70 protein-coding genes, 1 tRNA gene, 4 pseudogenes and 1 riboswitch are annotated in these 96,396 nt (G+C 72.3%); of the genes and pseudogenes, 15 read left to right on the top strand and 60 right to left on the bottom strand.

Features of this window, described 5'->3' with window-relative positions:
• Positions 1 to 57 precede the first annotated feature (57 nt).
• The 14 genes from ACQ3I4_RS01505 to ACQ3I4_RS01440 all read right to left on the bottom strand — a co-directional run bounded on the left by ACQ3I4_RS01505 (position 58) and on the right by ACQ3I4_RS01440 (position 17,879).
• On the bottom strand, positions 58 to 1,752 hold the full coding sequence (locus ACQ3I4_RS01505; protein ID WP_329859904.1) for an ABC transporter family substrate-binding protein: 1,695 nt from the start codon (positions 1,750 to 1,752) through the stop codon (positions 58 to 60).
• Positions 1,753 to 1,764: 12 nt separating this feature from the next.
• Complete coding sequence (locus ACQ3I4_RS01500) at positions 1,765 to 4,005, bottom strand: dipeptide ABC transporter ATP-binding protein (RefSeq protein ID WP_430632669.1); 2,241 nt, start codon at positions 4,003 to 4,005, stop codon at positions 1,765 to 1,767.
• Positions 4,002 to 4,961 (bottom strand): ABC transporter permease, encoded by a 960-nt coding sequence (locus ACQ3I4_RS01495; protein WP_430632668.1) that lies wholly within the window; start codon positions 4,959 to 4,961, stop codon positions 4,002 to 4,004. The genes ACQ3I4_RS01500 and ACQ3I4_RS01495 overlap by 4 nt, the downstream gene beginning before the upstream one ends.
• Positions 4,958 to 5,941 (bottom strand): ABC transporter permease, encoded by a 984-nt coding sequence (locus ACQ3I4_RS01490; RefSeq protein WP_329859898.1) that lies wholly within the window; start codon positions 5,939 to 5,941, stop codon positions 4,958 to 4,960. Before ACQ3I4_RS01490 ends, ACQ3I4_RS01495 begins: the two co-directional genes overlap by 4 nt.
• Before the next feature lie 583 nt (positions 5,942 to 6,524).
• Positions 6,525 to 6,597, bottom strand: a tRNA-Asn gene (locus tag ACQ3I4_RS01485).
• Between the two features lie 64 nt (positions 6,598 to 6,661).
• Entirely contained in the window at positions 6,662 to 8,611 is a 1,950-nt protein-coding gene (gene dnaG, locus ACQ3I4_RS01480) for a DNA primase (RefSeq protein WP_430632667.1), read from the bottom strand.
• Positions 8,612 to 8,687: 76 nt separating this feature from the next.
• On the bottom strand, positions 8,688 to 9,491 hold the full coding sequence (locus ACQ3I4_RS01475) for a siderophore-interacting protein (RefSeq protein ID WP_430632666.1): 804 nt from the start codon (positions 9,489 to 9,491) through the stop codon (positions 8,688 to 8,690).
• A 96-nt stretch (positions 9,492 to 9,587) separates the two neighbouring features.
• The gene (locus ACQ3I4_RS01470) at positions 9,588 to 10,937 is read right to left on the bottom strand and encodes a deoxyguanosinetriphosphate triphosphohydrolase (protein WP_329859896.1); all 1,350 of its coding nucleotides are present in this window, start codon (positions 10,935 to 10,937) and stop codon (positions 9,588 to 9,590) included.
• On the bottom strand, positions 10,930 to 12,111 hold the full coding sequence (dusB, locus tag ACQ3I4_RS01465) for a tRNA dihydrouridine synthase DusB (protein WP_430632665.1): 1,182 nt from the start codon (positions 12,109 to 12,111) through the stop codon (positions 10,930 to 10,932). Before dusB ends, ACQ3I4_RS01470 begins: the two co-directional genes overlap by 8 nt.
• A gap of 40 nt (positions 12,112 to 12,151) precedes the next feature.
• Positions 12,152 to 13,438: a YibE/F family protein gene (locus tag ACQ3I4_RS01460; protein WP_329859892.1), complete on the bottom strand. Its 1,287-nt coding sequence runs from the start codon at positions 13,436 to 13,438 to the stop codon at positions 12,152 to 12,154.
• A 25-nt stretch (positions 13,439 to 13,463) separates the two neighbouring features.
• The gene (locus ACQ3I4_RS01455) at positions 13,464 to 14,378 is read right to left on the bottom strand and encodes a GNAT family N-acetyltransferase (RefSeq protein WP_430632664.1); all 915 of its coding nucleotides are present in this window, start codon (positions 14,376 to 14,378) and stop codon (positions 13,464 to 13,466) included.
• Between the two features lie 2 nt (positions 14,379 to 14,380).
• Positions 14,381 to 15,763: a glycine--tRNA ligase gene (locus tag ACQ3I4_RS01450; RefSeq protein ID WP_329859888.1), complete on the bottom strand. Its 1,383-nt coding sequence runs from the start codon at positions 15,761 to 15,763 to the stop codon at positions 14,381 to 14,383.
• Between the two features lie 224 nt (positions 15,764 to 15,987).
• Entirely contained in the window at positions 15,988 to 16,965 is a 978-nt protein-coding gene (locus ACQ3I4_RS01445) for a DMT family transporter (protein ID WP_430632793.1), read from the bottom strand.
• 98 nt (positions 16,966 to 17,063) lie between these two features.
• Positions 17,064 to 17,879 (bottom strand): DNA/RNA non-specific endonuclease, encoded by an 816-nt coding sequence (locus ACQ3I4_RS01440; protein ID WP_430632663.1) that lies wholly within the window; start codon positions 17,877 to 17,879, stop codon positions 17,064 to 17,066.
• 147 nt (positions 17,880 to 18,026) lie between these two features.
• Between ACQ3I4_RS01440 and ACQ3I4_RS01435 the strand changes: the two genes are divergently transcribed.
• A complete protein-coding gene (locus ACQ3I4_RS01435; protein WP_329859886.1) occupies positions 18,027 to 18,257 on the top strand; it encodes an RNA-binding S4 domain-containing protein in 231 nt (76 codons plus the stop codon).
• A 31-nt stretch (positions 18,258 to 18,288) separates the two neighbouring features.
• Here the strand turns inward: ACQ3I4_RS01435 and ACQ3I4_RS01430 are convergent, their stop codons facing one another.
• Entirely contained in the window at positions 18,289 to 18,951 is a 663-nt protein-coding gene (locus tag ACQ3I4_RS01430; RefSeq protein WP_430632662.1) for an alpha/beta hydrolase, read from the bottom strand.
• A 98-nt stretch (positions 18,952 to 19,049) separates the two neighbouring features.
• Between ACQ3I4_RS01430 and ACQ3I4_RS01425 the strand changes: the two genes are divergently transcribed.
• Positions 19,050 to 19,925, top strand: coding sequence for an SGNH/GDSL hydrolase family protein (locus tag ACQ3I4_RS01425; protein ID WP_329859884.1), 876 nt, complete (start codon positions 19,050 to 19,052; stop codon positions 19,923 to 19,925).
• Positions 19,926 to 19,987: 62 nt separating this feature from the next.
• Here ACQ3I4_RS01425 and metX read toward each other — a convergent pair whose 3' ends face one another.
• Both metX and ACQ3I4_RS01415 read right to left on the bottom strand, forming a co-directional pair.
• Positions 19,988 to 21,151, bottom strand: a complete 1,164-nt coding sequence (metX, locus tag ACQ3I4_RS01420; RefSeq protein ID WP_430632792.1) for a homoserine O-acetyltransferase MetX — start codon at positions 21,149 to 21,151, stop codon at positions 19,988 to 19,990.
• A 29-nt stretch (positions 21,152 to 21,180) separates the two neighbouring features.
• Entirely contained in the window at positions 21,181 to 22,530 is a 1,350-nt protein-coding gene (locus ACQ3I4_RS01415) for a bifunctional o-acetylhomoserine/o-acetylserine sulfhydrylase (protein ID WP_329859883.1), read from the bottom strand.
• A 65-nt stretch (positions 22,531 to 22,595) separates the two neighbouring features.
• Positions 22,596 to 22,713, bottom strand: a riboswitch (SAM riboswitch).
• Positions 22,714 to 22,861: 148 nt separating this feature from the next.
• On the opposite strand from ACQ3I4_RS01415, the gene ACQ3I4_RS01410 reads away from it, so the two are divergent.
• Positions 22,862 to 23,506, top strand: coding sequence for a VOC family protein (locus ACQ3I4_RS01410; RefSeq protein WP_329859882.1), 645 nt, complete (start codon positions 22,862 to 22,864; stop codon positions 23,504 to 23,506).
• A gap of 24 nt (positions 23,507 to 23,530) precedes the next feature.
• On the opposite strand, the gene ACQ3I4_RS01405 is transcribed toward ACQ3I4_RS01410, so the two are convergent.
• The 14 genes and pseudogenes from ACQ3I4_RS01405 to ACQ3I4_RS01340 all read right to left on the bottom strand — a co-directional run bounded on the left by ACQ3I4_RS01405 (position 23,531) and on the right by ACQ3I4_RS01340 (position 36,690).
• On the bottom strand, positions 23,531 to 24,304 hold the full coding sequence (locus ACQ3I4_RS01405) for a CPBP family intramembrane glutamic endopeptidase (RefSeq protein WP_329859881.1): 774 nt from the start codon (positions 24,302 to 24,304) through the stop codon (positions 23,531 to 23,533).
• A gap of 153 nt (positions 24,305 to 24,457) precedes the next feature.
• Complete coding sequence (gene tpx / locus ACQ3I4_RS01400) at positions 24,458 to 24,955, bottom strand: thiol peroxidase (protein ID WP_329859879.1); 498 nt, start codon at positions 24,953 to 24,955, stop codon at positions 24,458 to 24,460.
• A 41-nt stretch (positions 24,956 to 24,996) separates the two neighbouring features.
• Positions 24,997 to 25,830, bottom strand: a complete 834-nt coding sequence (locus ACQ3I4_RS01395) for a DeoR/GlpR family DNA-binding transcription regulator (protein ID WP_329859878.1) — start codon at positions 25,828 to 25,830, stop codon at positions 24,997 to 24,999.
• A gap of 51 nt (positions 25,831 to 25,881) precedes the next feature.
• Positions 25,882 to 26,732: pseudogene (locus ACQ3I4_RS01390) on the bottom strand (class II fructose-bisphosphate aldolase).
• A 21-nt stretch (positions 26,733 to 26,753) separates the two neighbouring features.
• Positions 26,754 to 27,059: pseudogene (locus tag ACQ3I4_RS01385) on the bottom strand (PfkB family carbohydrate kinase); the annotation flags it as partial.
• Between the two features lie 110 nt (positions 27,060 to 27,169).
• Positions 27,170 to 27,541, bottom strand: a pseudogene (locus ACQ3I4_RS01380) (PfkB family carbohydrate kinase); the annotation flags it as partial.
• Positions 27,542 to 27,614: 73 nt separating this feature from the next.
• Entirely contained in the window at positions 27,615 to 28,142 is a 528-nt protein-coding gene (locus ACQ3I4_RS01375) for an ROK family protein (protein ID WP_329859876.1), read from the bottom strand.
• A gap of 23 nt (positions 28,143 to 28,165) precedes the next feature.
• Positions 28,166 to 28,915, bottom strand: coding sequence for an SIS domain-containing protein (locus ACQ3I4_RS01370; RefSeq protein ID WP_329859910.1), 750 nt, complete (start codon positions 28,913 to 28,915; stop codon positions 28,166 to 28,168).
• Positions 28,916 to 29,091: 176 nt separating this feature from the next.
• Positions 29,092 to 30,282 (bottom strand): imidazolonepropionase, encoded by a 1,191-nt coding sequence (gene hutI, locus ACQ3I4_RS01365; protein ID WP_329859875.1) that lies wholly within the window; start codon positions 30,280 to 30,282, stop codon positions 29,092 to 29,094.
• Positions 30,279 to 31,535, bottom strand: a complete 1,257-nt coding sequence (locus tag ACQ3I4_RS01360) for a formimidoylglutamate deiminase (protein ID WP_329859873.1) — start codon at positions 31,533 to 31,535, stop codon at positions 30,279 to 30,281. Before ACQ3I4_RS01360 ends, hutI begins: the two co-directional genes overlap by 4 nt.
• The gene (locus ACQ3I4_RS01355; RefSeq protein ID WP_329859872.1) at positions 31,532 to 32,884 is read right to left on the bottom strand and encodes an allantoate amidohydrolase; all 1,353 of its coding nucleotides are present in this window, start codon (positions 32,882 to 32,884) and stop codon (positions 31,532 to 31,534) included. The genes ACQ3I4_RS01360 and ACQ3I4_RS01355 overlap by 4 nt, the downstream gene beginning before the upstream one ends.
• Before the next feature lie 3 nt (positions 32,885 to 32,887).
• A complete protein-coding gene (locus ACQ3I4_RS01350; protein ID WP_329859870.1) occupies positions 32,888 to 34,231 on the bottom strand; it encodes a YjiH family protein in 1,344 nt (447 codons plus the stop codon).
• Between the two features lie 9 nt (positions 34,232 to 34,240).
• A complete protein-coding gene (locus ACQ3I4_RS01345) occupies positions 34,241 to 35,962 on the bottom strand; it encodes a urocanate hydratase (RefSeq protein ID WP_329859869.1) in 1,722 nt (573 codons plus the stop codon).
• An 83-nt stretch (positions 35,963 to 36,045) separates the two neighbouring features.
• On the bottom strand, positions 36,046 to 36,690 hold the full coding sequence (locus ACQ3I4_RS01340; protein WP_329859868.1) for an IclR family transcriptional regulator: 645 nt from the start codon (positions 36,688 to 36,690) through the stop codon (positions 36,046 to 36,048).
• Positions 36,691 to 36,873: 183 nt separating this feature from the next.
• On the opposite strand from ACQ3I4_RS01340, the gene hutH reads away from it, so the two are divergent.
• Together hutH and ACQ3I4_RS01330 are read left to right on the top strand one after the other, a co-directional pair.
• The gene (gene hutH, locus ACQ3I4_RS01335) at positions 36,874 to 38,451 is read left to right on the top strand and encodes a histidine ammonia-lyase (RefSeq protein ID WP_329859867.1); all 1,578 of its coding nucleotides are present in this window, start codon (positions 36,874 to 36,876) and stop codon (positions 38,449 to 38,451) included.
• Positions 38,452 to 38,457: 6 nt separating this feature from the next.
• Positions 38,458 to 39,153, top strand: a complete 696-nt coding sequence (locus tag ACQ3I4_RS01330) for a HutD/Ves family protein (RefSeq protein ID WP_329859866.1) — start codon at positions 38,458 to 38,460, stop codon at positions 39,151 to 39,153.
• A gap of 15 nt (positions 39,154 to 39,168) precedes the next feature.
• Here the strand turns inward: ACQ3I4_RS01330 and ACQ3I4_RS01325 are convergent, their stop codons facing one another.
• The 4 genes from ACQ3I4_RS01325 to tdh are packed head-to-tail and all read right to left on the bottom strand — an operon-like array spanning position 39,169 to position 43,896.
• Positions 39,169 to 40,407, bottom strand: a complete 1,239-nt coding sequence (locus tag ACQ3I4_RS01325; protein WP_329859865.1) for an MFS transporter — start codon at positions 40,405 to 40,407, stop codon at positions 39,169 to 39,171.
• Positions 40,408 to 40,443: 36 nt separating this feature from the next.
• A complete protein-coding gene (locus ACQ3I4_RS01320; RefSeq protein WP_329859864.1) occupies positions 40,444 to 41,592 on the bottom strand; it encodes an NAD(P)/FAD-dependent oxidoreductase in 1,149 nt (382 codons plus the stop codon).
• A gap of 44 nt (positions 41,593 to 41,636) precedes the next feature.
• Positions 41,637 to 42,836 (bottom strand): glycine C-acetyltransferase, encoded by a 1,200-nt coding sequence (locus tag ACQ3I4_RS01315; RefSeq protein ID WP_329859863.1) that lies wholly within the window; start codon positions 42,834 to 42,836, stop codon positions 41,637 to 41,639.
• 13 nt (positions 42,837 to 42,849) lie between these two features.
• Positions 42,850 to 43,896 (bottom strand): L-threonine 3-dehydrogenase, encoded by a 1,047-nt coding sequence (gene tdh, locus ACQ3I4_RS01310; RefSeq protein ID WP_329859862.1) that lies wholly within the window; start codon positions 43,894 to 43,896, stop codon positions 42,850 to 42,852.
• A 129-nt stretch (positions 43,897 to 44,025) separates the two neighbouring features.
• Here tdh and ACQ3I4_RS01305 point away from each other — a divergent pair, with 129 nt between their 5' ends.
• Positions 44,026 to 44,946 (top strand): LysR family transcriptional regulator, encoded by a 921-nt coding sequence (locus ACQ3I4_RS01305; protein WP_329859861.1) that lies wholly within the window; start codon positions 44,026 to 44,028, stop codon positions 44,944 to 44,946.
• On the opposite strand, the gene ACQ3I4_RS01300 is transcribed toward ACQ3I4_RS01305, so the two are convergent.
• The 25 genes and pseudogenes from ACQ3I4_RS01300 to ACQ3I4_RS01180 all read right to left on the bottom strand — a co-directional run bounded on the left by ACQ3I4_RS01300 (position 44,921) and on the right by ACQ3I4_RS01180 (position 78,423).
• On the bottom strand, positions 44,921 to 46,093 hold the full coding sequence (locus tag ACQ3I4_RS01300; protein WP_430632661.1) for a glycoside hydrolase family 27 protein: 1,173 nt from the start codon (positions 46,091 to 46,093) through the stop codon (positions 44,921 to 44,923). The genes ACQ3I4_RS01305 and ACQ3I4_RS01300 overlap by 26 nt on opposite strands.
• Entirely contained in the window at positions 46,086 to 46,784 is a 699-nt protein-coding gene (locus tag ACQ3I4_RS01295) for a hypothetical protein (RefSeq protein ID WP_329859859.1), read from the bottom strand. Before ACQ3I4_RS01295 ends, ACQ3I4_RS01300 begins: the two co-directional genes overlap by 8 nt.
• 82 nt (positions 46,785 to 46,866) lie before the next feature.
• Positions 46,867 to 47,349 (bottom strand): carbohydrate ABC transporter permease, encoded by a 483-nt coding sequence (locus tag ACQ3I4_RS01290; protein WP_329859858.1) that lies wholly within the window; start codon positions 47,347 to 47,349, stop codon positions 46,867 to 46,869.
• A 33-nt stretch (positions 47,350 to 47,382) separates the two neighbouring features.
• On the bottom strand, positions 47,383 to 47,571 hold the full coding sequence (locus tag ACQ3I4_RS01285) for a hypothetical protein (protein WP_329859857.1): 189 nt from the start codon (positions 47,569 to 47,571) through the stop codon (positions 47,383 to 47,385).
• Between the two features lie 26 nt (positions 47,572 to 47,597).
• Positions 47,598 to 48,475: pseudogene (locus ACQ3I4_RS01280) on the bottom strand (ABC transporter permease).
• 347 nt (positions 48,476 to 48,822) lie between these two features.
• Positions 48,823 to 49,695, bottom strand: coding sequence for an aminoglycoside phosphotransferase family protein (locus ACQ3I4_RS01275; protein ID WP_329859856.1), 873 nt, complete (start codon positions 49,693 to 49,695; stop codon positions 48,823 to 48,825).
• 92 nt (positions 49,696 to 49,787) lie between these two features.
• On the bottom strand, positions 49,788 to 51,299 hold the full coding sequence (gene gatB / locus ACQ3I4_RS01270; protein WP_329859854.1) for an Asp-tRNA(Asn)/Glu-tRNA(Gln) amidotransferase subunit GatB: 1,512 nt from the start codon (positions 51,297 to 51,299) through the stop codon (positions 49,788 to 49,790).
• Position 51,300: 1 nt separating this feature from the next.
• On the bottom strand, positions 51,301 to 52,848 hold the full coding sequence (gene gatA / locus ACQ3I4_RS01265; RefSeq protein ID WP_329859853.1) for an Asp-tRNA(Asn)/Glu-tRNA(Gln) amidotransferase subunit GatA: 1,548 nt from the start codon (positions 52,846 to 52,848) through the stop codon (positions 51,301 to 51,303).
• A gap of 4 nt (positions 52,849 to 52,852) precedes the next feature.
• Positions 52,853 to 53,149 (bottom strand): Asp-tRNA(Asn)/Glu-tRNA(Gln) amidotransferase subunit GatC, encoded by a 297-nt coding sequence (gene gatC / locus ACQ3I4_RS01260; RefSeq protein ID WP_329859852.1) that lies wholly within the window; start codon positions 53,147 to 53,149, stop codon positions 52,853 to 52,855.
• A gap of 42 nt (positions 53,150 to 53,191) precedes the next feature.
• Entirely contained in the window at positions 53,192 to 53,752 is a 561-nt protein-coding gene (locus ACQ3I4_RS01255; protein WP_329859850.1) for a GNAT family N-acetyltransferase, read from the bottom strand.
• A gap of 22 nt (positions 53,753 to 53,774) precedes the next feature.
• On the bottom strand, positions 53,775 to 54,572 hold the full coding sequence (locus ACQ3I4_RS01250) for an inositol monophosphatase family protein (protein WP_329859849.1): 798 nt from the start codon (positions 54,570 to 54,572) through the stop codon (positions 53,775 to 53,777).
• The gene (gene ligA / locus ACQ3I4_RS01245) at positions 54,569 to 56,947 is read right to left on the bottom strand and encodes an NAD-dependent DNA ligase LigA (RefSeq protein WP_329859908.1); all 2,379 of its coding nucleotides are present in this window, start codon (positions 56,945 to 56,947) and stop codon (positions 54,569 to 54,571) included. Before ligA ends, ACQ3I4_RS01250 begins: the two co-directional genes overlap by 4 nt.
• Before the next feature lie 141 nt (positions 56,948 to 57,088).
• Complete coding sequence (locus ACQ3I4_RS01240) at positions 57,089 to 57,790, bottom strand: hypothetical protein (protein WP_329859847.1); 702 nt, start codon at positions 57,788 to 57,790, stop codon at positions 57,089 to 57,091.
• Positions 57,791 to 57,841: 51 nt separating this feature from the next.
• Positions 57,842 to 59,572: a serine/threonine-protein kinase gene (locus tag ACQ3I4_RS01235; RefSeq protein WP_329859846.1), complete on the bottom strand. Its 1,731-nt coding sequence runs from the start codon at positions 59,570 to 59,572 to the stop codon at positions 57,842 to 57,844.
• The gene (locus ACQ3I4_RS01230; protein ID WP_329859845.1) at positions 59,569 to 61,512 is read right to left on the bottom strand and encodes an FHA domain-containing protein; all 1,944 of its coding nucleotides are present in this window, start codon (positions 61,510 to 61,512) and stop codon (positions 59,569 to 59,571) included. Before ACQ3I4_RS01230 ends, ACQ3I4_RS01235 begins: the two co-directional genes overlap by 4 nt.
• The gene (locus tag ACQ3I4_RS01225) at positions 61,509 to 62,345 is read right to left on the bottom strand and encodes a PP2C family protein-serine/threonine phosphatase (protein ID WP_329859843.1); all 837 of its coding nucleotides are present in this window, start codon (positions 62,343 to 62,345) and stop codon (positions 61,509 to 61,511) included. Before ACQ3I4_RS01225 ends, ACQ3I4_RS01230 begins: the two co-directional genes overlap by 4 nt.
• Positions 62,342 to 63,541, bottom strand: coding sequence for an RDD family protein (locus ACQ3I4_RS01220; protein ID WP_329859841.1), 1,200 nt, complete (start codon positions 63,539 to 63,541; stop codon positions 62,342 to 62,344). Before ACQ3I4_RS01220 ends, ACQ3I4_RS01225 begins: the two co-directional genes overlap by 4 nt.
• 3 nt (positions 63,542 to 63,544) lie before the next feature.
• Positions 63,545 to 65,920 (bottom strand): transglutaminase-like domain-containing protein, encoded by a 2,376-nt coding sequence (locus ACQ3I4_RS01215; RefSeq protein ID WP_329859839.1) that lies wholly within the window; start codon positions 65,918 to 65,920, stop codon positions 63,545 to 63,547.
• Positions 65,917 to 67,371, bottom strand: coding sequence for a DUF58 domain-containing protein (locus tag ACQ3I4_RS01210; RefSeq protein ID WP_329859837.1), 1,455 nt, complete (start codon positions 67,369 to 67,371; stop codon positions 65,917 to 65,919). The genes ACQ3I4_RS01215 and ACQ3I4_RS01210 overlap by 4 nt, the downstream gene beginning before the upstream one ends.
• Positions 67,372 to 67,425: 54 nt before the next feature.
• Positions 67,426 to 68,403 (bottom strand): AAA family ATPase, encoded by a 978-nt coding sequence (locus tag ACQ3I4_RS01205; protein WP_329859835.1) that lies wholly within the window; start codon positions 68,401 to 68,403, stop codon positions 67,426 to 67,428.
• A gap of 32 nt (positions 68,404 to 68,435) precedes the next feature.
• Positions 68,436 to 74,564 (bottom strand): Ig-like domain-containing protein, encoded by a 6,129-nt coding sequence (locus ACQ3I4_RS01200; protein ID WP_430632660.1) that lies wholly within the window; start codon positions 74,562 to 74,564, stop codon positions 68,436 to 68,438.
• A gap of 141 nt (positions 74,565 to 74,705) precedes the next feature.
• A complete protein-coding gene (locus tag ACQ3I4_RS01195) occupies positions 74,706 to 76,070 on the bottom strand; it encodes an adenylate/guanylate cyclase domain-containing protein (protein WP_430632659.1) in 1,365 nt (454 codons plus the stop codon).
• Entirely contained in the window at positions 76,063 to 76,623 is a 561-nt protein-coding gene (locus ACQ3I4_RS01190; RefSeq protein ID WP_329859829.1) for a PH domain-containing protein, read from the bottom strand. The genes ACQ3I4_RS01195 and ACQ3I4_RS01190 overlap by 8 nt, the downstream gene beginning before the upstream one ends.
• Positions 76,624 to 76,678: 55 nt before the next feature.
• Positions 76,679 to 77,533 carry a biotin--[acetyl-CoA-carboxylase] ligase gene (locus ACQ3I4_RS01185; RefSeq protein WP_329859828.1) on the bottom strand — a complete coding sequence of 285 codons (855 nt, stop codon included), beginning with the start codon at positions 77,531 to 77,533 and terminating at the stop codon, positions 76,679 to 76,681.
• A 32-nt stretch (positions 77,534 to 77,565) separates the two neighbouring features.
• On the bottom strand, positions 77,566 to 78,423 hold the full coding sequence (locus tag ACQ3I4_RS01180; protein ID WP_329859826.1) for an SDR family oxidoreductase: 858 nt from the start codon (positions 78,421 to 78,423) through the stop codon (positions 77,566 to 77,568).
• A 197-nt stretch (positions 78,424 to 78,620) separates the two neighbouring features.
• On the opposite strand from ACQ3I4_RS01180, the gene ACQ3I4_RS01175 reads away from it, so the two are divergent.
• From ACQ3I4_RS01175 to ACQ3I4_RS01135, 9 genes are all read left to right on the top strand, one after another.
• The gene (locus ACQ3I4_RS01175; protein ID WP_329859825.1) at positions 78,621 to 80,234 is read left to right on the top strand and encodes an acyl-CoA carboxylase subunit beta; all 1,614 of its coding nucleotides are present in this window, start codon (positions 78,621 to 78,623) and stop codon (positions 80,232 to 80,234) included.
• A 26-nt stretch (positions 80,235 to 80,260) separates the two neighbouring features.
• Positions 80,261 to 80,497, top strand: coding sequence for an acyl-CoA carboxylase subunit epsilon (locus tag ACQ3I4_RS01170; protein WP_329859824.1), 237 nt, complete (start codon positions 80,261 to 80,263; stop codon positions 80,495 to 80,497).
• A gap of 76 nt (positions 80,498 to 80,573) precedes the next feature.
• Positions 80,574 to 82,265, top strand: a complete 1,692-nt coding sequence (locus tag ACQ3I4_RS01165; protein WP_329859822.1) for a DUF885 domain-containing protein — start codon at positions 80,574 to 80,576, stop codon at positions 82,263 to 82,265.
• Between the two features lie 249 nt (positions 82,266 to 82,514).
• Positions 82,515 to 83,876 (top strand): dicarboxylate/amino acid:cation symporter, encoded by a 1,362-nt coding sequence (locus ACQ3I4_RS01160; RefSeq protein ID WP_329859906.1) that lies wholly within the window; start codon positions 82,515 to 82,517, stop codon positions 83,874 to 83,876.
• Between the two features lie 185 nt (positions 83,877 to 84,061).
• Positions 84,062 to 84,736, top strand: coding sequence for a TetR/AcrR family transcriptional regulator (locus ACQ3I4_RS01155; RefSeq protein ID WP_430632658.1), 675 nt, complete (start codon positions 84,062 to 84,064; stop codon positions 84,734 to 84,736).
• A gap of 3 nt (positions 84,737 to 84,739) precedes the next feature.
• Positions 84,740 to 88,228, top strand: a complete 3,489-nt coding sequence (locus tag ACQ3I4_RS01150; protein ID WP_430632657.1) for an MMPL family transporter — start codon at positions 84,740 to 84,742, stop codon at positions 88,226 to 88,228.
• Positions 88,225 to 88,905, top strand: a complete 681-nt coding sequence (locus ACQ3I4_RS01145; protein ID WP_329859819.1) for a Maf family protein — start codon at positions 88,225 to 88,227, stop codon at positions 88,903 to 88,905. Before ACQ3I4_RS01150 ends, ACQ3I4_RS01145 begins: the two co-directional genes overlap by 4 nt.
• A 117-nt stretch (positions 88,906 to 89,022) precedes the next feature.
• The gene (locus ACQ3I4_RS01140; RefSeq protein ID WP_329859818.1) at positions 89,023 to 90,789 is read left to right on the top strand and encodes an acetyl/propionyl/methylcrotonyl-CoA carboxylase subunit alpha; all 1,767 of its coding nucleotides are present in this window, start codon (positions 89,023 to 89,025) and stop codon (positions 90,787 to 90,789) included.
• Positions 90,790 to 91,122: 333 nt separating this feature from the next.
• Complete coding sequence (locus tag ACQ3I4_RS01135) at positions 91,123 to 96,321, top strand: peroxidase family protein (RefSeq protein ID WP_430632656.1); 5,199 nt, start codon at positions 91,123 to 91,125, stop codon at positions 96,319 to 96,321.
• The last annotated feature ends 75 nt before the right edge of the window (positions 96,322 to 96,396 follow it).

The following is a 96,396-nucleotide window of genomic DNA, read 5'->3' as shown; positions in this document are numbered from 1 at the left end:
CTCCTCGCCGCCCGATTCCCCCCCCCCACTTCCCCCCCCCCCCGCCCCGGTCCCGGCCTACTCGGACTCCCAGCCCACGAGCGTCCAGTCCAGGTCCTCGCTGCCCTTGAAGAGCGGCGAGCCGTAGTTCGCCAGCTTCTGCTTGGCGAAGGTGATCAGCGGCCCGTTGAACGCGATGCCCATGGAGTAGTACTTGGCCATGTGCTCCTTCTCGATGTCCATCGCGGCCTTGATGCGCTCGGTGTCGTCCTCGATCTGCGGGACCTCCGCGATCCGGCGGTCCAGTTCCTCGTCGCCGACGCCGTTGGCCGAGACCTTGGTGTCGTAGAACTGCTTGACCGTGTTCGTCGGATCGGAGCCGACCGTGTATCCGGAGATCGTCATCTGGAACGTCCGCTCGCCCATGACCTTGCCGAAGTCCGAGGAACCGCGCTGGTCGATCGAGACCTCCATCCCGGCCTTGTTCAGCTGGTCCTGGAGCGTCTGGACGAGCGCCAGGGTCGTCGGGTCGTCGCCGAAGTTGGTGATCGAGAACGCCACCTTCTCCCCGTCCTTGGCCATGACGCCGTCCGCGCCCTCCTCGTACCCGGCGTCCACGAGCACCTGCTTGGCCGCCTCGGCGCCCGGCTCCTCGACGGGGTAGTTGTCCTGGTAGTGCGGCGAGACCGGCAGGAGCATCATCGATCCCGGCGTCTCCTCCTCCCAGTTCAGTCCGCTGTAGCGCACGGCGGCGAGCGCCTTGCGGTCCACAGCCGTGAAGATCGCCTCGCGGACGGCGACGTCGCTGACGACGTCGGCCTGGGCGTTGATGTTCATGCCGCCGGCGAAGAGCCGCTGGCCGCGGCGGACGTCCGCGTCGGGGGTTCCGTCGAGTTGCTGGTAGCGGTTGAGCGTGTTGGCCGCGGTCGCGTCGATCTCGCCGTTCTTGAAGGCCGCGATGGTCGCCGAGTCCTCCATTTGGCGGAACACGATCGTGTCCAGCTTGCCGGGTTCGCCCCACCAGGCGTCGTTCTTCTTGTAGGAGATCGTCTGCGCGGCGCTGTCGTACTGGTCCAGCGTGTAGGGGCCCGCGCGCCACTCGGGATGCGGTTCGCCGACGAACCCGTCATTGAAGACCTCGGGCGTGTTCACGTCGGGGTGGACGAGACGGTAGAACAGGGCGTCGACGGGGAACGTCGGCGTCTTCATGACCACGGTGACGTCCTTGGCGGTCTCGCCCTGCTCGACGGACTCGATGTACTCGTAGCTGCCCGGGCTGACGATGTCGTTGTCCTCGATGGAGCCGTCGAGCTGCTTCCACGTGTTGATGAAGGAGTCCGCCTCGATGGGCGTGCCGTCGTTCCAGGCGGCCTGCTCGTTGATCTTGATGGTGATGGTCTGGACCCCGTCCACGACATCGCTCTCGAACTCCGTGCAGAAGTCCTCCTTGAGCTGGGGCGTGCCCACGGCGTCCCCGGTCCAGCAGCCGGCCTGGTTCATGGGCGAGAGCAGGAACGCGTTGTCGGCGGAATTGCCGGCGTTGGTGTGACGGTTGAAGTTCGGCCCGACGTTGCCGACCGGGAGGGTCAGGGTCCCGCCGTCGGCGAGCGCCTCGCGGGGCTGCTCGTTGATGTCCACGAGCTGGGCGAGGTCGTCGCCCGAGACGCCGGCCGCGGCCGAGGCCGGGCCGCCGCTTCCGTTGCCGCCGCCCGCGCATGCGGTCAGCAGCAGGGCGGCGGACAGCGCCGCGCCTACCTTGATGTGGTTGTTCATGGCATACCTTTCTCAGTGGTCCTGTCCCGTGGTCCGGTCGAGGCTTGTCGCCGCGGCGCTGACGTGGCCCGCGGAATGTCCCTGGACGACGACGGCGTCGTCCAGGCGGTCGTCGGGGTAGAAGCAGGCGTGGCCGTGGTCGGCGGCCACCGCTTGCAGCTCGGGCACCTCGTCGAGGCACTTCTGCCGGCGTTCCGGCGGGAGGCCCGCGAAGATGGGGCACCGCGAGGCGAAGTTGCACCCCCGGGGCGCGTCGAGCGGCGTGGGCAGGTCGCCGTCGAGGATGATCCGGCGCCGCGCGCGCTCCACCCGGGGATCGGGGATGGGGATCGCCGAGAGGAGGGCCCGCGTGTAGGGGTGCCGGGGGCGTTCGAAGACCTCGTCGACCTCCCCGATCTCCACGATCCGGCCCAGGTACATCACGGCGACGCGGTCCGAGATGTGCCGGACGACGGAGAGGTCGTGGGCCACCATGAGGTAGCTGAGGCCGCGCTCGGCCCGCAGCTGGTCGAGGAGGTTGACCACGCCCGCCTGGACGGAGACGTCGAGGGCGGACACGGGCTCGTCGAGGACCACGAGCCGGGGGTTGGTCGCGAGCGCCCGCGCGATGCCGATCCGCTGCCGTTGTCCTCCCGAGAACTGGTTCGGGAAGCGGTTGACGTGGTCCGGTTGGAGGCCCACGGTCCGCATCAGCTCGAGGATGCGGCGCCGGATCTCGGGCTTGGCCACGCATTGGTTCTCGAGCGGCTCGGCCAGGATCTCGTAGACCGTGAACCGCGGGTCCAGCGCCCCGGTGGGGTCCTGGAAGACCATCTGGAGGTCCTTGCGGACCCCGGTGCGGACCTCGTTCCGGCTCGCCTCGCCGTTTCCGACGCCGTTGATCCGGATCTGCCCGTCCGTCGCCTTCTTGAACTCCATGATCTCGAGCAGCGTGGTGGTCTTGCCGCAGCCGGATTCGCCGACGATCGAGAAGCACTCCCCCTCCCGGATGTCGAAGCTGAGCCCGTCGACGGCCTTGACGGTACCGATCCGGCGCTTCACGAGCGCGCCCTTCATGAGCGGGAAGTGCTTCTTGACGTCGCGCAGCTCCAGGACCGTGCGCCGCTCGGCCCGGGGGACGTCGGCGAGCAGCGATCCCGGGATCTCGGGCGCCGAGAAGACCTGGTGGGCGTCCGGGTTGTCCCTGACGAGGTCGGTCTTGAGGCAGGCCGCGCTGTGGCCCGGGCTTCCGTCGACCGGTACGAGCGCCACGTCGGAGCGGGTGCATTCCTCGGAGGCGAGCGGGCAGCGCGGGGCGAACGCGCACCCGGGCGGCGGGTCGACGAGGTTGGGCGGCGTGCCGTGGATGGGCACGAGCGACTCGGACGTGGTCTGGTCCACGCGGGGCACGGCCGCCAGCAGGCCGAGCGTGTAGGGCATGCGCGGGCCGTAGTAGATGTCCTCGACCGTCCCGTTCTCGACGGCCCGTCCGGCATACATGACGACGATGTCGTCGGCCATGCCGGCCACGACGCCGAGGTCGTGGGTGATCATCATGACGGCGGCGCCGGTCTCCTCCTGGGCGGCCTTGAGCACCTCGAGCACCTGCGCCTGGATGGTCACGTCGAGCGCCGTCGTGCATTCGTCGGCGATGATGACCTGCGGATCGTTGGCGATGGCGATGGCGATCATCACCCGCTGGCGCATGCCGCCGGAGAACTCGTGCGGGAACGCCTTCATGCGCTCCCTCGGGCTCGGAATGCCCACGAGGGCGAGGAGCTCGACGGCGCGGGCGGCCTTGGCCTGCCGGCTCATCCGGGGGTGGTGGACCGTGAGCGCCTCCATGATCTGGTCCCCGACCGTGAAGACGGGGGTCAGGGAGGAGAGCGGGTCCTGGAAGACCATGGCCACCTCCTTGCCGCGGTACCGGCACATCTCCTTGTCGCCCAGGCCGAGCAGCTCGGTTCCCCGGTAGCTGATGGAGCCCGTGATCCGCGCGGTCTCGGGCAGCAGCCCCATGACGGCCATCGACGTCACGGACTTTCCGGATCCGGACTCGCCGACGACCCCGAGGGTCTTGCCGGGGTGCAGGTCCAGGTCGATGCCCCGGACCGCGTGGATCACGCCGTTCTCCGTGTTGAAGCGGACGTTGAGGTCCCGGACGCTCAGCACGGGGGCGGGGCCCTGCGCGAGGGTGCCGGCCGCTCCCGTTCCCGGGGCGGGCCGGGCACCCGCGCCCGCGGCCGGAGTGTCACCTAGGGGTCGCTGCTTCATGGCTTGGCCTTTCCGACGGACGTCGAGTGCGGGTCGAACGCGTCCCGCAGGCCGTCGTTCATCATGGCCAGCGCTCCCGTGAGGAAGAACATCGCCGCGAGCGGGAACCAGAACATCCACGGGAAGGAGCTGACCTGGGAGGAGGCCTGGGCGATGAGGACGCCGAGGCTGATGTCCGGGTCCTTGACGCCGATTCCCACGAAGGAGAAGGAGATCTCGGCCAGCACGGCCAGGGAGATGCCCTTGGTGACCTCGAGGACCAGAAGGGAACCGATGTTCGGGACCAGATGGCGCCAGACGATCTTGAAGGGGTGGACCCCCATGAACTGGGCCGCCTTAATGAACTCCCGCGTCATGAGGGACAGCCCGAGCGAGCGGATGAGTCGGGCGGCGCCCATCCAGCCGAAGAGCAACAGGACCGCGGTGAGCAGGATCCACCCGGGGACGTTCTCCTTGAGCCCGCCGCCGCCGCTCGTGGCGATGGCCACGATGAGGATCGTCGGGACCATGATCAGCGTCTCCAGGAACAGCAGCATGTACTTCTCGACCCGGCCGCCGAAGTAGGCCATCGTGCAGCCGTAGACCGCCGCCAGCAGGGCCGATCCGAGACCGACGATCAGTCCGATGACGATCGAGGTCCGGACGCCGTCCACCATCTGCATGTAGAGGTCCCGCCCGCTTTGCGACGTCCCGAACCAGTGCTCGGCCGACGGCCCCTGCGAAACCGCGAGCGGATCGATGGTCCGGCTGTCCCACGGGCTCAGGAGTCCGCCGAAGGCGGCGAAGACGCACAGGAAGCCGAACATGCACAGACCGAGGACGGCCGTCCGGTTGCGCAGGAAGCGGCGGAGGATGATGGCGTTCTTGCTCTTGACGACGCCGTGCTCGAGCGTCGGCTCCGCGTCCGGCTCCCGGGTGCCGATGTCCCGGGGGTCCGGGGTTCCCCACGTGGTCATGAGACCCTCACTCTCGGATCGACGAGCGTCGTGGCGAAGTCGGCCAGGATGGCGCCGATGGCGAAGATCAGCGAGGCGTAGGCGACGGTGGCCACGGTGCCGTTCACGTCGGCCATGGAGATCGCCTGGATGCCCCACAGCCCGATGCCCGGCCAGGCGAAGATGGCCTCCGCGAAGAAGCCTCCCGTGAAGATGGCCGGGATGGTGAAGGCGATCGACTGGGCGACGGGGATGAAGGAGACGCGCAGCGCGTGCCGGCTGATCGCCTGGTTGCGGGTCAGCCCCTTGGCCCGCGCGGTGCGCACGAAGTCGGCGTTGACGTTGTCGAGGAGGTACTGGCGCTGCGCGATCTGGTAGGCCTGCCAGCCCATGACCGTGATGGCGAACGTCGGCACGGCGTAGTGGGCGGCCATGTCCCAGAAGGCCTCCCAGCCCGGCTCGACCCCCGGGGTGGCGATGCCCGTGACGAAGAAGATCCGCTCGCCCGCCATGGCGTTGATCTGGATGGCCCCGAGCTGGATCAGGAAGTAGCCGATCGGGGCCGGGAGGATGTAGACGAAGTAGCTGTAGCCGGTGATGAGACGGTCGGAGATCTTGTACTGCCGCGCCGCGGAGACGACGCCGAGGACGACGCCGATCACGAGCGTCAGGATGATCGCGGCGAGGAAGAGGCGGGTCGAGACCCAGACGCGGTCCCCGAACTGCTCGTTGACGAAGGCGCTGTTGGGGCTGCGGCCCCAGTCCCACCGGAAGAGCACGCCCGAGAGCCAGTCGACGTAGCGTTCCCAGGGCGAGGCGGTCGGGTCCAGCCCGAGGCCCTTGAAGGAGCGTTCGACCTGTTCGGGCGTGGGGCGGGGGATCCGTTCCTGTTCCAACAGCGCCGGCTTCATGGTGCTCACGGCCAGGAAGTAGGTGGCGGACGTGGTCAGGAAGATCATGACCACGTAGGTCGCCGCCCGGCGGCCCAGGTACTTCAGCATGGCGCACCCCGCCCCGCGGGCCCCCTCCCGGACCGGGGCGGCCGTACCCGCCCTGGACCTCCCCCAGCCGTCGACAGAACCACGGACCACGCTCCTCACACGCCACGTCAATCAGGCGGAAATCCGCCAGGAACCACTCGACAGATCGTGTTGATCGTCGGGGATTCCAGTCATTCTAGGCACACTCCGCGTCGCCCTTGCGCCGCCTCCACGGAATCACGCCCGCGGAACGTGGAATCGTCGAGCAGGACGGGTGGCCGGGTCCACCGAAGGGGTCATTGAAGCCTGGCGTGGATGCCCCTACAATGCCCCGCCCCGTGACGCGGGTCACATCTGGCCGCGCCGTGGCGCGCATCGGGCAGCGGCGCGCGGCGACCAGGCGCCGCCACCCTCGACGTGAAGGTTACGTTTCGGAAACGATCGGCGCGGGCAGAGCGGCCTCGCTGGAGGGCGAAAAGTCCTGAAATAACGATTTGATATCCGGGCGCGCCGCCGGGGCCGGCGTGCCGGCGGCGGCGTTGGAACCCCACGGGTTAACGACGAAAGTCCCAGCGGCCTGGGCCTGCTGGGACTTCGCGGAGAGCTCCCCCGACTGGACTCGAACCAGTAACCCTTCGATTAACAGTCGAATGCTCTGCCAATTGAGCTACGGGGGAAGGCAACGGATAAGACTATACAAGAGCCGCGCCGCCGACGCTAAATCACGGGCCTCCCCCTGGCTCAGTCCCCGCGCAGGGCGCGCCGCCGGATCTCGAGCTCCATGAGCTCCCGGTTGATCCGCTGGAAGCCCTCCGGGTCCGCGGCGGGATCCATGCGCTGGAGCTGTCCGATCCGCTCCGCCTTCTGGTGGGTGATCTGCAGCTCGAACAGGCGGTTCATGATGTCCCGGCAGTACCGCGCGAGCGCCTCCGTCGAGTTCGCCGGCAACGGCATCACGGCCATCTCCGACACGAGCGGCCGCAACGGTTCCGGCACCTCCTGCCGGATCGCCTCGACCCAGCGTGACGGCGTCGCGCCGGACGCGCCGGCGGCCCGAACGGCCGCGTGGACCGCGGCGTGGGCCGGCGCCAGGAAGCGCGCCTCGTAGAACGCCTGCCACTGCTCGGGCGTCAGCATCGCGGGCTGCTGCAGGACCACCTCGAGCGACTCCCGCTCCATCCGCGTCACGGGATCGTTCACGTCGGGCTGCTGGTGCGCCGGCGGGGAGTACGACGACGGGGCGCCGGCCCCGCCGTCGTACCCCCTCCCCTGCTCCGCGCCCGGGCGCGCCGCGTCCCGGCCCTCGCGGTCCGCGGCACCCTGCCGCCGTCCGCGCTCCGTCCCGGCCGGCGGAGCCTCGCGGGCCCGCTTGGCCGCGGCCGAGACCGCGCGGTGGACGTCGTCCATGTCCATGCCGAGCCAGCCGGCGAGCTCGCGCGCATAGGCGGGGCGCATCGCGGAGTCGCGGATGGCGGCGATGATGGGGGCGGAGGTGCGCAGCGCCTGGACGCGGCCCTCGACCGTGTCCAGGTCGAACTTCTTCAGGCCGACCTTGATCGCGAACTCGAACAGCGGGCGCTTCGACGCGATGAGTTCCCGGACGGCCTCCGGCCCGCGCTGCTGGCGCAGCTCGCAGGGATCGGCGCCGCTCGGTTCGACGGCCACGTAGGTCTGGGCGATGAACCGCTGGTCCTCCTCGAAGGCGCGCAGCGCGGCCTTCTGACCCGCCGCGTCGCCGTCGAAGGTGAAGACCACCTCGCCCCCGGTCCCGTCGTCCTGCAGGAGCCGCCGGGCGATCTTGATGTGGTCCGCTCCGAACGCGGTACCGCACGTCGCCACGGCCGTCCCGACCCCGGAGAGGTGGCAGGCCATGACGTCGGTGTACCCCTCGACGACGATGATCTGCCGGTTCCGCGTGATCTCGCGCTTGGCGAGGTCCACGCCGTAGAGGACCTGGGACTTCTTGTACAACTGGGTCTCGGGGGTATTGAGGTACTTGGGGCCCTGGTCGTCCTCGTACAGCTTACGGGCGCCGAAGCCGATCGTCGCCCCCGTGAGGTCGCGGATCGGCCACGTGAGGCGGCCGCGGAAGCGGTCGTAGATGCCCCGCTGGCCCTCCGAGAACATGCCGGTGAGCTTGAGCTCCTCGTCGTGGAAGCCCTTGTTGCGCAGGTGCTTCAGGAGCGCGTCCCAGCCCTGGGGCGCGTAGCCGACGCCGAAGTGCTCGCACGCGGCGCGGTCGAAGCCGCGCTCGGTAAGGAAGGCCCGGCCGGTCTCGGCGCCGGGCGTTCCCAACTGGGCGCGGAAGAACTCCTCGGCCACCTTGTGGGCGTCGATGAGCCGCTGGCGGCGGCCGACCTCCTGCCGGCTCGGGCCGGTGCCTCCGTCCTCGTAGCGCAGCTCGTAGCCGATGCGGGCCGCGAGCCGCTCGACGGTCTCCGAGAATCCCGTGTGGTCCATCTTCTGGATGAAGGAGATGACGTCGCCGCTCTCGCCGCACCCGAAGCAGTGGAACGACCCGACCTGCGGCCGGACGTGGAAGCTGGGGCTCCGTTCATCGTGGAAGGGGCACAGGCCCTTGAAGGATCCGACGCCCGCCGAGCGCAGCGTCACGTACCCCTCGACGACTTCCTTGATGTCGGTGCGAGAGCGGACCTCGTCGATGTCCTCGCGTTTGATCAGCCCCGCCATGCCCTCCAGCTTACTGGCGGAAGGCGACGCTTTGGACCCGGCGCCCGGCACCCGTCCCGGCGGACCCGCCCGGCCCTCAGCCGGCCTCGGAGGAGGACCTGCCCATGGCCCGGCCCGAGGCCCAGTAGGCCAGCGCGTGGACGTCCTTGCGCCCGAGCGACGTGTTCTCCTTCACGGCCCGGCGCAGCGTCCTGATCCGGCCGGACTCCCCCGCGATCCAGACGGCGTCCGCCCAGGCCAGGTCCGGCCCGGCGGCGGCCGCCAGCTCGTCACCGGTCCCGCGATCGATCGTCCAGGCCACGTCGGCGCGCTCCATGCCGTCGGTCTCGGGGCGGCCGTCCGGCGCGCCGCGCCAATCCTCGGCCGGCAGCAGGACGATGTGGACGCGGGCCTCGGCGCCGTCGGCGGCCAGCGCCGCGGCGACGTCGCGCGCCGCCGGCAGTGAGGCGAGGTCCGCGAGCAGGACATGGCGGCGGCCCGGCCCGGTGGGGTACTCCTTGGATCCGTAGACGGTCGCGGCGAGCACCTCGCCGGGTTCCGCGGTCCCCGCCCAGCCCGAGGCGGGCCCGGCGGGCTCATGGACCAGGAAGTCGACGTCGAACGTGCCCGCCTCCGGGTCGGCGTTGAGGACGGTATAGGCACGCTGGTGGGCCCTGCCCGGTGCGGCGGGATCCGGGAACCAGATGCGGATCCAGAAGGACGGGAAGGGCGGAGCGGCCCCGAAGAGGGTCGGTGAGGCGAACGAGAGGCGGAGCATGCGCCCCGGCAGCGGCCGCCGTGCCGTGAGGCGGATCTCGTGGTCGTCGGCCCGGAGCAGCTTGAGGACCGCCCCCTCGAAGCCGCGGGCCAGTCGCCGTGGGGCAGTGGACTGCTCGGACATGGAACGCTCCTGGATGCTCGGGGCCGATGGCCGTCGCGCACCACGCTATCACGTTGGTTAGGCTTACCTAACGCGCCACGCGTCGCTCCGCACGGTTCAGAAGAGCTCCGCCCCGAACGAATGCCCCTGGACGAGGGTCGCGTGCCACTCGATCGCGGAGCCGTCGGTCAGGGACGCCACCTGGTCGACCACGGCGCGCAGCCGGCCCGCGTCGTCCTCGGCCTCCCGCCAATCCGCCGCGAACATCGGCTCGAGGTACCGCTCCCCCGTCTCCTCCAGCAGTCCCACGAGGTCCCCGAGGACCTCCTGCTGCCGCTGGTAGATGGGCTGGCGTTCCTCGCTCGTCATGACGTACGCGGTCGCGAGGCCCTTCATCGCGGCGATCTCGTGCTCCGTCTCCTCCGGCACGATGAGCCGGCCGTTGAAGCGCGTGAGCGGCTCGCTGCCGAACTCCGCGGCCGTCGCGTCAAGCGCAGACTGGCAGAACCGCCCGATGAACTGGCTCGTCATGTCCTTCAGCGCCGCCATCGAGCGACGGGAGCCGTCCGCGTGCGGAACCCACTCGTCGGTCGCCTCGAGGCGCCGCAACGCGGCGTCGATCGTCGCGTCGTCCATCCCGGGCAGGTACCAGCGCCGCGTGTACTCGATGACCCTCCCGCGCTGGTCGGCGTTGCGGATCCAGCGCAACTGGAACCGGCCGGCGACGATCGCGTCCTCGACGTCGTGCACGGAGTAGGAGATGTCGTCGGCGAGGTCCATGACCTGGGCCTCGACGCACTTCTGCTGCGGTTCCGGGCGCGCCCCGGAGGCACCGTCGTCGTTCCCGGAACGGAGCCACTCGAAGACCGGGAGGTCGTCCTGGTAGACCCCGAACTTCCGCGTCGGCGTCCCGTCCGCCTTCAACGGGGCCTCGGGCCGGGCCCACGGGTACTTGCAGGCGGCGTCCAGCGTCGCCCGCGTCAGGTTCAGGCCGGCCGAGCCGCCCCCGGGGCGGAAGGCCTTGGTCTCGAGACGGGTCAGCAGGCGCAGCGTCTGGGCGTTGCCCTCGAAGCCGCCGATGTGGGCGGCGAGGCGGTCCAGCGCCTTCTCCCCGTTGTGGCCGAACGGCGGATGCCCGAGGTCGTGGGCGAGGCACGCCGTGTCCACGACGTCGGGATCGCAGCCCAGCGTGGCGCCGAGCTCGCGCCCGACCTGCGCGACCTCGAGCGAGTGCGTCAGGCGCGTCCGGACGAAGTCGTCCGAGTAGGGGGCGACGACCTGTGTCTTCGCCCCGAGCCGGCGCAGGGCCGAGGAGTGGAGCACGCGCGCGCGGTCCCGTTCGAAACTCGTCCGGTAGGACTTCTTGGGTGGTTCGGGGACCCAGCGCTCCTCGTCGTATGCGCTGTATCCGGGCACGGGACGTCCCGCGGTACCGGCCGGCCAGGCGGCGGTCCGGCGCTCAGCCACCCGAGACGTCCAGCTCGGCGGCGGAGATCATGGCCCGGTGCGCGGCGCTCAGCTCGCGGCTGTCGAGCCACCCGTCGGGCAGCGTGGTCCGCTTGGGTGATCCGGCGCGGCCCCGCGGGCCCTCGGCGTCCGGCCCCGGGTAGGGGGCCCCGGCGTCGAGCTCGGCCAGGAGCGCGCGCAGCGTCGCGAGGTCCGGCACCGTGGCGAGGGAGGCCCGCAGCTCCCCGCCGACCTGGTAGCCCTTGAAGTACCAGGCGACGTGCTTGCGGATGTCGCGCAGGGCCTTGCCCTCGTCCTCGAAGTACTCCACGAGCAGCTGGGCATGGCGGTAGAAGCTGTCGGCGACCTCCTTCAGCCCCGGCCTGAAGCGGCGCCCGGATCCCTCGAACGCCGCCTGCAGGTCGCCGAAAAGCCACGGCCGCCCCTGGCATCCGCGGCCGATCACGACCCCGTCCACACCCGTCTGCTCGACCATGGCGACCGCGTCCTCGGCGCTCCAGATGTCCCCGTTGCCGAGCACGGGGATGTCGGGCAGCGCGTTGCGCAGCTCCGCGATGGCGTTCCAGTCGGCCTGCCCGGAGTAGTACTGGCTCGCCGTGCGCCCGTGCAGGGCGACGGCGGCGACGCCGGCGTCGCGGGCGATCCGGCCCGCCTCGATGAACGTCAAGTGGTCGTCGTCGATGCCCTTGCGCATCTTGATGGTCAGGGGGACGTCCCCGCGGGCGGCCTCCCGGGCGGCCGTCTGCACGATCGCCGTGAACAGCTCCGTCTTCCAGGGCAGGGCCGATCCCCCGCCGCGGCGCGTCACCTTGGGGACGGGGCAGCCGAAGTTCAGGTCGATGTGGTCGGCCCGGTCCTCCTCGACCAGGAGGCGCACGGCCGCGCCGACGGTCTTCGGGTCCACCCCGTAGAGCTGCACGGAGCGCACGTCCTCGTCGGCGTCGTGGGAGATGATGCGCATCGACATCTCGTTGCGCTCCACGAGCGCGCGGGAGGTCACCATCTCGGCGACGTACAGTCCGCCGCCGTATTCGCGGCAGAGCCGCCGGAAGGCGCGGTTGGTGATGCCGGCCATGGGCGCCAGGACCACGGGCACGTCGATGGTCAGCCGGCCCAGCTTCAGGGGCGGCAGTTCCAGCTTCGTGGTGCTCGGGGCGGCGGTAGTGGCAGTCACCCGTCCATTATGTCAAGAGGGGGCAAATCGGCGGCGCCCGTCAGCCGGCCCGGCTCGCGAGGGGATCACCGGATGCGCCGCCACCCGCGGCGCCCGCGGCACCGGGCCCGCGGCCCCTCCCCGGGCCGACGGCCTTGACGACGAGGACGGCGATGCCCGTCGTCACGGGGATGGCCAGGACCAGGCCGATCGACCCGACGAGCGTCCGGATCACCTCCTCCGCCAGCTCGCCGCTCGTGAACGTGTCCAACAGGGCCCGGTCGTAGAGGCTCAGGAGGATCAGCACCGGCAGCGCGGCCCCCGCGTAGGCGAAGGCGATCGTGTAGACCGTGGAGGCGATGTGGTCGCGGCCGATCCGCATGGCGGACGCGAACAGCTCCCCGGCGCTGCGGTCCGGCGAGGCCTCGGCGAGCTCCCACACGGCGGAGGACTGCGTGATGGTGACGTCGTTGAGCACGCCGAGCCCGGCCACGAGGAGGCCGCAGAGGATGACGCCGGACAGGCTCAGCTGCGGGACCTGGTTGACGAGCGTGTAGGAGGCGTCGTCGCCGACCCCGGTCAGGTGCGCGGCGCCCGTCGCCCAGGCCGCGAGGACCGTGGTCACCATGAGCCCGAAGATCGTCCCGAGCAGGGCCGTCGTGGTGCGGGCCGTGAAGCCGTGGGCGAAGTAGAGCACCGCGATCATGATCATGGAGGAGCCCACGAGGCCCACGAGCAGCGGCGGCTTCCCCTCGACGAGCGCCGGCAGCATGAACACGGACAAGACGCCGTAGGCGCCGACGAGCCCGAGGAGCGCGCGGAAGCCGCGCCACCGCGCGACGAGGCAGACGACGGCCGCGTAGACGACGGCGAGCAGCAGGATGGGCACGGTCCGCACGAAGTCCACGAACACGTAGGGCGCGGCCGAGCCGGTCACGGCGCCGCGCAGGTCGAGGTACCGGATCTTGTCCCCGGCCTGCACGCCCGTCGAGGCGACGATCTCCGGCGGGACCTCCACGGGGACGGCGCTGCCGCCCGCCGACGGCAGCACGTAGGAGACCTCGCAAAGCTGCGCCGTCCCGCCGGCGTCCGCCGTGGCCCCCGAGGACGGGCACTCCTCGGTCACCGTGCGCTGCACGGTTCCCGAGGCGAAGACGACGCCCGCTGCCGTGGAGTAGGGGTCTCCGAGCGAGACGCGGTCGGCCGCCGGCCCCGGCCAGAGGGCCACCGCCCCGATGCCGGTGAGCACGGCCAGCGGCAGCAGGATGGCCGCCAGGATGACCGTCGCGCGGCGTCGGCGCAGCGGATCGCTCAGAACGGGGCCCTCGTGGCCGTGGCTGTGTCCCATGCGGGTTCCTCCGGCTCGCGTGCGGCTACTGGTCGGAGACGATGTGCGTCGTCGTGACGACGGTCGCCTGCCCGGCCGCGATGAGCGCGTCGACGAGGTCGTCGAGGGGCTGCATCGCGTCGTCGACCTCGAGCTTGACCGGGTACTGGTGCGCGAGCATCGCGAGCAGGCCGGAGAGCGCCTCGCGGGCTGCCGGCTCGGCGAGCGAGGGATCCCAGCCCAGGAGGACGTCCGCCGGGGCGTCGAGGCGGTCCGGCTCGTAGCTGACGGCGAAGGCCAGGATCTTCCCGCCCTGCTCCCGCGGACGGTCGCGCAGCACCACGGCTCCCTTGGCGCCGGTCGGGTCGCCGAGGAGCATGGTCTGCGCCCGGCCAAGCGTCATCTCGGAACGGTCCCAGCCGTGGACGGCGTTGTAGAAGTCGGCGACGAGCTGGGTCAGCTCGACCGAACCGGTCGCCGATTCCTCGAGCGTGAGCCCGTCCTCCTCGAAGACGGGCAGGGGCAGGCCGCCCGGTTCGACGACGACGTCGCGCGAGCGCTGGATCGGGTGCAGCCCGAGCGACGCGGCGAAGGCGGCGGCGGCCTCGCCGTCGGCCCCTTCCACGGTGTACCGGGCGCGGACCGCGGTGGTGCCCGACGGCGGGACCTCCTCGCGCAGGCGCCGCAGCAGCTCGGTGCCCACGCCCGCGCGGCGGTTCTCGCGCGCGACCTCCGCGTAGAGCCACAGCCGGTCCGGGTGGAGCGAGGATTCGAAGAGCGTCGCCGCGGCGACCGGGACGCCCTGGTCCTCGGCCACGAGCGTCCGGGCCCAGGGATCCCCGCTCGCGGGCCGCAGCATCGTGCGGTCCAGATGGGCCTGCGGTGTGGCGGGGTCCCCCCACACCTGCAGCAGGGCCAGGTCGTCGCCGTCGGTCCAGGGACGGTAGCTCAGCTCGGCCATGCTCACGCTCCCAGCAGACGCGCCGCCAGGTAGCTCCGGACCTGGTCCAGGGCCACGCGCTCCTGCGCCATCGTGTCGCGCTCGCGGATGGTGACGGCCTGGTCCTCGAGCGTGTCGAAGTCCACCGTGATGCAGAACGGCGTCCCGATCTCGTCCTGCCGGCGGTACCGCCGGCCGATCGCGCCGGCGTCGTCGAAATCGATGTTCCAGTGCCGGCGCAGCTCGGCGGCGAGGTCGCGCGCCTTCGGCGAGAGCTCCTCGTTGCGGCTCAGCGGCAGGACGGCGGCCTTGACCGGGGCCAGGCGCGGATCGAGCTTCAGGACGGTGCGCTTGTCCACGCCGCCCTTGGCGTTCGGGGCCTCGTCCTCGGTGTAGGCGTCGACGAGGAAGGCCATCATGGACCGGGTCAGGCCGAAGGACGGCTCGATCACGTACGGGGTGTAGCGCTCGCCCGTGGCCTGGTTGAAGAAGCTGAGCTCGGTGCCGGAGCCCTTCGTGTGGGAGCCGAGGTCGTAGTCGGTGCGGTTGGCGACGCCCATCAGCTCGCCCCACTCGGAGCCCTGGAAGCCGAAGCGGTACTCGAAGTCGATCGTCCCCGCGGAATAGTGGGCGCGCTCGTCCTCGGGGACGTCGAAGCGGCGCATGTTCTCGGGGTCGATGCCCAGGTCCAGGAACCACGTCCAGCACTCCTCGACCCAGTCCTTGAACCACGTGTCGGCGTCCTCGGGAGCGGTGAAGAACTCGATCTCCATCTGCTCGAACTCGCGCGTGCGGAAGATGAAGTTGCCGGGCGTGATCTCGTTGCGGAACGCCTTGCCGATCTGCCCGATGCCGAACGGCGGCTTCTTCCGGGACACGGTCAGGACGTTGTTGAAGTTCACGAAGATGCCCTGGGCCGTCTCGGGGCGCAGGAAGTGCAGGCCCGCCTCGTTGTCCACGGGGCCGAGGTAGGTCTTGACCAGGCCGGAGAAGAGCTGGGGCTCGGTCCACTGCCCCTTGGTGCCGCAATCGGGGCAGGCGATGTCCGCCATGGACTCCGGCGCGCGCCCCTTCTTGGCCTCGAAGGCCTCGAGGAGGTGGTCCTGGCGGTGGCGCTTGTGGCACGAGGTGCACTCGACGAGCGGGTCGGTGAACGTCGCGACGTGTCCGGAGGCCTCCCAGACCTGCTTGGGCAGGATGATGGAGGAGTCGAGCCCCACCATGTCCTCGCGACCGCGGACGAACGTCTGCCACCACTCGCGCTTGATGTTCTCCTTGAGCTCGGTGCCCAGGGGTCCGTAGTCCCACGCGGAGCGGGATCCGCCGTAGATCTCACCCGCCTGGAAGACGAAGCCGCGCCGCTTGGCGAGGGAGATGACCTGGTCGAGCTTGGACTGGGGCGCCATGAATACAACTCCAAAGGTTCACGTGGCCGCTGGTTGCGGTCCGCAACGGGGGTGGGAAATGCTACCGACACAGCCTAGCGCGGCGCCTTGCCGCCGCCGCAATCCGTCGCCGGCAGCGGGGGCCGGGTGGCTCGGGCCGGGCGCGGAGGAGGGAGGCGCGGTCCGTGCGAGGGGGGAAGGATTCGCGGTCTGCGCGGGGGCGGAGGACGACGCCGGGGCCGCGCCTACCGCGGGCGCCGTCCGGGAAGGCTCGCGAGGACGACCGCGCCGAGGGTCACGAGCGTCCCGAGGACCGTGGCCGGGGCGATGATCGTTCCCGGAGCGGGCAGGACGAGGTCGATGGCGAGGGAGCCGACGAGCTGGCCGGCGATCATGCACAGCCCGGAGACCAGGACGCCGAGGGAGCGGACCAGGACGGCGCCGATGGCGATGAAGATGCAACCGAACAGTCCGCCCGTATAGAGCCACCACTCGCCCGGCCAGGAGGCGGTTCCGCCGCCGACGAGGACCTTGACCGCCCACGCGGTGGCGAGCACGAGGGCGCCGGCGGCGAAGTTGAACAACGTCGCGGTGATCGGGGTGCCGTAGCGGGCGGCCTGCGTCCCGTTCATGGCCTGCTGGAACCCCATGAGCAGCCCCGCCGTGAACGGCAGGAGGACGGGAAGCAGGGGGCCCGGGTCGCCGTCGCTTCCCGGGGTCATCCGCGGAGACACGGCCCACGCGACAGCCAGGACCATGACGACCGCGGCGGTCAGGCGCCGGACCGTCACGGCGCGGCGGCCTCCGGGTCCGAAGCCGATCCGGTCCACGAGCAGGCCGCTGATCGTCTGGCCTGCGACCACGGCGACCGTGAACACGGCCACGCCGATGAGCGGCACCGCGCTCGCCTGGCCGAGGACGAGGTAGGCGCCGAGCACGCCGGCCAGGAGGTACCAGCGGGGGAAGTCGCGGTCGCGGAGGGCCGCGCGCGCCTGGGCGAGCCCCCGGCGGCCGGCGGGGAGGGCGAAGGAGAGGACGGTCATGACGATCAGGCCCGTGGCGAAGCTGACGGTCGCGGCGCCGGCGCCGTCGTCCATCGCCGTGCTCAGTCCCCCGTTGACGCGCCCCTGCAGGGGCATGAGCAGTCCCGCGAAGACCGCCAGGAGGAGGCCGGCCCAGACCGGGAGCACACGCCGGGCAGCGGCGGATCCGGGTGCGGGCATCGGGCGGGGTACGGGGCTCTGGCTCACCGGCCCATGCTAGTGCGTGGCCCCCAGGGGCACGGCCTCCATGACGGCGCGCCCGCGGGGCCCGCGGGCGTTCACCACTGGATGTCGGCGGGGGCGTCGAGGGGCCGGCGGAGCGCGTCGTCGGTGGTCACGGCGAGGGTGTCGGCGTCGTGCAGCGGGGCGTCGAAGCGCAGCCCGGTCCGGTCCTCGAGCTCGGCCACGGAGACCTGGTACGTGCGGAACTCGTCGATCTCCAGGGCCTCGAGGACGGAGAGGTTCTGCGTCAGGAGGAAGGCGCGTGCCGTGAGGTGGTCGTCGTGGAGGAAGGCGACGAGCTTCCAGAACTCCCGCGGGATCGGAACGCCGCGGTAGACGCGGTCGTCGTCGTGGAAGACGGGTCCGCCGAAGACCGAGGCGCGCAGCCCCTGGACCTCGACGTCCTCGAAGAGCGCGTCCTCGATGCGGCCCCAGACGCCCTGGCGGCTGCTCTGGTTGAAGTCGTCGAGCTGCGGGGCGATGTTGGTGAAGTAGAAGGAGTCCCGATTGGCCGCCTCCGCCTCTTCGCGGCCTCCCCACAGCAGGTCGGCCCGCCGGGCGATGTGTCCGCGGTCCAGGCGGTTCGCGGAGTAGAGCTCGTCGCCGGCCTGGTGCCCGGCGGGCACCCGCCGGTCCTTGGTGAAGCGGATCCCGGTGCGGTTGAGCCTCATGAGTCCTCCGCCGTCGATGTTCCACGCGACCCAGCGCGCCAGGCGCCTGGCCCCGTGCATGGACAGGGAGAAGTGGGCGTAGGGGACGACCTCGCCGTCGTCGTACGCGACCGCGGCTCCCTCCCCCGCCCGTGCCGGCGGCTCGATGGCCGGGCCGAGGAATCCGGGGTCGTATCCCGTGCGGTGCGCGTTGCAGTCCATGGCTTCCCCCTGGGGTCCGGTCCTGGGTCCAACGCTACTCCTGCGCCGGGGATCCGGCGAGGGGTCGCGGCGGACGACGGCGGTGCCGGCCTCCGGTCCGCCGGGGAGCGTTCCGGGGGCGGAGGACGCATGGTGGATGATGGTTCCATGAGCGCACACGAACCGCTGCCCGTGGCCATCCGCGACGAGTCGATCCGCCTCGGCCAGCTGTTGAAGCTGGCCTCCCTCGCGGAGGACGGGATCCAGGCCAAGGAGTTCATCGAGAACGGGCTGGTCAAGGTCAACGGCGATATCGAGACGCGCAGGGGCCGCCAGGTCCGCCCGGGCGACGAGGTCGAGGCGAACGGGGAGCGCATCCGCGTCGAGTCCGGGGCCTGAGCCCGGAGCGCGGCGCCGCGCCCGGATCGCGCTACGCCTCGGCCACGCTGCGGTCCAGGACGTGGTGCCGCAGGAACTCGGAGACGTGGCCCATCTCGGCCTCGTTGATCGAGTGCGGCAGTCCGGCGTAGAGCATCTTGCTCAGCTCCGCATGGTCCCTGGCCCATGCGAGGGTGTGGGCGATCTTGTCCTCGCCGATGACGGCGTCCGCCTGGCCACGGCCCCAGAACAGCGGTCGGCGGAGCCGGCGGGCCGCCTCGTCGTCGAAGAACGCGTCGCCGCCCGCGTCGACGGCGAATCCGGACAGCCCGACGACCGCGTCGACGTCCGCGGGGCGGTGGCGCAGCACGGACGTCGCCACGGCCATGCCCATGGAGAAGCCCAGCAGCGTCACGGAGCTGTGCTGGTCCCTGACGGCGTCCAGCCACGACCAGACGTCCCCGCAGGCCTCGACGACCTTCTCGACGGAATAGTCGATGTCCTGGGTCAGGGGGAACCACGTGAAGCCGGGTCCGAGGGCGTGGGGCGCGCGCACCGAGGCGATCGTGAACTCGGCGGGGAGCAGCGGCGCCAGGCCGATCAGGTCCCGCTCGTGGGACAGGTAGCCGTGGAACATGACGAGCAGGGGCGTCCCCGCCCGCTCGGACTCGGGGCGGGACCAGACGACAACGGGATTCCAGGCATGCGCACTCATGGAGACCATTGAACCACGCGCGTCATTGAAGCTTGAAGCAATACGTCGGACCTGGGCCCGGCATGGCGCCGAGGGCCTCGATTTGCGAGGATGTACCCGTGAGTAACCACAAGACCTCCCCCTGGTCCGACACGGTCGGCGACGACGCCCGTGACGTGGAACGGCATCCCTGGCGGCGCTACGTGGCCCTGGGCGACTCGTTCACCGAGGGCATCGGCGACCCGGATCCATCCTCCCCCGGCGGCAGCCGGGGCTGGGCGGACCGCGCGGCCGAGGAGCTCAGCCGCGGCGTGGAGGGCTTCGCCTACGCCAACCTGGCGATCCGCGGGCGCCTGCTGCGGCAGATCCACGAGGAGCAGGTCGGCCCCGCGATCGAGCTCAAGCCCGACCTCGTGAGCATCTGCGCCGGCGGCAACGACGTGATCCGGCCCAATGGCGACCCCGACGCGCTCGCGGCCGAGATGGACGTCCTCATCGGCGACCTCGCGGCCACCGGGGCCACTGTCGTCCTGTTCAACGGCCCCGACATCGGCACGACCCCCGTCTTGAACACCCGGCGCGGGCGCGTGGCCATCTACAACGAGAACCTGCGCACCGTGGCAGCGCGGCACGACGCCGTGGTCGCCGACCTCTGGTCCCTCGGCGAGCTGCACCACCCGGCCATGTGGGCCGAGGACCGGCTGCACTTCTCGGCGCTGGGCCACCACACGATCGCCGCGATGTTCCTGGACACCCTCAACGTGGCGCACGAGCTCGAGCCCCTGCAGGTCAAGCCCGTGGTGCCGAAGCCCTGGCGCGAGGCCCGCCGCGAGGACCTCGTCTGGGCCAGGACCCACTTGACCCCCTGGGTCCTGCGCCGCCTGCGCGGCCGCTCCAGCGGCGACGGGGTCACCGCCAAGCGCCCGCTCGCCTCCCCGCTTTCGACGGGCACGGTGGGCGCCGGCGATCCCGAGCGGCAGCACGGGGAAGGCTAGGCGCGGGACGCACGCCCGGCCCCGCCGGGTGGAGGGGTCCGGGGCCCGGCCGCTCCCGCGGCTCAGCCGGCGAAGACCGTGGCGCGCAGCGGCGCGTCGAGCTGCGTGATGTCCGTGAGGAAGCCGTCATGCCCGATCGGCGAGTCGATGGCGTGGACCGGCGGACGGCCCGGCAGGAGCGCCGCGAGGCGCTCCGACTGCTCCGGCCAGTACAACCGGTCGCTCGTCACCGCGGCGATGAAGAAGCGGGTCGAATCCAGACGCGCGAGCGCCGCCTCCACGCCGCCCCGGCCGCGGCCGACGTCGTGGCTCATGAGCGCCTCGGTCAGGACCAGGTAGCTGTTGGCGTCGAAGCGCGCCGCGAGCTTGTCCGCCTGGTGGTCCAGGTAGCTCTCCACCTGGTAGCGCCCGCGTTCGGACGTCGCCGAACCGAGCGGGCTCTCCCCGGGCTGCGCGGCGCGGCCGAAGCGCGACTCGAGCTCGGGCTCGGAACGGTAGGTGACGTGCGCGATCCGGCGGGCGATGCCGAGCCCGCCGACCGGACCCCGCGCCCCCTGGGCGGTACCGCCCGGGTCGGCCCCGGCGTCGTAGTAGTCCCCGCCGGCGAAGCCGGGATCCAGCCGGATCGCCGCCGACTGCGCCTGGGCGAACGCGATCTGCTCGGCGCTCGCCTGCGCCGTCGCGGCGACCACGACGCAATGCCCGACGCGGTGCGGGAACTCGGCCGCCCACTCGAGGGCGCGCGCGCCACCCATCGAACCGCCGACCACGGCATGCCAGCGGTCGATTCCGAGCTCGTCGGCGAGCCGGGCCTCCAGCCGTACGGAGTCCCGGATCGTCGTGAACGGGAAGCGCGAGCCCCAGGGGACGCCGTCGGCATCGGGCGACGAGGGCCCGGTGCTGCCGTAGCAGCCGCCGACCATGTTGGCGGCGACGACGAAGTACCGCTCCGTGTCGATGGTCCGACCCGGGCCGATGAAGCCGTCCCACCACCCGGGTTCCGCCCCGTCCCCGCGCGCCACGTGGGTGTCCCCCGTCAGGGCGTGCTGCAGCAGGACCGCGTTCGATGCGTCGGCGTTGAGCCTCCCCCACGTCTCGTAGGCGAGGTCCACGGCGGGCAGGAACCCCCCGGTCTCGAAGGCGAAGGCGCCCGTGCGCAGCACGCGCAGGATGCCGTCGCCGGAGGGCACGCCGGACGGGGCGGCCGCCTGGCCGCCCCGTCCGATCGTGCCGCGTGCGGTGTCGACGTCGATGCTCACTTCACCGCTTCGAGGTCGGCGGCCGGAGCGTCGGCGGCGGAGGCCGCCGCGAAGCCGCCCTCCAGGTCCGCGATGATGTCGTCCACGTGCTCGATGCCCACGGCGATCCGGACCAGGCCGGGCGTGACGCCGGCCGAGCGGCGTTCCTGCTCGGTCAGCTGCGCGTGCGTGGTCGACGCCGGGTGGATGGCCAGGGAGCGCACGTCGCCGATGTTGGCGACGTGGGAGTGCAGCTGCAGCCCGTCGATGAAGGCCTGGCCCGCGGCGGCACCGCCGGCCAGTTCGAACGCGATCACGGCTCCCGTGCCGCGCGGACCGTACTTGCGTCCGCGCTCGAACCACGGGCTCGAGGGCAGCCCCGCATAGGCGACCGACACGACGTCGGAACGCGCCTCGAGCCACTCGGCGACCTTCTGGGCGTTGGCGACGTGGCGCTCGACCCGCAGGCTCAGGGTCTCGAGGCCCTGCGCGATCAGGAAGGCGTTGAAGGGCGCCACCGAGGAACCGAGGTCGCGCAGCAACTGCACGCGGGCCTTGAGGATGTAGGCGAGGTTGGCCCCGAGGATCCCGTCCACGCCGAGGTCGCGGGCGAAGACCAGTCCGTTGTAGGACTCGTCCGGGGTGTTGAAGCCCGGGAACCGCTCCGGATCCGCGGCGTAGTCGAAGCGGCCGGCGTCCACGATCACGCCGGCGATCGCCGTGCCGTGGCCGCCGAGGTACTTGGTCGCCGAGTGGATGACGACGTCGGCGCCCCACTCGATCGGGCGGACCAGGTACGGGGTGGACAGCGTGTTGTCCACGAGCAGCGGCACGCCGGCCTCGTGGGCCGCCGCGCTCACGCCCTCGATGTCCAGCACGTCCTGGCGCGGATTGGAGACGACTTCCCCGAAGAAGGCCTTGGTGTTGGGCTTGACGGCGTCGCGCCACAGCCCCAGGTCGTCCGGGTCGGCGACGAAGGTGACTTCGACGCCGAGGCGGGCGAGCGTGTGCTTGAGCAGGTTCTGCGTCCCGCCATAGAGGCTCGGGCTGGCCACGATGTGGTCGCCGGCGCCCGCGACGTTCAGGATCGCGAACGTCGTCGCGGCCTGCCCCGAGGACAGGAGCAGCGCGCCGACGCCGCCCTCGAGGTCCGCGATGCGGTTCTCCACGGCCTCCTGCGTGGGGTTGCCGATGCGCGTGTAGATCGGTTCGAGCTCGGCCAGCGCGAAGCGGGCCGCGGCGCTCTCGGCGCTCGGGAAGACGAACGAGGTGGTCTGGTAGATCGGCAGGGCCCGGGCGCCCGTGGCCGCGTCCGGACTCTGGCCGGCGTGGATCTGGCGCGTCTCGAAGTTCCAGTGGTTGGACATGGTGGCTTCCCTTCCATCGAAGGGCCGTTCCCCCGTCCGGCGGCCGTGCCTGCCGACGGGGTCGTGACCCGCGCTTGCCGGGCATCGGGATTGATGCTCGGCCCGGTCCTCACCCGGGGCACCCCACCGCGAGTGGAGGGTTGCCGGCCAGCAAACCGGGGTTTAGCGCTGGCACTCATGACCTGGGATCCAGTCTGGCCCGGGAGCGGGCGGGGCCGCAAGCGGCGCCGCGCGAATATGACGCGGCGTGAAAGCGGACGCGCCTCCGCGGCCGCCACAAGCAAGGGGAGCCTAAGTCGAGACCCACATCACAAAGTGCCATCATGAACCCATGATGAGGTTGGACCATGTTTCATATGCGTGCGGACAGGACGGTCTGGCGGCCACGGCGGCCAGGATCGAAGAACAGCTGGGGCTTGAATCGGTCAAGGGCGGTGTCCATCCGCGGTTCGGGACGCGGAACGTGATCTTCCCGCTCGAGAACAAGCAGTACCTCGAGGTCGTCGAGGTCCTGAACCATCCGGCCTCGGACAAGGCCCCGTTCGGGCAGGCCGTGAGGGCCCGCTCGGAAATGGGCGGCGGCTGGATGGGCTGGTGCGTGGCGGTGGAGGACCTCGCCCCCTTCGAGGAGCGGCTCGGACGCGCCTCGGTCCCCGGCAATCGCAAGTTCCCCGACGGCCGCGAGCTCACGTGGCAGCAGATCGGCATCAAGGGCCTGATCGCCGACCCGCAGGTGCCCTACATGCTGCGCTGGGACGACGGCACCGAGGAGCTGCACCCCTCCAAGGCGCTGGATCCGGCCGGCCGGATCAGCCGCATCGCGATCGCCGGTTCCGTCGAACGCGTCCGCGAGTGGCTCGGCACGCCGGAGAAGAACCCGCTCGAGGGAGTGGACGTCGAGTGGCAGGCCCCGAACGGCACCCCCGGCATCCTGTCCGTGACCTTCGAGACGCCGAACGGCCCGGTCACCCTCTAGCCCACGGCCCGCAAGGCGGGCCCGCTAGGAACCGATGCCGATCGCGGGCCCCAGGAGCGCGTATCCGACGAACCCGGCCGAGTCCAGGAGCGCGTGGGCGATCACGAGCGGCATGACCCGGCCGTAGCGGTGGTAGAACCAGCCGAAGGCGAGTCCCATGAGGGCGTTGCCGATGAACGGCCCGAACCCCTGGTAGAGGTGGTAGCTGCCGCGGAACAGCGCGCTGGCGACGATGACGGCCCAGGGGCCCCAGCCGATCCGGCGCAACACGTGGAAGAGGAAGCCGACGACGACGACCTCCTCGAGGATCCCGTGGCGCACCGCGGAGAGGACGAGCACGGGGATGGTCCACCAGAACGGATCCAGGGCCGCGGGGACGATCGCCGTGGTGATGCCCAGGGCCCGGCCCGCCGCGTAGACGCCGAGCGTGCCGACGCCGATCGCCCCGAACAGGAGCAGGCCCCAGCCGGCGTCGGGCCACGGGCGGCGGCCATCGAAGCCGAACAGCCGGAAGCCGTTGCGTCCGGCCTGGTGCAGGAAGAAGAAGACGAGCGCGACGGGTACGAGCGAGAAGCCGATGTCGAGGAGCTGGTACGTCAGGTCGAAGTACTGCCGGTCGTTCAGGCTCGTGTTCATGCGCGTCGTCTGCTGCGCGAGCGGCTCCCGGGACAGCTTGTCCAGCAGGTTCACAACGGCGTAGACGGCGGACTGGCCGAGCGAGAGGGCCAGGACCAGAAGCAGCTGGGCCCGCAGCATGTTCCGCTCGGTGCCCACGGCGGGCGGCTCGGGGTGCTTCATGGTCACCCAGCCTACGGCCCCTGCGGCCCCGGGGCGGCACCGAGCTCCCCCCTGCGCCGGAAGCGGTGGCCCCCGGGCACGGAACAGCCCGGCGGCTCCGCGTGGTGGCGCGCTTCCGCCGGGCTGTCCGTGGCCCGTGGCCGGTGGTGCCTGCTAGGCCAGGGCCGCGACCGCGGCGTCGTAGTCCGGTTCCTGGCCGGTCTCGGGGACGAGCTCGGTGTGCAGCACGGTGCGGTCCGCATCCAGGACGACGACGGAGCGCGCGTGCAGGCCCGCCAGCGGGCCGTCGATCAGCGTGGTGCCGTAGTCCTGCCCGAACGCGGAGCGGAAGGTGGAACCGGCCACGACATTCTCGATGCCCTCGGCGCCGCAGAAGCGGGACAGGGCGAACGGCAGGTCGGCGGAGACGCACACGACGGCGGTGTTCTCGAGCGAGGCGGCGAGTTCGTTGAAGCGGCGCACGCTCGCGGCGCAGACGCCCGTGTCGATGCTCGGGAAGATGTTCAGGACGACCCGGCGCCCGGCCAGGTCCTCGCTGCTCAGCGCGGACAGGTCCGCGGCGGTGAGCTCGAAGCCCGGGGCGGTGGTGCCGGCGGTCGGAAGCTCGCCGATGGTCTGGACGGGGGTTCCCCTGAATGCGGTGGTTGCCATGACTCCTGTCTATCACGGACGGCCCGGCGTCACGGTCCGTGCTACGCGCCGCCCTGCGCCGCGTCGGCGGCCGGCCGCTCGTCGTCGGCCGCGTCCTCGGCCACGACGACCTCGTAGCCGGCGCCCTCGAGCAGCGCACGCTGTGCCTCGTCCAGGTCGGCGTCGGTCACGACGTGGCCGAACCGCGCGCCCTCGAGCGAGACGAACGCGCGCCGGCCGATCTTGGAGGAATCCGCGACGACGTAGGCGCGGGCCGCCCGGGCCGCCATGAGCGAGTTGACCGCCGCTTCGGCCTCGTCGTGGACCGTCGGGCCCTCCGCGTCGATCCCGCCGACGCCGATGAAGGCCAGGTCCAGGCTGACGCGCTGCAGCGACTGCTCGGCAAAGGAGCCCACGAGCTCGTACGAGCTGGGGTTGAGCACGCCGCCCGTGGCCATGACCTTGACGTGGCTGCGGACCGCGAGCGTCGTGGCGATGTTGACCGAGTTCGTGACCACCGTGATGCCGGGCTGCCCGGAGGGATCGGCGAGGTCCTCCCGCAGGCCGAGGTGCGTCGCGATCGCGCTGCACGTCGTGCCGCCGGTCAGCCCGATGCTCATCCCCGGTGACACGAGCGAGCCGGCGAAGGCCGCGATCGCCCGCTTGCGTCCGGCCGCCGCGTCCCGCGTGTACTTCCCGGGCAGGTCGAAGGAGAGGGTGTTCGTCGTCGCCCCGCCGTGCGTGCGGGTCAGGAGGCGCTGCGCGGCGAGGGAGTCGAGGTCGCGCCGGGCCGTCGCGGGCGAGATACCGAGCCGATCGACGACGTCGCCGACTTCCAGCTGGCCCTCCTCCGCGAGGAGGTTGAGGATCTCCCTCAGGCGTTCACTGCGTTGCATTCCCGCTCCTTGTCGCTCCCGCGCCCACCGCGCGCCGCCCTAGCAGCATATCTAGCGGGCGGCCGGCACGGCGCGGTCCGCGCCGGCGAAGAGCGTCAGGAGCCGCGCGGCCTCCGCGGACATCGCGCGGCGGCCCTCGGCGAGGTACTTGCGCGAGTCGACGAGTGCCGGGTGGGCGTCGAGGTGCGCGCGGACGGCCTCGGTGAAGAAGCGGTTCAGATGCGTGGAGACGTTGATCTTGCGCATGCCCGCCGCGATGACCGCGGAAATCACCTCGTCGGGACGCCGGAGAAGCCGTGCAGCACGAGCGGGACGTCCAGCGCGGCGTCGAGCCGGGCGATGAGCTCCAGGTCCAGAGAGGCGCTGCGCTCGAGCATCGCGTGGGAGGAGCCGACGGCCACGGCGAGCGCGTCCACTCCGGTCTGCTCGGCGAAGGCCGCCGCCTCCCCCGGGTCGGTCCGCACCCCCGGCGCATGGGCTCCGTCCTTGCCCCCGACCTTGCCCAGCTCGGCCTCGACGTACACGCCGCGCTCGTGCGCGTAGGCGACGACGCGGCGCGTCGCGGCGACGTTGTCGGCGTAGTCGAGGTGGGCGCCGTCGTACATCACGGAGCCGAAGCCGAGGTCGACGGCGGCGAGCGCGAGCTCCTCGCTCTCGGCGTGGTCGAGGTGGACGGCGACGGGCACGGTCGCGCCGCGGGCGGCCGCGAGGCACGCGGCGGCGATGGGCTCGAGCGCACCGTGGTACTTCACGCAGTTCTCCGAGATCTGCAGGATGACCGGCAGCCGGGCCTCCTCGGCGGCGGCCACGAGCGCATCGGCCGTCTCGAGGTGGATCACGTTGAACGCGCCCTGGCAGCGGCGCGCGGCGACGGCGGCGGACCAGGAGGCCGCGCGACGCAGGAGCCGTTCCGGACTCGCGTCCGGCTCGAGCAGTCCCGCGGCGATGGCGGCGACCGCGGCGTCGCCGGCCCCCGTGGGGTTGCCGCTCAGCGGGGCGGGCAACCGCGCGGAGATCCACCGGCCGGGCGCGGCGGCGTCGAACACGGCGAGCCCGTCCTCGCCCGAGCTCGCGAACACGCAGCGGGCCCCGAGCTCCAGGAGCGCGGCCGCGGCCGTGGGCAGGTCCGGCGCCCCGGTGGCCTCGAGGAGCTCGTGGTGGTTCGGCTTGAGCACGTCGGCGCCGGCCCGCGCCGCGGCCAGGAGCGCGGGTCCCGAGGTGTCGACCATGACCGGGGCCCGGCGGCCCTGGCCTCGGCGACGAGCCACGGGTGGAAGTCCCGGGGCGCGTCCTGCGGCAGGCTTCCGGAAGCGACGACGACGGACGCCCCGGCCAGCAGGGTCCCGGCCGCGTCGCGCAGTCGCGACCACTCGGCCGCCTCGAGCGCCGGGCCGCGCTCGTTGAAGACCGCTGTCCGCCCGTCCGGCTGCACGAGCGCGAAGCTGCGCCGCGTCGTGCCGGCGACCGGGACGAGGTGGTGCGGGATGCCGCTCGACTCGAGTTCCGCGGCAAAGGCCGCGCCGACGGGCCCTACACACGTGGCCAGCGCCGTGACGGGCACGCCCTGCGCGTGCAGGACGCGGGCCACGTTGAGCCCCTTGCCGCCGGCCCGCGAGGCCGGGGCGTCGACGCGGTGCGTCCCATCCGGATCGATCCCGTCCACCTGATAGGTCTCGTCGAGGGCCGGGTTGGCGGTGACCGTGAGGATCATGACCGCGCCGCGGCGATCCGCGGCTTGCGGTGGAAGGACAATCGGGCCCCGACGGCGTCGCGGAGCGGGGCGATCAGCGCGTCGCCCGCCTCGGCGAGGCCGCCGCGCGCTCGATGACGTCCCGGGCGCCGCCGACGGGGGTCCCGGCGGCCTCGGAGTAGCGCCGGGCAATGGCCGCGTCGGCCGGCGCGGCCCCCGCGCCGTCCCGGCCCACGCCGAGGGCGAGCTCCGCCTCGGCGGCGGCACCGACGTCGTCCCCCAGGCCGACCGGGAGCCCCAGCGCCGCCCCCAAGCGGTACCGGAACGGGAAGTCCCGCCAGCCGAGGTTCGCGGAATAGACACCGGTTCCCGCCGCCTCGTCCACGATCCCGCACAGCACGACACCGGCCGAGCGCAGCCCCCCGGTCCCGCGCTCGGCTGTGAGGCGTGCGAGGGCCTCGACGACGGCGCCGCCGGGATCGGAGGCGTCGCGGGGCGTGGGCGTCCGGGCGACGTCGATGAGCCGCCCGTCGGCGTCGGCAAGGGCGGACTTGATGTCCGTGCCCCCGACGTCGAAGAGCAGGTGGCGTGCCGCCGGATGCGGTCGCGGGGTCGTGGTCATGGCGTGGTCGCGCGGACGGGGCCTCAGGCCCGCCCGGGCTCCAGGATGACGGAGCGCGTCAGGTTGCGTTGCGGGGGGGCGTCCGGGTCCAGGCCGCGGGCGCGCGCCCGGTCGAGGGTCGTCTTGTGCACGCGGGCCAGGGTGGCGAGCGGGTGCCCGCCGTCGGCGCGGTAGGTGGCACCGGTCGCGGCGACGTCGGCGTCGAGGCCTTCCGGCGCCTCGCCGAAGACCCACGTGACGCGGCCGGGCGCGGCGTCGAGGAGCTCCCGGGGAGTCTCCTCGGACACGGCGGCGCGGGCGTCCTCGACGGCGGCCGACAGGTCGATGCCGACGCTCGTGAGCAGGTAGGCCAGGGCGGTCGTGGCGAAGCGCGTCTGGACGACCGACCGCTCGTCCGCGTACGGCAGTTCGACGACGGAGCCGGCGAGCGTCGTGATCGGCGAGCTCGTGTCGCCCACGATCGCGACGGTGGGGATCGCCGGGTCGATGCGGCGCAGCAGCTCGAGGACCTCGGTCGTGGTCCCGGAGCGCGTGATGGCGACGACGGCGTCGTAGCCGCGCCCGTCGATGAGCGCCTCGGAGGCGGCGAAGGCGTCCGTGACGCCGCGGCCGGCGGTTTCCCGGGCGACGGCGTAGGCCTGGGCCTTGAACCACGAGGTGCCGCAGCCGACGAGCGCGATGCGGGCCCCGTCGGCCGGCAACAGGGACTCGGCACGCGACTGCTCGATGGCCCGCTGCCAGAGCCCCGGCTGGCTCGTGAGCTCGCGCTCCATGTGGGCTCCCAGCCCGGTGGCTGCGTCGAGTCGTTCGCTCGTGGTCACGATGCAGTCCCTTTCACGGGGCCTTGAGGCCGCGTGCATCACATCGTGACTCAATGATTACTTCTGATTGTTTCCCTTGTCTAGTCGTCAAAAACAATCGACGGTGGGGCGATGGTGCCGCGCAGGATTCAGCGCAGGCGCACGCCGTCCTTCCAGACCGCGGCCGTCGACGGCATGCCGGGGCGGTAGGCCAGGTGGATCGCCGCGGGGGCCTCGAGCAGGTGCAGGTCCGCGCGCTTGCCGACCTCGAGGCTGCCCGTCTCCGCCTCGACCCCGAGCGCGAGCGCGCCGCCGTAGGTGGCCGCGGCGACCGCCTCGGCCAGGGTGAGCCGCATCTGCAGCACGGCCGTGGCCACGCAGAAGGCCATCGAGCTCGTGTAGCTCGTCCCGGGATTGCAATTCGAGGCGAGCGCGATCTGCACGCCGGCGTCGAGGAGCTCCCGGCCCGGTGCGAGCGGCTGCCGCGTCGAGAGGTCGCACGCCGGGAGGCACGTGGCCACCGTGCCACGCTCCCCGCTCCGGGCGGCCGCGTCCCAACCGCTCCAGCTGCCGGCGAGCGCCCCGAGGTCTTCGGCGTCCAGGTGGTTGACGTGGTCCACGCTCGCGGCGCCGAACTCGACCGCGAGCCGGACGCCCGGGCCCGGTCCGAGCTGGTTGCCGTGCACGCGCAGGCCGAGTCCGGCCGCGCGACCGGCCTCGAGCACACGCCGGGACTGCTCCGCGGTGAACGCGCCGCGTTCGCAGAAGACGTCGATCCAGCGCACGTGCGGTGCGACCGCCTCGAGCATCTGAGTGCAGACGAGCTCGGTGTAGGCGTCCGCGTCCTGGCCCTGGGGGACCAGGTGCGCTCCGAGGAACGTCACCTGGTCCACGGCCTCCGCCGCGATCCGCGCGTGCCGGGCCTCCTGCGCCACGTCCAGTCCGTAGCCGGTCTTGGTCTCGAGGTAGGTCGTGCCGCCGGCCACCGCCTCGGCGACGCGGGCCGCGACGAGCCCGGACAGCCGCGCGTCCCCCGCGGCCCGCGTCGCCTTCATGGTGGTCCCGATGCCGCCGGCGGCATAGGCCTGCCCGGCCATGCGCGCCTCGAACTCGGCGCCGCGGTCCCCGTCGAAGACCAGATGCGTATGGGAGTCGACCCAGCCCGGCAGGAGCGCGCGGCCTCCGGCGTCGTACCGCTCGTCCGCGGCCGGCGCGGCCGAGGCCGCGCCGATCCAGGCGATGCGCCCGTCCTCGACGAGGAGGGCGGCGTCGCGCAGGACGGTGCCCTCGGCGTCGACGGTGGTCAGCTCGGACACGTGGGTGATCAAGAGGGTGCTCATGCGAACTCCGGGTGGTCGGCGAGGAAGGAGGCGTAGAGGCCGGCGGGGTCGCCGAGGAGCGTGTGGCGCCCGTGTTCGGCCACGACGGTGCCGTTGACGACGACGCGGGCCACGTCCGCGGACGTCGCCGAGAGCATCAGCTGCCCCGGGCGGGAGCCCGCGGTGCGCGTGCTGGCCGCGTCGACCAGCAGGTGGTCGTCGTTCTCCGGGAGCCCCAGGCTGCGCAGGCCGCCGGCGCGCGCGGCGTCCGCGAGCCCGGACGGGCTGAAGCGCCCGCGGATCCCGCTCCGCAGGCGCTCCCCGTGCTCGAGGGCGCGTTGCTCCAGGAAGGGGTCGACGACGGCGTGCTGGTCCGTTCCGAGCGCGATCACCGCGCCGGCGTCGGCGAGCTCCCGGGCCGGACCGATGCCGTCGGCGAGGTCCGCCTCCGTCGTCGGGCACATCACGATCGACGCTCCGGCCGCGCCGAGGAGCGCGATGTCCTCGTCGTCGAGGTGCGTGGCGTGGACCGCGGAGAGCCGCCCCGTGAGCAGCCCGTGCTCGGCGAGCAGCCGCGTGGGGCTCATGCCGTACGCGGCCCGGCACGCGGCGTTCTCCGCGGGCTGTTCCGAGAGGTGCACGTGCAGGGGCGCGTCCGGTTCGGCGGCGAGTCCCGCGGCGATCTCGGCGAGCGCCGCGGGCGGGACGGCGCGGACGGAGTGGATGGCCGCGCCGAGCGTGACGAGCCCGCGGCCGGCGTCCTCCTCGGCGAGGGCGGCGGCGAGTCCGCGGCGGCGGGCGAGCCAGGCGCCGGCGGATCCGTCGCTGAAGCGGCGCTGGACGGGATCCAGCGGCAGCACGGTCCCGTCGGCGGCGAGTCCGCCGTCGAGGTAGCACGTGTCCAGCAGCACGAGCCGGATCCCGGCGGCGATCGCGGCCCGGGCGAGCGCTCTCTCCATGTCGTGGTCGGGGTAGGGCGTGCCGTCGGCGCGGTGGTGGACGTAGTGGAACTCCCCCACGGCGGTCCAGCCGGTCACGGCCATCTCCGCGAACACGGCCGTGGCGAGCCGCCCGTACTCCCGGGGTCCGAGGTGGGAGGCCGCGCCGTACATCTGCTCGCGCCACGTCCAGAAGTCCCCGGCCCCGCCGGCCGCCCCGAGGTGGGTGCGCCCGCGGAGGATGCGGTGGAAGGCGTGCGAGTGGGCGTTGACGGGGCCGGGGACGCGGACCGTGGAGCCTCCGGGGCCCGCGGGCGCGCCGCCCGCGGCGCTCACAGGAGCTCCTCGAGGGCGTCGGCGAGCGCGAGGGCACCGGCGACGGCGTCGGCGTCCTCGACGTGTTCCTCGGGCGCGTGGCTGATGCCGCTCGGATTGCGCACGTAGAGCATGCCCGTGGGCACCTCGGAGGAGAGCACGCCGGCGTCGTGTCCCGCCCCCGTGTCCAAGAGCGGTGCCCCGGGGCTGACCCGGCCGACCGAGCGCTGGAGGGAGCGCTGCAGGGCCGGATCGAAGTGGACGGTGCCGGAGTAGGACTCCTCCGTGAGGGCCACGGTACAGCCCTCGAAGGCGGCGATCTTCTGCGCCTGGCCGTGGATGCGTTCGACGAGCGCGGCGGTGACGGCGTCGTCCGGATGGCGCACGTCGAGCCAGAAGTCCACGCGGGAGGCGATGACGTTGGTGCCGCCGGGGACGGGCTCGAGCCGGCCGACGGTGGCGCGGGCGCCGTCCTGCGCACGGGCCGCCTGGCGGACGGCGAGCACCATCTGGGCGGCGGCGACCAGGGGATCCGCGCGGTCCTCCATGAGGGTCGTGCCCGCATGGTTGCCCTGCCCCGAGACGCTCAGGCGCCAGCGGCCATGGCCGAGGATCGCGGAGCCGACGGCGAGCGCCGGGCCGCGCCCGGCGTGGTCCGTGAACTCCTCCGTGTTGAGGCCGCGGCCCTGCTCCACGTGCAGCTCGATGAAGTCGCCGATGCGGGCGAGCGCGGCCTCGTCCCGGCCCATCCGGTCGGGGTCGAGCCCGTGGGCGCGGGCCGCGTCGGCGAACGTGGTCCCGTCGGCGTCGCGCAGCGCGAGCGCCCGGGCGGGGTCGATCGCGCCCGTCAGGAGGCGGGAGCCGAGGCACGCGACGCCGAAGCGGGAGCCCTCCTCCTCGGGGAACACGGCGATGGCGAACGCGCGGTGCCGCTCGAGCGATCCCGCGGCCTCGCGGGCGCGCAGCTCGTCGAACGCCGCGAGCGCGGAGGCGACGCCGAGCGGGCCGTCGAACGCCCCGCCCCCGGGCACGGAGTCCAGGTGGGATCCGGTGACGAGGGCTCCGCGCCGCGGATCGGGGGACGACGCCGGCGCCCCGCCCGCCCGGGCTCCGGCACCCGGGCGGGCCCCGGCGTCGTCCTTCGTCGCGGGCAGGTCCCACCACGCCCAGATCAGCCCATTGGCGTCGGTCTCCACGGCGAGCCCGCGGGAGGAGGCCTCGGCGGTGAACCACTCGCGCAGCTCGAGCTCGGAGGAGGTGAACACGGGGCGGGTGTAGCCGCCGCGGCGCGCGTCCCTGCCCGTGTCCGCGATCGCGGACATGAGGGGGACGACGGCACCGGCGGCCGACGACGGGGCGGTGGCGGGCATGGGCTACCTTTCTGCGATGAGGAACGCGACCGGGGTGGCGAGGATCAGCGTCAGCGCGACACGCTGGAACCAGATCACCACGAGCTGCCACACCTTGATCGGGATGCGCGTGGCCAGGATGCACGGCACGAGCGCGGAGAAGAAGATGATCGCCGAGACGGAGACGACGCCGATGACCAGGCGCAGCAGCTCCGACTCGTGACCCGCGACGACCGTGGCCGGCAGGAACATCTCGGCGATGCCCACTGCGGAGGCCTTCGCGGCCAGCATCGGGTCCGGCAGCTGCAGGGCCCACGTGATCGGGAAGAAGACGTAGCCGAGCCAGTCGAAGACGGGCGTGAAGCGGGCCAACAGCAGGCCGATCAGCCCCACGGAGAGGATCGAGGGCAGGATCGCCATGGCCATCAGGACCCCGTCGCGGAAGTTCTCCAAGACGTTCCGGCCCAGGCCCGGCGCCTTCGCGAGGACCTGCATGGCCTCGTCCCACGCCGTCGCGAGGCGGCGGGAGGTGACCTTCTCCTCGGGCTGGGGCTCCGCCCCCGGGTAGTAGTCCTCCTTGATCCGGCTCAGCGGCGGGATCCGCACCGTGATCGCGGTGACGAGGAAGGTGACGGCGAAGGTGAGGAAGAAGTACGGCAGCCACAAGTGCATGATGTCCAGCGTCTTGGCCACGATCACCATGAACGTCACCGAGACCGTGGCGAAGCCCGTGGCGATGATCGCCGCCTCGCGGGCCGTGTAGCGGCCGGCGCGGTACACGCGGTCGGTGATCAGCAGCCCCAGGGAGTAGCTGCCGACGAACGAGGCGACCGCGTCCACCGCCGAGCGGCCCGGCGTGCGCCACACGGGGCGCATGACCGGCTGGACCAGGACGCCCGTGAACTCCATGAGGCCGTATCCGACGAGCATGGCCAGGAAGACGGCGCCGATCGGGACGATCAGGCCGACGGGGATGACGAGCTTGTCGAAGAGGAAGGGTCCCAGGTCCGGGTCGAAGAGCCACGCCGGGCCGACGCCGAACACGAGCGCCGTGCCCGTGGCGAGGCCGAGGATGTTCAGGAAGGCGAAGGTGCGCTTGACCGGCGACTCCTTCCAGCGCCCGCTCGCGAACGGGTAGATCGTGCCCGCGACGATGAGCGCGAGCGCCACGAACTTCGCTCCGCCGCCGAGGAGCGTGGAGACGGCCGTGACGAGGTGGTCCAGCGGGATGGTGTTCCTCTCCCCGATGGTGATCGGGACGAAGAACATGAAGATGCCGATGACGCTGTAGACGAAGAAGCGCCAGGTCCCGCGGGGCCTCCGCGCGGTCGCGGTCTCCTGGACCTCGGGATTGCGGGTGTTGTCCATGGTCTGCTTCTACTCGGCCATCGGGATACGGACGCCGCGCTCGGCGGCGACCTCGGAGGCGCGCTCGTAGCCGGCGTCGACGTGGCGGATGACGCCCATGCCGGGGTCGTTGGTCAGCAGCGCGGTGAGCTTGGCTGCGGCGAGCTCCGTGCCGTCGGCCACGGAGACCTGCCCGGCGTGGATGGAGCGGCCGATGCCGACCCCGCCGCCGTGGTGCAGGGAGACCCAGGTCGCGCCCGAGCTCGCGGCGGTCAGGGCGTTGAGCAGCGGCCAGTCGGCGATCGCGTCGGAGCCGTCCTTCATGGACTCCGTCTCCCGGTAGGGGCTGGCGACCGAGCCCGAGTCGAGGTGGTCGCGGCCGATCACGATCGGCGCCTTGACCTTGCCCTCGGCGACGAGGCGGTTGAAGAGCAGGCCGGCCTGGTGGCGCTCGCCGTAGCCGAGCCAGCAGATGCGCGCCGGCAGGCCCTCGAACTCGACGCGCTCGGCCGCGGCGTCGAGCCACTTGCGCAGGTGGGCGTTCTCCGGGAAGAGCTCCTTGATCGCCTCGTCCGTCACCCGGATGTCCTCGGGGTCGCCGGACAGGGCGACCCAGCGGAACGGGCCGAGGCCCTCGCAGAAGAGCGGGCGGATGTAGGCGGGGACGAATCCGGGGAACTCGAACGCGCGGTCGTAGCCGCCCTTGCGGGCCTCGTCGCGGATGGAGTTGCCGTAGTCGAAGACCTCGGCGCCGGCATCCTGGAACTCCACCATCGCCTGGACGTGGCGTGCCATGGACTCCTGGGCCTTCTTGGTGAAGCCCACCGGATCGGCGGCGGCCTCGGCGGCCCACTGCTCGACCGTGTACTCGAGCGGCAGGTAGCTCAGCGGGTCGTGGGCGCTCGTCTGGTCGGTGACGACGTCGATCACCACTTCGCCGGCCCCGTGGCGGCGCAGCAGCTCGGGGAAGACCTCGGCGGCGTTGCCGACGTAGCCGACGGACCAGCCGCGGCGCTCCGCCTTGGCCGCCTGGACCTTGGCGATCGCGGCGTCGAGGTCGGTCTCGACCTCGTCGAGGTAGCGCTTGCCGACGCGGCGGCGCAAGCGGTCCTCGGAGACGTCCACGACGAGGCAGGCTCCGTCGTTGAGGGTGACGGCGAGCGGCTGCGCGCCGCCCATGCCGCCGCACCCCCCGGTCAGGGTCAGCGTCCCGGCCAGGGGGCCCTCCCCCGAGCCCTCGGCGGCCGGCGCGGGGTGGCGGCCCTCGGCCGCGAGCTTGCGTCCGACGGCGGCGAAGGTCTCGTAGGTGCCCTGGAGGATGCCCTGCGTGCCGATGTAGATCCAGGAGCCCGCGGTCATCTGCCCGTACATCATCAGGCCCTCGGCCTCGAGCTTGCGGAACTCGGGCCACGTCGCCCAGTCGCCGACAAGGTTGGAGTTGGCGATCAGCACGCGGGGAGCCCACACGTTGGTGCGGAAGACCCCGACGGGCTTGCCGGACTGGATCAGGAGCGTCTCGTCGTCCTCGATGTCGGCGAGGGTCTTCACGATCGCGTCGTAGGCCTCCCAGGAGCGGGCGGCGCGGCCCGTGCCGCCGTAGACGACGAGGTCCTCGGGACGCTCGGCGACCTCCGGATCGAGGTTGTTCATGAGCATGCGCAACGGCGCCTCGGTCTGCCACGACTTCGCGGTCAGTTCGGTGCCGCGCGGGGCGCGGACGGTGCGGGAGGGATCGTGCTGCGTGAAGGTCATCGCTGTTCCTTGTCTGTCGTGGCGGGGTTCGGTTCGGGGGCTGGACGGGGTGGACTGCGTGGACGGGGTGGTGCCGGCCGGGCTCACGTGAAGAGCTCGGCGGCCTCGCCCGCGACGAGGGCGCCGGTGCGTTCGGCGGCCTCCGCCGTGGTGCGGTAGCTCGGCGCGACGACGGAGAGGGCCGCGGCGACCTTGCCGCCGACCATGACCGGCGCGGCCACGGCCGTGACGTCGACCTCGACGCCGTCGGGGACCACGAGGTAGCCTCCCGGGGCGACCGCGCCCCGGAGCACGGCGCCGGAGGCGCTGTTCTGAAGGGGGAAGGTCCGGCCGACCCAGTTGACGTGGCGGACGGTGTGCGTGCCCTCCTCGATGGCGAGGTAGAGCCCGTGGCCGTTGCCCGTGGCTACGGAGAGGTAGGCGGACTCGCCCGTGGCGTCGACGAGCCGGCGCAGGGCGGGGCGGGCCGCCTCGATGAGCGACTCGTGCCCGAGCGCCTCGACGCCGAGCTGGATCATGCGGAAGCCGGGCCGGTAGGCCCCGGAATCGTCCTTGCGGGCGAAGCCGTTGGCCTCGAGCGTGCGCAGCAGACGCAGCGCCGTCGACGGCGAGAGTCCGACCTCCTTGGCCGCGTCGGAGAGCTTGACCCCGTCGGCCTCGCACACGGCGCGCAACAGGGCCAGGACGCGGTCCGCCGTCCGGGTGGTGGCGTCGGCGTTCTCGGCCATGGGGTGCTCCTCGGCGTCGTCGGGCTGCTGGGTGGCCGGGCTGATATTGCCTGGCTCACATCCATGACAGCACATCGTTGCAGCAGATGGCAAGAGATTTTCATCAGTCGGTACATTGACGCCAAGGGTGCCCGCCGTGTTTCATGGTTCAGAACCCCCGTTCCATTTCCCGAAAGGACGCCGATGTCCGCAGGCACCGTGACCCTCGCCCCCACGCCGCTCAGCCCCGCCGAGGTCGTGGCCGTGGCCCGCGGCGGCGCTGAGGTCGTCCTCTCCCCCGAGGCGCTCGCCGCCATGGAGTCCTCCCGGGCCGTCATCGACGGGCTCGTCCACGACGAACGCCCGCACTACGGCGTCTCCACCGGGTTCGGGGCCCTCGCCACCAAGCAGATCCCCGTCGAGCTGCGCGCCCAGCTGCAGCGCTCCCTCATCCGCTCCCACGCGGCCTCCTCCGGCGCCGAGGTGGACCGCGAGGTCGTCCGCGGGCTCATGCTCAACCGCCTGCACACCATGGCCACGGGCCGCACGGGCGTGAGGCCGCTCGTGGCCCGCGCCTACGCGGCGCTGTTGAACCACGGCATCACGCCCGTCGTCGGCGAGTACGGCTCCCTGGGCTGTTCGGGCGACCTCGCGCCGCTGTCCCACTGCGCCCTCGCCGTCATGGGCGAGGGACGGGCCCGCACGCGCGACGGCCGGCTCGTCGACGCGGCCGACGCGCTCGCCGAGGCCGGGCTGGAGCCGGTCGAGCTCGTGGAGAAGGAGGGCCTGGCCCTCATCAACGGGACCGACGGCATGCTCGGGATGCTGCTCATGGCCGCGGCCGACCTGCGCCGCCTCGTCACCACGGCCGACCTCGCCGCGGCGATGAGCGTCGAGGGCCTGCTCGGCACGGACGCCGTCTTCGCCGAGGACCTGCACGCCCTGCGCCCGCACCCCGGCCAGCTGGCCTCCGCCGCGAACCTGCGCACCGTCCTCGCGGGCTCGGTGCTCATCGAGGAGCAGAAGCACGGCGAGCACCGCTTCACGCGCGTCCAGGACGCCTATTCGCTGCGCTGCGCCCCGCAAGTGCACGGCGCCGTGCGGGCGACGCTGGACCACGCGGAATCCGTGGCGGGCTTCGAACTCGCCTCGGCGATCGACAACCCCGTCGTGACGCCGGACGGCCGGGTCGAGTCCAACGGGAACTTCCACGGCGCCCCCGTTGGCTACGCCCTGGACTTCCTGGCGATCGCGGTCGCCGACCTCGCTTCCATCTCCGAGCGGCGCACCGACCGCTTCCTGGACAAGGCCCGCAACCACGGCCTCAACGCGTTCCTCGCGGACGATCCGGGCGTCGACTCGGGCCACATGATCGCCCAGTACACCCAGGCCGGCATCGTCTCCGAGCTCAAGCGGCTCGCCGTCCCGGCCTCGGTGGACTCGATCCCGAGCTCCGCGATGCAGGAGGACCACGTCTCCATGGGCTGGGCCGCGGGCCTGAAGCTGCGCCGGGGAATCGACGGCCTCGAGCAGGTGCTGGCCGTCGAACTGCTCACCTCGGCCCGGGCGCTCGACCTGCGCGACGGTGGCCTTGGCTCCTCGAAGTCGTCCCCCGTCGTGACGGCCGTCCGCACGGCCATCCGCTCCGTTGTGGAGGGCCCGGGCACGGACCGCTACCTCGCGCCTGAGATCCAGGCCGTGCTCGCCCTCGTGCGGGACGGCTCGCTCCTCGAGGCCGCCAACGCCGCCGCACGCGGCGCGGGCGCGCCGGAGCTGGCCTAGGCCGGCATGGGGACCCCTCGGGGCGGCTCCCCGGACGGCGTGGAGGCCCCGCGTCCGGGTGGCGCACGCGACGACGTCCCGCGCACGGGGTGCGGCCCCGGCGTCGTCCGCTTCTCCTCGGCCCGTCCCGAGCGCTGGCGCAACGGCGGCGGAACCACGCGCGTCCTGCTCGCCGCCGAGGCGGACGACGCCGGCGCCCGTCCCTGGCGCATCAGCCTCGCGGACGTGGACCGCGCCGGCCCGTTCTCCGCGTTCGACGGCTGCGAACGCGTCCTGACCGTCGTCGAGGGCGAGCTGCTCCTGCTCACGGTCCAGGGGCGCGAGCAGGGCCTCGAGCGCCACCGCCCCTTCCGCTTCGACGGCGGGGCACCGGCCTCGGCCACCCTGCCGACGGGTTCCGTGCGCAACCTCAACGTCATCACGGCCGGCGGATGGAAGGCCCATGTGGCCATCGTCGAGCTGTCCCGGAAACGGCCGCACCCCGTCTTCGCGGGCCAGTACGCCGTGTTCCTGGACGGCGCGGCGGAGGCCGTGCTCCCGGCGGCGGAGGCCTCCGGGGCAGGATCGAAGCACGCAGCGCTCGAGCGCTACGACCTCGTGCCCGGCGCGGGAGGCTACGGCGGCGACGCGCCCACTGTCACGGGCCGCGGCTTCCTCGCCGTGGTCTCCCTCGACGCCCCCGGAGGACCCGGGGCCCCGTGACCCGGGGGCGCGCCCTCAGGCGCGGGCGGCGTCGTCCTCCGCCTGCGCGATCCGGGCGTCGGTGACCCACACCATCCCCACGAGCAAGGCGAGCGTCAGCAGGCCGAAGACGGCGAACACGGGCCGCAGGCCGATCCACTCGGCGAGCAGGCCGCCGGCCGCCGCGCCGAGCGGCATCGTGCCCCAGGCGAGGAGCCGGTAGCCGCTGTTGACCCGGCCCATGAGCGCGGCGGGGACGATCCGCTGCCGCAGGGTCACGGTGATGACGTTCCACAGCGCGATCCCGAGCCCGCCAACGAGGAAGGACGCCCCGATCGCCCAGGGGTTCGCCGTCAGGGCCGGCAGGCCCACGAGCACGGCGCCCGTGACGATGGCGATGAGCAGCGAGCGGGACCGGCCCAGGAGCGCGGCGGCCTGGCCGGCGAGGAGCGAGCCCGCCACGGCCCCCGCGGCCGTCGCGGTGAGCAGCAGGCCGAACGCGGGCTCGCTGAGCCCCATGGGCGAGGCGGGCCCGACGGCGTAGAGCACGAACACGGCGAACATGGCGCTCGTGGCGAGGTTGAATCCGCCGACCATGAGGGCCAGGACGCGCAGGACGATGTTGGACCACAGGAAGCGCAGGCCCTCGCCGATGTCCGCGCGCAGGGTCGTCGCCGTGCCCGTGCGCTGGATGCGGAACGATCCGCGCACCATCCACAGCGCGCCGACGGCGACGAGCCAGAGCCCGGCGGGCGTGGCGAAGGCGAGCGCGGCCCCTCCCGCGGCGAGGACGCCGCCGAGCGGCGGGCCGATGAACTGGTTTGTCGTGAGCTCGGCGGCCTGCAGCCGCCCGTTCGCGGCGTCCAGGCGGGCCGCGGGCACGAGCTGGGGCAGGATCGACTGGGCCGAGGTGTCGTAGAGCGTCTCGGTGCAGCCGATCACGAACGCCGCGACGTAGAGGACCCACAACTGGGCGAAGCCGCCGAGAAAGGCCGCGCACAGCAGGAGCAGCACGAGGCAGCGGACGGCGTTCGCGCCGAGCATCGAGCGCCGCCGGTCCCAACGGTCGGCGAGCGCTCCCGCGGGCAGGGCGAAGAGCAGCCACGGCAGGCTCAGGGCGACGCCGAGCCCGGCGATCAGGGCGGGAGAATCGGTGAAGCGCAGGGCGATGAGGGGCAGGGCGATCTTCAGGACGCCGTCCGCGAGGTTGGACAGCGCGGAGGAGGTCCACAGCCAGCTGAATCCCGCCCCGAGGGCAGGCGTGTCGGTGCTCACGTCATGAGCATCGCAGAGCGATTGGGAAAACTGAAATCACTCGGTGGCGCGGCGCCGGAAGCGTCCCGGCGACAGGGCGGCGACGACGTCCGGGCCGAAGGGCGGCTGATCGCCCAGGAGCAGCGCGGCGGCGAGCTCCGCCATGCCCGTCGAGGTCTGGAAGCCGTAGCCGCCCTGCCCGGCGAGCCAGAAGAAGCCGGGCACGTCCGGGTCGGGCCCCAGGACGGGCACGCCGTCGGGCGCCTCGGTGCGCAGCCCGGTCCACGCCCGCTCCACGCCCGTCACCTGAAGCGTCGTCGCGGCCTCGATCCGGCGGACGACGTCGGCGACGTCGGCCGCCCGTGGCTGCGCGTCACCCGGCTCGGCGGGCTCCGATTCTGCCGGCGAGACGAGCACGAGCTCCCCCTCGCGGCGGAAGTACCAGGAGTCGTCGGCCGCGGCCGTCATCGGGGTCCCCTCGGGAAGCGGCTCGGCGACGCGGACGTACGCGGCGGTGCGGCGCAGGGGGACCAGGCCGAGCGGTGCGGCGCCGGCGGCCCGTGCGACCCCGTCGGCCCACGCGCCGGCGGCGTCGACGAGCCACGGGGCGCGGACCACGGCCCCGGCCGCGGTCCGCACCGTCCACGACCCGTCGACGCGCTCGGCGCCGACGACGCGCTGCCCTGTCAGGACCGCCGCCCCGTGCCCACGGGCGAGTCGGCGATGGTGCTCGATGAGCCCGGCGGCGTCGGTCCTGACGCTCGTCGCGTCCAGGCCGGCGGCCTCGAACGCCTCCGGGCGCAGCACCGGGGACAGCCGCAGCGCCTCGGCGCGGCCGATCCCGGCCATGGCGTCGGAGCCGTGCGCGTCCACGTCCCGCCGCGTGCCGACCATGAGGAAGGAGCTCGGCCAGGCCAGCGGTCCGCGGGGCCCGGGCGGCAGCGCGGCGAGGGCCTCGAGGGTGCGCCGGGTCAGGGCGCGCACCGGCTCGGGCCCGTAGCTGGGGATGAGCTGCTGGGCCGAGCGGGAGGAGGTGTGGTGGGCGAGCTCCTCCTCCGCCTCGAGGAGGACGACGCCGGTGCGGGGCGCCAGGACCGCGGCGAGCGAGAGCCCGGCGATCCCTCCCCCGATGACGACGACGCCGCACTCGAGGACGCCGTCCGCTCCGCCGGCCCCTGCCGTGGTCCCGCTCATGGTCCCGCTCATGGTCCCAGCCTGCCACGTCCCGTCATCGGAGGGCTGCCCGGGCGTCAGCGTGCCGCGACGAAGGCGGCGACGCAGGCCTCGATGTCCTCCGGGGTGTGCGCGGCGGAGAGCTGCACGCGGATGCGCGCGGCGCCGCGCGGCACCACCGGGAAGCTGAAGGCCGTGACGAACACGCCGTGCCCGAGCATGCGGTCGGCGACCTCGGCGGCCTTGACGGCGTCGCCGAACATGACGGGGACGATCGCGTGCTCGCCGGGAAGGAGTTCGAAGCCCTCCTCCTCCATCCGCCGGCGGAAGTGCGCGGCGTTCTCGAAGAGCCGGGCGCGCAGCTCGCCCGAGCCCTCGACGAGCTCGAGCGCCGTGAGGGTCGCCGCGACGATCGCGGGGGCGAGCGAGTTGGAGAAGAGGTAGGGGCGCGCCTTCTGCCGCAGCAGGGCGATGATCTCGGCGCGGCCGGAGACGTAGCCGCCGGAGGCCCCGCCGAGGGCCTTGCCGAAGGTCCCGGTGTAGAGGTCGACGCGGTCCGAGACGCCGGCGTGTTCCGGGGTGCCGGCGCCCGTGGGGCCCATGAAGCCGACGGCGTGGGAGTCGTCCACCATGACGAGCGCGCCGAAGCGCTCGGCGAGGTCGCAGATCTCGCGCAGCGGCGCGAGGTAGCCGTCCATGGAGAACACCCCGTCGGTGACGATGACGCTCCGTCGGGGGCCGGCGCCGTCGTTCATCCGGGCCGCGGCGTTCAGCTGTTCCTCGAGGTCGGCCATGTCCTGGTTGGCGTAGCGGAAGCGCGCCGCCTTGCTCAGGCGGATGCCGTCGATGATGGACGCGTGGTTGAGCGCGTCGGAGATGATGGCGTCCTCGGGGCCGAAGAGCGATTCGAAGACGCCTCCGTTGGCGTCGAAGCAGCTGGAGAAGAGGATCGTGTCCTCGGTGCCGAGGAAGCCGGAGAGGCGGCCCTCGAGCTCGAGGTGCGCATCCTGCGTGCCGCAGATGAAGCGCACCGAGGCCATGCCGAAGCCGCGCTCGTCGAGGGCCGCCTTGGCGGAGGCGATGAGCCGGGGGTCGTCGGCGAGGCCCAGGTAGTTGTTGGCGCAGAAGTTCAGCACGGGCCGCGACGGGCCGCCGAGGGGGCCCGCGGCGATGCGGTTGGACTGGGCGGAGTCGATGTGGCGCTCGCGCTTGAACAGGCCGTCGGCCTCGATCTGCGCCAGTTCGGCGCCGAGCTGCTCCTTGAGGGTCGTGTACATGGGTTTTCCCTTCCTAGAAGACGGTCCAGTCGAGCACGACCTTGCCGCCGTGGCCGGCGGCGGCCGCCGCGAAGCCGGCCTCCCATTCCGTGGCCGGGAGCCGGTCGGTGACGATCGAGGCGATCCTCTCACGCAGCTGCGCGTTGGAGGAGAGCATGGCGCTCATGGCGTACCATGTCTCGAACATCTCGCGCCCGTAGATGCCCTTGAGCGTGAGCATGTGGGTGACGACCTTGCCCCAGTTGATGTCGATCGGGGCGCTGGGCAGTCCGAGCATGGCGATCTTGCCGCCGTGGTTCATGTTGTCGATCATCTCGGGCAGGGCGGACGGGTGCCCGGACATCTCGAGCCCGATGTCGAAGCCCTCGAGCATCCCGAGCTCCCGCTGCGCGTCGGCGATCCTCGTGGCCGAGACGTCGACGGCGAGGTCGACCCCGAGGGACCGGGCCAGCTCGAGCCGCGGCGCGGAGACGTCGGTGACGACGATCTTGCGCGCCCCGGCGTGGCGGGCCACCTCGATGGCCATGAGCCCGATCGGGCCGGCGCCCGTGATGAGGACGTCCTCGCCGACGAGCGGGAAGGACAGGGCCGTGTGCACGGCGTTGCCGAAGGGGTCGAAGACGGCGCCGAGCTCCGGGGTCACGGCGTCGGAGCGGTGCACCCAGACGTTGGCCTCGGGGATCACGACGTATTCGGCGAAGGCGCCGTCGCGCTGCACGCCGACCGAGACGGTGTTGATGCACATCTGGCGGCGCCCGGCACGGCAATTGCGGCACATGCCGCAGACCACGTGGCCCTCGCCGGAGACGCGGTCGCCGACCTGGACGTGGCCCGTCAGCGAGCCCACCTCGACGACCTCGCCGTAGAACTCGTGGCCCGGGATCATCGGGGCGTTGATCATGGCCCGCGCGGCCTCGTCGTAGGCCAGGATGTGGAGGTCGGTGCCGCAGATGCCGGTCGTCATGACGCGGATCTTCACGTCGTGCGCACCGGTCTCGGGCTCGGGCCGGTCGACCAGTTCCAGGCCGGCGTGCGGTCCGGACTTGTAGAGCGCCTTCATGGTGTTCCCCTCGTTCCTCGTCGGCGCCAGTGCGCACCGCACCACCCATTAGACCCGCCGCAACGACTTAGCACAACGAGAACTTTCTCAATCGTCGATTTAGGTTTTACTTATGTTTAGACTCGGTGCATGGAGGTCAACCAACTCAGGATCCTGCGGGAGCTCGGCGAGCTCGGATCCGTCAAGGCCGTCGCCGACATGCTCCGCGTCACGCCCTCGGCCGTCTCCCAGCAGCTCGCGCTCCTGCAGCGCAGCGCGGGCGTGCCCCTGACCCGCCGCGACGGGAGGACCCTGGTCCTCACCGACGCCGGCGAGGTGCTGGCCGAAGCCGGAGCCGCCGTCGTCAGCGCCCTCGCCGACGCCCGGGCGGCGCTCGTCAGCTACCACGGGTCCGCCGAGGGCGAGGTCACGGTCTGCGGCTTCCACAGCGCGGGCCAGTCGCTCTTCGGGCCGCTCGCGGCGCGCCTGGGCGGACCGGGGCTGCCGCGCGTCCTGTTCTCCGACGAGGACGTCGCGCAAGAGGACTTCCCGGCCCTGACGGCGCGCTACGACGTCGTGCTGGCCCATCGCATGGACCACAGTCCGCCGTGGCCCGAGCGCCGGGTCGCGGTCCTGCCGCTCGCGCACGAGCCGCTCGACGTGGCCCTGCCCGCCGGGCACCCGCTCGCCGCCCGGGCGGAACTGGAGGTCGACGACGTCGCGGGCGAGACCTGGGTGACGAGCCGGACCGGATACTCCCCCGCCGACGTGCTCGGCGCCGTCGCGGCCGTGACGAGCACGCCGGTCCGCGTCGCGCACCGGATCAACGACTACACGACCGTCGCCTCGCTCGTCGCGGCGGGCGGCGTGATCGGACTGCTGCCCCGCTACACGGCCGGCGTCGCCGGGACCCGCGCGCTGAGCGAGGGCGTGGTGCTGCGCCCGCTGCGCGGCATCAGCACGCGCCGCAGGATCGACCTCCTGGTCCGGCCCGAGGGCCTCAAGCGGCGCTCGGTGCGGACCGTCTGCGACGCCCTCGGCGAGGTCATGGCCGGGATGGAACGCGATTGAAGCGCAGCACGGCGGTGTCGTGCCGCTCGAGCACCGCCTTGTAGCCCACGCCCGGTTCTCCGAGCTCCCGCCCCGAGAACACGTCCACGGCCGTGCAGCGGCCGACGACGCCCGCCTGCACGAGCGGAACAGCCGCCTCGACGGGGCCTTCCGTATGATTCAACACGCCCAGGACGAGATCGCCTCCGGCGAGTTCGCGCGCCCAGACCATCACCTCCGGCGTCACCGCGACGAGCCGGGCGCGGCGCCCGAGCGGATCCTGGTTGACGGCGATCAATCCCGGGTGGGTGAGCAGCCGCACGACGTCGTCGCTCGCGGCCGCGAGGTCGTTGCCGGCGAACAACGGGGCCGGAAGGAGCGCCCAGAGGGCCATGTGGCTCCGGTTCTCCTCGGGTGTCAGCGTCCCGTTGCCGACCTGGAGCATGTCGGGATCGGCCCAGCCTCCGGGACCGCTGCCCGCACAGGCCGCCCACTGCTGGTTGAGCAGCGCGAACACCGATCCCCAGTGCGGCCAGATGTCGAACGTCGTCCGCCACAGATGGGCCGTCCCCCGGCCCCACTCCCACGGCCGGGCGACGCCGTACTCGGACACGGAGTAGACGATGTCGCGGCCCGTCGCCACGAGCGGGTCCCGCATGCGCTCGAACGCGGGCCTCACCGACTCCGGCGTCAGCGGCCCGGCGCCGCACCAGTCGTACTTGAGGAAGTCCACGCCCCATTCCGCGAACATCGACGCGTCCCGCTCCTCATGCCCGGAGCTGCCCAGGCGCCCCGCGCACGTGCGTTCCCCGGGCGCGGAGTACATGCCGAACTTCAGGCCGAGCGAGTGCACGTGGTCCGCGACCGCCTTCATGCCCCGGGGGAAGCGCCCGGGGTTCGGGAGCAGCAGCCCCTCCGGCGTCCGTTCCGCGGACTGCCAGCAGTCGTCGACGACGACGTACTCGTAGCCAGCGTCGGCCAGGCCACGGGAGACCATGGCCTCGGCCGCCGCGATGACGACGTCCTCGGTGACGGCCTCGTGGACCTGGTTCCAGCTGTTCCAGCCCATCGGAGGCGTCGCCGCCAGGGAGCCCCAGTGCCCGTCCACGGCGGCCATGCCGGAAGAAGCCGCGGTCGTGGTCGACCCGGGTGCAGCCGCGTCAGGCACACGCTTGCTCCTGCACGGGGGCCGGCTGGCCGGCGGCGAAGTACTCGAGCAGCTCCCGGGGAAGCTCCGGGACGGGCAGGGCCGAACCGTCGCCGCGCAGCGAGGCCGCCGCCGTGACGCCCGCGGCGACGGCCTCGCGGGCCGCCATCGGGCTGGTCTGGGTGGCGCCGCCGTCCCGCGCGAAGCGCAGGAACTCGGCGATGAGCTTCGGGTCCGCGCCGCCGTGGCCGCCGTCCCCGTCCTCGATGACGACGACGCGCTCGGGGGCCGCGCGTCCCGCGGACCGCCGGTTCCAGACGTGGATCTCCTCGCCCGGGCCGTCGCCGAGCGAGGAGTTCAGGCGCTGCCAGAAGGGGTTGTCCTTCATGCCGGGCGCCACGGTGTCGAAGGTCTGGGTCAGGCCCGTCACGTTGCCCTTGAGCGGCGCCCCCTGCGTCGAGGCGGTCGGGGCGGGCATGTTCCGGTACACGGCCTGGAGGCCGTCGGCGTTGCCCGGGAAGTCCGGGTTCATGCCGCTGAGCTCCTTGTACGTGGGCAGCTGCAGCGTCGCGGAGTCGGCGGCGGTGCCGCCCCCGCCGCCCCCGCCGCCGTTCCCGCAGCCGGCCAGGGCTACGCCCGCCGCCGCGGCGCCGAACGCGCCGAGGAAGGTCTTGCGGTTGAATCCCCGGGTGATGGCCGGTGAAGTGGTCATGGTGTTGCCTCTCTGATGGTTGGGTGACGGTGTCTGAGGGAGCGGAGCCTCAAGGGAACGGGGCGCCCCGGTCGCCGGGGCCTCAGCCCTTGATGGCACCGGTGATGACGCCCTTGGTGACGTGGCGCTGGAGGAAGGGGTAGAGGGCGCAGATCGGGATCAGCGCGATCACGACGACGGCCATCTTCATGCCCTGCGGGGCGGCGACGACGTCGACGCCGAGCTGGTCCGCGGCGAGCTGGGAACCCTGGATGACGTAGTTGCGCAGGATCAGCCGCACGGGCCAGAGGTCCTGGTTGTTGATGTAGAGCATCGCGTTGAAGAACGCGTTCCAGAAGCCGACCGCGTAGAAGAGCCCGACGACGGCGACGACCGCCTTGGACAGGGGAAGCACGATCCGCCACAGGATCTGCCAGTCGGAGGCCCCGTCGATCCGCGCGCTCTCCATGAGCTCGCGGGGGATGTTCATGAAGAACGCCCGCACGACGACGACGTTGATCGCGGCGAACGTTCCCGGCAGGATGAGCGACCAGATCGTGTCCAGCAGGCCGAGCTGGCGGACCATGAGGAACGACGGGATCAGGCCGGGCGCGAAGAGCTACTCGTTGTCCGCGAGCGAGGTCGAGACCGCGACGAGGATGGGGATGACGATCGCGACGGCGAAGCCCATGAGCAGCGCGAACTTGGCGAGCTTGAGCGGAGCGGAGGGCTTCTCCTTCCACACGGGACGGATCGAGTCGGCCTTGCCGGGCTTCTTCTCGAGGCTGGTGGCGGTGGGAACGGTCATGGTTTTCTCCTTGCCAGGCGGGCACCCTAGTGGCTGCTCTTCTGGTAGATGCCTGCTTCGCCGAACTTGTGGGCGAGCTTGTTGGCTCCGACGATGAGGATCAGGCTGATGACGCCCTTGAAGAGTCCGGCGGCCGCGCCGACGCTCCATCCCCCGCCGACGACGCCCGCGTAGTAGGTGAAGGTGTCGAGCACTTCCGCCGCGCCGGCACCGACGGCGTCGCGCTGCAGGATGAACTGCTCGAAGCCGACGGAGAGGATGTCGCCGATGCGCAGGATGAGCAGGAGGATGATCACGGGGCGCAGGGCCGGCAGCGTGATGTGCCACAGCCGGCGCCAGCGTCCGGCACCGTCGGCGGCCGCCGCCTCGTAGAGGGAGGTGTCCACGCTGGCCAGCGCGGCCAGGAAGATGATCATGGCCCAGCCGGCGTCCTTCCAGACCAGCTGCACCACCACGAGGACGGGGAAGGTGTCCGGGTTGGTCATGAACGGGATCGCATCCATGCCCAGGTGGCGCAGGGCGTTGTTCACGAGCCCGGCCCCGCGGAGGACCTGCTGGAAGAGCGCGATCACGAGGACCCATGAGAGGAAGTGCGGCAGGTAGACGATGCTCTGGAACCACCGCCGCGCCCGCTGGCTGACGAGGGAGTCGACCGCGACCGCGAGCAGCAGCGGGATCGGGAAGAAGAAGAGCAGCTGCCAGGCGGCGAGGTAGAGGGTGTTGCCGAAGGCGTTCAGGAAGTCCGGGTTGTCGAACAGCCCCGTGAAGTTGCTGAAGCCCACCCACTCGGAGTCCCCGATGCCGAGGTACGGCTGGTAGTCCTGGAAGGCGATGACGTTGCCCAGGTCGGGATGTAGAAGAAGAGCAGCAGGAAGGCCACGCCGGGCACCATCATGGCGAGCATCTGCCAGTCGTGGAGCAGGCGGACGCGGAACGGCTTCCGGTCCACGGGGCGCCCCGGGCGCCCGGCCCGCCCCGCACGGCCGGCGGGCTCGGGACGCTTCCGGCCCACTCGCTGCGGGGCCGGGTGGCCGGCCGCGGTGTCCGCCGGGGAATTGGTCGTCAAGGACATCCCTACGCGCTCCTTCGTTGATTCGCCGCCATCGGCCGTGGATGTGAACCGATTCACTTAATCGATTCACCCGGCGTAGGTGACGCGCGTCTCATTCGCAATTGTTTGATGGATTACTTTTGAAAAGATCACATTCCATCATCAACGCGACAGGTTTGGACCACGCGGGCCGATGCCGCTCAGGCGGCGCCGAGCTCCCGGAGCGCGTGCATCCCCACGCCGTGCAGCGCCTCCCCCGGGCCGGTCGAGGCGAGCACGAGCCCCATCATCACGGCCCACGCCCGCGCCCGCTGCCGGGCCCCGTCGTCGTCCGCGAGCGCCGACAGGAAGCGTTCCCGGCCCGCGGAGGTGAAGTGCAGCCATCCCGCCGCGAGGTCGCACGCGGGGTCCCCCGCCGAGAGGTCGCCGAAGTCGGCGACGGCGGCGAGCCGTTCCCCCGCCCCGAGCACGACGTTCATCGGATGCGGATCTCCATGGACCCACACCGCCGGCCCGGTGTGCGGCGGGGCGTCGAGTCCGTCCTCCCACAGCCGCCCGCACCGCTGCCGGTCCACGCCCGGGGCCGCCCGCCGGAGCCGTTCCCGGAAGGCGTCGTCGCGGTCGGCCAGGGGCACGGCGCGCACGGGGTTGCGCGGGGCGTCGGCCGGCGCGGGCACCTGCAGGCAGCGGAAGAACCCGGCGAGGTCCTCGGCGTAGGCGTCGCGCCGGTGCGGCGGGACGAGGCCGGCGGCGCACCCGGCGAACCAGGGCACGACCGCCCAGTGGTAGGGATAGCCCTCCCCCGGCCGACCGCGCCGCACCGCCGCCGGCACCGGCAGCGGAAGCCGCGGCGCCAGGAAGGGCAGCCAGCGCACCTCGTTCAACAGCAGGCGGTGGGCGGAGGCGCGGCGCGGCAGCCTCACCGCGAGCGCATCGCCGAGGCGGTAGACGGCGTTGTCCCAACCGCTCGCCGCCGGACCGAGCGGCAGCGCGGCCAGATCGGGATGCTGGGCGCGCAGCAACGCGCCCACGAGCGACTCGGTGATCTCGACATCGGCTTCCGGCGTCCCCATGGCGACCACGCTACCGCCCGGCCGCTCCACGGGCGAAGGCCCGGCCCCGTCGTCGGACGACGTCGGGACCAGGCCTTCCGAGGCGGGCCAGATCAGCCCTGGATGCCGAGCTTCTCCAGGACCAGCTCGCGCACGCGGGCCGCGTCGGCCTGGCCACGCGTGGCCTTCATGACGGGTCCGATGAGCGCGCCGACGGCCTGCAGCTTGCCGTCCCTGACCTTGGCCACGACGTCCGGCATGGCCGCCATGGCCTCGTCGATCGCGGCACCGAGCGCCGAGTCGTCGCTGACGACCGCGAGTCCGCGCTTCTCGACGACCTCGCCCGGTGTGCCCTCGCCCGCGACGACGAACTCGAGGACCTGCTTGGCGATCTTGTCATTGATCTTCTTGGCCTCGATCAGCGAGTTGAGCTCGATGATCGTGGAGGCCTCGACGCCGAGCGCCGTCGGCTCGAGGTCGGCGTTCTTGGCCAGACGGGAGATCTCGCCCATCCACCACTTGCGCGCCACCGCCGGGCTCGCGCCGGCGGTGATGGTCTCCTCGACGGCGTCGAGCAGGCCCGCGTTGACGACGTCGCGGAACTCCTTGTCCGCGTAGCCCCACTCGGCCTGCAGCCGCTTGCGCCGCTCGGCCGGGGGCTCGGGCAGCCGCGAGCGCAGCTCCTCGATCCAGGCCGGGCTCGTGACGATCGGCACGAGGTCGGGCTCCGGGAAGTAGCGGTAGTCGTCCGCGTCCGACTTGGGCCGCCCGGCCGTCGTGGAGCGGGTGTCCTCGTGCCAGTGGCGGGTCTCCTGGACGACGGCGTCGCCCGCGTCGAGGACGCCGGCGTGACGCTCGATCTCGTGCCGGACGGCGTGCTCGACGGCGCGCAGGGAGTTGACGTTCTTGGTCTCCGAGCGGGTGCCGAACACCGTGGCGCCCTTCGGCATGAGCGAGACGTTCGCGTCGCAGCGCACGTTGCCGCGTTCCATGCGGGCGTCCGAGACCCCGAGGTTCTTCACGATCTCGCGGATCGCCGCGACGTAGGCCTTGGCCAGCTCGGGGGCCCGCTTTCCGGCGCCCGTGATCGGCTTGGTGACGATCTCCACGAGGGGAACCCCGGCGCGGTTGTAGTCCACGAGCGAGTAGTCGGCGCCCTGGATGCGGCCTGCGGATCCACCGAGGTGCGTCAGCTTGCCTGCGTCCTCCTCCATGTGGGCGCGCTCGATCTCCACGCGGAAGACCTCGCCGTCCTCGAGCTCGATGTCGATCCACCCGTCGTGCGCGATGGGCTCGTCGTACTGCGAGGTCTGGAAGTTCTTCGGGGTGTCCGGGTAGAAGTAGTTCTTCCGGGCGAAGCGGCAGTACTCGGCGATCTGGCAGTTCAGGGCCAGGCCGATCATGATCGAGTACTCGACGGCCGCCTTGTTCACGACGGGCAGGACGCCGGGCAGGCCCAGATCCACGGGCGTGATGTTGGTGTTCGGCTCGTCGCCGAAGGCGTTCGGCGCCGAGGAGAACATCTTGGTCCTGGTGTTCAGCTCGACGTGCACCTCAAAGCCCAGGACGGGGTCGTAGCGGTCCAGCGCCTCGTCGAAGTCGACCAGTTCATGCGTTGCGGCCATGTCAGGCGGCACCTCCTTCGCTCGCGGCGGCCAGTTCGGGCGCCTGGTTGATCAAGGGTCCGCCCCAGGAGTCCTCCAACAGCTTCTCCAGCGCCGCACCGGCGCGGTAGAGCCGCGCGTCCTCGCGGGCCGGGGCCAGGAACTGGATGCCCACGGGCAGGCCCTCCGAGAGGCCGCCGGGGACGGAGATGCCGGGGACGCCGGCCATGTTGGCCGGAATCGTGGCGACGTCGTTGAGGTACATCGCGAGCGGGTCGTCGAGCTTGGCCCCTAGCGGGAAGGCCACGGTCGGGGCCGTCGGGGACACGAGCACGTCGGCCTGCGCGAACGCGGCCTCGAAGTCCCGCTGGATGAGCGTGCGGACCTTCTGCGCCGAGCCGTAGTAGGCGTCGTAGTAGCCGGCCGAGAGGGCGTAGGTGCCGAGGATGATGCGGCGCTTGACCTCGTCGCCGAACCCGGCCGCGCGCGTGGCGCCCATGACCCGTTCGATCGTCACGGGACCGTCGGCGGGCAGGACGCGCTTGCCGTAGCGGACGCCGTCGAACTTGGCGAGGTTGGAGGAGACCTCCGAGGGCATGATCAGGTAGTAGGCGCCGAGCGCGTACTTGAAGTTCGGGCAGGACACCTCGACGATCTCGGCCCCCGCGCCGCGCAGCAGCTCGAGGGACTCGTCGAAGCGCGCCTGGACGCCGGGCTCGTAGCCCTCGCCCTGCAGCTCGCGCACGACGCCGACGCGCAGCCCGCCCAGGTCCCCGGTGAGACCCTGCCGGGCGGCTTCCACGAGCGCGGGAACCGGTTCGTCGAGGGACGTGGAATCCGCCGGGTCGTGTCCACCGATGAGCTCGTGCAGGTAGGCCGAGTCCAGGACCGTCCGCGTCACGGGGCCGATCTGGTCCAGCGAGGAGGCCATGGCGATCGCGCCGTAGCGGGACACGCCGCCGTAGGTCGGCTTGACGCCGACGGTGCCGGTGACGGCCCCGGGCTGGCGGATGGAACCGCCCGTGTCGGTGCCGAGCGCGAGCGGGGCCTCGAAGGCGGCCACGGCCGCCGCCGAGCCGCCGCCGGAGCCGCCCGGGATGCGGTCCAGGTCCCACGGGTTGCGCGTGGGGCCGTAGGCCGAGTGCTCCGTGGAGGAGCCCATGGCGAACTCGTCGAGGTTGGTCTTGCCCAGGATCGGCAGCTTGGCTGCGCGGACCTTGGCGACCACGGTGGCGTCGTAGGGGCTCATCCACCCCTCGAGCATGCGCGAGCCGGCCGTCGTGGGCTGGCCCACGGTGACGATCAGGTCCTTGACCGCGATCGGCACGCCCGCGAGCGGGTGCAGGGCCTCGGCCTCGGCACCACCGGCGGCGCGGATCGCGTCCACCTCGGCCGCCGTGGCCAGCGCCTCCTCGGCATTGACGTGCAGGAACGCGTTGATGCCGCGCTCGCCGCCGTCGACCTCGGCGATGCGGTCCAGGTGCGCCCGCACGGCCTCGACGGAGGTGAGTTCGCCGCTGCGCAGCTTCTCGGCCAGCTCGGCCGCGGACAGCTTGATGATCGCTCCCATGGTCCTACTCACCATCCAGGATCGCCGGGACCTTGAAACGGCCGCCGTCCGCGTCCGGCGCGTTCAGCAGGGCCTGCTCGGCCGTGAGCGTCTCGCCGACGACGTCCTCGCGCAGCACGTTGCGCAGCGGGATCGGGTGGCTCGTGGCGGGGACGTCGTCCCCGGCGGCCTCGCTGACGGAGGCGATGGCGTCGACGATGATGCCGAGCTCGCCGGTCATCTTCTCCAGCTCGGCATCGGTCATCTCGAGGTGCGCGAGACGGGCCAGATGCGCGACGTCCTCACGGCTGATGGCAGACATGTATCTCCCGTGGTGTGGGTGGCGGTTGTAGTCGGATCCAGTCTAGTTCGTCCCCGCGCCCGGTCCCGCGTCACCGCCCCGGGGATCCTCCTCGAGCGGCAGCTCGAACACGAAGAGCAGGATGTCGGTGCCGGGGACGTACCAGTCCCGCTCGGGCGCCCGTTGGAAGCCGAGGGCCCGGTAGAGGGACTGGGCGGCCTCCCACGTGGTGCCGGTGGTCAGGCACACGGTGTCGACGCCCTCGAGGGCGCGCGCGTGGCCGATCACCGCCTCGACGAGCGCCCGCCCGGCCCCGCTGCGCTGGAGGCCCGGATCGACGACGAGCATGCGGAACTCGAGCTCGTTGCCGCGCGCGATGTCGGCGTACGGATTGCCGTGGCGGGCCAGCGTGACGGATCCGACGACGCGCCCTTCGCGTTCGGCGACCCAGACCGGGGTGGCCTCGTGGCGCCGGGCGACCTGCGCGATCTGGCGCAGGTAAGGGTGGTCCGGGGAGTCCATGTGGCCCGCGGCGACGTAGGAGGAGACGGTGATGCGGGCGATGTCGTCGTAGTCGGCGGGCACGGCGTCGCGGACCTGGACCCGGGAAGGCGGGGAACTCATTCCGGACAGTCTAGTCCCCCGCTCAGCGGCCATCGGGCTCCGGCAGCGCGGCCGGGTCGACGCGCCCGGCCACCGACCAGCCGGGCGTCGTGGCGGGGCGGACGACGGCGGCGCCCGCCTCCTCGGCGATGAGCGCTCCGGCCGACCAGTCGTGCACGTGCGTGCCGTACTCGGCGTAGGCGTCGAGCACGCCGTCGGCGACGAGGCACAGGTCGAGCGCCGCGGAGCCGATGCGGCGCACGTTGGCGTATCCGGGCAGCAGCGCGCCGAGCGCCTCGAGCTGGAAGGCGCGGCGTCCGGCGTCGTACCCGAAACCCGTGCCGAGCAGCGGGGCGTCCGAGTCCGGATCCGGGCCCGTCAGCCGCCGTTCGCCGGCGTCCTCGCGCACCCATGCGCCGAGCCCGCGGCCCGCGTAGAACTCCTGGCCCAGCGCGGGGGCGTGGACGGCCCCGGCGAGCCACCGGCGCCCGTCCGGCGTGGGGCCGGAGACCGCGACGGAGGTGGCGTAGTAGACGATGCCGCGGACGAAGTTCGTGGTGCCGTCGAGGGGGTCGATCGACCAGCGGTAGCCGCTGGGGCGCTCCGGGACGGTCGTGCCGTACTCCTCGCCCGTGATCTCGTCGTCGGGCCGGGCCGCGCGGAGGACCGCCCGGACCGCGTCCTCGGCCCGGCGGTCGAAGTCGGTGACCCAGTCCCCCGCGGCGGACTTCGTGTCCACGCGGATGGCGCCGGACGGGCGGCCTGCCAGGACCGCCGCCCCCGCGGCGGCCGCCTCGCGGGCCACGGCCAGCAGGCCCGCGGGCGTCGGTTCCGCGCTCACGGGGCCTCCCCCGCCGCGGATTCCACCGCGGCATCGGACGGGTTGCCCCCGTCCGCGGGGGCAGGGCCCGACGCCGGCGCGTCGGGCGCCGCTGCCCCGTCCGGTCCCGCGGCGGCCGCCTCCGGGACGGCGACGGCGTCCGGGCCGCCGTCGAGGAGGGCACGGAAGCCCTCCTCGTCGAGGACGGGGACGCCGAGCGAGACCGCCTTGTCGTACTTGGAGCCCGCCGATTCGCCGGCCACGACGTAGGAGGTCTTCTTGGAGACGGAACCCGAGGCCTTGCCGCCGCGCGTGATGATGGCCTCCTTGGCCTCGTCGCGGCTGAAGCCCTCGAGGGATCCGGTCACGACGACGGTCAGGCCCTCGAGCGTCCGCTCGATGGCTCCGTGGGACTCGTCCTCCATCCTCACGCCCGCAGCGGCCCAGGCATCGACGATGCCGAGGTGCCAGTCGACGCCGAACCACTCGATGAGCGCGTCCGCGATGATCGGGCCGACCCCGTCGACGTCGGCGAGCTTCTCCCGCGCGTCCTCGGCCGCCACCGCCGTGCGGATCGCGTCGAGGGATCCGTAATGGGTGGCGAGGGCGCGCGAGGCCGTCGGACCCACGTGGCGGATGGACAGGGCCACGAGCACGCGCCAGAGCGGCTGTGCCTTCGCCTTCTCCAGTTCGTCGAAGAGCTTCCTGGTGTTCGCGGACGGAGCCGAGGGCTTCCTGGGCGTCTCCTTGGTCCAGAAGTACGGGACGAGCTCGAACTCGCCGGTCCCCGCGCCCTTAGCGCGCTTCTCGCGCCAGACCCTGACGTCCGCGAGCCGCGCCCGGAGGGAATCGTCGGCCTGCCCGGAGGCGAGGTCGAAGACCTGCGCCTCGTTCGTGAGGGGGCCCGGGCCCGAGGGGCGCGGGATGCCTCCGTTCTCCGCAGGGTCGGGCCCCGGGCCCACCGTCAGCGCGAGCGCGGCCTCGTCGCCGAGCGCCTCGACGTCGAACGCCCCGCGGCCGGCGAGGTGCGCGACGCGCTCGGTGAGCTGCGCCGGGCAGGACCGCGCGTTGAGGCAGCGGATGTCGATGTCGCCTTCCTTGGCCGGGGCCAGCGGCTCCCCGCAGGACGGGCAGTGCGTGGGCATGACGAACTCGCGCAACTCGTCCTCGCGCCCCTCGCGCAGCGGCAGGACGGGGCCGACGATCTCCGGGATGACGTCACCGGCCTTGCGCAGGATCACGGTGTCGCCGATGAGGACGCCCTTGGCCTTGACGACGTCCTGGTTGTGCAGGGTGGCCATCTCCACCGTCGAGCCCGCGACCTTGACCGGCTCCATGACGCCGTACGGGGTGACCCGGCCCGTCCGGCCGACGTTGACCCGGATGTCAAGCAGGCGCGTGTGGACCTCCTCGGGCGGGTACTTGTAGGCGACCGACCAGCGCGGAACGCGGGAGGTGTAGCCGAGGGCGCGCTGGATCGCGAAGGCGTCGGCCTTGACCACGATCCCGTCGATCTCGTGCACCAGGCCGTGGCGGTCCCGGCCGTAGCGGTCGATGTAGTCCAGGACCTCGTCGAGGGAGTCGACGACCTGGGCGTACGGGGAAACGGGCAGCCCCCAGCGGCGCAGGAGCTCGTAGCCCTCGGCCTGCGATGCCGCCTCGAGGCCCTCGCGCGCCCCGATCCCGTGGACGAACATGCTCAGCGGCCGCTTGGCCGTCTCGGCCGGGTCCTTCTGCCGCAGCGAGCCGGCCGCGGCGTTGCGCGGGTTGGCCAATTCCGGCTTGCCGGCCTCGAGCAGGGCCGCGTTGAAGTCGCGGAACGCCTGCGAGGGGAAGAAGACCTCGCCGCGGATCTCGACCTCCGCGGGCCAGCCGTCGCCGGCGAGCTGCGTGGGGATGTCCTTGATGGTGAGCACGTTGTGGGTCACGTCCTCGCCCGTCGTGCCGTCGCCGCGCGTGGCAGCGCGGACGAGCCGGCCGTCGCGGTAGAGCAGGTTGATGGCGAGCCCGTCGATCTTGACCTCGCACAGCCAGCGCAGGGCGTGGCCCGGCGCCCTGGTGGCCGCGTTCGCGGCGGCGCGTTCGAGCCAGGCGCGCAGCTCCTCAAGGGAGAAGACGTCCTCGAGCGAGTACATCCGGCTCACGTGCTCCACGGCGGCGAAGGCCGCCGACGGCGTGCCGCCGACCTCCTGCGTCGGCGAGTCGTTGGCGACGATCTCCGGGTGCAGCTGCTCGAGCTCCTCGAGGCGGCGGTAGAGCGCGTCGAACTCGGCGTCGGAGACGAGCGGGGAGTCCTCGTTGTAGTAGGCGAAGCGGTGCCGGCGCACGTCCTCGACGAGCTGGTCGTACTCCTCGCGGACCGCGTCGGCGGGCACCACCTCTCCGCTGTCCGTCACGTGGGTCGTGCTGCTGCCTGTGGAGTGGTTCTCGGTCACGGATCTATCCTGCCCTATCGTCCCCGCCGCCGGATCCCGCACCGCGGGGAATCGGAGCCGCGCGCCCGGCCGGGCCCCGCCGTCATCCCGGTCCCGCTCCCGTCAGTCGTCCGCGGCGGGCGCGGCATCCAGCAGCGGCAGGTCGGCCGCCGTCACGAGGTGGGAGGTGACGGCGTGCTCCACGAGGCGCGCCCGGCGGTTGGTGGCGAGCTTCCCGGCGCCCCCGCGCAGGCCGACCACGCCCGCCTTGTCCAGCTTGTCGCACACGTTGTCCAGCTTGCGGTTGAACTTGGTCAGGGGCCAGCCCAGGCGCGTGGCCGCCTTCGAGGAGGAGGGGATGGAACTCAGTCCGGTCCCGTCCCGCCGCAGCATCGGCTCGGCGAGCGCGACGACGAGGGCGCGCTGGGACTCGGTGAGCAGCACGGGGCCGATCGTGGTCTGGCCGTCGCCGTCGCCGGCGTTCCACTCCTGCCGGAAGGCCGGCGCCGCGACGTGCACCGCGAACTCGTAGGTCGTCGGTCCGGCCGTGAAGACGACGTTGGTCTGGCTGAAGACGAGCGGGATCCTCGCGCCGGGCGCCACCCAGGCCTGCAGCCCGCCGCTCGCGTCGGCAATGGTCGCCGAGATCCGCGATCCGACGTTGGAGAGCCACCAGATGCCGTCGTACCGCGCGACGGTCAGGAAGCGCCGGTGCAGGTACGGGTTGTCGTCCACTTCGAGGTCCCCCTCGCGCCCGATCGTGAAGACCTGGTCCGCGGCGACGGGGAACCACTCCCCGCAGAAATCGATGGTCACGTCCGCCATGTTTACCCCCTGAGACTGTGTTGCACGACTGTTGCCGATCCCCCGCGCGCGTCAGTCCGGCGCGCAGTAGCGCGCCGGGTCGGAGGCCCGGCCGCTCTCGCGGACGAGTACCACCTGGATGCACGTGGGCTGCCCCTCGGCCGCCGGCGTCGTCGCCGTCGGCTCCTGCGCGAGCGTGTTCGCCCCCTGCTCGGTCGCCGTGACGGGCGCCCAGTAGTAGGCGTCGCCGTCCTGCGGGTCCGGGTTGGTCCAGGAGAAGACGACGTCGGCGCCCGAGTCCTCGGCGGAGAAGCCCTCCACGGGCGGGACGATCCCCCCGCGGCCGGCGAGCGCGTCCGCGGGCCCGTCCTGGACCGGGCCTCCGCCGTCGGCGTCTCCGTCGTCGCGGTCCGTGCCGCCGAGGACCGCGTTGGCGACGAAGACCCCGGCCAGGACGACGGCGGCCGCCGCGCCCAGGCCGGCCACGAGGCCCGTCGGGAAGCGCTGCTTCGCGTTGTCGGGCGCGGGCGCCCCCGGGGGGACGGACGGCACCCAGCCCGGGCGTTCGGCGTCGGACGCCGGGGATGCGGCCTGGCCGCCGGCCGCTCCGCCCGCCGCCGGGCCGCCCGCGGCGGGGGTCGTGCGGGAGCCGCGCGTGCCGCCGTCGGGCAGCCGCGGGCGCATGATCGTGGCCCCGTCGTCGGGCTCGGCGGCCGGAGCGGGGCGCAGGACCGTGGCATCCCAGCCGTCGGCGGGATCCGCCGCGGGCGCCGTCGGCGCGGTGGGCCCAGCGGGCGTCGTGGGCCAGCCGCCCGGTCCCGGGCGCCCGGTCGAGGTCCCCGTGGCCGCGTCGGGATCGATGGAGACGACCTGGCGGACGCGCGTGGCCTCCCCGCCGTCGTCCGCCGGCTCCCCGTCCTCGGCGGCGGGCGCCTCCTCGAGCACCTCGAAGGGGGTGACGGACAGGCCGAGCTCGGACTGCACGCGCTGGAGCGCGAGCGCGAGCTCCTGCGCCGAGCCGTAGCGGGCCGCCGGGTTCTTGGCCATCGCCGTGGCGAGGGCCTGCTCGAGCGCCTGCGGCACGTCGGCGCGGTGCAACGGCGGCAGGGGCGCGCTCGTGATGCGGCCGATCAGCTCCCGCTGGGAGTTGTCCGCCCCGGAACGCACGAACGGCGAGCGCCCCGCGAGCAGGGTGTAGAGCGTGGCCCCGAGGGACCAGACGTCCATCCGCACGCCGTCGGGCGAGCCGCCCGCGAAGGCCTCCGGCGGCGACCACGGGATCGAGAGCCCGGCCTCGTCGTCGAGCGCGTCCGTGGTTCCGGAAATGCCGAAGTCCGTCAGCGCGGGCCGGTTGTAGTCCGTGACGAGGATGTTGGCCGGCTTGATGTCCCGGTGCACGATCCCCGCGCGGTGGGCCGTCTCCACGGCGGAGGCCACCTGGATCCCGACCGTGAGGACCTCGTCGACCCCGAGCCGGGCGCGCCGGTAGCGCACGTCGAGGCTCGGCCGCGAGCAGTACTCCATGGCCAGGTACGAGTGCCCCTCGTCCGTGATGTCGGCCTCGAAGATCGTGACGATGTACGGGTGGGAGGAGAGCTGGGCCATGAGGTTGGCCTCGGACTCGAAGCGGCGGCGGGCGCTTTCCGTCTTCAGGTCGGAGAGCAGGACCTTGACGGCGACCTTCCGGCGGGGGCGGTCCTGCTGGTACAGGTACACGTCGGAGAAGCCGCCCGAACCGAGCAGGTCCAGGTACTCGTAGCCGCCGATCACCGGCGGCGGGGCCGGGGGCCGCTTGCCGCTCACAACAGTCCCTCGAAGCGCAGGGAGACGCCGTCGCCGAGGTCGGCCACGTCGCCGTCGAGCAGCATCACGGACTCCCCCTTGCCGAGGCGCTGGGGCGCCTGGCCGGGGCGCACGAGGACGGTTCCGTTGGTCGCCTCGAGGTCCACGAGCATCACGTGCCAGCCCTCGAGGCGGACCTCCAGATGGGATCGCGAGATGTCGCCGCCCGGGCTCTTGACCTGGACGACGCGCGGCATCGTACCGCTCGCCGACCGGGTGATGGATGGCTGGCGGCCGACGACGGCGGAGCGGTCCAGCTGCACGGATTCACCCGTGGAGAGGACCATCCGGCCCAGGGACGGCCGCGGCGCGGGGACCGCCTCGCCCGGCAGGTCCTCCCCGCAGCGCGTGCAGGCCGTGGCCGTGGGCGGGTTCGCGTGGCCCGCCGGGCACAGCCGGGCCAGCACCTGCGGCCCGGTCCCCGTGGCCGGTGGAGCGGCCGGGGCGGCGGCCGGGAGGCCGGGCACGCCGCCGACCTGCGCAGCGGGCGCGGGGGGCAGATCGCTGCGCATGAGGGTCTGGCCGTCGTGGTCGCCGAGGCCGTCGGTGGCGGCCGGGACGCCGGAGCTGGCCTGGCCGGCCCCGGAGGGTGCCGGCGGCGCCGGCTCACCGGTGGCGGCCGGGTCGTCCGGAGCGCCTCCTGCCGCGCCGGTGGCACCGTGCTCGATGAGGCGGCCCGCGTCCCGCGCCGCAGCGAGCCACGGGACGGAGTCGATGAGGTCGTCGACGGTGGGCAGCGGCTCGGGCGTCGCCGCGGGTTCCGCGGCGGGCGGCTCGCCCGCGCCTCCAGTCGGTTCCGGGACCGCGTGCGCGGACGCCAAGGCGGCGACAGCGGCCGAGGGCGAGTAGATCGTGTGTTCCTCTTCGGCGTCCTCGGCCGTGATGATCGTGTCGCCGAGGGCGGCCAGGTCGTCGTCGTGGCCGGGGAACGCCGTGGTGTCCTCGGACGTCCCCGCCTCGCCGGTGCCGGTGCCGGCCGCGTCGGGCTCCGTCTCCTCGGGTTCCCCTGATTCCGCGGCCGCCGCGGCCGCCGGCTTCCCCGGCGCCAAGACCTCGGGAGCCTCCTGCTCCCGGGCGTCAGGCGCGGGTTCAGCCGGCTCCTCCGTTGCTTCCGGGTCCCGGGCGTCCGGCGCGGGTTCAGCCGGCACCTCCAGGGCCAGGGCACCCATGGCCTCCGGATCCCGGACGTCCGGGGCGGGCTCCTCCGGCTCTTCAGCCGCCGGGGCCTCCGGGTCCTGGGCATCCGCGCCCGGCCCCTCCAGTCCGGACGCCTCGTCGGCGTCGAATTTCGGCTCTCCGGCGTCGACCGGCTCGGCGACCGGCCGCGCAACCGCCGCCTCCCCGCCGTCCGCCTCGCCCTCGTCCGCGGCCCCGGCGTCGGACGCCGCGGCGACACCGGCCCCGGGCTCCCGGGCGAGGGGCTCGATCACGGCCTCCTCGCACGCCACGGGCAGCTCGGCGCTCAGGCGCCCGAACCGCACGACGCCCTCGACGAGCCGCAGGCCGGAGGCCTCGGTGGAGACGACCCGTCCGCCGTCGTCCACCGCCAGCCCGAGGCGCTCCTGGCCCTTGATCCGCCGTTCCATCCACGTCGTGACGCCGAGCCCGTTCACGTGGGTGCTCAGTTCCGGCCCCGACGCCGTCAGGGACAGCGGGCCGCGGAGGATCACGTGTACGTCCTCGCTGAAGTCCAGGAGCCCGAAGGGCGGCATCCCGGTCAGGCTCAGCCCGTTGCCCGAGAGCACGGTGGAGAGCATCGACTCCACGCTGCTCCCGCCGTCCAGGGCGGCCCAGAGCCGCTCCACCTCCTCGGCGGACGTCGCGGGCGGCAGCAGGACGGCCAGGCGGGAGCGGACGAGGGCGATCCACTCGCCCGGTTCGTAGCGGATCGACAGGCTCATGCGCCCTCGCCTTCCCTGCGCGGCTTGGTCTGGCTGTCCTCGTGCACGGGCCGCGGGGCCGTGTCGGACAGCGCGTCGTCGTCGTGCTCGTGGACCACGTCGACGACGATCACGGTGATGTTGTCCCGCCCGCCCGCACGCAAGGCCGCCTGGACGAGCTCGCCGACGGCGTCCTGCGGCGCGGCCTGGCGCCCGACGACCTCCGCGATGTCCTCGTCGCCGACCTCCCCGGTCAGCCCGTCGGAGCAGATCAGGAGCCGGTCGCCCTCGCGCACCGGCAGCATCCAGAAATCCGCCTCGCTGTCGTCGCCCGTCCCGAGGGCCCGCGTGATGACGTGGCGGCGGGGATGCACGAGCGCCTCCTCGGCACTGATGTGCCCGCCGTCCACGAGCTCCTGGACCTCGGAATGGTCGACGCTGACCTGGGCCAGCCGACCTCGGGTCATGAGATACGTCCGGGAATCCCCGACGTTGAACACGAGCCAGTAGGGGGCGCCGCCCTCGTAGACCACCGCGGCGCCGCTGAGCGTGGTCCCGGCGCGGGAGCCCGCGGCCTCGCGGATCGCGCGGTCGGCCTGCTGCATGAGGGCCTGGAGCCCCTCCGCGGTCAGCGGCCCGTCCGTCCGGTCCTGGCCCTCGGCGAGGGTCCGCACGCAGATGCTGCTCGCGACCTCCCCGGCCTCGTGCCCGCCCATGCCGTCGGCGACGGCGAAGAGGAAGCGGTCGGCGAGGAAGGCATCCTCGTTCAGTTCGCGCCGCAGGCCGCGGTCGGTGGCGTAGCCGTAGTCGAGGCGGAACGGCTCCGCACCTGGGGAGGACGTCGACGGGTTCACGCGCGCTCGACCTTGAACGAGCGGTCGCCGAAGTGCACCGTGTCGCCGAACGCGGCCCGCTGGGCCTGCCCGGCCGGAAGCTGGCGCCGCACGCCGTCGGTTCCCGTCACGGCGGATCCGTTGGTGGAGTTCCGGTCCGTGACCCAGACCCCGGAGGAATCGGCGGTGACGTGGAGGTGCGTCTTGGAGACGGAGCGGCCCATGTCGGCGAAGTTGAACAGCTCGTCCACGGACTCCCCTTCCTGCGGAGCGGGGTTGCGGCCGATGAGGGCCGCGGCCTTGACGGCGAGCACCTGACCGTCGTCGAAGACGAGCCGGGCTCCGGCGGGCGCCGGCGCGCGCAGTTGCGTGCGGGCGAACTCGTCGTCCGGGTGGGCGCTTCCCGTGGCGGTCGGGGCGGATCCCGGGGCAGCGGACGCGGGTGCCGGGGCGGCGGGGACGGTGCCGTACGACGCCGGTGCGGGCGTCTGGGCTGCCGCTGCCCCGCGGGACGGGGTGGCGTTCCCCGGAGCAGCGGTGGCGAGATGGCCGGACCCCGGCGCGGGCGCGGTGCCGGGCGTGGGGACCGCGGTGATCGGACCGGACGCCTCGACGTCCGGCGCGAGCGCAGGCCAGCGTTCCCCCGAGGGCGAGGTGAAGTCCGGGTGCCCCAGCTGCCCCGGCAGGGTGGCACCGCCGGGGGCGAAGGTCGAGGGGCCGAAGAGCCCGCCGGTGGTGATGGGGTTGCGGCCCTGGTTCACGTCCACGACGAGGGTCTTGGCCACCTTGTCGTGCCAGCCCTGGCGCTGGTGGTTGGCGTCCCAGAGGTTGGAGACCAGGACGACGACGGGGCCGGCAACGGGCACGATCGAGGACAGGCCGACGATGAGGCGGCGCAGGAAGACCTTGAGCCATCCGGGGGCGAAGCCGTCCTCGTCGGAGGTGCGGAGGCCGAGCGCCAGGTTGCCAAGGGTCTTGCCCGTCTGTGCCTCCCACCCCCACAGGGCGATCCCGTAGGCGAGGAGGAAGGCGCCCAGGACCAGGTAGGAGGCGGCCAGCTGGGAGAGGACCTCCGGCGAGACGGCCGCGTCGGCGATCCGGGAGGCGTTCACTCCGCCGAACACCATGAGCGCCACGAACGGCGGGACGGCGTCGAGCAGCCACGCGGCGAGGCGCTTGCCGGCCGATGCGTTGACCAGGTTCAATGCTGCAGCCACTGGCTACTCCTTCACGCTTGGTGCGTCTGCGGGGCCTGCGGCGTTGCCGCCGCGGGCCTTCCGACGTGCCACGATACCGGCCGCGGCGTCCTGGAAGAGCGACCGCGGCGAGAACCTGGCCCGCTGCCTCTTCCAGAAGCCTACCGATGAACGCATCCCGTCGAGTTGTTCGTCGACCAGGTTCCAGTAGTCGGCGACCTGCGCCTCGGAGGGCTCCGTGGTGCCGAAGACGGCCCCGTCGGCCCGCCCCGCCAGGAGCAGGACGGTGCCCGAGGTCTGCGGGAAGTCCGCTCCGAGCGCCCGCGCGTTCTCCCGGCGCGTGCCGCGGGCGTCGGGCCGCGCGCCGAGGTCCGTCGCGAGGCTCAGGACCTCGCTCCAGCCTCCCCCGACGCGCACGCCCGGCGCGGCCTGGGAGAAGCGGCCGCGTCGCCGGCGCAGCTTGAGCCAGGCGATGAACAGCAGCGGGATCAGCAGGGCGACCAGCGGGACGAGCGCGACGCCGATCAGGGTGATGAGCGGACCCCAGACGTCCCAGAAACCGCGCTCCTCCTCCTCGGCGTCCTGCGGATCGGGGGCGGTCTCCGGTGGCAGCCGCGCCGGATCCTGGGGCGGGGGCGGCGGCTGCAGCACTTGCGGCTGCGGGACCGACTGGGGCTCCTGCTGCGGCGGCGTGGGCTCCTTGTCCTTGTCCGGCGTCGGATCGAAGGCGACCCAGCCCGATCCCTCGAACGCGATCTCCACCCAGGCGTGGGCATCGGCCCCCGTGAGCGCCACCTCGCCGCCGGGGTTGTAGCGCTCGGGGTAGAAGCCCATGACCACGCGGGCGGGCATGCCCTGCTCGCGGGCCATGAGCGCCATGGCGACGGCGTACTGCTCGTCGTCGCCGATCATGTCCTCCGCGTCGAGGAGGGCGGCGATGCGGGCGGCGCCGTGGCCGGAGAGGCTCGGCACCTCGTTCTCCTTGCCGTTGGAGAAGTAGCCGCTGTTGGCCAGCACGGCCTCGATGGCGCGGGCCCGCTCGAGCGGATTCGTCCCGGACGCCGCGAACTCGGCGCCCTTGCCGCCCGCGGCGGGCGGCACGTTGGCCAGCCGGGGCATCCGCAACGGGGCGAAGCCCCGCTCCGCGAGCTCGTCGTCCCCCGGCCGGGCCGGGAACGCGACGTGGGCCGTGTAGCGGTCGCCGTCCTGCAGTGGAATGGTCGAGAGGGCCGTCTCCGCCTCGGCGTTGTAGTAGAGGGAACGGGCCAGCTGGTCCGTGCGTTCCCCCTCGAGCTCGAGGCCGTCGAGGCGGCCTCCTCCCGGAACCCAGACACCGGAGTAGGCGCCGATCTCGATGCCCAGCGTGCCCGTCGCCCGGCCGTCGTCGACGGCGGCCGTCGAGGCGACGCTCGTCGCGTCGCCGACGGGGCTGAAGTTGCCGCCCGAACGGGGATCGACGTTGAGCACCATGCCGTCGTAGGAGTCCAGGGCGGCGAGCCGGATCCTCTCGCCGTCGGGCAGCCCCGTCACCGTGAGCAGGGTCTGCTCCGCGTTGTCCTTGACGTAGCTGCGGAACTTCATGAGCGGGCTCGGGTAGTCGTAGAGGTCCACGGGCGGGACCACGATGTCGCGCAGCACGCGGCGGTCGTCCCGGTCGTCGAGCAGGGGCGCCGCGACCGCGGTCGTTCCGGCGGCCACGACGAGCACGACGGCGCCGAACGCGATCCGCCGCAGCATGCCGTCGCGCGCCCCGTGGACGTCCTCCTCGCCGTGGTTGAGCGAGCGCAGGGCGGGGCCCGCCGAGCGGTCCACGTGGCGGCGCCAGGCGAGCCAGCTGACCATGAGCACCGTCATGAGGATGCCGCGGACCAGCGGCAGCGGCACCGCGTGGGTGCCGAACGCGATCCCGACGACGAACGCCACGGAGACGGGGATCACGACCCAGAACGCCGAGCGCAGGCGCCAGGCCGTCAGTCCGGCCGCGAGCCCCGTCACGAGCGCGGTGAGGAAGGGGACCACGAGCATGCCGCCCTGGATGCCGACGGGCGGCGAGACGGTGAGGACGTCCTTCCACGACAGCACGATCCCGGCCAGCAGGGTGCGGAGCGCGTCGAGGGACGGCACGAAGCCGGCGATGGCCTCGCGGGGAGCGGCCAGCGGGGTGCCGAGCAGGAGGTACGCGGCGAGGGCGAGCCCCGCCGTCGTCAGGATCCCCAGCCGCAGGCGCACGTTGGCGAGCGCGATCCCGAGGCCCGCGAGGGCGCCGCCGAGGCCCGCGGCGAGGTAGTAGGGGTTGCCTCCGAAGGCCTCGTGCAGGCCGAGGATCCCGAGGGCGAGCGCGGCGAAGAGGCACGCGGCGTCGACCAGCTGGCGGCGCAGGGGCCGCGTGGGGGCGCTCACGAGGCCGCCTTGCGCAGGACGAGGCCGAGGTCGGACAGGTCGCCGATGGTCAGAACGGTGAGCTCGCCGATCGTCGCGCGTCCGGCCTCGAGCCCGTGCCCGCAGCGCAGCGCGAAGGCGCGCACGCCGACCGGGACGTGGACGCCCGCGGCCCGCAACTGGGACGGGGTCGTGAGCGAGCCCGTGACCATGAAGAACACGGAGGCGTTCGGCACGGCGTCCGCGGTGCCGCGGACCAGGTCGACGACGGTCGCCCGGCGGGGCCGGCCCTCGATCCGCGTCATGTCGTCGAGCAGGTTCCGGCCCGTTTCCGTGCGGGCCGGTCCCGCCTGCGTCATGACGCTGAGGTTGCGCTGCTCGCGCACGGCCTGGAGCCCGATCGACGCCGCGACCGAGACGGCGAGCTCGAAGTCGTTCTCCTGGGGGTACTCGTGCGTGTTCGTCGAGAGCGCGATCGCGAGGTGGGAGCGCCGGGTCTCCTCGAACTGGCGGACCATGAGCTCGCCGGTCCGGGCGGTGGACTTCCAGTGGATGTGCCGGCGGTCGTCCCCGACGACGTAGTCCCGCAAGGCGTGGAAGGAGACGTCGGAGGAGGACAGCTCGCGCGTCGGCAGGCCCTCGAGGTCGCGGATGAACCCCGAGCTCGACCCGTCCAGCGACGTGGTGCGCGGGTGGACGAACAGGTCCTGGGCGTCGGTCCACTTCACGTAGCGGCGCAGGAGGGAGAAGGGATCCTGACGCACGGAGCGGACGGGGCCGACCTGGATGACGGCCCGGCGGTGCGTGGGGATCGTGAAGAGGTCCTCGTGGACGGCGCCGGCCGCGAGCCGCGGGATGTGGAAGGACGCGGTGGAGGAGCCCACGGGCAGCTCCATCGAGGAGGGCAGGAGCGGCTTCGGGGAGGCGTTGCGGACGTCCATGGCGCCGACCGCACGGTCGCCGACGGCGACGCGCGTGCGGTTCAGGTCCAGGGTGACCTCGTAGACGGAGCGGCCCAGGATGAAGCCGATGGCGATCAGCAGGAGGAGCGCCCCCATGAGGGCCGCGATGCGGGCCTCCTGCCAGCCGAACACCGAGCCGAGCACGGAGAGCCCGGCGACGAGGCCGGCCAGGAGCCAGCCGAGCGGCGAGACGACGGAGGCGACGGGGACCACGTGGCGGTCGAGCCAGCGGCGCGCCGGCGGCAGGGCCGGACCGAGCGTGACCTGGGCGAGCCGCACGGCCTCGCGCGTCAGCGACGTCGGGTGGAGCCTGCCCCGGGGGCGGCGGGCGGGGCCGTCGGCCCGACGCGCCGGGCGGCCCCAGGGAAGGCGTCGGGCGCCGCGCCCGGAGGGGGCGCCGCGTCCCGCCCCGCGGCGGGAGCGGCCGGGCGCTGCCGCGGGGTCGGCCGCGGCCGCCGCGTCCTGCTGCCGGGCGGCGCGCCGGCCCGTGGCCTGCGTGGATGTGCTCATGCTCTGCGGTTCCTTCGGATCCGTGGGCCGCCCGGGGCGGGCGGCACGCGGGGGCTAGGCGTTGGCTTCGGCGCGCTGTTGCGGTGCGGGCGTGTCCGCCAGGACACGGGTGAGGACGCCCTCGGCCGTGGCGCCGGCGAACTCGGCCTCCGGATCCATGACGAAGCGGTGCGTCCAGACGAAGGGCGCGAGCTCCTTGACGTCGTCGGGCAGCACGTAGTTCCGTCCCGCGGACGCGGCCCAGACCTTGGCGGCGCGGACCATGGCGAGCGCCCCGCGGACCGAGACGCCGAGGCGCGTCTCAGCGGCCTCGCGCGTCGCCTCGCACAACTGCGCGACGTAGTCGAGGACGGCGTCGTCGACGTGCGTCGTGGTCGCGAGGTCCGCCATGTCGGCGACGGCCTGGGTCGTGATGATCGCCTGCAGCCCGGCGGAGCGGTCCTTGGTCGTCGCGCCGGAGAGGAGCCGCACGGTCGAGGCGCGGTCGGGATAGCCGATCGAGGTCTTGATGAGGAAGCGGTCGAGCTGCGCCTCGGGGAGGCGGTACGTGCCGGCCTGCTCGATGGGGTTCTGGGTCGCGATCACCATGAACGGACGGCCTTGCGGGTACGTGGTCCCGTCCACGGTGACCCGCCCCTCCTCCATGACCTCGAGGAGTGCCGACTGCGTCTTGGGCGAGGCCCGGTTGATCTCGTCCGCGAGGACCAGGTTGGCGAAGATCGGTCCGCGGTGGAACTCGAACTTCTGGGTCTTCTGGTCGTAGATCGTGATGCCGGTGACGTCGGAGGGCAGCAGGTCCGGCGTGAACTGGATGCGCGAGTGCGTGCCCTGGACGGTCGCAGAGAGCGAGCGGGCGAGCATCGTCTTGCCCGTGCCGGGGGCGTCCTCGAGCAGGACGTGGCCCTCGGCGAGCATCGCGGTCAGGACCAGGCGGACGACGTCCTCCTTGCCCAGCACCGCCTTGCCGACGTTGCCGACGAGCTTCTCAAAGGTCCCGGCAAACCATTCGGCCTGCTCCTGGGTCATGGTCATCGTGGGGTACTCCTCCCGGGCCGGCGTACCGGTCACCAATTGCTGACTCTGTTCGATTGAACGCCGTCCACGACGGCAAAGACGGGCAATGCGTGGCCGCGCCCGTTGACGCACTCCATGACGGCCCGGGCATCGCCCGACGATCCGACCTGGATGTAGTTGCCACCTCCGTCGAAGCGGCCATTGCTGTTATGGCACTGGACCTGATACCGGCCCGACGAGAAGTTCTTCACTTCGACATCGAACTTGTGACAGTAGCGATTGCAGCCCGCGTAGCCGTTGTACTCGGGTCCCTTGCGAAGAATGACTTCCCGCTGCGGCGGATTGGGCGGCGGCGGGGCGGCGCCCGCCCGGGCGCTCACCGTCCACGTCTGGGTCTGGCTCGCCGCGTCGCCGCTGTTGAGCCGGGTCGTGGCGCGCACGGTGAGCGTGACCTGCTGGTCATAGTCCAAGCCGGTGACCCGCCCCGTCGAGGCGTTGAGCGTGCCTCGGTTCACGGAGACCGAAAGCTCCGTGGCGCGGCCGTTGTCATAGGCACTCGCGTTCTTGTTCCAGTTGAACGTCACGGATCTTTCCCCGCGGGCGCCGTTGCTACCGCTGCGTCCGCCACCATCGCGCGGGGCGCCGTACGAGCTCGTGCTGTTCGAGCCCGGACTCGGATCGCCGCCGCCGGCGGCATTGACCGCGCGGACCCGCCAGGTGTGCGCCGCGCCGTTGGCGTTGGTCGAGACCACGGCACCGGGGCCCGAAATGGACTGCCAGGCACCGCCGTCGGTCGAGTACTGGTAGCCCGTGATGGGAGAACCGTTGGATCCCGGGGCCGTGAAGTTCAGCCGGACCTCGTTGTTCCGGCCCGTGGCCACGGCGGTCGGCCGACTCGAGGCGAGCGGGCGCCCGTACGGCGTCACAGCCGTCGAGCGCGGCCCCTCGGGCGAGGCGCCGACCTTGTTGCGGGCCGTGACGGTGAAGCTGTAGGAGCCCGTGGTCTTCAGCCCCGTCACGGTCTGGGAGCGCGTGCTAGCGCCGATGCCGTCGATGGTCCGCACGAGGCTCGAGCCCTCGTAGACCGCGAGCGTGTAGCCCTGCAACGGCGCCCCGTTGTCATCCGGCGCGCTCCAGTTCACGTTCACCACACCGCCGTCGACGGCCGACTCCTGCCGCACCGCCGTCGGCGCGGTGGGCTGGAACGGCCTGCCCGCGGGGATCACCGTGGCCGAATAGCTGCTCCACAGCGACGGCTTGTCGGCCTTGTTCACGGCCTGGACGCGGAACTGGTAGGAGACGCCGTTGGTGAGCCCCTCCCAGGTGTAGGAGGTCCCGGTGATCCCCGTGACCTGGGCGACGCCGTTGGCGGGTGACGGGGAGATCTCCAGGGTGTATCCGCTCACGGCGGAGCCGCGGCTGACCGGGGTCGTCCACTGCACGGCGACCTGCTGGTCCCCGTACGTCGTGGTCGGAGCGGCCGGCTGCTCCGGCTCGACGTCCGGCCGCGCATCGGCGGAGGCCGCCGAGGGATCGGACTCGTTGACGGCGTTGGTCGCCGTGACCGTGAAGTTGTACGTCTTGTCGTTCTCCAGGCCGGCCAGCGTGCAGCTCGTCGACTCGCAGCGCTGCTCGAATCCGGAGCCGCGCACCGTGTAGTACTCGATCGGGGACCCGTTGTTCGCCGGGGCGTCCCAGCTCAGCACGGCCTGCCGGTCTCCCGTCGATTCGACGCGCGGCAGCCCCGGCGCCTCGGGCCGCCCCTTGACGTTGAGCGTGACGTTGCCCGTGACGTAGCGGTCCGGGTCCTCGGTGATGTCGCCGATCGTGTACTGCACCGTCATGGTGCCCACGAACGCCTCTCCCGGCGTGATCGCGAGCTGCCGCCCACGGATCTCGACGCCGCCGTCGCCTCCCGTGCCACCTCCGCCATTGTAGGCGTCGACGATCGTCAGATCGCCCTCGCCGGCGTAGGGGTTGTGGTCGTTGCGCAGCACGTCCACGATCTCGGTCCGGCCCTGGTGGGCGTCGGCCACGACGTCGTCGACGGCGACCGGGAGTTCGCGGTTGGAGGCCAGGACCGTGATCGCGACCGTGGCGGTGACCGGCGGGTTGTCCTCGTCCTCGACGCTGACGGTGACGGTCCCCGTGGTTCCCTTGGGGGTCTGCGCCGGGGCCGAGGCCGTCAGGTAGCGCCCGTCGACGAGGGCGACGTCGATGCCGGGCAGCTCGGAGTCGAGGAGCTTGAAGACGAGCTTCTCGAGGTCTCCTTCGTCGGGGTCGCTGGCCGAGGCGAGGAGGTCGAGCCGCTCGGCGTCCTCGCCCTGGGCGATCTGCATCGAGTTGGACTGCAGCGTCGGCGGCCGGTTCTCCTCGGGGCGCGGAAGCACCTTGACGGGGATGGAGAGCACGGCCGTGAGCCCGTCGGAATCGTCGGGGCCCGTGCCGTCGGTGACCTCGACCGTGACGGAGGCCGGCCCGGCGTAGTCGTCGGCCGACTTGAAGGCGAGCTCCGTGGCGGAGAGGACGAGCGGTCCCTGGTTCTCGGGGACGGCACGGACCTTGTCCTCGGCGGTGACGCGCGCGCTGCGCCCGTCGCGGACCTGGACGAGCTCGGGCAGCTTCAGCGGCAGGACCTCTCCGGCCATGACCTCGAGCGGCGTGTCGCTCTTGAGCACGGGCCGGGCCTCGCCTGATCCCGGCACGTGGACGAACGCGGTAGACGAGCCGCCGTCGACGTCGGTGATGGTGTAGGCGACGACCTGGGCGTTCGCCTGGACCTGCACGGCGAGCTTGCGGTCGACGATCCGCGTCGTCGCCGGGTTGTCCGGGAGGGTGATCTCGAGGTCGGAGATCCGGCCGTCGGGGTCCTCGTCGTTCTCGAGGATCGCGAGCGTGACCTCCTCCTTGCCGACGGTCTCCTGGAGGGACGCGCGGTCGTCGCGGGCGATCGGGGCGAGCAGCTCGGCCTCGGGATCGGACTGGACCGTCAGGGTCGCCGAGGCCGTTCCCCCGCGGCCGTCGGTGATCTTGTAGCGGACGGAGAGGGAGCCCTTCTCCGGCGGTGAGGTCACGACGATGCGCCCCTCGGAGACCTCGGCGTCGACGCCGTCGGAGGTCGAGAGGTCGTCGACGAGCGTCACGCGGTCGCCGTCGGGATCGGAGTCGTTGGCCAGGACGTCGACGGCGACGGGGCGGTCCGGACGGACCGTGATCGAGTCGTTGGCGGCGACGGGCGGGTTGTTGGTCGTGGACAGCGGGGCGATGCCGACCATCGCGGTGCCGGTGGCCCGGGCGCCGTGCCGGTCCTCGACGACGTAGCTGAACGCATCTGTGCCGCTGGACTCCTGTCCGGCGGTGTACTCGATCGCACCGCCGCGGACCACGGCGTTGCCGAGCCGCGGTGCCGTGCCGAGCTGGACGAGGGAGACGGAGTCGCCGTCCGGGTCGATCCCGCCGAGCGGGACGTCAATGACGGTCGTGCCGCCGGCGAAGACCCGGCCCTCCACCTGGACGGGGTTGGGCGGGGCGTTCTTCTCCAGGTCCTGCGGCTGGACCTGGAACGTGACGCGGGCGTTGGCCTCCTGGCCGTCGGGGCCCGCGACGGTGTAGACGACCGAGACCTGGCGTGGCTTGCCGTCGAACTCCCCGGCGCGGAAGCGCACGGTCTCGTCGGCGACGGAGACGAGCGAGCCCTCGCCGATGTCGTCGGCCTCCTTCAGCTGCGGGCGCAGCGTGAGCTCCGCGCCGTTGGGGTGGATGTCGTTGTCCAGCACGTTGACGGTGGCCACGTCGCCGGCGCGGACGACGACGGTGTCCGGGTTGGGGCGCGGCGGGTCCAGCCGGGGCGGGGCCGGGACGGGGATGACCGTGATCTCGCCCGTCGAGACGCCGGTGCCATTGGAGACCGAGTAGTGGACGGTCGAGGTGTCCGTGAGGCCGCGCACGTCGCTGATCCGCACGAAGCTGTTCCGCTCCACGGAGACGCCGTACGGCGCCCCCTCGGGCACGTCCGTACCGGTCAGGACCAGGACGCCGCCCGCCGGATCGGTGTCGTTGCCGAGGACGTTGACGAGGACGTCGCCGCCAGCCGGCAGCAGCGCGACGTCGCGCACGGCCACGGGGTTGCCGGTGTTGCTCTCGGGGTCGCGGATGTCGATCCGCACGAGCCCGGGGGCGCTGGAGGGGCCGTTGGTGGCCACGTACTTGGCGTAGAACGTCCCGGTCCGCGTCCCGCGCAGGGTGACCGTCCCGGTCTCCGTGTTGGCGGCCAGGTCGACGCCGTCGACGGAGTCGATGCTGGCCAGGCGCAGTCCGGAACCGGAGGGGTCGGAGTCGTTGTCGAGCGGCGAGAAGGTGATCTCCTCGCCGACGTTGGCGACGACGTGGTCCGTCGACGGCACGGGCGGGATGGAGGACTTGGCGAGGACCTCGACGACGATGCGCCCCTGGGTGCCCTCGCGCCCGTCGGAGACCTGGATCGTGACGTCCTTCTGGCCGACCGTCTTGCCGCTGTCCTGATAGGTCAGCGAGCCGTCGGGGCGGACCCGGATCGTGTCGTTGTCGGGGCTCGCCCCGCCGAGGAGCTGGAGGTCGTCGCCGTCGGGGTCAGACCAGTCGGTGAGCACGTTCTGCGTCACGGACCCGCCCTGCTGCACGCGCAGGGTCGTCACGCGCTCCTGGACGGGAGCGCTGTTCTGGTCCTCGGGGACGACGCGCACCGTCACCTGCCCGGGCGTGTCCCCGCCGCGGCCGTCGGAGGCCATGTAGGTGAACGACGTCGAACCGCTCGCGTCCTCGGGGACGACGAGCTGGAAGCCCGTGCCGTTGTAGATGCCCTGGAGGGTGCCGATGGACGGCTGCTTCCCCTCGAGCTTGGCCACGAGCAGGTCGCCGTCGGGGTCGACGTCGTTGAAGAGGACCGGGAGCGCCGTCGTGCGGCCGGCCCGGACGCCGAAGTTGTCCGGCTTGGTGATGGGCTTCTTGTTCTCCTCGGTCCGATTGGGCAGCTCGATCGCGTCGGTGATCTCCTTCGAGTCCTCCTTCGTCGACTCGCCCTTGCCCTTGGGCGGCTCGAGGTCGGACCAGTTGTTCACGACCTGCATGCCCTCGTTGACGAGCCAGACCTGCCCGCTCGAGACGTCGTTGAGCACCACGACGTCGCGGTTGACGCGGAACTGGAGCTCCGCCGAGCCGTCGAGGCCCGGGATCTGCGCGGCGTCGTCGTGCGCGTCGTCGTCGCAGTCCCGCACGTACTGGGCGCTGCCCTGCCACGCGGCATACGTGCAGCCGGCGACCCGCACCGGCTGGATCGGCGTGCCGTTGGATTCAAGCGGCAGATAGGCTGCCTCTCCCCCGCCGAGCGGTGCGACGGCGAGCTTGTTGCCGAGGGCGACGGCCACGCCGTCGGACTCCGGCCCGGGGGCCTGGAGACGGCCGCCCGCGGGGTCCACGACGCTGCCGCGGCGGCCCTCGGACGTCAGCAGGTCGCCCGAGGCGGCGTCGAAGACGACGGCGGTGTCCCCGACGACGGTCAGCTGCGGCTCGGCGAGCGTGGACAGGCCCTCGACCTCCTTCTCGCCCGCGGGGCTCGCGGTGCCGTCCTCGGCCACGGTGTAGCCGCGGAACATGTCGGCCCCGAGGTCGGCGACCCAGACGGTGCCGTCCGTTCCGACCTCGGCGAGCACGCGGCCTTCGGCGTCGAGGAGCGGTTCCCCGTCCTCCGCCGCGAAGCCGCTGAGCCCCTCGGTGCGGCTCGCGTAGACGATGCCGCGCTCTGAGTCGGTGACGGCGACGACGTCCCGGCCGAAGGAGAAGGTGGAGTTGGCGGGCATGGCGTTGTCGTCGGTGAACTGCACCATGGCCGGGTCGATCGTCGTGAGGGAGGCCTGCTCGAGGTTGCGGACGAAGACGCGGTCCGCCTCTTGCGCCAGATCGTAGTTCGGCAGCGGGGTCAGCACGCCGCCGTCCAGCACCTGGGACTGGTAGTTGAGGTGGCCGACCTTGTTCAGGGTCTTGTTCACGACCCACACGCCGCCGTCGTTCAGGTCGACGTCCGCCGTCTCGAAGCCGGGATAGATGATCGCCCCGGTCACCGCCAAGGCCGTGGCCGCGGTGACCGCGGCGGCCTTGAAACCGGTGGACTTGCCCGGTGCCGCTCCCCATCGGGACATGCTCATTACCCCCACGTCGTCTTCGTCGACCGCGGTGCGGAACCCGCTGCGGCGTCAAACGCGTTCGATTCTAACCGATGGAGGAACCGGCCACGATGGGGAGGACTCCCCATGCGCTCCGGGGCGCCGGCCGGGAGCCGGCCCGGCTCAGTCGAGATCGAGGGCGGATCCCCGGCCCGGGGCGAGCACGACGGGGTTGATGTCGCCGAAGCCGCGCACCTGGGTGGTCTCCTGCGGCTGCAGGACGAACCGCTCGTCGTCGGCGAGCGTCGCGGCCGTCAGCGAGTCCGTCAGGACGGTCCCCGGCTCGGCCAGGGCCGTGAGGCGCGCCGCCAGGTTGACGGTGGGGCCGTAGACGTCACCGAGCCGGGACAGAATGCGGCCCCAGACCATCGACACGCGCGTGTTGGGCAGCACCTCGTCGCGGGCGAACTCCTGCGAGAGGGTCAGCGAGATCCGGGCCCCGGCCTGCGGGGTCTCGGCGACGAAGAGGACCTCGTCGCCGATGGTCTTCACGAGCCGGCCGCCGCCGACGGAGATGATCTCCGCGCACTTGTTCTCGAAGCGCTGCACGAGCTGCGCGAGGGTGCGCTCGTTCATCCGGCGCGAGAGGCTCGTATAGGAGACGAGGTCGGCGAAGCCCACGGCGCGGGCGAGGGGCAGGGGGGCGTCGTCCTCCGAGCCGTCCCGTCCGGCGCTCGAGGACGCGAGCCCGGACTCGGCCCGGACGCCGAGCCGGTGGACGGCGGCGTTGAGCTGGCGCCGCCAGGAGTAGACGAGGATCTCCTCCATGGGCCCGATGAGGTCCGGCAACAGGCTCACGAGCCGGCGGCGGGCCTCCGGGTCGCTCAGCCCCTCGTTCTGCACCATGTCCTCGACGAGGGCCTCGATCTGCCACACGACCATGCGGTCGGTCATCTGGCCGATCGCACGCGTGATCGAGATCGCGGCCTCCTCCGTGAGCAGCCCGCTGCGGACGTTGCCGACGATCGTCAGGAGCGCCTCGCGGTCGCCCTCGGTGAACGCGACGTCGTCGTCCCCCAGGTTGGGGAAGCCCAGCGCCCTCCACAGCTTGCGCGCGCTGAGCAGCGACACGCCGGCCCCGGCGACGACGTCACGCCGCCTCAGGGTGCGTTCGGCGCCGAGCAGGCGGCGTTCGAGGTCCTTCGCGGACTCCTTGACGGCCTCGCGGGCCAGACCCTGGGCGAGCGGCAGCGCCCGGGTGAACGGCCCCGCCTCCTCGCTGAGCCGTCCGGGCGTCTCCGCGACGTGGTCTCCGGTTCGTCCGCCCGCGGCGTCGGCGGCTTGCGCCGGGGCGTCGGGTGCGGCCCAGGACCCGTCGGCCGCTTGCTGCCCGGCGGCCGGATCGTCGGCCTGCCCTGCGGCGTGGCGGCCCCTGCCCGGAGCGGGCTCGGGGATGATCGGGAGCGCGGAGGCCTCGGTTCCCACCACGGGAAGAGGAGCGGTCGCGGGAAACGGCTCGTGCCCGTCCCCGTGCCGTGAGTCAGCCATTCCCCGTCCAATCCATGTGTTGTTCAGTCTCCAGTTCTACACCATCGAACATGACGGTCCGGGGCAGGGCCTCGATGGCGTCGTAGACGAGATCGCGCAGCCGGTGCACGTCCGGCATGTCGCGCAGCACGGCGCTGCCCTGGGCCGTCGCGAGCGAGAGGTTTCCCGCGCCGCTGCCGCGCCTCATCAGGGACTGGCGGACGTAGACGGCCTGGACGAGCACGAGCGGGACCTCCCACTGCCGCCGCGACGAGAGGCCGCGCCGGAGCACGACGCGCCGGTTCGTCAGGTACGTCCACGTGCGGATCCAACGCCAGGCCGGCCACGCACACCACCACAGCACCAGCAGGGCACCGAGGACCGCGGTCGCGGCGGGCAGCACCTCGCGCAGCTGCGAGACCGGTTCGGGAAGCCCGTCGCGGCTCAGCCATCCGAGGGCCGCCGTGGTCGCCGGGACCAGCAGGAGCAGGACGACGACGGGGCGCGCCAGGACCGCGGGATGCGCCCGCGTCTTGGCGATCACCCGCTCGCCCTCGGCCAACCTGATCCGCACGTCCCGGCTCCTCCCGCTCTCGCTCCAAGTCTAGGCGGGCCCGGCGGCCCCGGGCTCAGGCATAGCGTCCGTCGGCACGGCGCAAGTGGACGACGTCCCCGGCCCGGACCACCTCGCGGCCGCCGCCCGCGAGCGCCAGTCCGAGTCCGCCGTCGTCCTCGAGGGAATCCGCCGTGCCCTCGAGGACGACGCCGCCCGGCAGCTCGGCGCGCACGGCCGCCCCGAGGGTCGCCATCCGCGCTGCCACGGCGTCGCGTAGACCGGCCGCCGGGTCCGCGCCGTCGGAGAGGAATCCCCGGTAGAGCCGGGCGGTGGTGCGCAGGTACGCGGTGAGCACCGCGGTGGTGCCGGCCGTGGCGCCCTCGAGCGCCAGGCTCGTGGCGGTGGGCACGGGCAGCTCGTCGGCGGTGAGCAGGACGTTGACCCCGGCGCCGACGACGACGGCCGGGAGCGGTCCGGCGGGGACGAGCTGCGCGAGGATGCCGGCGACCTTCCGCCCGCCGACGAGGACGTCGTTGGGCCACTTGACGCGGGCGTCGAGGCCCGTGCAGTCGCCGATCGCCTCGGCGAGCCCGAGCGCGCAGAGCATGGAGAGCCAGCCGTAGGACTCCGCGGGCAGCGGGGCCCCGCCGAGGGAAGGCCGGAAGAGGACCGAGACCGCGAGCGAGCTGCGCGGCGGCGCGGACCACCCGCGCTCGAGCCGGCCGCGCCCCGTGGACTGGAAGTCGCTCGCGAGCACCGACAGGTCCGGCCACGCACCCGGCTCCGAGCCGGCAGCGGCGGCGAGGTCGGCATTGGTCGATCCGGTCTCGGCCACGGTCTCGATGCGGGCGTACGGTCCGTCGGGCGCCAGCAGGGCACCGCGGAGGGCGTCGGCGTCGAGGGGCGGGCGCTGGGGGGTCGCGTTCATGGACTCCAGACTAGGCGCTCGGGGCGCGGGCCTCAGAGGAAGATGTCGGGAACGAGCGGCGCCCCGGCCGGTCCGGAGCGGTAGGCCTCGAGGTCGGTGATCCCCTCTTCCGCGAGCACCTGCTCGTCGGTGAAGAAGTTCCCGGTGCAGCCGGAGGCGGGACGGGCCAGGACGGCCACGGCGGCGTCGGCGACGATCTGAGGCGTGCGGGCGGCCTGGATGAGCCGCTCGCCGCCCGGCATCGCCCGGATGGCTGCCGTGTCCACGAGCGTCGCGGGCCACAGGGAGTTCACGGCGATCCCGTCGGCGCGCAGCTCCTCCGCGAGGCCCAGGGTGGTCAGGCTCATCCCGTACTTGGCCATCGTGTACGCGAGGTGGGCCCCGGCCCACTTCGGGTCCAGGTTCAGCGGCGGGGAGAGGGTGAGGATGTGGGCGTTGTCCGAGGCCCGCAGGGCGGGGATCGCGAGCTTGGACAACAGGAACGTGCCGCGGACGTTGATGTCCTGCATCAGGTCGTAGCGCTTCATCGACACGTCCGGCGTCGAGGAGAGGTCGATCGCGGACGCGTTGTTCACGACGACGTCGATCCGGCCGAAGCGCTCGAGCGTGGCGTCGACGGCACGCTGGACGTCGTCGTCGCTGCGGACGTCGCCGACGAGGGCGAGCGCGCCTCCGCCGGCCGCCTCGATCGCGGCCGCCGCGGTGTGGACCGTTCCCTCGAGGGTGGGATGCGGCGCGTCGGTCTTGGCCATGAGGGCGACGTCGGCCCCCTGGCGCGCGGCGGCCACGGCGATGGCCAGGCCGATGCCGCGGCTGCCGCCGCTCATCAGCACGGTGCGGCCCGAGAGCGGGCCGGAGGGGGCGTCGGATGCGTGGGGGTGTTCGCTCATGCGGACTAGGCTACGCGAGAACCGCAGCAAATGTTACCCGTGGGTAATAACGGTTTCCGCGCGGCAGCGGGCCCACGGGGCGGGGGCTATTTTGTAGGGTTCCTACAGCGGGCGCCTCAAAACGGCTCACTAGACTGGCGAGGACGGCATGCGCGTTGTGCCATTCCTACGACATCCACCAGACGGGAGCCACCGGCATGAGCGAAACCGGCACCGAGGTCAAGGCCGCGGCGATCGACCTGAGCACCACGGCGGGAAAGATCGCCGAGTTCCGCCGGCGCGAGGCACTGTCCCTGCTGCCGTCGGGCCAGGAGGCCGTCGACAAGCACCACGCCCGCGGCAAGAACACGGCCCGGGAGCGGATCGCCATGCTGCTCGACGAGGGCTCGTTCGTGGAGTTCGACGCCCTCGCCGTGCACCGCACCTCGGCCTTCGGCATGGAAAAGAAGAAGCCGCTCGGCGACGGCGTCGTCTCCGGCTACGGAACGGTCGACGGGCGCCAGGTCGCCGTCTACTCCCAGGACTTCTCCGTCTACGGCGGATCGCTGAGCCAGGTCAACGGCGAGAAGATCGTCAAGGTCCAGGAGTTCGCGCTGCGCAACGGCTGCCCCGTGGTCGGCATCAACGACGGCGGCGGCGCGCGCATCCAGGAAGGCGTCGCCTCGCTGGCCATGTTCGCGGACATCTTCCGCAACAACGTCCACGCCTCCGGCGTCGTCCCCCAGATCTCCCTCATCATGGGCCCGTGCGCCGGCGGCGCCGCCTACTCCCCCGCCCTGACCGACTACGTCGTCATGGTGGACAAGACGAGCCACATGTTCATCACCGGCCCGGACGTCATCAAGACCGTCACGGGCGAGGAAGTGGACATGGAGACGCTCGGCGGGGCGCGCCAGCACAACTCGACGACGGGCACGGCGAGCTACCTCGCCTCCGACGAGGCCGACGCAATCGAGTTCGTCAAGGAGCTCCTGGACCACCTCCCCTCCAACAACCTCACCGAGCCGCCGGTCGAGGACTTCGAGGAGGAGCCCGAGCTCACGGCGGCCGACCTCGAGCTCGACGCGCTGATCCCCGACTCCGCGAACCAGCCCTACGACATGCGCACCGTGATCGGGCACATCGTCGACGACGGCGCCTTCCTCGAGATGCAGTCCCTCTACGCGCCCAACGTGATCATCGGCTACGCCCGCGTCGAGGGCCGCAGCATCGGGATCGTCGCCAACCAGCCCATGCAGTTCGCCGGCACCCTCGACATCGCCGCCTCGGAAAAGGCCGCCCGCTTCGTGCGCAATTGCGACGCGTTCGGCCTGCCGATCCTGACGCTGGTCGACGTCCCCGGCTTCCTGCCCGGCAAGGACCAGGAGTTCCAGGGCATCATCCGCCGCGGCGCCAAGCTGCTCTTCGCCTACGCCGAGGCCACGGTCCCGAAGCTGACCGTCATCACGCGCAAGGCCTACGGCGGCGCCTACATCGTCATGGGCTCCAAGAAGCTCGGCGCCGACATCAACCTCGCCTGGCCGACGGCGCAGATCGGCGTCATGGGGGCCCAGGGCGCCGTCAACATCCTCTACCGCCGCGACCTCGCGGCCGTCGAGGCCGCCGGCGGCGACGTCGAGGCGCGGCGCACGGAGATCATCGAGGGCTACGAGGCCGAGCTGCTCAACCCCTACCAGGCCGCCGAGCTAGGCTACGTCGACGCCGTCATCGCCCCGTCGGACACGCGCCTGCACGTCGTCCGCGGGCTGCGGGCCCTGCGCGACAAGCACGCCTCGCTTCCGGCCAAGAAGCACGGCAACATGCCGCTCTGACCATCCCCACCCCGAAAGGAGAGACCGTGCAGCACGGAAACGGCACCACCGACGCGCCGGAGCAACCGCTCCTGCGCGTCGTCAAGGGCGAGCCCACGCCCGAGGAACTCGCGGCGCTCACCGCCGTCGTCCTGGGGCTCGGGGCCGACGACGCCCCCGGGGACGCCCCGGCGCCGGGACGCCGCGAGCGGCTCCGCGGCCAGGTCCGGCGCGGCCGCCAGCTCCCGGCGATGCCGGGCGCGTGGCGCAGCGGCCGCTTCTAGCGCCGCGGGTCGGACCCGGAGGATCCCGCCGGCACAAGCCTTCAACACAGGCTTCACATCGCGGTAGGGTTCTCCCATGACCCACATCACAGCCGAGGGCGGCCGCACGCCCACCGCCATCGACGCCGTCGCCGACGCCTACTTCGCCCGCCTCCTGGAGCTCGCCCCCGACTTCGCCACGACGCTCGGAGTGCCGGGGCGGGAGACGGAGTACTCGGACCTCTCCCCCGAGGGCGTCGCGGCCTTCGACGCCGCCGCGCGCGAGGCGCTGGCCGCCCTCGAGGGGCTCGAGCCCGTCGACGCGATCGACCGCACCACCCTGGACGCGATGCGCGAGCGGCTCGGCCTCGAGGTGGAGATCCACGCCACGGGCATCACCGAGCTGAACAACATCGCCTCGGGCTCGCAGGAGATCCGCGCCGTCTTCGACCTCATGCCCACCGACACCGAGGAGCAGTGGGGACACATCGCGGGCCGCCTCGCCAACGTCCCGGCCGCCCTCGAGGGCCTGACGGAGTCCTACCGCAAGAGCCTCGCCGAGGGCCACGCCCCGGCCAGGCGCCAGGTCGAGATCGTCATGGGCCAGGCCCGCGACTACGCCAAGGACGGCGGCTTCTTCAGCGCCCTCGCCGCCGACGCCGACATCGACGGCGAAGCCGTCGCGCCGGAGACGGCAGCGCGCCTCGCCGACGGTGCCGCCGCCGCGTCCGCAGCCTATTCCGCGTTCGCCGGATTCCTCGAGCGGGAGCTCCTGCCCTCGGCCCGGGAGAAGGACGCCGTGGGGCGCGACTACTACGCGCTCATGTCCCGCCGCTTCCTCGGGGCGGCCGTGGACCTGGAGGAGACCTACCACTGGGGCGTCGAGGAGCTGGACCGGATCATCGCCGAGCAGGAGCGGGTCGCGGAACAGATCAGGCCCGGCGCCTCGATCGAGGAGGCCAAGGCCGTCCTCAACGCCGATCCGGCCCGCCAGCTCAAGGGCACCGATGCGCTCAAGGCCTGGATGCAGTCCAAGAGCGACACCGCGGTGCGCGAGCTCAAGGGCGTCCACTTCGACATCCCCGAGGCCATGGAGCGCCTCGAGTGCCTCATCGCCCCGACCCAGGAGGGCGGCATCTACTACACGGGCCCCTCCGACGACTTCTCGCGGCCGGGCCGCATGTGGTGGTCCGTCCCGGCCGGCGAGGACGAGTTCACGACGTGGGCCGAGACGACGACCGTGTACCACGAGGGCGTCCCGGGCCACCACCTGCAGGTCGCCACGGCCACGTACCGCAAGGACACCCTGAACAACTGGCGGCGCAACGCCTGCTGGGTCTCCGGCCACGGGGAGGGCTGGGCCCTCTACGCCGAGCGGCTCATGCTCGAGCTCGGCTACCTCTCCGACCCGGGAGAGCACCTGGGCATGCTCGACATGCAGCGGATGCGCGCGGCCCGCGTCGTGTTCGACATCGGCGTGCACCTCGAGCTCGAGATCCCGCCGCGCTGGGGCGAAGGGACCTGGACCGCCGAGAAGGGCTACGACTTCCTTGCCCGCCACCTCGACATCTCCGAGGGCCAGTTGAAGTTCGAGTTCACCCGGTACCTCGGCTGGCCCGGCCAGGCGCCGTCCTACAAGGTCGGCCAGCGGCTCTGGGAGCAGATCCGCGACGCCCGGCGCGAGGCCGAGGGCGAGGCGTTCGAGCTGCGCGCGTTCCACACCGAGGCGCTCAACCTCGGATCGGTCGGCCTGGACACCCTGCGCCGGGCCCTGCTTCCGGCCGGCTGATACCGGCGCGGCCCCGCCGTCGTTCCCCCGGAGGACGACGGCGGGGCGCCGCGAGAGCTTGCCCACACCCTCTGGGCACGCGGAGGGCCGCGAACCGCGCGGAGCCGCGGATCCGGGCAGTCCGGCCCGGCGCGCCGGACCCGGCCCGGCGTCACACTTCTCAATCTCGGATCGCCGGGGCGTAGGGTGCGCGCCTACCGTCCCCGGGTGACTACTCAATCCACCGCACCCCGGCGCCTGCCCCGCTGGATGACCTCCTTCGGCCCGCAGATCATCGCCGCCCTCGTCCTCGGCGTCGCCCTCGGACTCCTGGCCCGTCAGGGCGGGCACACCGCCGACGCCCCGACCGCGCTCGGCGAGACGCTGTCCGTGATCGGCTCGAGCTACGTCAGCCTCCTGCGCTCGGCCGTGATCCCGCTCGTCTTCTTCGCCGTCGTCGCCTCGATCGCCAACCTCTCGCAGCTCGCCAACGCGGCCCGGCTGGCGTGGAAGACGCTGCTCTGGTTCGCCATCACGGCCTTCGTCACGGTCGTGATCGGCATCGCCCTCGGGATCGTGCTCCGCCCGGGCGCCAACACGGGCCAGGAGGCGCCGGCCGAGTACACGGGCCGGACCGGCGACTGGTGGGCCTTCCTGACGGGCCTCGTGCCGGGCAACTTCCTGGGCCTCGGCGCGAGCTCCAGCGTCGCCGACTCGGGCGCCGTCACGACCTCGGTGAGCTTCAACGTCCTGCAGGTCCTCGTCATCGCCGTCGCCGTCGGCATCGCGGCCCTCAAGGTCGGGCGCGCCGCCGAGCCGTTCCTCGCGTTCAGCGCCTCGATCCTCGCCGTGATCCAGAAGGTGCTGTGGTGGATCATCCGGATCGCGCCGATCGGCACGGTCGGGCTCATCGGCAACGCCACCGCCACCTACGGCTGGGACACGATCGGCGCCCTCGGCCGCTTCACCGCAGCCGTCTACGCGGGACTGGCCCTGGTCCTGTTGGTCGTCTACCCCGTCCTCGTCCGCGCCCACGGGCTCGGCGTGCGCCAGTACTTCACGGGCGTCTGGCCCGCCGTCCAGCTCGCCTTCGTCTCCCGCTCCTCGATCGGCACGCTGCCGCTCACGCAGCGCGTGACCGAGCGGAACCTCGGCGTGCCGTCCGGCTACGCGGCCTTCGCCGTCCCGCTCGGCGCGACGACCAAGATGGACGGCTGCGCCTCGATCTACCCCGCCATCTCGGCCATCTTCGTGGCCCAGTTCTTCGGGATCGAGCTGGACCTCGGCCAATATCTGCTCATCGCCCTCGTCTCGGTCCTGGGATCCGCGGCGACCGCCGGGACGACGGGCGCCGTCGTCATGCTGACGCTGACCCTGTCCACGCTCGGCCTGCCGCTGGCCGGCGTCGGCCTCCTGCTCGCCGTGGACCCGATCCTGGACATGGGTCGCACCGCCGTCAACGTCGCGGGCCAGGCCCTCGTCCCGGCGATCGTCGCGAAGCGCGAGGGCATCCTCGACATGGAGCTCTACAACGCGCCCCGCGGCGGCGACCCGTTCTCCGACGACTCCGCCCCGGCGCGGGAAGCGGGAGCCGAGGCCAACGCGGAAGCCGAAGCCGCCTCCACCCGCTGACCCGGGACGCCGTCCCACGTCGTCCCATCCCGGCACCGCGGCGCCGCGCCTTCCCCCGAAGGCGCGGCGCCATCGTCGTACCCGGTCCCCGGCGGCCCGGCGCAAGCGCCTGCCCGCGCCGGGGTTGACGCACGCCACGCTCCCGGGAATTGCACGGCGTGCAAACTTGCACGTAGTGTAACTTCGTGACCTCCTCCCCCGCCGCGGCACGCGTCAATGCGACCTCGCGCCGCGAACAGAACAAGATCGCCACGCGCGACGCCATCGCCTCGGCCGCCCTCGAGCTCCTGCGCTCCGAGGGATTCGAGGGCCTGACCGCCGACCGCGTCGCCGAGGCGGCCGGCGTCTCCCGCCGCACCTTCTTCAACTACTTCCACTCCGTCGAGTCCGCCTTGAACGTGCCGACAGAGCTCTTCCTCCAGCAGGCGCTGCAGCGGATCGACGACCAGGGCGAGGGACTCTCCATCATCTCCGCGGGCGTCGAGGCCATGCGCGGGCTCGCGGACCTCGAACACCTCGCCCCCGTCGCGGAGCTCTTCGCGCTCGCCGCCGAGGGTACGCAGCTGAACCGGCTCCAGCTCGAGGCCTGGCAGGACTGCGCCGACCAGCTCCTCGCCGCGATCGGCGAGCGCTTCCCGAGCGCGGACCCCCTGGGCTCCACGGTCTTCGCCCACACCATCATGGCGGCGGGCAAGGCGGCCTTCACCCATTGGCAGCGCACGCACGGCCGGGACCTGTCCGAGGCCTCGCTCCGCTCGCTCCAGGGCTACCTCGCCGAGGCCCTCGCACTCGTCGGCGACGGCTTCACGCAATTGACGGGGCAGCGCCCCTCCGCCCCCGCACACGGACAGGAGTCCTAGGACATGGCCACCTTCCTCTACCGCATCGGCCGCCTCGCCTACCGGCGCCGCTGGTGGTTCGTCGCCGTCTGGGCGACCCTCCTGCTCGGCGTCGGCGCGGCCGCCGGCGCCTTCATGGGCACGCTCTCGAACACGTTCACGATCCCGGGCACGGAGACCCAGCGCACCCTGGACCGGCTCAAGGACGAGCTCCCCGAGGCCGCGGGCGGCACGGGCTCGATCGTCTACCGCACCCTGGACGGCACCGCGTTCACGGCCGAGCAGGAGCGGGCCGTGAGCGATGCCCTCGCCGAGCTCGAGCGCCTCGGGGACGTCTCCCAGGTCAACGACCCCTTCGAGGCCCAGCGCCAGCTCGACGAGGCGGCACCCGCCGTCGAGGAGGCGCGACAGCAGCTGGCCGACGGCCAGGCGGAACTCGAGGACGGGCGCGCGCAGCTCGAGGACGGGAGGGTCCAGCTCGCCGAGGGCCGCACGGAGATCGAAGACGGTCGCACCCGGCTCGCCGAGGGCCGGGCGGAGCTCGAGGACGGGCGGGCGCAGCTCGAAGCGGGCCGGGCCGAGCTCGCCCAGGGCCGGGCGGAGCTCGGTTCCGCCCGTGCCGAGTTGAATGACGGCCAGGCCAGGCTCGACGCCGGCAAGGCCGAGATCGCGCAGGGTCAGAGGCAGTACGACGCCGGAGCACGGCAGATCGCGGACGGCCGGTCCCAGCTCGCTGCCGGTGAGCGCCAGCTCGCCTCGAGCGAGTCCCGGCTGAAGCAGGGGCGCGCCGGGTTCGAGGCCGGAGTCGCGGAGCTCACCGGGGGCCTCGGCGTCGATACCCTGACCGAGGTTCCGGGGGCCATCCAGGAGCAGCGCCAGTTCCTCGACGACTCGGAGGCCGCGCTCGACGCGGAGCAGGCGGCGCTCGAGGAGCAGAAGGCCGCGCTCGAGGACGCCGGCCTGCCCGTTCCCCCGGCCCTCGAGGCCGGGCTCGAGCAGATCGCCGCCGCCCGCGCCGAGCTCGCCTCCGGACGCGCCGCGCTCGACCAGGCCCACGCGGGCCAGCAAGAGCTCACCGCCGCGGGGCGCCAGCTCGACGCCGGGGAGAAGGAGCTGGCCGCCGGGCGCGCCACGCTCGCGGAGAAGAAGAAGGAGCTCGACGCCGGGGCGGCCGAGCTGGCCGCCGCGAAGCGCAAGCTCGACGCCGGGCGGGCCGAGATCGCGGCCAACGAGCGGCGCCTCGCCGCGGGCTGGTCCGAGCTGGCCCAAGGCCAAGCCAAGCTTGACGCCGGCGCCGCCGAGATCGCCGCGAACGAGGAGAAGCTCGCGGCCGGCGAGCGCGAGATCGAGGAGAACGCGGCCAAGCTCGCGGCGGGCGAGGCCCGCCTCGACGCGGAGGAGGCCAAGCTGCCCGACGCCGAGCGGCAGCTCGGCGAGGGCGAGGCGGAACTCGCGGACGGCCGGGCGCAGCTGGCGCTCGGCGAACGCCAGGCGGCCTCGACCCAGGGCATGCGCTTCGTCTCCGAGGACGGCTCCACGGCCGCGGTCCACGTGACGTTCACGGGCCAGGCCGACGCCCTCACCGCCGACGTCCGGGAGGAGATCCAGCGCGTCGCCGGGGCGCCGTCCGCCGTCGGCGTGGAGGCCCTGTACTCGAAGGAGATCGTCCAGGACATCTCCGAGGTCTTCGGCGTGGCGGAGATCATCGGCATCGCGATCGCCGCCGTCGTGCTGCTCGTCATGCTGGGGACGCTCATCGCCGCCGGCCTGCCGCTCGTGATGGCCGTGCTCGGCGTCGCGATCGGCGCGGGCGGCACGCTGGCCCTGTCCTCCGTCGTCGACATGGCCTCCATCACCCCCGCGCTGGCCCTCATGCTGGGCCTCGCCGTGGGGATCGACTACTCCCTGTTCATCGTGCACCGCCACCGCCGCCAGCTCCTCGACGGCATGGAGATGCAGGAATCCATCGGCCGGGCCAACGGCACGAGCGGCAACGCGGTGGTCTTCGCCGGCCTGACCGTGATCATCGCCCTCGCGGCACTGGCCGTGCCGGGCCTGCCGTTCCTGACGGTCCTGGGCCTCTCGGCCGCCTTCACCGTGGCCGTCGCGGTCGCGATCGCGACGACGTTGACGCCGGCCCTGCTCGCCATCATCGGCACGCGCCTGATCAGCAAGCGCGCCTGGGCGAAGGCCGCCGCGCCGGGCGCTGCCGCCTCGCGCCACCAGAACGACGACGGGGCCCGCGGCTGGGGCGCCCTGGTGACGCGCCGCCCGGTGGTCTCCGCCGTCGCCGGCACGCTGCTCCTGCTGCTCGTCGCCCTCCCGGCGCTCGGCCTGCGGACCGCCCTGCCGGACGGCAGCGCGGAGGCCGAGGGCTCGAGCGCGCTCGCGGCGTACGAGACCATCAGCGAGACCTTCGGCGGCGGCTACAACGGCCCCATGCTGGTCCTGGCCGACCTCCCGGCCGGCCTCGACGAGGACGGCGCGACGCACGCGGCGCTCGACGTGGCCGACGAGCTGCGGGAGATCGACGGGATCGTCGCCGCCGTCCCCGGCCTGTTCAACCAGGACCACACGCTCGTGGTCCTGCAGCTGATCCCCGAGGAGGGGCCCGCGAGCGAGGCCACCGAGCAGCTCGTGCACACGATCCGCGACGCCGCCGGTGCCATCGAGGAGTCCACGGGCGCGCAGATCGCCCTGACGGGACAGGTCGCGGCGCAGATCGATGTCTCGGAGAAACTGGCCTCCGTGCTCCCGGCCTACCTCGGGATCGTGATCGGGCTCTCGCTCGTGCTGCTCCTGCTGGTCTTCCGCTCCGTCGTCGTGCCGCTCCTGGCCACCGCCGGGTTCCTGCTCTCGCTCGCCGCGGCCTTCGGCGCCACGGTGGCGGTGTACCAGTGGGGCTGGCTCGGCGGGGTGTTCAACGTCCACACGCCGGGACCGATCATGAGCTTCCTGCCGATCCTGCTCACGGGCATCCTGTTCGGCCTCGCGATGGACTACCAGGTGTTCCTCGTCTCCGGGATGCGCGAGTCGTTCGCCCACGGCGAGGATCCGCGGGCCGCCGTGCGCTCGGGCTTCTCCCACGCGGCGCCGGTCGTCACGGCCGCGGCGCTCATCATGACGAGCGTCTTCGCGGGATTCGTCTTCTCCCACCTGACGATGATCCGCCCGATCGGCTTCGCCCTCGCCGTGGGCGTGCTCGTGGATGCGTTCGTGGTGCGGATGACGATCACCCCGGCCGTGATGCACCTCCTCGGCGCCAAGGCCTGGTACATCCCGCGGTGGCTCGACCGGATCCTGCCGGACGTCGACGTCGAGGGCGCCAAGCTCTCCGCGGTGGGGCCGGCCGCGCCCGGGCCGCGCGGCGACGGCGGACCGGGCTCCGGGCCGGACGGCGGCCCCGGCGGGGACGGGGGACCGGACGGGGACTCCGACGGCGGCAACGACTGGTTCCCCTTCGACGAGGAGTCCGCGACGCCGGCCCACGGGACGGCTAGGGTTCAGGCATGAGCCATGACAGCGACACCGCCGGCGAGGCGCTCCTCGTCCTCGCCTCCGCCTCGCCCGGACGGGCCCGCATCCTGCGCGACGCGGGGATCGGCTTCGACGTCGTCGTCTCCGACGTCGACGAGGACGCCGCGCTCGCCGCGGCCGTCCAGCTGCACGGGCCCCTGGATCCGCACGACACGGCACTGACGCTGGCCCGGGCCAAGGCGGAGGCCGTCGCGACGCTCGACGCGGCCGACGGCGCCGTCGTGCTGGGCTGCGACTCCGTGTTCGAGTTCGACGGCGAGGCGTTCGGCAAGCCGTACACGGCCGAGGTCGCGACGCGGCGCTGGGAGGCCATGCGCGGCCGCTCCGGCGTCCTGCACACGGGCCACTGGCTCATCGACAACCGCTCCACCGAAGAGGACGACGGCGGAACGGGGGCGACGCTCGGGGCCGTCGCCTCGGCGACCGTGCACTTCGAGGACGTCTCCGACGCCGAGATCGAGGCCTACGTCGCCACGGGCGAGCCGCTGCCGTGCGCGGGGGCGTTCACGATCGACGGGCGGGGCGCCGCGTTCCTGCGCGGCATCGAGGGCGACCCGCACGCCGTCGTCGGGCTATCCGTCTCCACGCTCCGCTCCCTCCTGGCCTCCGCGGCCCTCGGCGTCACGGAGCTCTGGGTCTCCGAAGAGCGCTGACTTGTAGGGTCCCTACAAAGATTCGCCGGCGACGCACGGCTTGGGCGGGGATACTGCGTTGAAACCCCACAAGCGCGGGTAGGCTCCTTTCAGTTAAGCGAAGGAGAACACACCGCCATGGCCCGTTTGAGCAAGGTCCTGATCGCCAACCGCGGAGAAATCGCCGTCCGCGTGATCCGCGCGGCCCGCGACGAGGGCATCGCCTCGGTCGCCGTCTACGCCGAGCCGGACCGCGAGGCGCTCCACGTCCGGCTCGCCGACGAGGCCTACGCCCTCGGCGGCTCGACGGCCGCCGAGTCCTACCTGGTGATCGAGAAGATCCTCGCCGCCGCCGAGCAGTCCGGGGCCGACTCCGTGCACCCGGGCTACGGCTTCCTCTCCGAGAACGCGGACTTCGCGCAGGCCGTCATCGACGCGGGCCTGACCTGGATCGGCCCGCCGCCGGCCGCGATCGCCCAGCTCGGCGACAAGGTGCAGGCCCGACACATCGCCGAGCGCGTCGGTGCACCTCTCGTGCCCGGCACCAAGGACCCCGTCACGAGCACCCGCGAGGTGCTCGAGTTCGCGGACCACCACGGCCTCCCGCTGGCCATCAAGGCCGCGTACGGCGGCGGAGGACGCGGCATCAAGGTCGCCCGCTCCCGCGAGGAGATCCCCGAGCTCTACGAGTCGGCGGTCCGCGAGGCCACCGCGGCGTTCGGCCGCGGCGAATGCTTCATCGAGCGCTTCCTCGATGCCCCGCGCCACGTCGAGACCCAGTGCCTCGCCGACGCCCACGGCACCGTCGTCGTCGTCTCCACGCGCGACTGCTCCCTGCAGCGCCGCAACCAGAAGCTCGTCGAGGAGGCCCCCGCGCCGTTCCTGAGCGACGAGCAGAACCGGCGTCTCTACGAGGCCTCCAAGGCCATCCTGCGCGAGGCCGGATACGTCGGCGCGGGCACGTGCGAGTTCCTCGTCGGCCAGGACGGCGTCATCTCCTTCCTCGAGGTCAACACGCGCCTGCAGGTCGAGCACCCGGTCACCGAGGAGGTCACGGGGATCGACCTGGTCCGCGAGCAGTTCCGCCTGGCCCGCGGCGAGGAGCTCGGCTACCTCGACCCCGAGGTGCGCGGCCACTCCTTCGAGTTCCGCATCAACGGGGAGGACGCGGGCCGGAACTTCATGCCGGCGCCCGGCACGCTGGCGACCCTTCGCTTCCCGAGCGGCCCGGGGGTCCGTGTGGACACGGGCGTCGAGGAGGGCGAGTCCGTGTCCGGGAACTTCGACTCGATGATCGCCAAGCTCATCGTCTCCGGCTCCACCCGGGCCCAGGCCGCCGCGCGGGCCCGGCGCGCCCTGGATGAGCTCGTCGTCGAGGGCATGCCGACGGTCGTGCCCTTCCACCGCGCCGTGATGGCGGACGAGGCGTTCGTGCCGTCCGAGGGCCCGTTCAGCGTGCACACCCGCTGGATCGAGACGGCGTTCGAGAACACGATCCAGCCCTGGTCGCCGACGGGCGCCGACGAGGCCGAGGGCGCCGGCGAGCGCCGCAAGGTCACGGTCGAGGTCGGCGGCAAGCGCCTCGAGGTGGTCCTTCCCGCCGGGCTCGGCGGCTCGTCCAACGGACGCGCCACGGCCAAGCCGAAGAAGCGGCGCGGCCTGCGCTCCGGCGCCTCCGCCGGGGCGTCCGGGGACGACCTCGAGTCGCCCATGCAGGGAACCATTGTCAAAGTCGCCGTCGCGGACGGGGACCAGGTCTCGGAGGGCGATCTGATCGTGGTCCTCGAGGCCATGAAGATGGAGCAGCCCCTCACGGCCCACAAGGCCGGAACGGTGTCCGGGCTGAGCGCAGCACCGGGGGAAACCGTGTCCGCGGGCGCCGTCCTGGCCACGATCAGCGACTGACGCCTGGCGGGGACCCACCAGGGGGGAGGACGACGGCGGTGCCGGCACCGCCGTCGTCCTCCCCCTTTCGCGCGCCCTCCTCGACCCGGATTGATTCGTCTAGCGAACCACCCACCCGATTGTCAAATCCGATCCTTTACAAAGATTCCCGGACGAACGATAGTTAACCCCACTCGGGGGAAAACCCGTCCATGGCTTGGGGCCGTTGACGGGACGAGCTCTTGGGGATCACCCGGCCACCGGGCGAAAAAGCGCCCTCGGCCGACGCTCAATGGGGAGTTAAAAGTGAAGAAATTGGGGAGGGGACCGGTATCACCGGCCCGAAAACTGGGGGTGTTCGCGGCTGCCACGGCATTGATAGCCACGGGCGCACTCGCACCACTCGCAGCGGCAACCGCCGCACCACCTCCAGGACAGGACTTCAACGTCACGCAGGGCGACCTGGAATTCATCATCAAGCAGATCGACATCGCCGAGGACCACGCCAAGCAGTGGACCCGCAACCAGGACGCCTCGCCCTTGTGCGACACGGCTTCCCGCCAGTTCCACATCAATTCGCAGACCTACACCGACCAGCGCGGCCTGAACGACTCCGATCGCGGCTACTGCGTTGGAACGGCGACCATGCCGTACGGCCTGCGGACCGTGGACGGCCGGTGGAACAACCTGCTGCCGGGCCAGGACGGCTACGGAACCGCCAACCGGGTGTTCCCGCGGCTGCTGACACCGGACTACATCACCGCCGGCCCGGTGCCGTTCGGCATCCCCGGGAATCCCTTCGGCACCCCCGGCACCATCACGAGCTACGAACAGACCGACGGATTCGTGTTCGACACCCGTCCGCGGACCATCTCCAACCTCATCGTCGACCAGACCACGGCCAACCCGGCCGCGGTCGAGGTCATGGACCGCGTCGACGGCGCAGGGGTCGAGAACGGGGCCGTCATTCGGCGCCTTGCGGGCGAAAACCGCTATGGCACGGCGGCGGTCATCAGCCAGAGCAACTTCGATGCGGGCGTACCGACCGTCAACATCGCCAACGGTGAGAACTTCCCCGACAGCCTCGCTGCCGGGCCGGCGGCGCGTTCGGACTTCGCGCCCCTGCTGCTGGTCCGGCCGGGAGTGATCCCGCCGGAGACGGCGGCCGAACTGCTCCGTCTGGAACCGCAGAGCATCACGATCGTCGGTGGGACGGGCGCCGTGTCGGTGACCGTCGAGTCCCTCCTCGGAAACTACACCGAGGGTGCGGTCAACCGGGTCGCCGGCGCCGACCGCTACGAGACCGCGGCGGCGATCAGCGCCCATGCCTTCAATCCCGGCGTCGGACGCGTCTACATCGCCTTCGGCGGGAACTTCCCCGACTCCCTCGCGGCGGCCGCTCCGGCCGCCCGCGACGGACACCCGATCCTCCTGACGCGGCCGGGGGTCCTGCCGCCCGCGACCATCGCCGAGCTGCAGCGCCTGCAGCCGCAGGAGATCGTCATCGTCGGTGGACCGGGAGTCGTCACTCCGGCCGTCCAGACCGCCCTCGGCGCGTTCACGACCGGGACGGTCACCCGGCTCGCCGGAATCGACCGGTACGAGACGATGCTGGCCATCTCCCAGGCCAACTACCCGGACACGACCACGACGGTGTACATCGCCATCGGGACGAACTTCCCCGACGCGCTTGCCGCGGCTCCGGTCGCGGGACTGCGGGAAGGCCCCGTCCTGCTGAGCCGCCCCGGAGCCACCCTGGATCCATCGCTGGTCGCCGAGCTCCAGAGGCTCAACCCCGACCGGGTCATCCACCTGGGCGGTACGGGCGTCTTGACGACGGCCACCGAGACCCAGATCCGGAACCTGCTCGAGGGAACCCACATCCAGATCCCGGACATCGCCACGGACGAGGGCCTCTCGGCCTCCGCGACGAGCCTGTTCGTGATCTTCGGGCAGTTCTTCGACCACGGGCTCGACCTCATCAACAAGGGCGGCAACGGCACCGTCGTCGTCCCGCTGAACCCGGACGACCCGCTGTACCGGCCCGGCGCGTCAACGAACTTCCTGACGCTGTCCCGCGGCACGATCGACGACACCGATGGCGGTCGCGAGCACATCAACCGCACGACGCCGTTCGTCGACCAGAACCAGACCTACACCTCGCACGCGTCGCACCAGGCGTTCCTGCGGGAGTACACGCTGGACGGGAACGGATCGCCGGTCCCGACCGGCCGGATCCTCAACGGCACGAACTCCGAGGGCGCGCCCGTGGAGGGCCTGCCCACGTGGGCCGACGTCAAGAAGCAGGCCCGCGACATCCTGGGCATCGACCTCGAGGACTTCGACGTCCTCGACGTTCCGCTCATCGCGACCGACCCCTACGGGCATCTGCTGCTCGGCCCCGAAGGCCGCGCGCAGCTGGCCTTCGAGGACGGCAACGGCGGCACGGAGCTGCGGGAGGCCGGGGTTCCCCTGGCCCTCAATGGCCCGGAGGACGGCCTGCTGGAGACGACGGGCCTGACGGCGAACGCGTCCTTCCTGGACGACATCGCCCACGGCGCCACGCCGGGACCCGACGTCCCGGACCCCGCCGATCCGGACGGACCGACGATCCCGGGCTACGACAACGTCGCCCTCGACGCCCACTTCATCACGGGCGACGGCCGCGGCAACGAGAACATCGGCCTGACCGCCGTGCACCACGTGTTCCACGCCGAGCACAACCGGGTCATGGACCAGATCCAGGATGTCCTGGAGACGGAACTGGCCGTCGACGGCAACGAGAGCGGGCAGGAGCTCCTCGAACGCTTCGAGGCCGACGGCTTCTGGAACTACGGCGAGCGGCTCTTCCAGGCGGCCCGGTTCTTCACCGAGATGCAGTACCAGCACCTCGTCTTCGAGGAATTCGCCCGCCGGATCCAGCCGAACATCGACACCACCGTGCTCAACGAGAACTCATACCAGCCGGACGTCGATTCCGCCATCGTCGCGGAGTTCGCCCACGCGGTCTACCGTTTCGGCCACTCGATGCTCCGCGAGTCGGTGCCGCGGGAGTACGACGGCGAGATCCACGAGATGGCGCTCTTCGACGCGTTCCTCAACCCGGCGGCGTTCAACACCGCACCGGACGGATCGGGAACGATCCTGACGGCGAACGAGTCCGCCGGCGGCATCATCAAGGGCCTGGCCAACCAGACCGCCAACGGTGTCGACGAGTTCGTGACCCACGTGCTGCGCAACCAGCTGCTCGGCCTCCCGCTCGACCTGGCGACCATCAACATGGTGCGCGCCCGGGAGACGGGAACGCCCGGACTGCAGGCGGCACGCGCGACGATCTTCGCCGAGACCCGGGATCCGCAGCTCGAGCCCTACGAGAGCTGGGAGGACTTCCGCCTCTCGATGAAGAACCCCGAGTCGATCGCCAACTTCATCGCGGCCTACGGCGTCCATCCGACGCTGCCGGAGACCGCGACGCTCGCCGAGCGGCGGGCGGCCGGCACGGCCCTCTCCCTCGACGAGGCGTTTATGAACGCCCCGGCCGCGGAAACAGGGCTCAGCGGCGTGGACCTGTGGATGGGCGGCCTCGCCGAGAAGCCGTTCGTCTTCGGCGGCATGCTCGGCTCGACGTTCAACTACGTCTTCGAGAAGCAGCTCGAGGACCTGCAGAACGGCGACCGGTTCTACTACCTGACGCGTAATCTGGGCAACTCGCTCTTCCACACGCTGGAGGCGAATTCCCTGTCCCAGATCGTGCTCCGCAACACCGATGCGGACCGCGTGCCGCACGACGTGTTCGCGGCCCCGCAGATCACCTTCGATCTGCGCGACTCGCAGGCCGAGCTCAACGCGGCGGGCCTGACCGGCAACGCAGTCGACGGCTGGCGCTTCACGGAAGGCGACCACGTCACCATCCAGGGCACCGACGGAAGCGACGGCACCGTGGGCCACGACATCATCCGCGGTGGCCTCGGCGACGACTCCATCTGGGGCCTCGCGGGGAACGACCGGATCGAGGGCGACGACGGCAACGACGCCATCATGGGCGGCGACGGCGACGACATCCTGACCGACCTCCACGGCGACGACAGGATCCAGGGCGAGGCCGGCAACGACGCCATCAACGGCGGTCCCGGCATCGACGACCTGCTCTTCGGCGGATCGGGCACCGACTACATCCTGGGCGGCCATGACGCCTCCACGGTGTTCGGCGGCCTGGACGACGACTTCATCCTCGGCTCCTCCGGACGCGACAACCTCCGGGGCGACGAGGGCGACGACTGGATCGACGGCGGCAACAACGCCGACCTGCTCGTGGGCGACCTCAGCAACACGATGCAGAACGATCCGGGCCTCTACCACGGCGGACACGACGTCCTCGTGGGCCGGACCGGCAACAACGACCACGACGCCGAAGGCGGCGACGACATCATGGTCGGCGGCCCGGGCACCGACCGCTTCGGCGGCATGCTCGGCTTCGACTGGGTGACGTTCGACGGCAGCACGCGTCCCGTCGTGGCGGACATGGACACGATCATGATCGTGCCCGGTCCGGAGTCGGCGATCATGTCCCGCTACCTGCAGGTCGAGGGCTGGTCGGGCGGCTTCGGCAACGACGTCGTCCGCGGCAACAACAACGTGGACGCGTTCGTCGATCCCGAGATCAACCAGCTCGGTTACGGGCACCGGCTCACGGAAGAGCACCTGAACCGCATCGGTGGGCTGCGGGACCTGCTCACCGGAGGTGCCCAGGACTACTCGGAGCGGTTTATGGTCGGCGCTCCGTTCACCGACGAGGACATGAACAACAACATCCTCCTCGGCGGACCCGGCAACGACCTGATCGAACCGCGATCCGGGACCAACTTCATCGACGGCGACGCCTGGCTCGACGTCGCGGTGAGCGGCCCCGACGGAAACAACGGGACGCTCGTGACGAACAACGTGGGCGACTTCCAGAACCTGATCTTCTCGGGCCAGATCAGCCCGGCTGATCTGGAGATCGTCCGCCAGCTGCAGAACGTCGACGCCGCGCTCAATGGCACCGACACCGTCCTCATCGACGCACCGCGCGCAGACTTCACCATCACGCGCAACGTAGATGGAGTCGTCGTCGTGGCAAGCATCGACAATCCGGAGGAGAACACGCACTACCTCCGCAACGTCGAGTTCATCCAGTTCGCGGATGAGCCGCCGATCGACACGGCAACGCTCGAGGTGACCGACCTCACGCCGCTGACCGTCACCACCAACGACATCGGCACGCCGGCCGAGGGCGACACCCTCACGGCCACGGTCGACGTCGACGGCCCGGCGGTCTTCGAACTCCAGGTCATCGCCCTGGACGGAGCCGGCAACGAGGTCGCGATCACGACCCAGAGCAACGACTCGGGCGAGTTCGAGATCGGCGCGACGGAGGACGGGCAGCAGGTCCAGGTCGTGTCGGTCGTGGCCACGGACGACGGCCCCCAACAGGGGGTCTCGGACGCGAGCAGCGGCGAGACCAGTGAACTGGACTCGACGCCTCCGACGCTGGGAGCCGGAGCGGACTTCTGACCCGGGTGGTGGGGGGGGGGGGGGGGGGGGGAAAACCCGACCCCCCCCACACCCCCCACTAAAGCCCATCCCCTC

It is taken from the genome of Zafaria sp. Z1313 (assembly GCF_050563205.1).
Classification (GTDB): domain Bacteria; phylum Actinomycetota; class Actinomycetes; order Actinomycetales; family Micrococcaceae; genus JAZDCJ01.
Note: the sequence above shows the minus strand (reverse complement) of the source record. Positions and strands in the feature narration are given on the sequence as shown.

What these genes read in the sequence shown, in the direction of transcription:
- ACQ3I4_RS01145 (WP_329859819.1), top strand. Translation starts at nt 88,225, where the DNA reads ATGAGCCATGACAGCGACACCGCCGGCGAGGCGCTCCTCGTCCTCGCC.
- gatA (WP_329859853.1), bottom strand. Translation starts at nt 52,848, where the DNA reads ATGGGAGCGATCATCAAGCTGTCCGCGGCCGAGCTGGCCGAGAAGCTG.
- ACQ3I4_RS01355 (WP_329859872.1), bottom strand. Translation starts at nt 32,884, where the DNA reads ATGCCCGCCACCGCCCCGTCGTCGGCCGCCGGTGCCGTCGTCCCCCTC.
- ACQ3I4_RS01305 (WP_329859861.1), top strand. Translation starts at nt 44,026, where the DNA reads ATGGAGGTCAACCAACTCAGGATCCTGCGGGAGCTCGGCGAGCTCGGA.
- ACQ3I4_RS01240 (WP_329859847.1), bottom strand. Translation starts at nt 57,790, where the DNA reads ATGGCGGACGTGACCATCGATTTCTGCGGGGAGTGGTTCCCCGTCGCC.
- ACQ3I4_RS01455 (WP_430632664.1), bottom strand. Translation starts at nt 14,378, where the DNA reads ATGGCCGAGCTGAGCTACCGTCCCTGGACCGACGGCGACGACCTGGCC.
- ACQ3I4_RS01160 (WP_329859906.1), top strand. Translation starts at nt 82,515, where the DNA reads ATGACCTCCTTCGGCCCGCAGATCATCGCCGCCCTCGTCCTCGGCGTC.
- dnaG (WP_430632667.1), bottom strand. Translation starts at nt 8,611, where the DNA reads ATGGCGGGGCTGATCAAACGCGAGGACATCGACGAGGTCCGCTCTCGC.
- ACQ3I4_RS01350 (WP_329859870.1), bottom strand. Translation starts at nt 34,231, where the DNA reads ATGGACAACACCCGCAATCCCGAGGTCCAGGAGACCGCGACCGCGCGG.
- ACQ3I4_RS01210 (WP_329859837.1), bottom strand. Translation starts at nt 67,371, where the DNA reads ATGAGCACATCCACGCAGGCCACGGGCCGGCGCGCCGCCCGGCAGCAG.
- ACQ3I4_RS01490 (WP_329859898.1), bottom strand. Translation starts at nt 5,941, where the DNA reads ATGCTGAAGTACCTGGGCCGCCGGGCGGCGACCTACGTGGTCATGATC.
- ACQ3I4_RS01295 (WP_329859859.1), bottom strand. Translation starts at nt 46,784, where the DNA reads ATGACCACTTCACCGGCCATCACCCGGGGATTCAACCGCAAGACCTTC.
- ACQ3I4_RS01285 (WP_329859857.1), bottom strand. Translation starts at nt 47,571, where the DNA reads ATGACCGTTCCCACCGCCACCAGCCTCGAGAAGAAGCCCGGCAAGGCC.
- ACQ3I4_RS01430 (WP_430632662.1), bottom strand. Translation starts at nt 18,951, where the DNA reads ATGAGTGCGCATGCCTGGAATCCCGTTGTCGTCTGGTCCCGCCCCGAG.
- ACQ3I4_RS01410 (WP_329859882.1), top strand. Translation starts at nt 22,862, where the DNA reads ATGATGAGGTTGGACCATGTTTCATATGCGTGCGGACAGGACGGTCTG.
- gatB (WP_329859854.1), bottom strand. Translation starts at nt 51,299, where the DNA reads ATGGCCGCAACGCATGAACTGGTCGACTTCGACGAGGCGCTGGACCGC.
- ACQ3I4_RS01140 (WP_329859818.1), top strand. Translation starts at nt 89,023, where the DNA reads ATGGCCCGTTTGAGCAAGGTCCTGATCGCCAACCGCGGAGAAATCGCC.
- ACQ3I4_RS01175 (WP_329859825.1), top strand. Translation starts at nt 78,621, where the DNA reads ATGAGCGAAACCGGCACCGAGGTCAAGGCCGCGGCGATCGACCTGAGC.
- ACQ3I4_RS01445 (WP_430632793.1), bottom strand. Translation starts at nt 16,965, where the DNA reads ATGCCCGCACCCGGATCCGCCGCTGCCCGGCGTGTGCTCCCGGTCTGG.
- ACQ3I4_RS01405 (WP_329859881.1), bottom strand. Translation starts at nt 24,304, where the DNA reads ATGAAGCACCCCGAGCCGCCCGCCGTGGGCACCGAGCGGAACATGCTG.
- tdh (WP_329859862.1), bottom strand. Translation starts at nt 43,896, where the DNA reads ATGAAGGCGCTCTACAAGTCCGGACCGCACGCCGGCCTGGAACTGGTC.
- hutH (WP_329859867.1), top strand. Translation starts at nt 36,874, where the DNA reads ATGTCCGCAGGCACCGTGACCCTCGCCCCCACGCCGCTCAGCCCCGCC.
- hutI (WP_329859875.1), bottom strand. Translation starts at nt 30,282, where the DNA reads ATGAGCACCCTCTTGATCACCCACGTGTCCGAGCTGACCACCGTCGAC.
- ACQ3I4_RS01205 (WP_329859835.1), bottom strand. Translation starts at nt 68,403, where the DNA reads ATGACCATGACCCAGGAGCAGGCCGAATGGTTTGCCGGGACCTTTGAG.
- ACQ3I4_RS01150 (WP_430632657.1), top strand. Translation starts at nt 84,740, where the DNA reads ATGGCCACCTTCCTCTACCGCATCGGCCGCCTCGCCTACCGGCGCCGC.
- ACQ3I4_RS01255 (WP_329859850.1), bottom strand. Translation starts at nt 53,752, where the DNA reads ATGAGTTCCCCGCCTTCCCGGGTCCAGGTCCGCGACGCCGTGCCCGCC.
- ACQ3I4_RS01415 (WP_329859883.1), bottom strand. Translation starts at nt 22,530, where the DNA reads ATGTCCAACCACTGGAACTTCGAGACGCGCCAGATCCACGCCGGCCAG.
- ACQ3I4_RS01275 (WP_329859856.1), bottom strand. Translation starts at nt 49,695, where the DNA reads ATGGGGACGCCGGAAGCCGATGTCGAGATCACCGAGTCGCTCGTGGGC.
- ACQ3I4_RS01290 (WP_329859858.1), bottom strand. Translation starts at nt 47,349, where the DNA reads ATGGTCCGCCAGCTCGGCCTGCTGGACACGATCTGGTCGCTCATCCTG.
- ACQ3I4_RS01460 (WP_329859892.1), bottom strand. Translation starts at nt 13,438, where the DNA reads ATGGGACACAGCCACGGCCACGAGGGCCCCGTTCTGAGCGATCCGCTG.
- ACQ3I4_RS01345 (WP_329859869.1), bottom strand. Translation starts at nt 35,962, where the DNA reads ATGACCTTCACGCAGCACGATCCCTCCCGCACCGTCCGCGCCCCGCGC.
- ACQ3I4_RS01440 (WP_430632663.1), bottom strand. Translation starts at nt 17,879, where the DNA reads ATGGACTGCAACGCGCACCGCACGGGATACGACCCCGGATTCCTCGGC.
- ACQ3I4_RS01375 (WP_329859876.1), bottom strand. Translation starts at nt 28,142, where the DNA reads ATGACCACGACCCCGCGACCGCATCCGGCGGCACGCCACCTGCTCTTC.
- ACQ3I4_RS01475 (WP_430632666.1), bottom strand. Translation starts at nt 9,491, where the DNA reads ATGTCCGAGCAGTCCACTGCCCCACGGCGACTGGCCCGCGGCTTCGAG.
- ACQ3I4_RS01200 (WP_430632660.1), bottom strand. Translation starts at nt 74,564, where the DNA reads ATGAGCATGTCCCGATGGGGAGCGGCACCGGGCAAGTCCACCGGTTTC.
- ACQ3I4_RS01500 (WP_430632669.1), bottom strand. Translation starts at nt 4,005, where the DNA reads ATGAAGCAGCGACCCCTAGGTGACACTCCGGCCGCGGGCGCGGGTGCC.
- ACQ3I4_RS01165 (WP_329859822.1), top strand. Translation starts at nt 80,574, where the DNA reads ATGACCCACATCACAGCCGAGGGCGGCCGCACGCCCACCGCCATCGAC.
- ACQ3I4_RS01185 (WP_329859828.1), bottom strand. Translation starts at nt 77,533, where the DNA reads ATGAACGCGACCCCCCAGCGCCCGCCCCTCGACGCCGACGCCCTCCGC.
- ACQ3I4_RS01435 (WP_329859886.1), top strand. Translation starts at nt 18,027, where the DNA reads ATGAGCGCACACGAACCGCTGCCCGTGGCCATCCGCGACGAGTCGATC.
- tpx (WP_329859879.1), bottom strand. Translation starts at nt 24,955, where the DNA reads ATGGCAACCACCGCATTCAGGGGAACCCCCGTCCAGACCATCGGCGAG.
- ACQ3I4_RS01195 (WP_430632659.1), bottom strand. Translation starts at nt 76,070, where the DNA reads ATGGCTGACTCACGGCACGGGGACGGGCACGAGCCGTTTCCCGCGACC.
- ACQ3I4_RS01330 (WP_329859866.1), top strand. Translation starts at nt 38,458, where the DNA reads ATGGGGACCCCTCGGGGCGGCTCCCCGGACGGCGTGGAGGCCCCGCGT.
- ACQ3I4_RS01315 (WP_329859863.1), bottom strand. Translation starts at nt 42,836, where the DNA reads ATGTACACGACCCTCAAGGAGCAGCTCGGCGCCGAACTGGCGCAGATC.
- ACQ3I4_RS01495 (WP_430632668.1), bottom strand. Translation starts at nt 4,961, where the DNA reads ATGACCACGTGGGGAACCCCGGACCCCCGGGACATCGGCACCCGGGAG.
- ACQ3I4_RS01370 (WP_329859910.1), bottom strand. Translation starts at nt 28,915, where the DNA reads ATGGAGCGCGAGCTCACGAGCCAGCCGGGGCTCTGGCAGCGGGCCATC.
- ACQ3I4_RS01320 (WP_329859864.1), bottom strand. Translation starts at nt 41,592, where the DNA reads ATGAGCGGGACCATGAGCGGGACCACGGCAGGGGCCGGCGGAGCGGAC.
- ACQ3I4_RS01395 (WP_329859878.1), bottom strand. Translation starts at nt 25,830, where the DNA reads ATGCAACGCAGTGAACGCCTGAGGGAGATCCTCAACCTCCTCGCGGAG.
- ACQ3I4_RS01230 (WP_329859845.1), bottom strand. Translation starts at nt 61,512, where the DNA reads ATGAGCCTGTCGATCCGCTACGAACCGGGCGAGTGGATCGCCCTCGTC.
- gatC (WP_329859852.1), bottom strand. Translation starts at nt 53,149, where the DNA reads ATGTCTGCCATCAGCCGTGAGGACGTCGCGCATCTGGCCCGTCTCGCG.
- ACQ3I4_RS01505 (WP_329859904.1), bottom strand. Translation starts at nt 1,752, where the DNA reads ATGAACAACCACATCAAGGTAGGCGCGGCGCTGTCCGCCGCCCTGCTG.
- ACQ3I4_RS01340 (WP_329859868.1), bottom strand. Translation starts at nt 36,690, where the DNA reads ATGGCCGAGAACGCCGACGCCACCACCCGGACGGCGGACCGCGTCCTG.
- ACQ3I4_RS01180 (WP_329859826.1), bottom strand. Translation starts at nt 78,423, where the DNA reads ATGAGCGAACACCCCCACGCATCCGACGCCCCCTCCGGCCCGCTCTCG.
- ACQ3I4_RS01450 (WP_329859888.1), bottom strand. Translation starts at nt 15,763, where the DNA reads ATGGCGCCCCAGTCCAAGCTCGACCAGGTCATCTCCCTCGCCAAGCGG.